This is a genomic window from Streptomyces sp. NBC_00457 (assembly GCF_036014015.1).
Taxonomy (GTDB): Bacteria; Actinomycetota; Actinomycetes; order Streptomycetales; family Streptomycetaceae; genus Streptomyces.
This window is the reverse complement of the sequence record NZ_CP107905.1, coordinates 2,117,269-2,232,611: the sequence shown is the minus strand read 5'-3', so window position 1 is coordinate 2,232,611 and position 115,343 is coordinate 2,117,269. Positions and strand designations below refer to the sequence as shown.

The 115,343-nt window shown below is 69.7% G+C and carries 78 protein-coding genes, 1 tRNA gene and 2 pseudogenes (1 of these 81 running past the window's edge); 41 read left to right on the top strand and 40 right to left on the bottom strand.

Features of this window, described 5'->3' with window-relative positions; translation table 11 throughout:
* Nucleotides 1-530: the 3' portion of a class I SAM-dependent methyltransferase gene (locus OG828_RS10210; RefSeq protein ID WP_328352840.1), read on the top strand. The gene continues 376 nt to the left of window position 1, outside the view; the window shows 530 of its 906 coding nt (coding positions 377-906); its start codon lies off the left edge, out of view; its stop codon occupies nt 528-530.
* Nucleotides 531-756: 226 nt separating this feature from the next.
* On the top strand, nt 757-1,458 hold the full coding sequence (locus OG828_RS10205; RefSeq protein ID WP_328500906.1) for an SDR family oxidoreductase: 702 nt from the start codon (nt 757-759) through the stop codon (nt 1,456-1,458).
* Between the two features lie 28 nt (nt 1,459-1,486).
* On the opposite strand, the gene OG828_RS10200 is transcribed toward OG828_RS10205, so the two are convergent.
* The 3 genes from OG828_RS10200 to OG828_RS10190 all read right to left on the bottom strand — a co-directional run bounded on the left by OG828_RS10200 (nt 1,487) and on the right by OG828_RS10190 (nt 5,449).
* Nucleotides 1,487-2,323 carry an aldo/keto reductase gene (locus tag OG828_RS10200; RefSeq protein WP_328352838.1) on the bottom strand — a complete coding sequence of 279 codons (837 nt, stop codon included), beginning with the start codon at nt 2,321-2,323 and terminating at the stop codon, nt 1,487-1,489.
* Nucleotides 2,324-2,431: 108 nt separating this feature from the next.
* Nucleotides 2,432-4,258: an AMP-dependent synthetase/ligase gene (locus OG828_RS10195; RefSeq protein ID WP_328500905.1), complete on the bottom strand. Its 1,827-nt coding sequence runs from the start codon at nt 4,256-4,258 to the stop codon at nt 2,432-2,434.
* A gap of 312 nt (nt 4,259-4,570) precedes the next feature.
* Nucleotides 4,571-5,449: a LysR substrate-binding domain-containing protein gene (locus tag OG828_RS10190; protein WP_328500904.1), complete on the bottom strand. Its 879-nt coding sequence runs from the start codon at nt 5,447-5,449 to the stop codon at nt 4,571-4,573.
* A 169-nt stretch (nt 5,450-5,618) separates the two neighbouring features.
* On the opposite strand from OG828_RS10190, the gene OG828_RS10185 reads away from it, so the two are divergent.
* The gene (locus tag OG828_RS10185; protein WP_328371702.1) at nt 5,619-6,623 is read left to right on the top strand and encodes a bile acid:sodium symporter family protein; all 1,005 of its coding nucleotides are present in this window, start codon (nt 5,619-5,621) and stop codon (nt 6,621-6,623) included.
* Here the strand turns inward: OG828_RS10185 and OG828_RS10180 are convergent.
* From OG828_RS10180 to OG828_RS10150, 7 genes are all read right to left on the bottom strand, one after another.
* A complete protein-coding gene (locus OG828_RS10180) occupies nt 6,559-7,776 on the bottom strand; it encodes a DUF4185 domain-containing protein (RefSeq protein ID WP_328500903.1) in 1,218 nt (405 codons plus the stop codon). The genes OG828_RS10185 and OG828_RS10180 overlap by 65 nt on opposite strands.
* A gap of 9 nt (nt 7,777-7,785) precedes the next feature.
* Nucleotides 7,786-9,684, bottom strand: a complete 1,899-nt coding sequence (locus OG828_RS10175; RefSeq protein WP_328500902.1) for a sialidase family protein — start codon at nt 9,682-9,684, stop codon at nt 7,786-7,788.
* 688 nt (nt 9,685-10,372) lie between these two features.
* Nucleotides 10,373-11,221 carry a formate dehydrogenase accessory sulfurtransferase FdhD gene (gene fdhD / locus OG828_RS10170; protein WP_328500901.1) on the bottom strand — a complete coding sequence of 283 codons (849 nt, stop codon included), beginning with the start codon at nt 11,219-11,221 and terminating at the stop codon, nt 10,373-10,375.
* 7 nt (nt 11,222-11,228) lie between these two features.
* Nucleotides 11,229-12,089 (bottom strand): 2Fe-2S iron-sulfur cluster-binding protein, encoded by an 861-nt coding sequence (locus OG828_RS10165; RefSeq protein ID WP_328500900.1) that lies wholly within the window; start codon nt 12,087-12,089, stop codon nt 11,229-11,231.
* On the bottom strand, nt 12,086-13,903 hold the full coding sequence (locus OG828_RS10160) for an NADH-ubiquinone oxidoreductase-F iron-sulfur binding region domain-containing protein (RefSeq protein WP_328500899.1): 1,818 nt from the start codon (nt 13,901-13,903) through the stop codon (nt 12,086-12,088). The genes OG828_RS10165 and OG828_RS10160 overlap by 4 nt, the downstream gene beginning before the upstream one ends.
* 5 nt (nt 13,904-13,908) lie before the next feature.
* The gene (locus OG828_RS10155; protein ID WP_328500898.1) at nt 13,909-15,837 is read right to left on the bottom strand and encodes a molybdopterin oxidoreductase family protein; all 1,929 of its coding nucleotides are present in this window, start codon (nt 15,835-15,837) and stop codon (nt 13,909-13,911) included.
* Nucleotides 15,834-16,805, bottom strand: coding sequence for a 2-dehydropantoate 2-reductase (locus tag OG828_RS10150; protein WP_210582452.1), 972 nt, complete (start codon nt 16,803-16,805; stop codon nt 15,834-15,836). Before OG828_RS10150 ends, OG828_RS10155 begins: the two co-directional genes overlap by 4 nt.
* A gap of 201 nt (nt 16,806-17,006) precedes the next feature.
* On the opposite strand from OG828_RS10150, the gene OG828_RS10145 reads away from it, so the two are divergent.
* The 20 genes from OG828_RS10145 (at nt 17,007) to OG828_RS10050 (ending at nt 40,975) form a co-directional block, all read left to right on the top strand.
* Nucleotides 17,007-18,344 carry an OFA family MFS transporter gene (locus OG828_RS10145; protein ID WP_328500897.1) on the top strand — a complete coding sequence of 446 codons (1,338 nt, stop codon included), beginning with the start codon at nt 17,007-17,009 and terminating at the stop codon, nt 18,342-18,344.
* Nucleotides 18,313-18,447 carry an MFS transporter small subunit gene (locus OG828_RS10140; protein WP_328437594.1) on the top strand — a complete coding sequence of 45 codons (135 nt, stop codon included), beginning with the start codon at nt 18,313-18,315 and terminating at the stop codon, nt 18,445-18,447. Before OG828_RS10145 ends, OG828_RS10140 begins: the two co-directional genes overlap by 32 nt.
* A 147-nt stretch (nt 18,448-18,594) precedes the next feature.
* The gene (locus tag OG828_RS10135) at nt 18,595-19,533 is read left to right on the top strand and encodes a beta-ketoacyl-ACP synthase III (RefSeq protein WP_328352811.1); all 939 of its coding nucleotides are present in this window, start codon (nt 18,595-18,597) and stop codon (nt 19,531-19,533) included.
* A gap of 95 nt (nt 19,534-19,628) precedes the next feature.
* Nucleotides 19,629-20,306 (top strand): GntR family transcriptional regulator, encoded by a 678-nt coding sequence (locus OG828_RS10130; RefSeq protein WP_210582455.1) that lies wholly within the window; start codon nt 19,629-19,631, stop codon nt 20,304-20,306.
* Between the two features lie 179 nt (nt 20,307-20,485).
* Entirely contained in the window at nt 20,486-21,667 is a 1,182-nt protein-coding gene (locus OG828_RS10125) for an ROK family protein (RefSeq protein WP_328352804.1), read from the top strand.
* Nucleotides 21,668-21,795: 128 nt separating this feature from the next.
* Nucleotides 21,796-23,313: a sugar ABC transporter ATP-binding protein gene (locus OG828_RS10120; protein WP_328500896.1), complete on the top strand. Its 1,518-nt coding sequence runs from the start codon at nt 21,796-21,798 to the stop codon at nt 23,311-23,313.
* On the top strand, nt 23,310-24,329 hold the full coding sequence (locus OG828_RS10115) for an ABC transporter permease (RefSeq protein WP_328352798.1): 1,020 nt from the start codon (nt 23,310-23,312) through the stop codon (nt 24,327-24,329). Before OG828_RS10120 ends, OG828_RS10115 begins: the two co-directional genes overlap by 4 nt.
* Nucleotides 24,330-24,346: 17 nt before the next feature.
* On the top strand, nt 24,347-25,387 hold the full coding sequence (locus OG828_RS10110; protein WP_328352795.1) for a substrate-binding domain-containing protein: 1,041 nt from the start codon (nt 24,347-24,349) through the stop codon (nt 25,385-25,387).
* Between the two features lie 255 nt (nt 25,388-25,642).
* Nucleotides 25,643-26,869 (top strand): Gfo/Idh/MocA family protein, encoded by a 1,227-nt coding sequence (locus OG828_RS10105; protein ID WP_328500895.1) that lies wholly within the window; start codon nt 25,643-25,645, stop codon nt 26,867-26,869.
* A 14-nt stretch (nt 26,870-26,883) separates the two neighbouring features.
* A complete protein-coding gene (locus OG828_RS10100; protein ID WP_328352789.1) occupies nt 26,884-27,882 on the top strand; it encodes a sugar phosphate isomerase/epimerase family protein in 999 nt (332 codons plus the stop codon).
* Nucleotides 27,883-27,962: 80 nt separating this feature from the next.
* Nucleotides 27,963-30,452: a PQQ-dependent sugar dehydrogenase gene (locus tag OG828_RS10095; RefSeq protein ID WP_328500894.1), complete on the top strand. Its 2,490-nt coding sequence runs from the start codon at nt 27,963-27,965 to the stop codon at nt 30,450-30,452.
* A gap of 11 nt (nt 30,453-30,463) precedes the next feature.
* Nucleotides 30,464-31,831 (top strand): ThuA domain-containing protein, encoded by a 1,368-nt coding sequence (locus OG828_RS10090; RefSeq protein WP_328500893.1) that lies wholly within the window; start codon nt 30,464-30,466, stop codon nt 31,829-31,831.
* A gap of 222 nt (nt 31,832-32,053) precedes the next feature.
* Complete coding sequence (locus OG828_RS10085; RefSeq protein WP_328500892.1) at nt 32,054-33,364, top strand: inositol-3-phosphate synthase; 1,311 nt, start codon at nt 32,054-32,056, stop codon at nt 33,362-33,364.
* A gap of 47 nt (nt 33,365-33,411) precedes the next feature.
* Nucleotides 33,412-34,671 (top strand): SCO3242 family prenyltransferase, encoded by a 1,260-nt coding sequence (locus tag OG828_RS10080; protein ID WP_328500891.1) that lies wholly within the window; start codon nt 33,412-33,414, stop codon nt 34,669-34,671.
* Nucleotides 34,668-35,720, top strand: a complete 1,053-nt coding sequence (locus OG828_RS10075; protein WP_328500890.1) for a sugar phosphate isomerase/epimerase family protein — start codon at nt 34,668-34,670, stop codon at nt 35,718-35,720. Before OG828_RS10080 ends, OG828_RS10075 begins: the two co-directional genes overlap by 4 nt.
* A complete protein-coding gene (locus OG828_RS10070) occupies nt 35,717-36,427 on the top strand; it encodes an EboA domain-containing protein (RefSeq protein ID WP_328500889.1) in 711 nt (236 codons plus the stop codon). Before OG828_RS10075 ends, OG828_RS10070 begins: the two co-directional genes overlap by 4 nt.
* The gene (locus OG828_RS10065) at nt 36,427-37,275 is read left to right on the top strand and encodes a TatD family hydrolase (RefSeq protein WP_328437586.1); all 849 of its coding nucleotides are present in this window, start codon (nt 36,427-36,429) and stop codon (nt 37,273-37,275) included. Before OG828_RS10070 ends, OG828_RS10065 begins: the two co-directional genes overlap by 1 nt.
* 3 nt (nt 37,276-37,278) lie before the next feature.
* The gene (gene eboE, locus OG828_RS10060; RefSeq protein WP_328437585.1) at nt 37,279-38,448 is read left to right on the top strand and encodes a metabolite traffic protein EboE; all 1,170 of its coding nucleotides are present in this window, start codon (nt 37,279-37,281) and stop codon (nt 38,446-38,448) included.
* Entirely contained in the window at nt 38,445-39,833 is a 1,389-nt protein-coding gene (locus OG828_RS10055; protein WP_328500888.1) for a nucleotide pyrophosphatase/phosphodiesterase family protein, read from the top strand. Before eboE ends, OG828_RS10055 begins: the two co-directional genes overlap by 4 nt.
* Nucleotides 39,834-39,913: 80 nt before the next feature.
* The gene (locus OG828_RS10050; protein ID WP_328500887.1) at nt 39,914-40,975 is read left to right on the top strand and encodes a sugar phosphate isomerase/epimerase family protein; all 1,062 of its coding nucleotides are present in this window, start codon (nt 39,914-39,916) and stop codon (nt 40,973-40,975) included.
* 60 nt (nt 40,976-41,035) lie between these two features.
* Here OG828_RS10050 and OG828_RS10045 read toward each other — a convergent pair whose 3' ends face one another.
* The 4 genes from OG828_RS10045 to OG828_RS10030 all read right to left on the bottom strand — a co-directional run bounded on the left by OG828_RS10045 (nt 41,036) and on the right by OG828_RS10030 (nt 47,705).
* On the bottom strand, nt 41,036-42,418 hold the full coding sequence (locus tag OG828_RS10045; protein WP_328352749.1) for an OFA family MFS transporter: 1,383 nt from the start codon (nt 42,416-42,418) through the stop codon (nt 41,036-41,038).
* A 225-nt stretch (nt 42,419-42,643) separates the two neighbouring features.
* Nucleotides 42,644-44,776, bottom strand: coding sequence for an acetate--CoA ligase family protein (locus tag OG828_RS10040; RefSeq protein WP_328500886.1), 2,133 nt, complete (start codon nt 44,774-44,776; stop codon nt 42,644-42,646).
* A gap of 4 nt (nt 44,777-44,780) precedes the next feature.
* Nucleotides 44,781-46,010 carry a formyl-CoA transferase gene (gene frc / locus OG828_RS10035; RefSeq protein ID WP_328500885.1) on the bottom strand — a complete coding sequence of 410 codons (1,230 nt, stop codon included), beginning with the start codon at nt 46,008-46,010 and terminating at the stop codon, nt 44,781-44,783.
* Between the two features lie 12 nt (nt 46,011-46,022).
* Nucleotides 46,023-47,705: a thiamine pyrophosphate-binding protein gene (locus OG828_RS10030; protein ID WP_328352737.1), complete on the bottom strand. Its 1,683-nt coding sequence runs from the start codon at nt 47,703-47,705 to the stop codon at nt 46,023-46,025.
* A 144-nt stretch (nt 47,706-47,849) separates the two neighbouring features.
* Between OG828_RS10030 and sucC the strand changes: the two genes are divergently transcribed.
* The 5 genes from sucC (at nt 47,850) to OG828_RS10005 (ending at nt 51,929) form a co-directional block, all read left to right on the top strand.
* Entirely contained in the window at nt 47,850-48,980 is a 1,131-nt protein-coding gene (sucC, locus tag OG828_RS10025) for an ADP-forming succinate--CoA ligase subunit beta (protein ID WP_328500884.1), read from the top strand.
* Between the two features lie 11 nt (nt 48,981-48,991).
* Nucleotides 48,992-49,876, top strand: coding sequence for a succinate--CoA ligase subunit alpha (gene sucD / locus OG828_RS10020; RefSeq protein ID WP_328500883.1), 885 nt, complete (start codon nt 48,992-48,994; stop codon nt 49,874-49,876).
* Between the two features lie 111 nt (nt 49,877-49,987).
* Nucleotides 49,988-51,529 carry an aldehyde dehydrogenase family protein gene (locus OG828_RS10015; RefSeq protein WP_328437581.1) on the top strand — a complete coding sequence of 514 codons (1,542 nt, stop codon included), beginning with the start codon at nt 49,988-49,990 and terminating at the stop codon, nt 51,527-51,529.
* A 158-nt stretch (nt 51,530-51,687) separates the two neighbouring features.
* Nucleotides 51,688-51,772, top strand: a tRNA-Leu gene (locus OG828_RS10010).
* Between the two features lie 19 nt (nt 51,773-51,791).
* Complete coding sequence (locus tag OG828_RS10005; protein WP_328500882.1) at nt 51,792-51,929, top strand: hypothetical protein; 138 nt, start codon at nt 51,792-51,794, stop codon at nt 51,927-51,929.
* Nucleotides 51,930-52,334: 405 nt separating this feature from the next.
* On the opposite strand, the pseudogene OG828_RS49495 reads toward OG828_RS10005, so the two are convergent.
* Nucleotides 52,335-53,408, bottom strand: a pseudogene (locus OG828_RS49495) (recombinase family protein); the annotation flags it as partial.
* A gap of 512 nt (nt 53,409-53,920) precedes the next feature.
* Between OG828_RS49495 and OG828_RS09995 the strand changes: the two are divergent.
* Together OG828_RS09995 and OG828_RS09990 are read left to right on the top strand one after the other, a co-directional pair.
* On the top strand, nt 53,921-54,199 hold the full coding sequence (locus OG828_RS09995; protein ID WP_328500880.1) for a helix-turn-helix domain-containing protein: 279 nt from the start codon (nt 53,921-53,923) through the stop codon (nt 54,197-54,199).
* A 996-nt stretch (nt 54,200-55,195) separates the two neighbouring features.
* On the top strand, nt 55,196-56,233 hold the full coding sequence (locus OG828_RS09990) for a replication-relaxation family protein (RefSeq protein WP_328500879.1): 1,038 nt from the start codon (nt 55,196-55,198) through the stop codon (nt 56,231-56,233).
* Between the two features lie 575 nt (nt 56,234-56,808).
* Here OG828_RS09990 and OG828_RS49490 read toward each other — a convergent pair.
* From OG828_RS49490 to OG828_RS09950, 8 genes are all read right to left on the bottom strand, one after another.
* Entirely contained in the window at nt 56,809-57,288 is a 480-nt protein-coding gene (locus OG828_RS49490; RefSeq protein ID WP_443062497.1) for an aldo/keto reductase, read from the bottom strand.
* A 356-nt stretch (nt 57,289-57,644) separates the two neighbouring features.
* The gene (locus tag OG828_RS09980) at nt 57,645-58,628 is read right to left on the bottom strand and encodes a hypothetical protein (protein ID WP_328500877.1); all 984 of its coding nucleotides are present in this window, start codon (nt 58,626-58,628) and stop codon (nt 57,645-57,647) included.
* A gap of 279 nt (nt 58,629-58,907) precedes the next feature.
* A complete protein-coding gene (locus OG828_RS09975; RefSeq protein ID WP_328500876.1) occupies nt 58,908-59,198 on the bottom strand; it encodes an aldo/keto reductase in 291 nt (96 codons plus the stop codon).
* Nucleotides 59,195-59,788, bottom strand: a complete 594-nt coding sequence (locus OG828_RS09970) for a hypothetical protein (protein WP_328500875.1) — start codon at nt 59,786-59,788, stop codon at nt 59,195-59,197. The genes OG828_RS09975 and OG828_RS09970 overlap by 4 nt, the downstream gene beginning before the upstream one ends.
* Nucleotides 59,785-60,390 (bottom strand): 3'-5' exonuclease, encoded by a 606-nt coding sequence (locus tag OG828_RS09965; RefSeq protein ID WP_328500874.1) that lies wholly within the window; start codon nt 60,388-60,390, stop codon nt 59,785-59,787. Before OG828_RS09965 ends, OG828_RS09970 begins: the two co-directional genes overlap by 4 nt.
* 18 nt (nt 60,391-60,408) lie before the next feature.
* Nucleotides 60,409-61,587 (bottom strand): radical SAM protein, encoded by a 1,179-nt coding sequence (locus tag OG828_RS09960; protein WP_328500873.1) that lies wholly within the window; start codon nt 61,585-61,587, stop codon nt 60,409-60,411.
* 36 nt (nt 61,588-61,623) lie between these two features.
* The gene (locus OG828_RS09955; RefSeq protein WP_328500872.1) at nt 61,624-62,148 is read right to left on the bottom strand and encodes a nucleoside-diphosphate kinase; all 525 of its coding nucleotides are present in this window, start codon (nt 62,146-62,148) and stop codon (nt 61,624-61,626) included.
* Nucleotides 62,145-63,176, bottom strand: coding sequence for a thymidylate synthase (locus OG828_RS09950; RefSeq protein ID WP_328500871.1), 1,032 nt, complete (start codon nt 63,174-63,176; stop codon nt 62,145-62,147). The genes OG828_RS09955 and OG828_RS09950 overlap by 4 nt, the downstream gene beginning before the upstream one ends.
* A gap of 194 nt (nt 63,177-63,370) precedes the next feature.
* On the opposite strand from OG828_RS09950, the gene OG828_RS09945 reads away from it, so the two are divergent.
* Nucleotides 63,371-63,874: an ATP-binding protein gene (locus OG828_RS09945; RefSeq protein ID WP_328500870.1), complete on the top strand. Its 504-nt coding sequence runs from the start codon at nt 63,371-63,373 to the stop codon at nt 63,872-63,874.
* Here the strand turns inward: OG828_RS09945 and OG828_RS09940 are convergent.
* Nucleotides 63,867-64,571, bottom strand: coding sequence for a 2'-5' RNA ligase family protein (locus OG828_RS09940; RefSeq protein WP_328500869.1), 705 nt, complete (start codon nt 64,569-64,571; stop codon nt 63,867-63,869). The two genes, OG828_RS09945 and OG828_RS09940, sit on opposite strands and share 8 nt — an antisense overlap.
* Nucleotides 64,572-64,630: 59 nt before the next feature.
* Nucleotides 64,631-65,953 carry a hypothetical protein gene (locus tag OG828_RS09935; RefSeq protein WP_328500868.1) on the bottom strand — a complete coding sequence of 441 codons (1,323 nt, stop codon included), beginning with the start codon at nt 65,951-65,953 and terminating at the stop codon, nt 64,631-64,633.
* A gap of 193 nt (nt 65,954-66,146) precedes the next feature.
* Here OG828_RS09935 and OG828_RS09930 point away from each other — a divergent pair, with 193 nt between their 5' ends.
* A complete protein-coding gene (locus OG828_RS09930; protein WP_328500867.1) occupies nt 66,147-67,028 on the top strand; it encodes a helix-turn-helix domain-containing protein in 882 nt (293 codons plus the stop codon).
* Complete coding sequence (locus tag OG828_RS09925) at nt 67,025-67,246, top strand: DUF397 domain-containing protein (protein ID WP_328500866.1); 222 nt, start codon at nt 67,025-67,027, stop codon at nt 67,244-67,246. The genes OG828_RS09930 and OG828_RS09925 overlap by 4 nt, the downstream gene beginning before the upstream one ends.
* Nucleotides 67,247-67,314: 68 nt before the next feature.
* Here OG828_RS09925 and drmC read toward each other — a convergent pair whose 3' ends face one another.
* The 4 genes from drmC to OG828_RS09905 all read right to left on the bottom strand — a co-directional run bounded on the left by drmC (nt 67,315) and on the right by OG828_RS09905 (nt 75,559).
* A complete protein-coding gene (drmC, locus tag OG828_RS09920) occupies nt 67,315-68,076 on the bottom strand; it encodes a DISARM system phospholipase D-like protein DrmC (protein WP_328500865.1) in 762 nt (253 codons plus the stop codon).
* A complete protein-coding gene (locus OG828_RS09915) occupies nt 68,073-69,977 on the bottom strand; it encodes a DUF1998 domain-containing protein (protein ID WP_328500864.1) in 1,905 nt (634 codons plus the stop codon). Before OG828_RS09915 ends, drmC begins: the two co-directional genes overlap by 4 nt.
* Nucleotides 69,974-73,849 carry a DISARM system helicase DrmA gene (gene drmA / locus OG828_RS09910; protein WP_328500863.1) on the bottom strand — a complete coding sequence of 1,292 codons (3,876 nt, stop codon included), beginning with the start codon at nt 73,847-73,849 and terminating at the stop codon, nt 69,974-69,976. Before drmA ends, OG828_RS09915 begins: the two co-directional genes overlap by 4 nt.
* Nucleotides 73,850-73,975: 126 nt before the next feature.
* Entirely contained in the window at nt 73,976-75,559 is a 1,584-nt protein-coding gene (locus OG828_RS09905) for a hypothetical protein (protein ID WP_328500862.1), read from the bottom strand.
* 432 nt (nt 75,560-75,991) lie between these two features.
* On the opposite strand from OG828_RS09905, the gene OG828_RS09900 reads away from it, so the two are divergent.
* Nucleotides 75,992-76,849 (top strand): hypothetical protein, encoded by an 858-nt coding sequence (locus tag OG828_RS09900; RefSeq protein WP_328500861.1) that lies wholly within the window; start codon nt 75,992-75,994, stop codon nt 76,847-76,849.
* A 288-nt stretch (nt 76,850-77,137) separates the two neighbouring features.
* Here OG828_RS09900 and OG828_RS09895 read toward each other — a convergent pair whose 3' ends face one another.
* The 4 genes and pseudogenes from OG828_RS09895 to OG828_RS09880 all read right to left on the bottom strand — a co-directional run bounded on the left by OG828_RS09895 (nt 77,138) and on the right by OG828_RS09880 (nt 84,488).
* Complete coding sequence (locus tag OG828_RS09895) at nt 77,138-81,397, bottom strand: hypothetical protein (protein ID WP_328500860.1); 4,260 nt, start codon at nt 81,395-81,397, stop codon at nt 77,138-77,140.
* A 12-nt stretch (nt 81,398-81,409) separates the two neighbouring features.
* Nucleotides 81,410-82,909, bottom strand: coding sequence for a lipase/acyltransferase domain-containing protein (locus OG828_RS09890; RefSeq protein WP_328500859.1), 1,500 nt, complete (start codon nt 82,907-82,909; stop codon nt 81,410-81,412).
* Between the two features lie 167 nt (nt 82,910-83,076).
* A pseudogene (locus OG828_RS09885) lies at nt 83,077-83,486 on the bottom strand (ATP-binding protein).
* Between the two features lie 156 nt (nt 83,487-83,642).
* On the bottom strand, nt 83,643-84,488 hold the full coding sequence (locus OG828_RS09880) for a tyrosine-type recombinase/integrase (RefSeq protein WP_328500857.1): 846 nt from the start codon (nt 84,486-84,488) through the stop codon (nt 83,643-83,645).
* Nucleotides 84,489-84,573: 85 nt separating this feature from the next.
* Between OG828_RS09880 and OG828_RS09875 the strand changes: the two genes are divergently transcribed.
* Nucleotides 84,574-85,518 (top strand): type IIL restriction-modification enzyme MmeI, encoded by a 945-nt coding sequence (locus OG828_RS09875; protein ID WP_328504835.1) that lies wholly within the window; start codon nt 84,574-84,576, stop codon nt 85,516-85,518.
* A gap of 3 nt (nt 85,519-85,521) precedes the next feature.
* On the opposite strand, the gene OG828_RS09870 is transcribed toward OG828_RS09875, so the two are convergent.
* The 4 genes from OG828_RS09870 to OG828_RS09855 all read right to left on the bottom strand — a co-directional run bounded on the left by OG828_RS09870 (nt 85,522) and on the right by OG828_RS09855 (nt 95,608).
* Nucleotides 85,522-89,703: an Eco57I restriction-modification methylase domain-containing protein gene (locus OG828_RS09870; protein ID WP_328500856.1), complete on the bottom strand. Its 4,182-nt coding sequence runs from the start codon at nt 89,701-89,703 to the stop codon at nt 85,522-85,524.
* Entirely contained in the window at nt 89,700-92,921 is a 3,222-nt protein-coding gene (drmD, locus tag OG828_RS09865; protein WP_443062383.1) for a DISARM system SNF2-like helicase DrmD, read from the bottom strand. The genes OG828_RS09870 and drmD overlap by 4 nt, the downstream gene beginning before the upstream one ends.
* A 126-nt stretch (nt 92,922-93,047) precedes the next feature.
* Nucleotides 93,048-94,631 (bottom strand): serine/threonine-protein kinase, encoded by a 1,584-nt coding sequence (locus OG828_RS09860; RefSeq protein WP_328500855.1) that lies wholly within the window; start codon nt 94,629-94,631, stop codon nt 93,048-93,050.
* Between the two features lie 38 nt (nt 94,632-94,669).
* Nucleotides 94,670-95,608: a serine/threonine-protein kinase gene (locus OG828_RS09855; RefSeq protein WP_328500854.1), complete on the bottom strand. Its 939-nt coding sequence runs from the start codon at nt 95,606-95,608 to the stop codon at nt 94,670-94,672.
* Nucleotides 95,609-95,680: 72 nt separating this feature from the next.
* Between OG828_RS09855 and OG828_RS09850 the strand changes: the two genes are divergently transcribed.
* Nucleotides 95,681-97,831 (top strand): UvrD-helicase domain-containing protein, encoded by a 2,151-nt coding sequence (locus OG828_RS09850; protein ID WP_328500853.1) that lies wholly within the window; start codon nt 95,681-95,683, stop codon nt 97,829-97,831.
* 76 nt (nt 97,832-97,907) lie between these two features.
* On the opposite strand, the gene OG828_RS09845 is transcribed toward OG828_RS09850, so the two are convergent.
* Nucleotides 97,908-100,490: a GmrSD restriction endonuclease domain-containing protein gene (locus tag OG828_RS09845; protein ID WP_328500852.1), complete on the bottom strand. Its 2,583-nt coding sequence runs from the start codon at nt 100,488-100,490 to the stop codon at nt 97,908-97,910.
* A gap of 206 nt (nt 100,491-100,696) precedes the next feature.
* On the opposite strand from OG828_RS09845, the gene OG828_RS09840 reads away from it, so the two are divergent.
* On the top strand, nt 100,697-102,703 hold the full coding sequence (locus OG828_RS09840; RefSeq protein WP_328500851.1) for an N-6 DNA methylase: 2,007 nt from the start codon (nt 100,697-100,699) through the stop codon (nt 102,701-102,703).
* A gap of 39 nt (nt 102,704-102,742) precedes the next feature.
* On the opposite strand, the gene OG828_RS09835 is transcribed toward OG828_RS09840, so the two are convergent.
* Entirely contained in the window at nt 102,743-104,236 is a 1,494-nt protein-coding gene (locus tag OG828_RS09835; protein ID WP_328500850.1) for a serine/threonine-protein kinase, read from the bottom strand.
* Between the two features lie 148 nt (nt 104,237-104,384).
* Here OG828_RS09835 and OG828_RS09830 point away from each other — a divergent pair, with 148 nt between their 5' ends.
* The 4 genes from OG828_RS09830 to OG828_RS09815 are packed head-to-tail and all read left to right on the top strand — an operon-like array spanning nt 104,385 to nt 113,768.
* The gene (locus OG828_RS09830) at nt 104,385-106,019 is read left to right on the top strand and encodes a PD-(D/E)XK nuclease family protein (protein WP_328500849.1); all 1,635 of its coding nucleotides are present in this window, start codon (nt 104,385-104,387) and stop codon (nt 106,017-106,019) included.
* Nucleotides 106,016-107,197, top strand: a complete 1,182-nt coding sequence (locus OG828_RS09825; RefSeq protein ID WP_328500848.1) for a restriction endonuclease-related protein — start codon at nt 106,016-106,018, stop codon at nt 107,195-107,197. Before OG828_RS09830 ends, OG828_RS09825 begins: the two co-directional genes overlap by 4 nt.
* A complete protein-coding gene (locus OG828_RS09820) occupies nt 107,190-110,804 on the top strand; it encodes a hypothetical protein (RefSeq protein WP_328500847.1) in 3,615 nt (1,204 codons plus the stop codon). The genes OG828_RS09825 and OG828_RS09820 overlap by 8 nt, the downstream gene beginning before the upstream one ends.
* Before the next feature lie 18 nt (nt 110,805-110,822).
* Complete coding sequence (locus tag OG828_RS09815) at nt 110,823-113,768, top strand: pPIWI_RE module domain-containing protein (RefSeq protein WP_328500846.1); 2,946 nt, start codon at nt 110,823-110,825, stop codon at nt 113,766-113,768.
* Nucleotides 113,769-114,408: 640 nt separating this feature from the next.
* Here the strand turns inward: OG828_RS09815 and OG828_RS09810 are convergent.
* On the bottom strand, nt 114,409-115,125 hold the full coding sequence (locus OG828_RS09810) for a SpdA protein (RefSeq protein ID WP_328500845.1): 717 nt from the start codon (nt 115,123-115,125) through the stop codon (nt 114,409-114,411).
* Nucleotides 115,126-115,343: the final 218 nt, after the last annotated feature.

Sequence of the window (115,343 nt, the reverse complement as noted above, 5' to 3'; positions counted from 1 at the left end):
ACCCGGCCGATCTGATCTGGGCCAGCCACAGCCTGCACCACCTCGGCGACCAGCGCGCCGCGATCGCGGCCTACGGTGAGCGGCTGACGTTCGGCGGCACGCTCGCGCTGGTGGAGGGCGGCCTGCCCACGCGCTTCCTGCCGCGCGACATCGGGATCGGGCGCCCGGGCCTGCAGGCGCGTCTCGATGCTGTGCAGGAGGAGTGGTTCACGCAGATGCGGGCAGCGCTGCCGGGCAGTGTGGCCGTGGCCGAGGACTGGCCGGCCCTGATGACCGCCGCCGGCCTGAAGCCCACCGGCACCCGCAGCTTCCTGCTCGACCTGCCCGCCCCGGCCCCCGACCGGGCGCGCACCGTCGCCGCCGCCACCCTCTCCCGCTACCGCGAGACCCTCGGCGACAGCCTCGACGCCACCGACCGCGCCACCCTCGACCGCCTCATCGACCCCGACGACAAGGCAAGCGTCCACCACCGCCCGGACCTGTTCATCCTGTCGGCCCGCACGGTCCACACGGCGGTCCGGACCGGCTGAGGTGGGCCCGGCTCAGCAGCCGCCGGGCCGGACGTAGACGGTGATCCGCGCCCCGTGGACGCGCCGGGTGCCGCACTCCACGAAGTGCCCGGCCAGCAGGGTCGCGCCGGCGGAATGGGGACGCCACTTCCCATCGGCGGCCTACCGCGGAACCTGCGGCACTTGACTTCAAGAGCACTCCAAGTGATGGACTCCCCGCTGTTCACCTACGAACAGGGGGAAAACCATGACCGACTCTCCGGTCGCGCTCATCACCGGCGGTGGCAGTGGCATCGGCGCCGCGGTGGCCCGGCAGTTGCTCGGCGCCGGGCAGCGGGTGGCTGTCACCGGTCGCGGTGAGGAGCGTCTGCGGGGCTTCGCCGAGGAACTCGGTGATCCCGAGGGGCTGTTGACGATCAGCGGGAACGCGGGCGAGTACGACCAGGTCCGTGCCGCTGTCGAGGCCACGATCAAGGAGTTCGGGCGGCTCGATACCGTCGTCGCCAACGCCGGTTTCGCCACGCACGATTCGGTCGCCGAGGGTGATCCCGCCGGGTGGACGGAGATGGTGCTGACCAATGTGCTCGGCCCCGCGCTGCTCATCCGGGCGTCCATCGACGCGCTGAAGGAGACACGGGGCCGGATCGTCCTGGTCGGGAGTGTCGCCGGGTTCGTGCCCGGGCCGGGCAATATCTACGGGGCGACGAAGTGGGCGGTGACCGGGCTCGCCGAGAACACCCGGCGGCAGGTCACCGAGTGGGGCGTCGGCGTGACCCTGATCGCGCCCGGCCGCGTGGAGACGCCGTTCTGGGACAGCTACGGCAGTCTGCCGCCCGGCCATCTCCTCACCGCCGACCAGATCGCCGACTCGGTGGTGTGGGCGATCCGGCAGCCGGAGGGAGTCGACATCAACACGGTGGTCGTACGGCCGATCGGGCAGCCCAACTGACGTAGGCGGGCCGCCCGATCGGTGCCGCTCAGAATGACTCGAGCTTGGCCGGGTCCGGGCCGATCCGCCGGTCCTCGTTGAGCGCGCTGATCGCCGCCAGGTCCTCGGTGTCCAGGGTGAAGTCGAAGACCTCGATGTTCTCCTTGATCCGGGACGGCGTCACGGACTTGGGGATCACCACGTTGCCCAGCTGGAGGTGCCAGCGCAGCACGACCTGGGCGGGTGTGCGGCCGTGCTTCTGGGCGATGGCCACGATCGCCGGGACCTCCAGCAGGCCCTTGCCCTGGCCGAGCGGCGACCAGGCCTCGGTGGCGATGCCCTGCTCCGCGTGGTACTCGCGGGCCGCGTGCTGCTGGAGGTGCGGGTGCAGCTCGATCTGGTTGACGGCCGGGATGACCGACGTCTCGCCGATCAGGCGCTCGAGGTGCTCCGGCAGGAAGTTGGAGACACCGATGGCACGCACGCGGCCGTCGGCGAGGAGCTTCTCGAACGCCTTGTACGTGTCGACGAAGTTGCCGGTGGCCGGGCGCGGCCAGTGGATCAGGTACAGATCCAGGTGGTCCAGGCCGAGCTTGGCCAGGGACTCGTCGAAGGCGCGGAGGGTGGAGTCGTACCCGTGGTCGGTGTTCCAGAGCTTGGTGGTGACGAAGAGGTCCTCGCGGGGAACGCCGGAGGCGGCGATCGCCCTGCCGGTGCCCTCTTCATTGCCGTAGGCCGCCGCTGTGTCGATGCTGCGGTACCCGGTCTCCAGCGCGGTCGTGACCGCCTGCTCCGCCTCGTCGTCCGGCACCTGCCAGACGCCGAAGCCCAGCTGGGGCATCTCGACGCCGTTGTTGAGGATGATCGGGGGGACCTTGCTGCTCACGAGCTCTCGATCCTTCGGTTGTCGTCAGGTGGTACTCATATCGTCAACGATCACGAGCCGTGATGCATTCCTGACCGGAGAATCCCTCGAAACTCCTGCGCACCGGCGTCACGCGCGGTACAACGCCTCGACCTCATTGGCGTACGCGTTCTCGATCGCCTTGCGCTTCAGCTTCAGCGACGGGGTCAGCAGCCCGTGCTCCTCGGTGAACGGCTGGGCGAGTATCCGGAATGTGCGGATCGATTCCGCCTGGGAGACAAGCGTGTTGGCGGCGACCACCGCGCGCCGCACCTCCGTCTCCAGGTCCGCGTCGCGCACCAGCTCGGCCGGGGACATCTGGGGCTTGCCGCGCATCGACAGCCAGTGCTCGACGGCCTCCTGGTCGAGGGTGACCAGGGCGGCGATGTACGGGCGGTCGTTGCCGACGACGATGCACTGGGAGACCAGCGGATGGTCCCGTACCCGTTCCTCCAGCTGGCCCGGCGAGACGCTCTTGCCGCCCGAGGTGACCAGGATCTCCTTCTTGCGGCCGGTGATGGTGAGGTAGCCGTCCTCGTCGAGGGAGCCCAGGTCGCCGGTGGCGAGCCAGCCGTCGTGCAGGGTCTCGTCGGTGGCCTTCTTGTTGTTGAGGTAGCCCTGGAAGATGTTGCCGCCGTGCAGCCAGATCTCGCCGTCGTCCGCGATGTGCACGGTCATGCCGGGGATGGGCTGGCCGACGGTGCCGTAGCGGGTGCGCTCGGGCGGGTTGGCGGTCGCGGCGGCCGTCGACTCGGTGAGGCCGTAGCCCTCGTAGATGTGCACGCCCGCGCCCGCGAAGAACAGGCCGAGCCGCCGGTCCATCGCCGAGCCGCCGGTCATCGCCTGCCGGATGCGGCCGCCCATCGCCGCCCGGATCTTGGAGTAGACGAGCTTGTCGAAGAGCTGGTGCTGCACACGCAGACCGGCCGAGGGGCCGGGCCCGATGCCCCAGGCCTTGGCCTCCATGGCGTCCGCGTACTTCACGGCGATCTCGACGGCCTTCTCGAAGGGCCCCGCCTTGCCCTCCCGCTGGGCCTTGCGGCGGGAGGCGTTGAAGACCTTCTCGAAGATGTACGGCACGCCGAGGAAGAACGTCGGCTTGAAGGCGGCCAGGTCGGGAAGGAGGGCGGCCGCGTTCATCTGCGGCTGGTGGCCGAACTTGACCTGGCCGCGGATCGCGGCGACCTGCACCATCCGCCCGAAGACATGCGCGAGCGGCAGGAACAGCAGGGTGGCCGCCTCGTCGCCCTTCTTGGAGTGGAAGACCGACTCCCAGCGCTCGATGACCGTGTCCGCCTCGTACATGAAGTTGCCGTGCGTGATGACACAGCCCTTGGGACGGCCCGTCGTCCCCGAGGTGTAGATGATCGTGGCGACCGAGTCCGGGGTGACCGCCTGCCGGTGCCGGTGCACGATCTCGTCGTCGATGTGGGCGCCCGCGTCGTACAGCTCCTGCACGGCGCCGGAGTCGAGCTGCCACAGCTGGCGCAGCTGCGGCAGCCGGTCGATGACGGTGGCGATCGTCATCGCGTGGTCCTCGTGCTCCACGATCGCGGCCGAGCACTCGGAGTCGTACAGCATCCAGAAGCACTGCTCGGCCGAGGACGTGGGATAGACGGGCACCACCTGGGCGCCGATCGTCCACAGCGCGAAGTCGAACAGCGTCCACTCGTAACGGGTGCGGGACATGATCGCGACCCGGTCGCCGAACCGGATGCCTCGGGCAAGCAAACCCTTGGCGAGAGCCAGCACTTCGTCACGGAACTCCGCGGCGGTGACGTCCCGCCACTGGTCCTGCTCGTCCTTGCGGCCGAGCGCGATGTGCAGCGGGTCTTCCTGGGCGTGCTGGAAGACGACATCGGCCAGACCGCCCACCGGCGGTGCCAACGCCAACGGAGGGTTGGTGAACTCGCGCACTCCCCGCTCCCCGCTCCCTTTTGCCTGGTTCGCTCACTGGTGACGCTCCGCACAGGCCGTGAAAGCTACCCCACGCGCGGGCGCGACGGGAGAGGGGTCGAAACGGAGTGACTCTCAGGTACGCCCTGGTCAGCGTCGGAAAATGCGCTCACATGGGGAAGGGTCGGACAGTTTCCTGACGGTTGAGTAAGTTTCGGTGCCGTAATCTCCACCGAATCTGTACGACGCGATTACGGCGCCGGTGGGGCTCGGTTTCGCGCGCATACCCGAGCTGCCGGAAGGTATTCATCTTTCTGCGCCGCAGCGGACGTATCAGAAGCCCTTCCGTTGGCGGCGGTGCAGTCGGTCGCCGCCGGCCAGGATCGACGCGGCGAGGGCGTCCGCCGCGCCCTGGGCGGAGGTGTGGCGGCGGCCGTGGACCAGGACGAAGTCGACCTGGCCGAGTTCCGGCAGGCCCGCCCGGTCCGGGACGCGGACGAGGCCGGGCGGGATCAGGCCGCGGGAGTGGGCCATCACGCCCAGGCCCGCGCGGGCCGCCGCGACGAGGCCGTTGAGGCTGCCGCTGGTGCAGGCGATGCGCCATGCGCGGCCCTGTCGCTCCAGGGACTCCAGGGCAAGGGCGCGGGTGATGCCGGGCGGTGGGTACACGATCAGCGGGACCGGGCGGTCGGGGTCCAGCCGCAGGCGTTCCGCGCCGATCCACACCAGGTCGTCGTGCCAGACCAGTTCACCGCGCGGGTCCTCGGGGCGCCGTTTCGCCAGGACCAGGTCGAGCTTCCCGGCGGTCAGCTGCTCGTGCAGGGTGCCCGACAGCTCGACCGTCAGCTCCAGGTCGACCTCGGGATGGTCGTGCCGGAAGCCCTCGAGGATCTCCGGAAGCCGGGTCAGCACGAAGTCCTCCGAGGCACCGAAGCGCAGCCGGCCCCGCACCCGGGTACCCGTGAAAAACGCCGTCGCCTGCTCGTGCACCTCCAGGATCCGGCGCGCGAAACCGAGCATCGCCTCGCCGTCCTCGGTCAGCTCCACGGAGTGGGTGTCCCGGGTGAACAGCTGCCGCCCGGCGGCGTCCTCCAGCCGCCGCACATGCTGGCTGACCGTCGACTGGCGCAGCCCGAGACGCCGGGCGGCCTGCGTGAAGCTCAGGGTCTGCGCCACCGCCAGGAAGGTACGCAGGTGGGAGGGCTCGTACACACAGAACACCGTAGCGCTCTATCACGTATCGCGATGACAGTCAGAGCGGTATGACGGATTCCCGATCACGCTGCCGTGGAGCACGATGGGGAGGGGCCTTCTCGGCCCCGCACCGCCCGAGAACCAGAGCTAGTGGAGCACCGTGAAACGCCTGCGATGGCCCCGTTGGATGCCGATCGACCCGTACATCCTGCTGCTGCTCGGGACGGTAGGCGTAGCCGCTCTCCTCCCGGCGCGCGGGACGGGCGCGGACGTCGCCTCCGGTGCCTCCACGGCCGCGATCGCCTTCCTCTTCTTCCTGTACGGGGCCCGGCTGTCGACCCGCGAGGCGCTGGACGGGCTGAAGCACTGGCGGCTCCATGTCACGGTCCTGGCCTGTACGTTCGTGATCTTCCCGCTGCTCGGTCTGGCGTCCCGCGGCCTGGTCCCGGTGCTGTTGTCGGAGCCGCTCTTCCAGGGCCTGCTCTTCCTCACGCTCGTCCCGTCGACCATCCAGTCGTCGATCGCCTTCACCTCGATCGCCCGCGGCAATGTGCCCGCGGCGATCTGCGCCGGCTCCTTCTCCTCCCTCGTGGGCATCGTCGCCACTCCGCTCCTGGCGGCCTCTCTGCTGGGCAGCACCGGCGGCTTCTCGGCCGACTCGCTGATCGAGATCGTGCTCCAGCTGCTGGTGCCGTTCGTCGCCGGGCAGCTGCTGCGGCGCTGGATCGGCGGGTTCGTCGCGCGGCACAAGAAGGCGCTCGGGCTGGTCGACCGCGGGTCGATCCTGCTCGTCGTCTACACCGCGTTCAGCGAGGGCATGGTGCAGGGCATCTGGCACCAGGTCAGCCCCGCCCGGCTGGCCGGTCTGCTCGCCGTGGAAGCGGTCCTGCTCGCCGTGATGCTCGCGCTGACCTGGTACGGCGCCAAGGCGCTGCGCTTCGACCGGGAGGACCGGATCGCGATCCAGTTCGCCGGCTCGAAGAAGTCCCTGGCCGCCGGACTGCCCATGGCGAGCGTCCTGTTCGGTGCGCACGCCGCGCTGGCCGTGCTGCCGCTGATGCTCTTCCATCAGATGCAGCTGATGGTGTGCGCGGTGATCGCCAAGCGCCGGTCGCACGACAAGGTGCTCAGCGAGGCGGCTCCAGGCGAAGAGTCACGAATCGCGGTCGGTACAGGGACACGTTCCGGCTGAGCTGCGCCGCCGCGCCGCCGTTCGTGTCCAGCCAGTTGACGTCGTAGCTGAGCACCAGCCGTCCGTCGTCGCTCAGTTCGGGGTGGGCCTGGGGGTTGTACGCGGCGACCTGGCCGTCGGGCAGCGCGGGGCTGAAGTCCCGCGTCGGCCCGTGCCAGGGCCCGGTGGGGGAGCAGGCCCAGTACGAGGTGATCGTCGTCAGCCCCTCGGCGCCAGCCGCCATGGTGAACAGCACATACGTGTCGTCCTCACGCACCACCGAGAACGCGCTGCCCACCCCGTCGCCCAGCACCGTGCGCGGGGCCCCACCGGCCGTCCACTCGGACCCGTTCCAGTACTGCCAGGCGCCCGGCTCGGCGAGCCTGCCCTCGGGTACCCGCGCCACATACGCCGACGAGGCCGGGCGGGACGCGGCCTGGGCGTCGTCGCCACCGAAGACGTAGGTCCAGCCGTCCCGTTCGACCAGCGTCGTGCCGAACAGGATCCGCCGGGAGGGATCGGGGACGAGTCGCTGGTCCAGCACCGGGACGACCGACTCGACCCGCAGATCGGGCAGGGACAGGGTGGCGACCTCGGTGGCGGTGGGCACGCCGTAGATCCACGGTGACTGGCCCGCCGTCCGCACCCACAGCACCACCCGTACGACCTGCTCCGAGGAACCGGGCGAGCGCGGCTCGACCCGCGCGGCCACGGGCCACCGCCACTGGCTCGGGGCCGGGTCGGGGAACAGGGGCGCGGGCAGGGTGCTCTGGAGCCGGCCGTCCCGCATCACCACCGCCGAGTTGCGGACCAGCGGCGCCGCGGTGTCCCGCCAGGCGTGCGACTCGCCGGCCGGATTGGGCGGCGCGTAAACCTGCCCGAGATAGGTGTCCGAGAACAACCACAGCAACCGCCCGTCCGGCAGCCGCACCGAGTGGGTGCCGTCGCCGCCGGTCCAGTCGTCCGCGCGGGACGCGTCGTCGCCGTAGCGGGCGAACTCGCCGGTCAGCCCGCTGTCTGCCGACCAGGAACCCACCGTACGGGCCGGGCACGCTCCGTCGCCCTCCCGGTCGCCGTCCGGGAGGGCGGTGAGCAGCACGGCCCCGAGGACCAGGGTCAGCAACAGGCCGATCCCGGTCCCCGTCCGCTGTCGTGCTCGTACGTCGTCGGGCACGCCGCGACGTTAGCCGCTGCCGTTCACCTGGTCCATGGGCAGCCACACCACGGTGTCGAGGACCGCCCCCGTGCCGTCCGTACGGACCTCGCCGATCTCCGCATCGGTCAGCGCCCGGTCCCAGACCCGGACGTCGTCGATCGCGCCGGTGAAGAAGGCACGACTGTCCATGCGCTCGCCGATGTGCACACCGAAGGGCGAGTTGCGGCTCACCGAGCCGGGCACATCGGCGGCGCTGATCGCCTTGCCGTCGAGAAACAGGGTCAGCGCCCCGTCGCCACGCCGCAGCGCCAGATGGTGCCAGCGGCCGTCGTTGTACGCCCCCACGGTGCTCACGGACGCCTTGCGCACGGTCGTCGGACCCTCCCGCGCGGTCATCAGGGCCTGCACACGGTTGCCGGCGGGCTCGCCGCGCAGCGTGATGTGCGGCTGGCCGGTCGCGACGCCGCCCATCGACAGCAGCGGCTGCTCGCCGGACGTGGCGGTGTGCCGGAACCAGAGGGAGGCGGTGAAGTCCTTGGTGCCGAGCGGGAGCCGGTCGTGGTACGGCAGGCGCACGGCGTCGTCGGTGCCGTCGAAGGCCAGCGCACCGTCGAACGCGCCGTCCGTCACCGTGGCACCGCCGAGGACGGAGGCCGCCGGGGCGAGCAGGGCCTGGTCGACGGTGGTGGGGTCCGGGCCGCGCCGCGTGCCGAGCCAGTCCTCGTTGAACCGGGCGAAGCGGATCTCGTCGCGGGCGTCGACGGCCCCCGCCTCGTACATCAGGCCCGTGGTGGTGCCGGTGATGTGCACCAGATCGGAGTAGCCGGACCAGTCCCGGGTGACGACCTTGCCGCGGTCGACGCTGTCCCAGGTGGCGCCGCCGTCGTACGAGGAGCGGATCATCATGGTCCGGCGGCGGTCGGGGTCGCCCGGGCAGGCCAGCAGCATGCGGCTGCTCACCCGCAGCATCGAGCACTGCACCTGCGGGGCGTACAGGTCGGGAAGGTTCTGGAACGGCGTCTCGAAGCTTTCGCCGCCGTCCTCGCTGACGGCCTGGGTGCGATGGCCGACGGCGGTGCCGTCCTGCTCGCGGCCGCTGACCAGGATCGTGCCGTCGGTGCGCTCGGCCAGCGTCAGCTCGCCGTTCTTCTGCTCGAACGTGCCGTCCGCGGCGACTTCCGACGTGTCGGTGGCGCCGAGCCGCCAGTGATCGCCGCCGTCGTCGCTGATGATGAGCGCCGCATGGTTCGCGGTGACCCGACTGCCGTTCCACGTCTCGCCATTGACGCTGATGACGATCCGCCCGGCGTTCACCCCCCGGGTGAGCTGGATGCCGTGCACGGGCCCGGTGGCGTACCACGAGTTCCAGTGCTCGGGCAGGATCTCGGCGCTCAGATCGCGCGGCTCGGACCAGGAGCGCCCGTCGTCGTCGCTGTACTGCAGATACGGGCTGCGCTTACAGGGCACATCGCAGTTCCCGCTGTCCGTACGGCCCTTGTTGTACGTCTCCGCCAGCAGGATCCGCCCCGTGGCCTGGTCCACGACCGGCGTCGGATTGCCGTGGGTGTCCCCGGCCCCCTCGTTCACCACCTGGAGCGGACCCCAGGTACGCCCACCATCGGTGGAGCGCTTGACGACGATGTCGATATCGGTGGCATCACCGCAGTTGAGGACCCGGCCCTCAGCGAACGCCAGCAGTGTCCCCTCGTTGGTGCGCACGATCGCCGGGATCCGGTAGCAGGCGTAACCGGGGTCCTGCGAGGCCTTGAACAGGACCTGCTGCTCGAACTCAGGGGCCTTGGTGGCCGGTTGGGCGTGGGCGGGGCTCGGCAGCGCGGCGGCCGCCGTACTGACGGCGGCCGCGGTGAGCGTGTGTCTCAGAGCTCGGAGGGGGGATCTAAGACGTGCACGAAGACTAGGCGGCATGGCATGACCTGCCCTTCAGGCATCTGGACATCTGACCGTCTGGACGTCCCACGTCCAACATGCGTGCATCAGACGGTAGTTGTGGCGTCGGCAGTTCACGAGAAACGAATGGGGGCCCATGGGAGTACTCAGGGGAGTGCTGCCGGTAATGCGCGCCGCGTCAGTGCCGCGGCACCACCTTCCCGAGGGCTATTCGGCCTATCCGAGTCCGCGTCAGGGGGCCACCGGGGGCGTCGTACCGCACGCGACGCATCGACCGCACCTCCAGGGGGCTCGTTGGGAGTCCCAACGATAAGCAGATGATCGTAGGGAAGGTCCGGCACCACGCCGTCCTCCCGGCCGTCCACAGCCTGACGCCGCCGCGTGGTGCCTCCCTGCCCAGCCAGACGTCCGGCAAGGGCCCACCAACGTCCACTGGTCCGACGCGCCGGCCGCGAGGGAGCCGCAGGGGGCGCGCCGGTGTCGAGAGACCGAGCGCGCGGAGGCGCGCAGCGCCGAGCACGGTCGGTCTCTCGACACCGGCATAAAGCGCCCCTGGAGGCGACCGAGCCATCAAACACAGCGCGCGTCGCCAGCCTCTAGACGCCGGCCCCGGTGGGAGGTGACAAAACAAAACAGCGGGACCCCTAATGGCGCAGGGGGCGCTCCCCACCCGTCGGGGCCCCGCCGCCGTGCAGCGGACGGCCCGTCAGCCCTGGGCGGCCGCAGCCCGCAAGGCGATACGGTCCTCGCCCGCGTACACGTTCATGGAACTGCCGCGCAGGAACCCCACCAGCGTCAGCCCCGTCTCGACCGCCAGGTCCACCGCGAGGGACGACGGAGCCGACACGGCCGCGAGCACCGGAATCCCGGCCATCACCGCCTTCTGCGCGAGCTCGAACGACGCCCGCCCCGACACCAGCAGGATCGTCCGGGACAGCGGCAGGCTTCCGTTCTGCAGCGCCCGGCCGACGAGCTTGTCCACCGCGTTGTGCCGGCCGACGTCCTCCCGTATGTCGAGCAGTTCCCCGTCCTCGGTGAACAGGGCCGCCGCGTGCAGCCCCCCGGTCCGGTCGAAGACCTTCTGGGCCGCGCGCAGCCGGTCGGGGAGGTCGGCCAGCAGTTCGGGTTCGACCCGGACCGGGGGAGTGTCGGCGATGGGCCACCGAGCCGTCGTACGGACCGCGTCCAGGCTGGCCTTGCCGCACAGACCGCAGGACGACGTGGTGTAGACGTTCCGCTCCAGCGTGATGTCCGGGATCACCACGCCCGGCGCCGTCTGCACGTCCACCACGTTGTACGTGTTGGAACCGTCCACCGTGGCGCCCGCGCAGTACACGATGTTCCGCAGCTCGGAGGCGGCTCCCAGCACCCCCTCGCTCACCAGAAACCCGGCGGCGAGCGCGAAGTCGTCTCCCGGCGTCCGCATGGTGATCGCGAGCGCCTTGCCGTTCAGCCGGATCTCCAGCGGTTCCTCGGCGACGAGCGTGTCCGGGCGGGAGGAGACCGCCCCGCCCCGGATCCGGATCACCTTGCGTCGTTCCGTGACTCGTCCCATGTCCTGATCAGCCCCGGTTCTGTACGTGCTGGTAGCCGAAACGGCCCTTGATGCAGAGGTTGCCGTGGGTCACCGGATTGTCGTGCGGTGAGGTGACCTTCACGATCTCATTGTCCTGCACGTGCAGAGTCAGGTTGCAGCCCACTCCGCAGTACGCGCACACGGTCGTCGTCTCCGTCTGCGCCGACTCGTCCCACGTACCCGCCGCCCGCATGTCGAACTCCGACTTGAACGACAGCGCGCCGGTCGGACACACCTCGATGCAGTTCCCGCAGTACACGCAGGCCGAATCGGTCAGCGGAGCGTCGTGCTCCACCGCGATCCGCGCATCGAATCCCCGCCCCGCCACCGAGATCGCGAACGTGTTCTGCCACTGCTCACCGCACGCGTCGACGCACTTGTAGCAGAGGATGCACTTGTCGTAGTCGCGCACATACAGATCGTTGTCGACCTTGGGCTCCTCGTTCAGCCGGGCCGCGTCCGGCCCGAAGCGGTCCGGCTTGGCCTCGTACTCCTTGATCCACTCAGCCACCCGGGGCGTGGTCGACAAATCGACCGACGAGGCAAGAAGCTCAAGCACGATCTTCCGACTGTGCCGCGCCCGCTCCGTGTCGGTGCGGACCTCCATGCCCGGCTCGGCCTTGCGCGAGCACGCGGGCACAAGTGTCCGAGCGCCCTCGACCTCGACGACACACACCCGGCAGGCGTTCTTCGGCGTGAGCGTGTCCCCCTCGCACAGGGTCGGGATGTCCTTCCCCGCCGACCGGCAGGCGTCGAGGATGGTCGACCCCTCGGGCGCCCGAACCGGCTCCCCGTCGATCGTGAACTCGAGCAGCCGACGCGGCACTCCCAGCGGCACAACGCTCATTCGTACGCCCCCAAACGGTCGATGGCGGATTCCACGGCGTTCCACGCGGTCTGCCCGAGACCGCAGATCGAGGCGTCCCGCATGGCGCGGCCGACCTCCCGGAGCAGGGCGATGTCGTCGGCGGCGTCCGCACCGGTGCGCTCCGCGATCCGGTGCAGTGCCTCCTCCTGCCGCACGGTCCCGACCCGGCACGGCACGCACTGCCCGCACGACTCGTCGCGGAAGAACTCGGCGATCCGCAGCAGCAGCCGCGGCAGTGGAACCGTGTCGTCGAAGGCCATCACCACGCCCGAGCCGAGCGTCGTCCCCGCCTCCCGGGTGCCTTCGAAGGTGAGCGGGATGTCCATCTCGTCGGCCCGTACGAAGCCGCCCGCGGCCCCGCCGAGCAGCACGGCCCGCAACCCGTCCCGCACCCCGGCCAGCTCCAGCAGCTCGCCCAGCGTCGCGCCGAACGGCAGCTCGTAGATCCCGGGCCGGTCCACCGTCCCCGACACACAGAACAGCTTCGGCCCGGTGGACCTGGCCGTCCCGATCGCCGCGTACGCGGGCGCGCCCATCGTCAGGATCGGCAGTACGTTGACCAGCGTCTCCACGTTGTTCTCGACCGTGGGCTTGCCGAACAGGCCCTTCTCCACCGGGAACGGGGGCTTGGAACGCGGTTCGCCGCGGTAGCCCTCGATGGAGTTGAACAGGGCGGTCTCCTCACCGCAGATGTACGCGCCCGCGCCTCTGCGGATCTCGATGTCGAAGGCGTACCCCTGGCCGAGGACGTCGTCGCCGAGCAGCCCGCGCGCGCGTGCCTGCACCAGCGCGTGCTCCAGACGCCGCAGCGCCCGCGGATACTCGCCGCGCAGATACAGATAGCCCTGGTGCGCGCCCGTCGCGTACGCCGCGATCGTCATCGACTCGATCAGCGCGTACGGGTCGCCCTCCATGATCACGCGGTCCTTGAAGGTGCCCGGCTCGGACTCGTCCGCGTTGCACACCACGTAGTGCGGATGGTCGGGCTGGGATGCCGTGGCCTGCCATTTGCGGCCGGTGGGGAAGGCGGCGCCGCCACGCCCGACCAGGCCCGAGTCGGTGACTTCACGGATGACGCCCGCGGGGCCCAGCTCGAAGGCGCGGCGCAGGGCGGTGTACCCGCCGTGGGCGCGGTAGTCGTCGAGCGACGCCGGGTCGACCACGCCGACGCGGCTGAGGAGGATCAGGTCGCCCGAGTCTGCCTGGGGTACCGCGAGCGCCGCCGGCGGCTCCTCGGGCGCGGAGTCCGGCGCGGTCGCGGCGAGGACGGCCTCGCGGACGGTCGCCGGCGCCGACACCGCCGTACGCACCGGATCCCCGGCCCTGATCGCCAGCGCGGCCGGAGCCCGCTCGCACAGGCCCAGGCAGGGGCTGCGCTCCACCTGGACCCCGGGACCGAGTCCCCCCTCGATCCCGGCGCACAGCTCGGACGCCCCTGCCGCCGTGCACGCCAGGTCGGTGCAGACGTGCAGCACCGTCGCCGGGCGCGGCTTCACGGAGAACATGGCGTAGAAGGTGGCGACCCCGTACGCCTCCGCCGGCGGCACCGTCAGCCGTCGGCACAGGTAGTCCAGGGCGCCGTCACTGATCCATCCCACCCGGTCGTTGATGGCGTGCAGCCCCGGCAACAGCAGATCGCGGCGGTCCCGGGCCTCGCGTCCGCCGCGCGCCCATCGCAGGTCGGCGTCGGAGCGGTCGGCGCCCTCCCAGGAGGACTCGGGCGGGCCCAACAGGGCGTCGACGGCCGCCCGTTCGTCGTCCGTCGGTTTGCTGTCGCCGAAGTGCAGGTCCACTTACGTCACCTCACGATGGTCGCGACGGGGAGCTTCTCGATCCGGATCGCCGACGCCTTGAACTCCGCCGTCCCCGCGATCGGGCAGTTCGCCTCGATCGTCAGCTGGTTGGTGTCCACCTCGTCGGGAAAGTGCATGGTCATGAACGCCAGACCGGGACGGAGCGCCGGATCGACCCACACCGGCGCGACCACCGCCCCGCGCCGCGAGGTCACCTGGACCTCCTCGCCGACCACGACCCCGTACCGCTCGGCGTCCTCCGGGCACAGCTCGATGTACTCCCCGCGCCGCAGCGGGGAGGCGAAACTCCCGCTCTGCACACCGGTGTTGTAGGAGTCGAGCCGCCGCCCGGTCGTGAGCCGGATCGGGAACCGGTCGTCGGTGAGGTCGACCGGCGGATCGTGCTGGACCAGCCCGAAGGGCGCCGGCATGCCCCGCTTCGCCGGGTCGGTCTCCCACAACCGGCCGTGCAGATACGTCGGTTCGAGCTGCTCGGTGCTCGGGCACGGCCACTGGATGCCCTGGTGTTCCGCCAGGCGTTCGTACGTCATCCCGTAGTGGTCCGGCGACACCGACCTGAGCTCGTTCCAGACGGCCTCGGAGTCGGCGTACTTCCAGTCGTGGCCGAGGCGTGACGCCAGCTCGCAGATGATGTCGATGTCCTCGCGGGCTTCACCGGGCGGCGTGACCGCACGCCGGACGCGCTGAACTCGGCGCTCGCTGTTGGTGGTTGTTCCGTCGGTCTCGGCCCACCCGGCGGTCGCAGGCAGCACCACGTCCGCCAGCTCGGCCGTCTTCGTCAGGAAGATGTCCTGCACGACCAGGAAGTCCAGCGCCTGCATACGCCGTACCGCCTGCTCGCTGTCCGCCTCCGACTGCGCCGGGTTCTCGCCGATGCAGTAGACGGCCTTGAGCGTGCCCTCCTCCATCGCCTCGAACATCTCGGTGAGGTTCATCCCGTAGTGCGGCTGGATCACCGTGTCCCAGGCTGACTCGAACTTCAGCCGGGTGTCCGCGTCGAGGATGTCCTGGAACCCGGGGAGGCGGTTGGGGATGGCGCCCATGTCGCCGCCGCCCTGCACGTTGTTCTGGCCGCGCAGGGGCTGCAACCCGCTGCCGTAGCGGCCGACATGGCCCGTCAGCAGCGACAGGTTGATCAGCGCCCGGACGTTGTCCGTGCCGTTGTGGTGCTCGGTGATGCCCAGGGTCCAGCACAGCTGGGCGCGCTCGGCGCGGGCGTAGGCGTGCGCCAACTCCCGTATGGCGGCGGCCGGTACGCCCGTCACCTTCTCGGCGAGCGACAGCGTCCACGGCTCGACCAGCTTCCGGTACTCCTCGAATCCGCTCGTCGCCCGCTCGATGAACGCCTCGTTGGCCAGCCCCGCGTGGATGATCTCGCGGCCGATCGCGTGCGCCATCGGGATGTCGGTGCCGACGTTCAGGCCGAGCCAGCTCTCCGCCCATTCGGCCGTCGACGTCCGGCGTGGGTCGACGGCGTACATCCGGGCGCCGCCCCGGATCCCCTTCAGTACGTGCTGGAAGAAGATCGGGTGCGCGAAGCGGGCGTTGGAGCCCCACATCACGATGACGTCGGTGTGCTCGATCTCCTCGTACGACGACGTCCCGCCGCCGGAGCCGAAGGCGGCCGACAGGCCCGCGACGCTCGGGGCGTGGCAGGTGCGGTTGCAGGAGTCGACGTTGTTGGTACCCATGACGACGCGGGCGAACTTCTGCGCCACGTAGTTCATTTCGTTGGTCGCGCGGGCGCACGAGAACATGCCGAACGCGCCGTGGGCGGCTCGCAGACCGCGCGCGGCACGGTCCAGTGCCTCGTCCCAACTCGCTTGGCGGAAAGGCTCGTTGCGGGAATCCCGTACCAGGGGGTGGGTGAGCCGGGTGTAGGTCTTCGGTTCGCGCTTCCTCGTGCTTTTCATGCGGCGCTCCTCAGCGCGAGCAGGTCCGAGATGGCGTGCACGGTGCGCAGGGTGGGCACCTGGACGCCGGTGATCTCCGCCAGCTCGACGACCGCGGCGAGCAGGACGTCGAGTTCGAGCGGCTTGCCGCGCTCCAGGTCCTGGAGCGTGGAGGTGCGGTGGTCGCCCACGCGCTCGGCGCCGGCGAGGCGGCGCTCGATGGAGACGCCGACCTCGCAGCCGAGGGCCTCGGCGACCGACAGCGTCTCGGTCATCATGATCTCGATGACCTTGCGGGTGCCGCCGTGCAGGCACATCTGCCGCATGGTGGCGCGGGCCAGCGCGCTGATCGGGTTGAAGGAGATGTTGCCGAGCAGCTTCAGCCAGATGTCATTGCGCAGATCCGGCTCCACGGGGCACTTGAGCCCGCCGGCGTGCATGGCCTCGCTGAGCGCGAGACACCGCCTGGACACGCTGCGGTCGGGCTCGCCGATGGAGAACCGGGTGCCTTCGAGATGTCGTACGACTCCTGGTTCCGCCAGTTCCGTCGCCGCGTACACGACGCAGCCGACGGCCCGTTCGGGCGCGAGCACCGCACTGACCGCGCCGTCCGGGTCCACGCTCTCGACGCGGTGGCCGTCGTGGGGGCCGCCGTGCCGGTGGAAGTACCACCAGGGGATGCCGTTCTGGGCGGCTACGACCGCCGTGGTGTCGTGCAGCAGAGGCTCGATCAGCGGCCCGCACGCCGCGTACGAGTTGGCCTTCAGGCCCAGGAAGACGAAGTCGGCCGGGCCGATCTCGGCCGGGTCGTCGGTGGCGTGGGCGCGGGCGGTGAAGTCGCCGCGCGGACTGAGCACCCGCACCCCGTGCCGCCTCATGGCCGCGAGATGCGGTCCACGGGCGACGAGGTGCACATCGGCGCCCGCGCGGTGGAGCGCGGCACCGACATAGGCGCCGATCGCACCGGCGCCGAGGACTGCGACTTTCATACGGGGGAGCTCCGTTCGGTCGAGGGATACCGCGGAGATGCCACACTGCCGACACTCTGTCGACGGAATATTGTCTACAGTATGGAACTTGGGGCAGCAAGGGTTCGTGCAAGACCGTTCATCGCGCCCTGGATACCGCTCACCGCATACGGTCGACGGGCCGCTTTTCAACTACCCGTCTTCTTCTTACCGTTCGGGATCATGAGTCCACCCGTCGCCCCCGCGGGCTGGAGCCGCTGGCTCGTTCCCCCAGCCGCGCTCTCGGTCCATCTCTCCATCGGCCAGGCCTACGCCTGGAGCGTGTTCAAGCCGCCGCTCGAATCCGCGCTCGGCCTCAGCGGCACCCAGAGCGCGCTGCCCTTCCAGCTCGGCATCGTGATGCTCGGTCTGTCGGCCGCGTTCGGCGGCACGCTCGTGGAGCGCAACGGACCGCGCTGGGCGATGACCGTGGCGCTGGTGTGCTTCTCGTCCGGCTTTCTGCTCTCCGCGCTCGGCGCGGCGACCGAGCAGTACTGGCTGATCGTCTTCGGCTATGGCTTCGTCGGCGGGATCGGTCTCGGTATCGGGTACATCTCGCCCGTCTCGACGCTCATCAAGTGGTTCCCGGACAGGCCTGGCATGGCCACCGGCATCGCCATCATGGGCTTCGGCGGCGGCGCGCTGATCGCCTCGCCGTGGTCGGCGCAGATGCTGGAGTCGTTCGGCAGCGACAGCTCCGGGATCGCCCTGGCGTTCCTGGTGCACGGACTGTCGTATGCCGTGTTCATGCTGCTCGGCGTGCTGCTGGTGCGGGTGCCGCGCACCGAGAAGCCGGTCGAGGGGGCGCCGAGCGCCTTCCAGGGACCGCAGGTCTCCGCCAACAGCGCCATCCGCACCCCGCAGTTCTGGTGTCTGTGGGTGGTGCTCTGCATGAACGTGACCGCGGGCATCGGCATCCTGGAGAAGGCCGCCCCGATGATCACGGACTTCTTCGCGGACACCTCGACGCCGGTCTCGGCGACGGCCGCCGCGGGCTTCGTGGCGCTGCTGTCGGCGGCCAACATGGCGGGCCGCATCGGTTGGTCGTCCACCTCCGACCTGATCGGACGCAGGAACATCTACCGCGTCTATCTGGGCGTCGGCGCGCTGATGTACGCGTCCCTCGCGCTGTTCGGCGACTCCTCCAAGCCGCTGTTCATCCTGAGTGCGCTGGTGATCCTCTCTTTCTACGGCGGCGGCTTCGCGACCATCCCCGCCTATCTGAAGGACCTCTTCGGCGCCTACCAGGTCGGCGCGATCCACGGGCGGCTGCTGACCGCCTGGTCGCTGGCCGGCGTGCTCGGGCCGCTGATCGTGAACTGGATCGCCGACCGGCAGGAGGAGGCCGGCAAGCACGGCTCGTCCCTGTACGGGATGTCCTTCGTCATCATGATCGGGCTGCTCGTCGTCGGCTTCATCGCCAACGAACTCGTCCGGCCCGTCGACCCCCGCCATCACATCCCCGCACCCATCAGTCAGGAGGCCGTCGATGTCGAACGACAGCAGCCAGAGTCCGCCTGACCGGCGCCCGCTGATCGCCTTCGCCTGGGTGTGGGTGGGGGCGCCGCTCGCCTACGGGCTGTACGAACTCGTGCAGAAGGCGACGCAGCTGTTCACCGGGTGACTGTCCGGGAAGTGTTCGGACGTCCGGGAACCTGACGGAAGCCGACAACGGGCGCGACCGTTTCCTGTGGCTTCACCTGCCGCCGTACCGGTGAGTCACTGATCAGACTGGTGGATCCCGTAACCGAAGCACCGAGGGGGACCACCCATGAACGGCTCGCGGATCGCCGCCGTCGGCCATTACCAGCCCGCCAGGGTACTCACCAACGAGGACCTGGCGGGCTTGGTCGACACCAGCGACGAGTGGATCACGAGCCGGGTGGGCATCCGGACGCGCCACATCGCCGGGCCCGACGAGCCGGTGGACGAGCTGGCCGCGCACGCCGCCGCCAAGGCGCTCGCGGCGGCGGGCCTGACGCCCGCCGACATCGACCTGGTGCTGGTCGCCACGTCCACGGCCGTCGACCGCTCCCCGAACATGGCCGCCCGGGTCGCGGCCCGGCTCGGCATCCCGTCGCCCGCCGCCATGGACATCAACGTCGTCTGCGCGGGCTTCACCCACGCGCTGGCCACGGCGGACCACGCCGTACGGGCGGGAGCGGCCGTACGCGCCCTGGTCATCGGCGCCGACAAGATGTCCGACGTCGCCGACTGGACCGACCGGACCACCTGCGTCCTCGTCGGCGACGGGGCGGGGGCCGCCGTCGTCGAGGCCGCGGACGAGCCCGGGATAGGGCCGGTGCTGTGGGGCTCGGTGCCGGAGATGGGGCACGCCGTACGGATCGAGGGCACCCCGTCGCGGTTCGCGCAGGAGGGGCAGAGCGTCTACCGCTGGGCCACCACACAGCTGCCGCCGATCGCCCGCAAGGCCTGCGAGAAGGCCGGGCTCACGCCTGAGAACCTCGCCGCGGTCGTCCTCCACCAGGCCAACCTGCGCATCATCGAGCCGCTCGCCGAGAAGATCGGCGCGGTCAACGCGGTCGTCGCCCGCGATGTCGCCGAATCCGGCAACACCTCCGCCGCCAGCATCCCCCTCGCCCTGTCCAAGCTAGTCGAACAGGGCGCGATCACCACCGGCGACCCGGTCCTGCTGTTCGGCTTCGGCGGCAATCTCTCGTACGCCGGGCAGGTCGTCCGGTGCCCGTGACTCCGCGTGTGACGAGGACGACTCCGCGTTCCCCTGGCCCCGGTGCGCCGTAGACTGTAGACGAAAGACAATTCAGGCCGAGGAGGGGGACCGCGATGTTGTCGACAGGACTGCCGCAGGGGGCCGTACCCAAGCTCGAACGACCCGGACCGCTGCGCGACCGCGTCTATGAGGCACTGCTCGAACTCATCACCACCCGCGCCCTCCAGCCCGGTCAGCATCTGGTCGAGAGCGAACTCGCAGGCCATCTCGGCGTGTCGCGCCAGCCGGTGCGGGAGGCGCTGCAGCGGCTGAACACCGAGGGCTGGGTCGATCTGCGGCCCGCGCAGGGCGCGTTCGTCCACGAGCCGACCGAGGAGGAGGCCGACCAGCTCCTCACCGTCCGGACGCTCCTGGAGGCCGAGGCCGCCCGGCTCGCCGCCGCCAACGCGGGCAGCGCCGGCATCACCACGCTGGAAGAGCTGTGCGCGGAGGGCGAGAAGGCCGTCGCCGCCGACGACGTGGACGGCGCCGTCGCCATGAACGCCCGCTTCCACGCCAAGGTCATGGAGCTGGCCGGCAACGCGGTCCTCGCCGAACTCGCCGCCCAGGTCGACCGCCGCGTCCGCTGGTACTACACGCCGATCGCCCGCCAGCGCGGCCGGCAGTCCTGGATCGAGCACCGCGAGCTGATCGCCGCGATCTCGGAGCGGGACGAGGAGCGCGCCACCCAGCTGATGCGGGACCACACCGAGCACACGCGGCGGTCGTATCACGCGCGGGCGAAGTCCTGATCCTGTAGCTGCCGTTCGCTCCGATGGGGACTTCTCACGCCGACCTTTGTCCTGTGAGTGGAGAAAGTCGGCAGCAATCTCTGCACGGATTCTTCCCAGCGCCGACGTCCGCTGCTACGTTCCACTCGAAAGCCCGGCAACTGGTGGCCGATTGAGGCGGGGAGGGGCTCGTGAGACGCATGACGGCACGACCCGCGAACGCCCATCAGGCCCGTCTGCTCCTGCTGCTCAGGGACGGCGGCCCCAACTCACGGGCCCAGCTGGGTGATCAGGTCGATCTGTCACGGTCGAAGCTGGCCGTGGAGGTGGACCGGCTCCTGGAGACCGGCCTCGTCGTGGCCGACGGACTCGCCGCCTCGCGCGGTGGCCGCCGCTCCCACAACGTCCGCCTGAACCCGGGACTGCGTTTCCTCGGCGTCGACATCGGCGCGACCTCGGTCGACGTCGCCGTCACCAACGCCGAGCTGGAGATCCTCGGCCATCTCAACCAGCCCATGGACGTACGCGAGGGCCCGGTCGCGGTCTTCGAGCAAGTACTCGCCATGGCCGCGAAGTTGAGGGCCACGGGGCTCGCGGAGGGCTTCGACGGCGCCGGCATCGGCGTCCCGGGGCCGGTCCGCTACCCCGAGGGTGTGCCGGTGGCTCCGCCGATCATGCCGGGCTGGGACGGCTTCCCGGTACGGGAGGCGCTCAGCCAGGAACTCGGCTGCCCGGTCATGGTCGACAACGACGTGAACCTGATGGCCATGGGGGAGCAGCACGCCGGCGTCGCCCGGACCGTGGCCGACTTCCTCTGCGTCAAGATCGGTACCGGTATCGGCTGCGGCATCGTCGTCGGCGGCACCGTCTACCGAGGTACGACCGGCAGCGCGGGCGACATCGGGCACATCCAGGCCGTGCCCGACGGCCGACCCTGCGCCTGCGGCAACCGGGGCTGCCTGGAAGCCCACTTCAGTGGAGCCGCGCTGGCCCGGGACGCCGTGGAGGCGGCCCAGCAGGGCCGGTCGGCGGAACTCGCCGCGCGTCTCGAGGCGAACGGCACCCTGACCGCCGTGGACGTCGCCGCCGCAGCCGCCGCCGGTGACGCCACCTCCCTCGACCTGATCCGTGAGGGCGGCAACCGCGTCGGCCAGGTCATCGCCGGACTCGTCTCCTTCTTCAACCCCGGCCTGTTGGTGATCGGCGGTGGAGTGACCGGCCTCGGCCACACCCTGCTCGCCGCGCTCCGCACCCAGGTCTACCGCCAGTCGCTGCCTCTGGCGACCGGCAACCTGCCCATCGTTCTGGGGGAGTTGGGCCCCACCGCCGGAGTCATCGGCGCGGCCCGGCTCATCAGCGACCACCTGTTCTCACCCGCGTAAGCAGCACCTTCGTCAGGCACCTCAAGCACAGCGCCCCTGATTTGCCCTGCCCTGAACTGATCTGCCCTGAATGCGCATGCCCGCACGCGCCCTGCAACCGGCCCGCACGCCCGCCAAGGGGAAGCCACATGGCACCAGAATCTCCGCTGCTCAGCATGTCCGGCATCACCAAGTCGTTCCCCGGAGTCCGGGCCCTGGACGGCGTCGACCTCGACGTCCAGGCCGGTGAAGTGCACTGCCTCCTCGGCCAGAACGGAGCCGGGAAGTCCACGCTGATCAAGGTCCTGGCCGGCGCCCACCAGCCGGACACCGGCACGATCCACTGGCGCGGCGAACCGGTCACGCTCCGCTCGCCCATCGCCGCCATGCGCCTCGGCATCGCCACCATCTACCAGGAACTCGACCTGGTGGAGCACCTGTCGGTGGCCGAGAACGTCCACCTCGGCCATGAACCCACGACCGCCGGTTTCGTCATACGACGCAAGACCGCGCGCGAGTCGACGGCCGCGCTGCTACGGCGGCTCGGGCACCCGGAGATCGATCCGGCCCGGCTGGTCGGGGAGTTGTCGGCGGCCCAGCAACAGATCGTGTCGATGGCGCGGGCGCTCTCCCACGACGTACGGCTCATCGTGATGGACGAGCCGTCCGCGGCGCTCGACCCCGACGAGGTCGACAACCTCTTCCGGATCGTGGGGGACCTGACTGCCGACGGGGTGGCCGTCGTCTACATCTCGCACCGCCTGGAGGAGATCCGCCGCATCGGCGACCGGGTGACCGTGCTGAAGGACGGGCGGGCGGTGGCGGTCGGGCTGCCCGCGAAGTCCACGCCGACACGCGACGTCGTGGCGCTGATGACCGGGCGGAACGTCGAGTACGTCTTCCCGGACCGGCCGACGCGAGATGCGTCGGGAAGTCCCCTGCTGGAGGTGCAAGGGCTGGCCAGGGAAGGCGAGTTCGAGCGCCTCGACCTGACCGTGTACCCCGGAGAGATCGTCGGTCTGGCGGGTCTGGTCGGCTCCGGCCGCTCCGAGATCCTGGAGACGATCTACGGCGCCCGCAAACCCACCTCCGGTCAGGTCCGCGTCGACGGACGGGCGCTCAGGCCCGGCAGTGTGCGGGCCGCCGTCCGTGCCGGGCTCGGCCTCGCGCCCGAGGAGCGCAAGGCGCAGGCGCTGCTGATGCTGGAGTCCGTCACCCGCAATGTGTCGGTCTCCTCCATGTCCCGCTTCTCGCGCGGCGGCTGGATGGACCGGGGCGCCGAACTGAGCGCGGCGCGGGCCGCGACACGCGAGCTGTCGCTGCGCCCCGACAACCCCTCGGTGCCGGTGCGCACCCTGTCCGGCGGCAACCAGCAGAAGGCGGTCCTCGCCCGCTGGCTGCTGCGCGGCTGCCGGGTGCTGCTGCTCGACGAACCGACCCGGGGCGTCGACGTCGGCGCCCGCGCCGAGCTGTACGCGGTGATCCGCCGTCTCGCCGACGAAGGACTCGGCGTGCTGCTGGTCTCCAGCGAGGTGCCCGAGGTGCTGGGCCTCGCCGACCGCGTCCTGGTGTTGCGCGAGGGGCGGGTCGTACACGAGGCGCCCGCCCGTGAACTCGACGAACACCGTGTACTCGACCTCGTCATGGAAGGAAGTCCGGCGTCATGACGCAGCACGTCTCCCCGCCCCGGGGCGGCACCGACAAGACGGTCCCGTTGGGCGAACCCCCCGCCTGGCGAGGGATGTTGGTCCGCCCCGACGTCCGCACGCTCTCCCTGCTCGGCGTGCTCGCCGCGCTGATCCTGATCGGCGGTATCACCAAGCCCGACGAGTTCCTCGACACCCGCAACCTCCAACTCGTCCTCACCCAGGGCTCGGTGATCGGCGTCGTCACGGTCGGGATGACCTTCGTCATCACCTCCGGCGGCATCGATCTCTCCGTCGGCGCGATCGTCGCCCTCGCCTCGGTCTGGGCGACCACCGTCGCCACCCAGGAGTACGGCTTCGCGGGCATCCTCTTCACGGCGGTGATCGTCGGAGTGGGCTGCGGCCTGGTCAACGGCCTGCTCATCGCGTACGGCGGGATGGTCCCGTTCATCGCCACCCTCGCCATGCTCGCCTCGGCGCGCGGGCTCGCCCTCCAGATCACCGACGGCAAGACCCAGATCGTCACGGTGCCCTCCGTCCTGGACCTCGGCGAGCGCGACGCGTACATCCTCGGCATCCCGCCGCTCGTGATGGTCTTCGCCGTCGTCACGATCATCGGCTGGCTGATCCTGAACCGCACCACCTTCGGCCGCCGCACCGTCGCCGTCGGCGGCAACGCGGAGGCCGCCCGGCTCGCCGGCATCGACGTACGCCGCCAGCGGCTGTACCTCTACCTGCTGTCCGGACTGTGCTGCGGCATCGCCGCCTTCCTGCTGATCGTCCTGTCCGGCTCGGGCCAGAACACCAACGGCAACCTGTACGAGCTCGACGCCATCGCGGCCGCGATCATCGGCGGCACGCTGCTGAGCGGGGGCCGCGGCACCATCGTCGGCTCGGTGCTCGGCGTTCTGATCTTCACCACGATCACCAACATCTTCGCCCTGAACAACCTGCAGAGCGACGTCCAGCAGATCGCCAAGGGCGCGATCATCGTCGCCGCCGTGCTGGTCCAGCGCCGTACAGCGAGCACGACTTGAGGAAAGGGTTCAGTGATATGTCACATCTCACCAGTCGCAGAGGGCTGCTCTTCGGGGCCGCCGCCGTATCCACCGGAGCCCTCCTCGCAGGTTGCACGAGTAACGAGTCGAGCAACGACGAGCCGGCCGCGAACGACCAGCCGGCCGCCGACGACAAGCCCGGCAAGCCGGTCACCATCGGCTTCGCCGGACCGCAGGCCGACCACGGCTGGCTCAACGCGATCAACGACAACGCCAAGAACCGGGCGAAGAAGTACTCCGATGTCACCCTGGAGATCACCGAGGGCTCCAATGACACGGCCGCGCAGATCGGCCAGATCGAGACCCTGATCAACAAGAAGGTCGACGTCCTGGTGATCCTGCCCGCCGACGGCAAGGCCCTCACCCAGATCGGGCTCCAGGCCATGCGCGCGGGCATCCCCGTCGTCAACCTCGACCGGATCTTCAACACCCCGCAGGCGTACCGCTGCTGGATCGGCGGCGACAACTACGGCATGGGCCTCAACGCCGGCCACTACATCGGCGAGAAGCTCAAGGGGAAGTCGGGCGCCCGCGTCATCGAGCTGGCCGGCCTGGACAACCTGGAGCTCACCCAGCAGCGCACACAGGGCTTCGACGACGCGCTGAAGAACTACCCCAACGTCAAGAAGGTGGCCCGTCAGGCGGCCGAGTTCACGGTGGAGTCCGGGCAGGCCAAGATGGCCCAGCTCCTGCAGGCCCAGCCGAAGTTCGACGCCGTGTGGAACCACGACGACGACCAGGGCGTGGGCGCCCTGCGCGCCATCGAGCAGGCCGGACGGGACGACTTCCTGATGGTCGGCGGGGCGGGCGCGCTCTCCGCCTTCCAGGCCATCAAGCAGGACGACGGCGTGCTGAAGGCGACCGTCCTCTACCCGCCGACCATGGCGGCGTCCGCGATCGACCTCGCCCGCGCGCTCGGCCAGGGCAAGGGCGTCGGCGGCCTCGCCGAGTTCGAGATCCCGGCCTCGCTGACGCTGTACTCGGCAGTCGTCGACAAGACCAACATCGACCAGTACATGTCCACCGGCTTCAAGTAAGCGCGCCCCGCGCACCCGGGTCCGGCCCGCGCACCGGGCCGGACCCAGGGGGTGTCTGATGGATCAGGCCGGCTTCAAAAGAGGGTGCGTTCTGGCCGAGCTGAGCGGGGTCGCGCGAGCGCATTCGAGCGTGGGGGAGTCGGCGACCGACGACAACGCTGCAGATGTGCGTGCCAGGCCCCGCGACCCCGGCCGGATCCGTAAGACACCCCCTGACACCCCCCACCGCGCCACGACGACGAGGAGGACCACTCCATGGGACAGCCGAACCCGCCCGAGGGAGCAGAGGGAGCCGGGGGAGCCGCGCCCGACAAGCCGCCGCTGCGTGTCGGCATGGTCGGTTACGCCTTCATGGGCGCCGCCCACTCCCAGGGCTGGCGGACCGCGGGCCGGGTCTTCGATCTTCCCCTGCGCCCGGCGCTGACCGCGATCTGCGGACGGGACGCGGCCGCCGTACGCGCGGCGGCCGACCGGCACGGCTGGGCGTCGGCCGAGACGGACTGGCGGGCCCTGATCGCACGGGACGACATCGACCTCGTCGACATCTGCACCCCGGGCAACAGTCACGCCGAGATCGCCCTCGCCGCGCTGGCCGCCGGCAAGCACGTCCTGTGCGAGAAGCCCCTCGCGAACACCGTCGAGGAAGCGGAAGCCATGACGGCGGCCGCTCAGGAGGCAGCGGGCCGCGGCCAGTTGGCGATGGTCGGCTTCAACTACCGCCGGGTACCCGCCACTGCGCTGGCCCGACGGATGGTCGCCGACGGCAAGCTCGGCAGCCTGCGCCACGTCAGGGTGACGTACCTTCAGGACTGGCTCGTCGACCCCGAGTTCCCGCTGACCTGGCGGCTGCGCAAGGAGCTGGCCGGCTCGGGCTCCCTCGGCGACCTGGGCGCCCACATCGTCGACCTCGCGCAGTATCTGACGGGGGAGCAGCTGGCCGGGGTGTCCGCGCTCACGGAGACGTTCGTGCGGGAACGCCCGCTGCCGGGCGGGGCCGTGAAGGGCCTGTCCGCGGTGTCGGCCGAGGGCACCGGCCCGGTCACCGTCGACGACGCCGCCCTGTTCACCGGCCGCTTCCCCTCCGGCGCCCTCGCCTCCTTCGAGGCGACCCGGTACGCCACCGGCCGCAAGAACGCCCTGCGCATCGAACTCAACGGCGAGCGCGGCTCGTTGGCCTTCGACCTGGAGCGCCTCAACGAGCTGGAGTACCACGACGGTACGGAGCCCGGCACGCACGCCGGCTTCCGCCGCATCCTCGTCACCGAACCCGACCACCCCTACCTGGAGGCCTGGTGGCCGCCCGGCCACGGCCTCGGCTACGAGCACACCTTCGTCCACCAGGCCCGCGACCTCGTCCACGCCATCGCCGAGAGCCGCCCGCCGGAACCGTCCTTCGCGGACGGCCTCCAGGTACAGCGCGTCCTGGCGGCGGTCGAGGAGAGCGCCGAGAAGAACTCCGTCTACACCCCCATCGCCGTCTGAGGAGGCATTGCTCCATGCCGCGGAACTTCACGCTCTTCACCGGCCAGTGGGCCGACCTCCCCCTCGAAGAGGTCTGTGTCCTCGCCCGCGACTTCGGCTACGACGGACTCGAACTCGCCTGCTGGGGCGACCACTTCGAGGTCGACAAGGCCCTCGCGGACCCGTCGTACCTCCAGTCCCGGCACGCGCTGCTCGACAAGTACGGCCTCAAGTGCTGGGCGATCTCCAACCACCTCGTCGGCCAGGCCGTCTGCGACGCCATCATCGACGAGCGCCACCAGGCGATCCTGCCGGGCGACATCTGGGCCGACGGAGACCCGGAGGGGGTGCGGCGGCGGGCCGCGGACCGTATGAAGGACACCGCGCGTGCGGCGTCCGCCTTCGGTGTCGACACCGTCATCGGCTTCACCGGCTCCGCGATCTGGCATCTGGTCGCGATGTTCCCGCCCGCCCCCGAGTCGATGATCGACCGCGGCTACCAGGACTTCGCCGACCGCTGGAACCCGATCCTCGACGTCTTCGACGCGGAGGGCGTGCGGTTCGCCCACGAGGTCCACCCGAGTGAGATCGCCTACGACTACTGGACAACCCACCGCGCGCTGGCGGCAGTTGACCACCGGCCCGCGTTCGGTCTGAACTTCGACCCCTCCCACTTCGTGTGGCAGGACCTCGACCCGGTCGGCTTCCTCTGGGACTTCCGCGACCGCATCTACCACGTCGACTGCAAGGAAGCCCGCAAACGGCTCGACGGCCGCAACGGCCGCCTCGGCTCGCATCTGCCCTGGGGCGACCCGCGCCGCGGCTGGGACTTCGTGTCGGCGGGCCACGGCGACGTCCCCTGGGAGGACGTCTTCCGCATGCTGCACTCCATCGACTACCAGGGCCCCATCTCCGTGGAGTGGGAGGACGCCGGCATGGACCGGCTGCAGGGCGCACCCGAGGCCCTGACCCGCCTCAAGGCCTACGACTTCGAGCCGCCGTCGGCCTCCTTCGACGCGGCCTTCGGCAACTGAGCAGTTCACTTCTCCGGAGTGACGGCGCACCCCGGCGCAAGGCACCCGCATGGACAACCAGCCCCATTCTGGAGGCACCCGTGCACGCGAACGACCGCACCACCAGCACCGCCAGAAACGAGACCCACAGACGACGCCGCCTGTCCTTCCGCAAGGTGGTCGCCCTGCTCAGCGGGACACTGCTGGCAGGCGCGTCCCTCACCCTCGTAGCACCCCCCGCCAGCGCCGGACCCTCGGTCGCCGCCGAGGACTTCCAGCAGGTCACGCTCGCCAAGGGCGAGCCGGAGGTCGGCGAGCCCATGTCGCTCGCCGTCCTCCCGGACCGCTCGGTCCTGCACACCTCCCGCGACGGCGAACTCCGGCTCACCGACGCGGCGGGCACCACCAAGCTCGCCGGCAAGCTCGACGTGTACTCGCACGACGAGGAAGGCCTCCAAGGCGTAGGCGTGGACCCGGCATTCGCCGAGAACCGGTTCATCTACCTCTACTACGCGCCCCCGATGAACACCCCGGCGGGCGACGCCCCCGAGACCGGCACCGCCGCCGACTTCGCCCCCTTCGACGGCGTCAACCGCCTCTCCCGCTTCGTACTGAAGACGGACGGCACCCTCGACGCGGCCAGCGAGCAGAAGATCCTCGACGTCCCGGCCACGCGCGGCATCTGCTGCCACGTCGGCGGCGACATCGACTTCGACGCGGCGGGGAACCTGTACCTGTCGACCGGTGACGACTCCAACCCGTTCCAGTCGGACGGCTTCACCCCCATCGACGAGCGCGCCAACCGCAACCCGGCCTTCGACGCCCAGCGCACGGCCGGCAACACCAACGACCTGCGCGGCAAGATCCTGCGCATCAAGGTCAACGCCGACGGCTCGTACGCCATCCCCGACGGCAACCTCTTCGCCCCCGGCACGGACAAGACGCGCCCCGAGATCTACGCGATGGGCCTGCGCAACCCGTTCCGCTTCAGCGTCGACAAGGAGACGGGAATTCTGTACGTGGGCGAGTACGGCCCCGACGCAGGAGCCGCCGACCCCGGCCGTGGTCCCGCAGGTCAGGTCGAGTTCGCCCGCATCACCGAGCCCGGCAACTTCGGCTGGCCGTACTGCACCGGTGACAACGACGCCTACGTGGACTACGACTTCGCGACCGGTGCTTCCGGTGCGGCATTCGACTGCGCCGCCCCCAAGAACACCTCGCCGAACAACACCGGCCTGACCGACCTTCCCCCGGCCCAGGCCGCCTGGATCCCCTACGACGGTCCGTCCGTCCCCGAGTTCGGCGACGGCTCCGAGTCCCCGATGGGCGGCCCGGTCTACCACTACGACCCCGAGCTCGACTCTCCGGTCAAGTTCCCGGAGGCGTACGACGGTGACTTCTTCGCGGGCGAGTTCGGCCGGCGCTGGATCAAGCGCATCACCTCGGACGCCGACGGCACGGTGCAGGCGATCAACGACATCCCTTGGACCGGCACCCAGGTCATGGACATGGAGTTCGGCCCGGACGGCGCGCTGTACGTCCTCGACTACGGCATCTCCTGGTTCGGCGGTGACGAGCACTCCGCCCTGTACCGCATCGAGAACGCGACCGACGGGCACTCCCCGGTGGCGCAGGCGTCCGCTTCCGTGACCTCCGGTCAGGCGCCGCTGAAGGTGAAGTTCTCCTCCGCCGGCACGAGTGACGCCGACGGTGACGCCCTCACGTACAGCTGGGACTTCGGCGACGGCGCCAAGTCGACGTCGGCGAACCCCACGCACAAGTACACGAAGAACGGGACCTACACGGCGACGCTGACCGCCAAGGACGCGAGCGGCCGGAGCGGCAGCGCGAGCGTACAGATCGTGGTGGGCAACACGGCGCCGAAGGTGACCCTGGAACTGCCGCGTGACGGGCAGCTGTTCAGCTTCGGGGACGCCGTGCCGTTCAAGGTGAAGGTCACCGATCCGGAGGACGGGACCATCGACTGCGCCAAGGTCAAGGTCACCTTCGTCCTCGGCCACGACAGCCACGGTCACCCGGTGACCTCGGCGAACGGCTGCACCGGCACCATCCAGACCAGCGCCGACGGCGGCCATGACGAGGACGCCAACATCTTCGGCGTCTTCGACGCGGAGTACACCGACGGCGGTGGCGGCGGCCAGGAGGCGCTCACCAGCCACGACCAGTCCGTCGTCCAGCCCACGCACCGCCAGGCCGAGCACTTCGGGAAGGCCTCGGGAGCCAAGGTGCAGACACGTGCCACCGCGCACGGCGGTGAGACCGTCGGCGACATCAACAACGGCGACTGGATCTCCTTCGAGCCCTACGTCCTGAGCAACGCCAAGAAGCTCACGGCACGGGTCGCCTCCGAGGGTGCGGGCGGCAAGCTCGAGATCCGCGCGGGCTCGCCCAAGGGACGCGTACTCGGCACCGCGACCGTTCCGGCGACGGGCGGCTGGGAGACCTACCAGGACGTCAGTACGTCCCTGAAGGGCGCACCACGCGGGACGACCACTCTCTACATGGTCTTCAAGGGCAGTGGCACCGGCGCCTTGTACGAGGTGGACGACTTCACCTTCACCACGGGCTGAGAGGAGGCGTGATGCGATCAACCAGCCGAATGGCAATCGGGGTTGTGGGCGCGGCGCTGGTCCTCGGCTGCGTCTCGGGGCCGGCCGCGTCGGACCCAGACGCAGACGCCGACGCCGGGCGGGTGCTGGTCTTCTCCAAGACCGCCGGCTTCCGCCATGACTCCATCCCCGAGGGCGTGGCAGCCCTCAAGGAACTCGGCGCGTCGAGCGGCTACACCGTCGACGCGACCGAGAACGCGAGCGCCTTCACCCCGTCGAACCTGCGGCGCTACGACGCCGTGGTCTTCCTCTCGACGACCGGGGACGTCCTCAACGGCAAGCAACAGCGCGCCTTCGAGGGCTACATCCGGCACGGCGGCGGCTATATGGGCGTCCACGCCGCCGCCGACACCGAGTACGACTGGGCGTTCTACGGTGGTCTCGCCGGCGCGTATTTCGAGTCGCACCCGGCGATCCAGCGCGCGACGGTGCACGTCGAGGACCACGCGCACCCCGCGACCGCGGGTCTGAACGCCGCCTGGGACCGGACGGACGAGTGGTACAACTACCGCTCCAACCCCCGGGATCGGGCCCATGTCCTCGCTTCGCTGGACGAGTCCTCGTACACGGGCGGCACGATGGAGGGCGACCACCCGATCGCCTGGTGCCAGCAGTACCAGGGCGGACGCTCCTTCTACACGGGCGGCGGCCACACCAAGGAGTCCTACGCCGAACCGGCCTTCCGACAGCACCTGTTGGGCGGGCTGCGCTGGACCGCCGGCGACGCCCAGGCAGACTGCCGCCCGGAGAACGGCTACCGCCCGATCTTCGACGGCACGTCCGCCTCACTGGCCGACTGGAAGCAGGCGGGCCCGGGTTCGTTCGACCTGAACGACGACGGCACGCTCACGACGACCGGCGGCCTCGGCATGCTCTGGTACGCCTCCAAGGGCCTCGGAGCGTACTCACTGAAGCTCGACTGGAAGGTGGACGGAGACGACAACTCCGGTGTATTCGTGGGCTTTCCGCCCTCGGACGACCCGTGGTCGGCTGTCGACAACGGCTATGAGATCCAGATCGACGCCACGGACGTACCGGAGAAGACGACCGGGTCCGTCTACGGATTCCAGTCCGCCGACCTGGCCGCGCGCGACCGTGCGCTGAACCCGCCGGGGGAGTGGAACACGTACGAGATCCGCGTGGTGGGCGAGCGCCTGCGCGTGTGGCTCAACGGCGTCCAGATCAACGACTTCACCAACACCGATCCGGCCCGGAGCCTGCGCGACGGACATGTCGGCATCCAGAACCACGGAGCCGACGACCAGGTGTCCTTCCGCGACATCCGGATCAAGGAACTGCCCGCGAAGGGGTCGAAGACCTCGGCCGCTCCGGGCAACTGAACGACGGCGGGCGGGGGACGCCGGACTCCCGCCCGCCGTCTCCCACTTGTGCGTTCTCGGATGACGGCTTGTGCCCGGAGTTCGCGCCCGGCGTTCGGGACGGTGTTCGTGCCCAGGGCTCGGGCCCGGTGTTTGCGTCCGGTGTTCGGGCACGGTGTTGCGCGCCCGGCGTTCGGGCACGGTGTTCGCGTCCGGTGTTCGCGTACGACAAGGAGGCTGCCCATGTCTGCGTCCCTTCCTCGACCGCCTCGTGTGGGGGTATGGCTGATCGGAGCCCGCGGCTCCGTGGCCACGACCGTCGTCGCGGGGTGCGCCGCCGTCACGGCGGGCCTGCATCCGCCCACCGGAATGGTCACCGAGACCCCCGACTTCACGGACTGCGGTCTGCCACCCCTGTCCTCCCTCGTCTTCGGCGGCCACGACACGGTCGACTGCCCCCTGCCGAAACGCGCCGAGGCCCTCGCGGCGGGCGGCGTCCTCCCACCCGGCCTCCCCGCGGCGATCGCCTCCGAACTGACCGCGGCGGACCGGGAGATCAGGCCCGGCGGCCCGGCCCCCGGCGACGCCCGGGACGAGGATGACCTGATCGCCGCCTTCGCCGCGGACATCCAGGATTTCGTACGACGGTGTGGGCTGGAGCGCGCGGTGGTGGTGAACGTGGCCTCCACGGAACCCCCACCCACCGGCGCCTCCCTGCCGCCGAGTTCCCTGTACGCGGCGGCCGCCCTCCGCGCGGGCTGCCCGTACGTCAACTTCACCCCGTCGACCGGCCTGCACCACCCCTCACTCGCGACCGTGGCCGAGGCGAGCGGTCTGCCGTACGCCGGCCGTGACGGCAAGACCGGCCAGACGCTGCTGCGTTCCGCGCTGGGCCCGATGTTCGCGCAGCGCGCCCTCGCCGTCCGGGCCTGGTCCGGCACGAACCTGCTGGGCGGCGGTGACGGTGCCGCCCTCGCGGACCCCGGCGCCGCGGCGGCGAAGAACGCGGGCAAGGAACGGGTGCTGGCGGACACCCTCGGCACCGTCCCCGAGGGCGAGGTCCACATCGACGACGTCCCCGCCCTCGGCGACTGGAAGACCGCCTGGGACCACATCGCCTTCGACGGCTTCCTCGGCACACGGATGATCCTCCAGACCATCTGGCAGGGCTGCGACTCCGCCCTCGCGGCACCCCTCGTGCTCGACCTCGCCCGACTGGTCACCCGCGCCCACGAGACGGGCCTGTCCGGCCCGCTGTCAGAACTCGGCTTCTTCTTCAAGGACCCGGTGGGGGAGGGGCCTTCGGCCCTGGGCGAGCAGTACGCGGTGCTGCGGGAGTTCGGGGGGCGGCTGAAGGGGGCGGGGGAGTTGGGCGACGGGGCTAGGGCGGGGGCTCTGGGGGAATCAGGGGGCGGTTCGGGGGCTGCGGCTGTGGGGGAGTTGCAGGGCGGCTCGCGGGCTGCGGCCACGGGAGAGCCGCAGGACGGTTCCGTGGTCGCGACAGCCGGGGAGCCGAAGGACGGTTCGGTGGCCGGGGCCGGGGAGGAGCGGTGAGTGGGGGCCGTGAGGGGGCTTGGCTGCGTGTCGTGGGTGACGGGGGGATGGGGGATCGAGCTGCTCGGGCGGGTGGTTCGGGCCGTGTCGATGCCGGTGGTGTCGAGGCGGTGGGCCGGGGCGATGCCGGTACCGGTGAGGCCGCGCGCCGGGTCGGTGCCGAAATCGACCTGACCGCGGGCCAGGTCCATGCCCATACCGCCGCCCCGAGCCGGGCGCGCGCCTGGGCCGAACTCCTGCGTCTCCCGGCCCTGTTCACGGTGCCCGGCGATGCCCTGGCAGGCGCCGCCGCGACCGGGGTGCACCCCAACCGTCGCACTCTGCTCGCCATAGGATCCTCCCTCCTTCTCTACGAGGCCGGCATGGCCCTCAACGACTGGGCGGACAAGGACGAGGACGCCGTGGAACGCCCGCACCGCCCCCTCCCCTCCGGCCGCATCCACCCCACCGCGGCCCTCACGGCAGCCTGCGCCTTCACCGCCGGGGGCCTCGCCCTGGCCGCCCGCGCAGGCCGCCCCGCCCTCGCGGTCGCGGTGCCTCTCGCGGCGACCGTCTGGGCCTACGACCTCGCCGCGAAGCACACCCCCGCGGGCCCGCCCGCCATGGGCCTGGCCCGCGGCCTGGACGTCCTCCTCGGCGCCGCGGCGACCGCCGGCCGCACCCGCGAGGCCCTCCCGTCCGCCGCCGTCCTCGGCGCACACACCCTCGCGGTCACGACCGTCTCCCGCCAGGAGACGCGGGGCGGTTCACCCCTGGCCCCCTTGGCGGCGCTGGCCACGACCGCGGTGCTGTCACGGCTGCTGACCCGCCCGAGCACGAGGCACGCCTCCACGGAGCCGTCGGCGGAGTCCCCAGCCCGCACCAGCCGCACCCCGTTCCGGCGGCCCCCGTCAGACCAAGTGACCACAGCTGACCTCGGCATGCCGACCACCACCACCCTCGCCGCCAAGTCGAACGCTGGCATGCGGCCCCAGGCCACCCCGAACTCCGCCGCCAAGCCGAGCCCCGCGGCCAAGCCGACCCTCGCCGCCAAGCCGAGCCCCGCCATGCCGCCCCCGGCCACCCCGAACCCCCTTCCCACAGCCCTCGCCACGGCCTACGCGGCAACCGCGGCCCGCCCCTACTTCCACGCCACGCTCAACCCGTCACCCCCACTCACCCAACGCGCTGTCGCCGGCGGCATCCGCGCGATGATCCCCCTCCAAGCCTCCCTCGCCGCCCGCTCCGGCGCCCCCGTCACCGCCCTGCTGACCGCCGCCCTGGCCCCACTCGCCCGCAGGTTCGCAAGGAAGGTGACCATCACATGACCCCGGAACCTCACCTTCCCCAGAACACCCGAGCATCGGCCAGCCCCACCTGGGGTGACGACAAGACAGGCCTCGCACCAGCCGCCCCAGCAACCACCCCGGACCGCGGCCCCAACCCCCTCCGCTTCGGCTACGGAACCAACGGCCTCGCCGACCTCCGTCTCGACGACGCCCTCTCCCTGCTCGCCGACCTCGGCTACGAGGGAGTCGGGCTGACCCTCGACCACATGCACCTCGACCCGATGGCGCCCGACCTCGCCGCCCGCACTCGCCGGGTCGCGCGACGGCTGGACGCGCTCGGGCTGGACGTCACCGTGGAGACCGGTGCCCGCTATGTGCTCGACCCTCGCCGCAAGCACGGCCCTTCTCTGCTGGACGCCGATCCGGCGGATCGGGCGCGTCGGGTCGACCTGCTGATCCGGGCCGTCCGGGTCGCCGCGGACCTGGGCGCGCACGCGGTCCATTGCTTCAGCGGAATCACCCCGGCCGGGACGGACACGGACACGGCGTGGAAGCGGCTGGCCGAGTCGCTCGAACCGGTCCTGGATGCCGCCACCGACAACGACGTCCCGCTCGCCGTCGAACCCGAACCGGGTCACCTCCTCGCCACCCTCGCCGACTTCCACCGCCTCCGGGAGACCTCCGGTGACGCCGAGTACCTGGGCCTGACCCTCGACATCGGCCACTGTCAGTGCCTGGAACCCCTGGCGCCCGCCGACTGCGTACGCGCCGCCGCCCCCTGGCTGCGGCACGTCCAGATCGAGGACATGCGCCGCGGTATCCATGAACACCTCCCTTTCGGAGACGGCGACATCGACTTCCCGCCGGTACTCGCCGCCCTCGCCGCCACCGGCTACCAGGGCCTGACCGTCGTCGAACTGCCCCGCCATTCCCACGCGGGCCCACACCAGGCCGAACTCTCCCTTCCCTTCCTCCAGCACGCCGCCGGACAGTACGCCTCCGGACAGCACGCCCCCACCTCGCACGCCCCGCCCGTCGCACCACCCCACGGCGAGCCCTCCGCCACCCCTGAAGGGAGCACCCCATGACGCAACCGCACGCCGCGCCGGAGCCCCCCGCGGCCGGCACCCAAGGCGGCACCGCACTCGCCCTCACCCCGCTGGACGAGCTGCACCGCCACCTCTCGACCCGACTCGCCGGTGCCGCCCGGGCCTGGCTGGACCAGGCTCTCGACGAGGCCGCCGCCCATCCCGGCACACACGGCCCCATCTCCGTGTGGGAGCTGCGCCTCGCCGAGGCCGGCCGCCGCTGCGGAGCCGACCACGCCGACGCCGCCCGCGTCCTGATCCTGCACGCGGCCCACGCCGACGCCGACGCCCTCACCCGGGTCTACTCCCAGGGCACCGCCGCCGAACGCCGAGCCGTCCTGCACGCCCTGCCCCACCTCGTGCCGGGCCCGGACGCCCTCCCGCTCGTCGAGGACGCCCTGCGCACCAACGACACCAGCCTCCTCGCCGCGGCCGTCGGCCCGTACGCCGCCCGGCACCTCACCCCCCACCACTGGCGGCACGCGGTCCTGAAGTGCCTGTTCACGGGGGTGCCGCTCGACGAGGTGGCCGGCCTGGAACGCCGCGCCCACGGCGACGCCGAACTCGCCCGCATGCTCGGCGACTACGCGGCCGAACGCAGCGCCGCGGGCCGTCCCGTACCTGAGGACCTGCACCGAGTCCTGGCCCTGACCGAGCCCGGACCCACCCGGCACTCAGCTGCCGACCCCCACGGCAAGGAGTCCTGATGCGCATCTTCGACCCCCACATCCACATGACGTCACGGACCACCGACGACTACCAGGCCATGCACGCGGCCGGTGTCCGCGCCGTCGTCGAGCCCTCCTTCTGGCTCGGCCAGCCCCGCACCTCTCCCGCCACGTTCCTCGACTACTTCGACTCCCTCCTCGGCTGGGAACCCTTCCGCGCGGCCCAGTACGGCATCGCCCACCACTGCACGCTCGCCCTCAACCCCAAGGAGGCGAACGACCCGCGCTGCCTCCCCGTCCTCGACGAACTGCCCCGCTATCTCGTCAAGGACCAGGTCGTGGCCGTCGGTGAGATCGGCTACGACTCCATGACCCCCGCCGAGGACACCGCGCTCGCCGCCCAGCTCCAGCTCGCCGCCGACCACGGACTGCCCGCGCTGGTGCACACCCCCCACCGAGACAAGCTCGCCGGCCTGCGCCGCACCCTCGACGTCGTCCGGGAGTCCGCGCTGCCCGTGGAACGCGTCCTGGTCGACCACCTCAACGAGACCACCGTCAAGGAGGCCAAGGGCAGCGGCTGCTGGCTGGGCTTCTCCGTCTATCCCGAGACCAAGATGGACGAGCAGCGGATGGTGGCGATCCTCCAGCAGTACGGCCCCGAGCAGGTGCTGGTGAACTCCGCCGCCGACTGGGGCCGCAGCGACCCCCTGAAGACCCGCAAGGTCGCCGACCTGATGCTGGCCGAGGGCTTCACGGAGGACGACGTCGACCGGGTGCTGTGGCGCAACCCCGTCGCCTTCTACGGCCTCAGCGGACGACTCGTCCTCGACGTCGCCGCCACCGACGCCACCCACGAGGGCAACTCCATCCTGCGCGGCGGGGAGTGAGCGATGCGCTTCCGCCACCCCGACGGCTCCACCGTCCACCTCGCCTACTGCACCAACGTCCACCCCGCCGAAACCCTCGACGGAGTCCTCGCGCAACTCCGCGACCACTGCGAACCCGTGCGCCGGCGCCTCGGCCGCGACCGCCTCGGCATCGGCCTCTGGCTCGCCAAGGACGCCGCCCACGCCCTCGTCACCGACCCGTCCGCCCTGCGCGGACTGCGCACCGAACTCGACCGCCGCGGCCTCGAAGTCGTCACCCTCAACGGCTTCCCCTATGAAGGATTCGGTGCCGAAGAGGTCAAATACCGCGTCTACAAGCCGGACTGGGCCGACCCGGAGCGTCTCGACCACACCTTCGCCCTGGCCCGCGTCCTCGCCGCGCTGCTCCCCGACGACGTCACCGAGGGCACCATCTCCACGCTGCCCCTGGCCTGGCGCACCGCCGCCACCGAGGAGCGCGCCGCGACATCCCACACCGCCCTGCTCGCGCTCGCCGAACGCCTCGACGCCCTCCACGAGTTGACCGGCCGGTCCATCCGCATCGGCCTGGAACCGGAACCCGGCTGCGTCGTCGAGACCACCGCCGACGCCCTCGCCCCGCTGACCGCGATCGCGCACGACCGCATCGGCATCTGCGTCGACACCTGCCACCTCGCCACCTCCTTCGAAGACCCGCACACCGCCCTGGACGCGCTCACCGAGGCCCGCGTCCCCGTCGTCAAGTCCCAGCTCTCCGCCGCCCTGCACGCCGAACACCCCCATCTCCCCGAAGTCCGTACGGCCCTCGCCGCCTTCGACGAACCCCGCTTCCTGCACCAGACCCGCACGGCCACCGCCGCCGGCCTGCGCGGCACCGACGACCTCGGCGAAGCCCTCAACGGCGACTCCCTCCCCGACGCCGCTCCCTGGCGCGCCCACTTCCACGTCCCGCTGCACGCGGCCCCCGCCGCGCCCCTCACCTCCACGCTCCCCGTGCTCAAGTCCGTGCTGACCCGCCTGGTGGGCGGCCCGCACCCGCTCACCAGCCACCTCGAGGTCGAGACGTACACCTGGCAGGCCCTCCCGCCCGAGCTGCGGCCCCGCGGCCGGGCCCAGCTCGCCGACGGCATCGCCGCCGAACTCGCCCTCGCCCGCGATCTGTTGACGGACCTCGGCCTGAAGGAACTGCCATGACCCGATCCGAAGGGCCCACTCCTCTCCTCGTCCTCGACGTCGTCGGTCTCACCCCCCGCCTGCTGGACCACATGCCCCACCTCAAGACGCTCGCCCAGTCCGGCTCCCGAGCACCGCTCGGCACCGTCCTGCCGGCCGTCACCTGTGCCGCCCAGTCCACGTTCCTCACCGGCACCCATCCGTCCGAGCACGGCATCGTCGGCAACGGCTGGTACTTCCGCGAACTCGGCGACGTCCTGCTGTGGCGGCAGCACAACGGCCTGGTCGCCGGGGACAAGCTCTGGGACGCCGCCCGCCGCGCGCATCCCGGCTACACGGTCGCCAATATCTGCTGGTGGTACGCCATGGGCGCCGACACCGACATCACCGTCACCCCCCGTCCGGTCTACTACGCCGACGGCCGCAAGGAACCCGACTGCTACACGCGGCCCCCGGCCCTGCACGACGAACTCACCGAGAAACTCGGCATTTTCCCCCTCTTCCACTTCTGGGGACCCGGCGCGGACCTGGTCTCCAGCCGCTGGATCATCGACGCGACCCGCCACATCATGCGCACCAGGCACCCCGACCTGACGCTCTGCTACCTCCCTCACCTCGACTACGACCTGCAGCGCTTCGGCCCCGACGACCCACGCTCCCTCAAGGCGGCCGGCGACCTGGACGCGGCCCTGGCCCCGCTCCTGGCCGACGCCCGCGCCGAAGGCCGTACGGTCGTCGCCCTGTCCGAGTACGGCATCACCCGCGTGAGCCGCCCGGTCGACATCAACCGCGCACTGCGCCGCGCCGGCCTGCTCGAAGTCCACACGCAGGACGGCATGGAGTACCTCGACCCGATGGCCTCACGGGCCTTCGCGGTCGCGGACCACCAGATCGCCCATGTCTACGTACGCCGACCCGAAGACCTGGAGGCCGTCCGGCAGGCGCTGCACGATCTGCCCGGCATCGAGCAACTCCTCGACGACGAGGGCAAGAAGGCCCACCATCTCGACCATCCGCGCTCCGGCGAGCTGGTCGCCGTGGCGGAGCCGGACGCCTGGTTCACGTACTACTACTGGCTCGACGACGACCGCGCGCCCGACTTCGCGCAGCTGGTCGAGATCCACCGCAAACCCGGCTACGACCCGGTCGAGCTGTTCATGGACCCGCTCGACCCCTATGTGAAGGTCAAGGCGGCCACCGCCCTGGCCCGCAAGAAGCTCGGCATGCGTTACCGCATGGCGGTCGTGCCCCTGGATCCCTCACCTATTCGCGGCAGCCACGGCCGCCTCCCGGCGAGCGACGACGACGGTCCGCTCTTCATCTGCTCCACCCCCCGCGCTGTCGGTGACCGCGTCGCGGCCACCGATGTGAAGTCCCTGCTGCTCCAACTAGCCGGTCTCACCTGAGGGGTGAACCCCTCAGGTCCGACTGGTCACAAGTGAAGCACTCACCACTGACAACGCCCTCCCACCACGAGGAGTTCCAGATGAGCCGCACACCCCGCACCGCCAGATCCAGCAAGGCGCAGGACCCCGAACTGGCCCACCGCCTCAGCAGGCGAGGCATGCTCGGCGTGGCCGCCGGCGCCACCGCCGCCGCCCTGCTCGGCGCCGCCTCCACTCCGGCCGTCGCCGCGACCGACGCGACAGCCGGCGCCCAGGGCCGCGGCCGTCCCGTCCTGCCCCCCGGCCGCCTGGGCATCCAGCTCTACAGCCTCCGCGACAAGGTCTCCACGCTCGGTTTCGCCGCAGTCTTCGCCGAACTGGAGAAGTACGGCTACGACGAGGTCGAGTTCGCCGGTTACACCCAGGGTTCGGCGGGCCCGATCACGCTCGCCCAGCTCAAGCGGCTGGCGAGGAACCACGGTCTGAACCCGATCGGCAGCCACGTCGGCTACTACTCCAGCGACCCGAACGCCTACACCTTCGCGCAGAACCTCACCAAGGTCCTCGACGACGCCCAGGCCCTCGGTCTCAAGCACATCGGCACCGCGTCGAACCCGTTCCGCTACGGCTCGACCGTGGACGCCTGGAAGCGCGCCGCCGAGGAGTTCAACACCTACGGCGCGGCGGCGAGGGCGCGCGGCATGAAGTTCTACCAGCACAACCACTCCGAGGAGTTCTCCTTCGCCACCGACAAGCCGAACGTCCGCCTCTACGACGTGCTGCTCGCCGAGACCGACCCGAAACTCGTGTACCTGGAGATGGACATCTTCTGGGCGTACTCGGGCCAGTTCCGCTTCTCCAAGCGGGTCGACGGCACGCCCGCCCCCTTCGAGCCCCTCGACTACGTACTCAAGCAGCCGGACCGCTACCCGCTGTTCCATGTGAAGGACGGCGAGAGCGACCCGTCGAACCAGTACGGCTACCGCATGACCGACGTCGGTGACGGCGACATCGACTACCAGCGGTTCATCTCCGGCGTCACGCGCCTGAAGGGCCACCGCCTGGCCCACCACTGGCAGGCCGAACACGACAACCCGACCGAGTCCTTCACGTTCGCCCGCCGGTCCAGTGCGCACCTGCACTCACTGCGTGAGAAGTGCTGACCGGCACACTCACTCACGAGGAGGCCCCTCCCGAGCTCCGCGGGAGGGGCCTCCTCGTGCTCACGCCATCTCCTCGCCGAGCGGGTGCGGGTTCGGAGTGATGCGACTCTTGTCGCGCCCTGGTGGGCTCAGGAACAGTGCCACGCAGCCGGCGAAGAGCGAGATGGAGCCGGCCAGGATGAAGGCACCGGAGTGTCCCCAGGCACTGACGACCACGGCACCCATACCGGCGCCCAGACCGGAGACGAGCTTGGCGCTGTAGACCATGCCGTAGTTGGACGCGTTGTTGTTCTCACCGAAGTAGTCCGCGGTGAGCGCGGCGAACATGGGGAAGATGGCGCCGCCGCCGAAGCCGGAGATCGAGGAGAAGACCAGGAACAGCGGAAGGTTCTTCATGTCGGCCGACCAGAGGATGCCGTACTGGGACAGGCCGAGGATGACGCAGACGGCGAGCAGGCACCGCTTGCGGCCGTAGAGGTCGGAGAGCCAGCCGATGACGCCGCGGCCGGTACCGTTGACGATCGCCTTGAGGGACATGGCGGTGGCTACGATGCCGCCCGCGAATCCGGCTTCCTCGCCGATGTCCACCTGGAAGGCGATACCGAAGATGTTCACGCCGGACGTGCACGCCAGACAGAACCACATCAGGGCCACCCGGCCGGTCTTCCATGCCTCCTTGGGGGTGTACTGCTTGACGGCCGGTGGGTTCATGCGCAGCGAGCGGGCCGCGCGCGGGTCCTTCGGCGGGTTGAGCGGGTCGATCGTCGCGGGCCACCAGTTCTTCGGCGGGTCCTTGAAGAAGTAGCCGGAGCACGCGACCATCCCGGCCAGGAACACACCCACCGAGACCAGCACCCAGCGGAAGTTGGTCAGGTCCATATAGCCGTTGAAGAGGAAGACGAAGGGCACCGAGCCATAGGCGAAACCGCCGTTGACGAACCCGGTCTTGCCGCCCTTCCGCTCCGGATACCACTTGCCCACCATGTTGACGCAGGTGGCGTACACCATGCCGGCGCCCATACCGCTGAACATGCTGAAGCCGATATAGGCGACGATCACGTGTGGCGCGAAGGCCAGTGACAGATAACCCATCAACGTGCCCGTCGCGCCGAGCATCATCGCCCAGCGGGCCGGCAGTTTGCCGCTCTCACGCAGTTTTCCCGCGGGGAAGGCCACCGCGGCCTGGAAGAAGACCCAGACGGTCATCATCCAGAAGATGTGCATGCTGTTCCAATGGTGCGCGGTGTGCAGGGTGTCCTCGGCGGACGCGAACGCGTACTCGGCGGAGGAGATGCCCATCATGCCGATCCAGGGCAGGATCACCATCCACTTGCGTTTGCGACCCATGATGTCGATGTCGGACTCGCCGATGCGGTAGACGCGTCCGTTCTTGTCGGTCACCTCCCGATAGGCGGTGACCCGTGAAACGTCGGTGGTAGTCACAGTTGGTTGCACCCCTAGCGTCGAAAGTTCTGGCCAGCGCCCCCTGTCCAATGCCTTTCGTGCGCGCGCGGGTCCCGGGGCCGGCCGACGCGCACCGTCGGCCGGCCCCTGCTCCCTCACCTCATGAACCGCCCCCCAACAGGCCGGCCGTACGCGCCCACCGGGCGGTGTTTCGCCCGGGGGACAACCCCCGGACCCCCGGCCGATGCCGTACTCGACCGCCCATCACAAGACCCCTGCCGCACGCGCCCACCGGTACTTCGCGCCGAGCACGGCCACCGGCTTCTCGGTCGTGTACGGGTACGCCACGACCCCGCGCTCGTACAGGTACTGGCAGGCCTCCTCGACCTCGACGTCACCCGCGAGCGACGCGACGACGGGCTTGTGAATGCCGCGCTCCCGGAACTCGGCCACCACGCGCGCGGTGAGCTCGGCGAAGACCATCGGGGGAGTGACGATGGTGTGCCAGTAGCCCAGGACCAGCGCGTGGATGCGCGGGTCCTCCAGCCCGAGACGGATCGTCGCCTCGTACGTCGACGGCGGCTCGCCGCCGGTGATGTCCACCGGGTTGCCCGCGGCCCCGAAGGGCGGGATGAACTTCCGGAAGGCCTCGTCCAGGTCCGGCGGGATCTCCATCAGGGACAGCCCGTTGTCGGTCACCGCGTCCGACAGCAGCACACCGCTGCCGCCGGCCCCGGTGATGATCACGATGTTGTCGCCCTGGGGAGCGGGGAGCACCGGCAACCCGCGCGCGTACTCCAGCATTTCGTTGAGCCCGGGCGCCCGGATGACACCGGCCTGCTTCAGGATGTCGTCGTACACGGCGTCGTCGCCCGCGAGCGCCCCGGTGTGCGAACCGGCCGCCTTCGCGCCCGCCGCCGTACGCCCCGCCTTGAGGACCACGACCGGCTTCTTCGGTACGGTCGCCTGCGCGGCCCGCACGAAGGCGCGTCCGTCCTTGAGGTCCTCCAGGTGCATCGCGATGCACTCGGTGTGCGGGTCCTCGCCGAACCACGTCAGCAGGTCGTCCTCGTCCAGGTCGGACTTGTTGCCGAGGCCGACGATCGCCGACACACCTGTCTTCGTGGTGCGCGCGAAGCCCAGGATGGCCATCCCGATGCCGCCGGACTGCGAGGTCAGCGCCACCCCGCCCTTGACGTCGTACGGCGTGCAGAACGTGGCGCACAGGTCCTGCCAGGTCGAGTAGTAGCCGTAGATGTTCGGCCCGAGCAGCCGGACGCCGTGCCGCTCGGCGATCGCCACGATCTCGGCCTGGAGTGCGTGCTCGCCGGTCTCCGCGAAGCCGGAGGGGATGAGGACGGCGTTGGGGATCTTCTTGCGTCCCACCTCCTCCAGCGCCGAGGCCACGAACTTGGCGGGAATCGCGAAGACCGCCACATCCACCTCACCGGGAACGTCCGTGACACTCTTGTACGCCTTGCGGCCCAGAATGTCATCGGCCTTGGGATTCACCGGATGGATCTCCCCGGCGAAGCCGCCGTCGATGAGGTTGCGCATCACCGAGTTGCCGATCTTGCCCTGCTCGTTGGAGGCGCCGATCACGGCGACCGACGAGGGCTGCATCAGGCGGCGCATGGACGTGAGGATCTCGTCGCGCGTGTACGTCCGCCGGGGCGTCGGCTGCGACTCGGCGAGGATGACCCGGATGTCCGCGGCGACCGCGCCCTCGGGGGTGGCGATCACCGGGTTGAGGTCCACCTCGGCGATCTCCGGGAAGTCCGCGACCAGTTGGGACACCCGGCGGATCTGCTCGGCGACCGCCCACCGGTCCACGGCCGGCGCCCCGCGCACACCGCGCAGGATCTCGGCCGCGCGGATCGAGTCCAGCATGGACAGCGCCTCGTCCGCGTCGACCGGCGCGAGGCGGAAGGTGACGTCCTTGAGGACCTCGACGAGAACACCGCCGAGCCCGAAGGCGACGACCTTGCCGAAGGTCGGGTCGGTCACCGCGCCGACGATGACCTCCTGACCCTGGGGGAGGAGTTCCTGGACCTGTACACCCTCGATGCGCGCGTCGGCGGCGTAGGCGCGCGCATTCTCGATGATCTTGTGGAAGGCGGTCCGTACGTCGCCGGCGCCCTCGACGCCGACGATCACACCGCCGGCGTCGGTCTTGTGCAGGATGTCCGGGGAGACGATCTTCATCACGACGGGCCCGCCGAAGCGCGCCGCGTACGACACCGCCTCCTCGACGTCCGCCGCCAACTCCTCGCCGGGTACGGCGATCCCGTACGCGTCGGCGATCACCTTGCCCTCGGGTGCGGTCAGCGCCGTGCGTCCCTCGGCCCGCACGGCGTCGAGGAGCGTGCGCACCCTCAGGAGGCGGTCTTCGGCCATCACGTCAGATCACTCCGTTCGACTTGAGCAGGCGCAGTTCCTCGTCGCCGAGGCCGAGCTCGCCGATGTAGACCTGTTCGTTGTGCTCGCCGAGCAGCGGTGAACTGCTCACCTCGACGGGCGAGTCGGAGAGCTTGAGCGGGCTGCCGACGGTGACGAACTCGCCCCGCTCGGGGTGCGGCACCGTCACGACCATCTCGTTGGCGACCAGCGACCGGTCCTCGATGATCTCCCTGGTGGACAGGATCGGACCGCACGGGATGTTGTGCGCGTTGAGTTTCTCCAGCACCTCCCACTTGGGAAGCGTCGAGGACCACTCCTCGATCAGCTGGAACATCTTGTTGAGCTTGGGCAGCCGGGCCTCGGGGCTCGACCACTCGGGGTCGTCGGCCAGTTCGGGCAGGCCGATGAGCTCGGTGATCGGCTTCCAGCCGACGGGCTGCACGATCACGTACACGTAGTCGTTCGGGCCGCCCGGCGCGCACTTGACCGCCCAGCCGGGCTGACCGCCGCCGGACGCGTTTCCGGACCTGGGAACCTCGTCGCCGAAGTCGTCGTTGGGATATTCAGCGAGGGGCCCTTGTGTCAGGCGTTGCTGATCCCTCAGCTTCACCCGGCACAGATTGAGTACAGCGTGCTGCATGGCCACGTTGACCCGCTGACCACGCCCGGTGTTCTCCCGCTGGAAAAGCGCCGCGAGAATCCCCGCCACGGCGTGCACGCCCGTTCCCGAGTCACCGATCTGGGCCCCCGTCGCCAGCGGCGGCCCGTCCTCGAAACCGGTGGTCGACATCGACCCGCCCATCGCCTGCGCGACGACCTCGTAGGCCTTGAAGTTGGTGTACGGCCCGTCCCCGAACCCCTTGATGGAGGCATAGACGATCCGCGGATTGATCTCCTGGATGCGGTCCCAGGTGAAGCCCATACGGTCGACCGCGCCCGGCCCGAAGTTCTCGACCATGACGTCCGAGCGCCGGATCAGCTCGGTGAGGATCTCCTTGCCGCGCTCGGTCTTGGTGTTGAGGGTGATGCTCCGCTTGTTGCAGTTGAGCATCGTGAAGTAGAGGGAGTCGACGTCCGGGAGGTCGCGCAGCTGCTTGCGCGTGATGTCACCGGTCGGCGCCTCCAGCTTGACCACGTCCGCACCGAGCCAGGCGAGCAGCTGGGTGGCGGAGGGCCCGGACTGGACGTGCGTCATGTCGAGGACGCGGATGCCTTCGAGAGCCTTGGTCATGCCGAGGTCACCTCACTTGTACATCGTCTGGTTCATGGTTCCGGGGGCGTACGCGTCCGGGTCGACCCAGACGTTGATCAGCGACGGCTTGCCCGACTCGCGGGCGCGCCGCAGTGCCGGGCCGATGTCGGCGGGGTCGCGGACCTCCTCGCCGTAACCGCCCAGCATCTGGGCGAACTTGTCGTAGTGGACGTCGCCGAGGGTGTTGCCGATCCGCTCGCGGTCCTTGCCGTACTTGGCGGCCTGGCCGTAACGGATCTGGTTCATGGAGGAGTTGTTGCCGACGATGCCGACGAACGGGAGGTCGTAACGGACGAGGGTCTCGAAGTCCCAGCCGGTGAGGGAGAAGGCGCCGTCACCGAAGAGGGCCACCACTTCCTTGTCGGGCCGCGCCTGCTTGGCGGCGAGCACGAAGGGGACACCGACGCCGAGCGTGCCCAGGGGCCCCGGGTCCATCCAGTGCCCGGGTGACTTGGGCTGCACGACCTGCCCGGAGAAGGTGACGATGTCGCCGCCGTCGCCGATGTAGATGGAGTCCTCGGTGAGGAAGTCGTTGATCTCGCTGACCAGCCGGTACGGGTGGATCGGCGAGGCGTCCGACTTCAGGTTCGGCAGCCGCTTCTCGAGGGCCGTCTGCTCGGCGGCGCGCAGCTCGTCGAGCCACTCCTTGCGCTTCGACGCGCCCCCGTTCAGGCGTCCCGAGGCGGCCTCGGTCACCGACTTCAGGACGAGGCCCGCGTCGCCGACGATCCCGAGGTCGATGTCGCGGTTCTTGCCGACGGTCCGGTAGTCGAGGTCGATCTGCACGACGGTCGCGTCCGGTGACAGCCGCTTGCCGTAGCCCATGCGGAAGTCGAAGGGCGTGCCGACGATGACGATGACGTCGGCGCCGGAGAAGGCGTACCGGCGGGAGAGCTGGAAGTGGTGCGGGTCGCCGGGCGGCAGGGTGCCGCGGCCGGCGCCGTTCATGTACGCCGGGATGTTCAGCGTGCGGACCAGCTCGATGGCCGCTTCGGTGCCGCGGGTCGTCCACACCTGGCTGCCGAGCAGGATGGCCGGTTTCTCGGCGTGCACGAGCAGGTCGGCGAGCTTCTCGATCGCCTCGGGATCGCCGGCCGAGCGGGTGGAGGCGCGGTAGGCCCCGGGCTTCGGGACGCGGGCCTTCTCGACGGGCACCTTGGCGTCGAGCACGTCGCGCGGGATCTCCAGGAAGGAGGGGCCGGGCGCGCCGTGGTAGCACTCGCGGAAGGCCATGGAGACCATGTCCGCCGCCCGTGCGGTGTCCGGCACGGCCGCAGCGAACTTGGTGATCGGCGTCATCATGTCGACGTGCGGGAGGTCCTGGAGGGACCCCATCTTGTGCTGGGTGAGGGCCCCCTGGCCGCCGATCAGCAGCATCGGGGACTCCGCGCGGAAGGCGTTGGCGACACCGGTCACGGCGTCGGTCGTTCCGGGACCGGCGGTGACCACCGCGCAGCCGGGCTTGCCGGTGATGCGTGCGTAGCCGTCGGCGGCGTGGGCGGCGACCTGCTCGTGACGGACGTCGACGACCTCGATGCCCTCGTCGACGCAGCCGTCGTAGATGTCGATGATGTGGCCGCCGCACAAGGTGTAGATGCGGTCGACCCCCTCGGCCTTCAGGGCTTTGGCGACGAGGTGACCGCCGGAGATGACGTCCTGAGTGTCGTCGGGCATGGCGAAGTCCTGTCCCTTCATAGGGGGTTGGAGCGCTCTCGTCGTACATTGCATACAGTCGACGAATACTGTATGAAGCTTGTTATCCCGCATCCGGTGGGTGGTGTCCAGGGGGCGTGCGGCACTTTTGAGTCAGGAGCCGGAATGGACCTGTACGAGCACCAGGCAAGGGAACTCTTCGAGGAACACGGCATCTTGGTGCCCCGGGCCGAGGTCACCGCCTCGTCCAAGGAGGCGCGCGAGATCGCCCGCAGGCTCGGCGGCCGGGTCGTCGTCAAGGCGCAGGTGAAGACGGGCGGACGCGGCAAGGCCGGAGGCGTCAAGCTCGCCGCGGACCCGGCCGCCGCCGAGATCACGGCACGCCAGATCCTCGGCATGGACATCAAAGGCCACACGGTCGGCACGGTGATGCTGGCCCAGCCCGTGGACATCGAGACCGAGTTCTACGTCTCCTACGTCCTCGACCGTGCGGCGGGCCGCTTCCTCGCGATCGCTTCCGCCGAGGGCGGCATGGAGATCGAGGAGGTCGCCGCCACCCGGCCCGAGGCCGTGGCGCGTGTCCCGGTCGACCCGGCCGAGGGCGTCACCTCGGCGAAGGCCGCGCAGATCGCCGAGGCGGCCGGACTGCCGCCGCAGACCGTCGATGTTCTCGTACGGCTGTGGCAGGTGCTGGTCCGGGAGGACGCGGTCCTCGTCGAGGTCAACCCCCTCGTGCGCACCGAACAGGGCCAGATCCTGGCGCTCGACGGCAAGGTCACCCTCGACGACAACGCCCGCTTCCGACAGGCACGTTGGGGCGACCAGCACGCCGCGCATGACGATCCCCTGGAAGCCGCGGCCGCCGCCAAGGGCCTCAACTACGTCAAGCTGGACGGTGAGGTCGGCATCATCGGCAACGGCGCGGGCCTGGTGATGTCGACGCTCGACGTGGTCGCCGGCTGCGGAGCCCGCCCCGCCAACTTCCTCGACATCGGCGGCGGAGCATCCGCCCAGATCATGGCCGACGGGCTGTCCGTGATCCTCTCCGACCCGGCCGTGAAGTCGGTCTTCGTCAACGTCTTCGGCGGGATCACCGCCTGCGACGCGGTCGCCGACGGCATCGTGCAGGCCCTGGACGCCGTGCAGTTGACCAAGCCGCTGGTCGTCCGGCTCGACGGCAACAACGCCGTACGCGGGCGCGCGATCCTCGACGAGCGCGCGCACCCCCTGGTCCAGCAGGCCACCACCATGGACGGCGCCGCGGCAAAGGCCGCCCAACTCGCCCACGCAGCCTGAGGAGACGGAACATGGCGATCTACCTCACCAAGGAGAGCAAGGTCCTCGTCCAGGGCATGACGGGCGCCGAGGGCATGAAGCACACCCGGCGCATGCTCGCGGCCGGCACCGACGTCGTCGCCGGCGTCAACCCGCGCAAGGCGGGCCGCACCGTCGACTTCGACGACCGGGCCGTCCCCGTCTTCGGCTCGGTGCGCGAGGGCATGGACGCGACCGGCGCCGACGTCACCGTCGTCTTCGTGCCGCCTGCGTTCGCCAAGGCGGCCGTCATCGAGGCCGCCGACGCCGGGATCGGCCTCGCGGTCGTCATCACCGAGGGCATCCCCGTCCACGACTCGGTCGCCTTCACCGCGTACGCGAAGGCACGCGGCACGCGCGTCGTCGGCCCCAACTGCCCCGGTCTGATCACCCCCGGCCAGTCCAACGCGGGCATCATCCCGGCCGACATCACCAAACCGGGCCGCATCGGCCTGGTCTCCAAGTCCGGCACGCTCACCTACCAACTCATGTACGAACTCCGCGACATCGGCTTCTCGACCTGCGTGGGCATCGGCGGCGACCCGGTGATCGGGACGACCCACATCGACTGCCTCGCCGCCTTCGAGGACGACCCCGACACCGAAGTGATCGTCCTCATCGGGGAGATCGGCGGCGACGCGGAGGAACGCGCGGCCGCGTACATCCGCGAGCACGTCACCAAGCCGGTCGTCGGCTACATCGCCGGCTTCACGGCACCCGAGGGCAAGACCATGGGGCACGCGGGCGCGATCGTGTCCGGGTCTTCGGGTACGGCGGCGGCGAAGAGGGAGGCCCTGGAGGCGGCGGGCGTCGGGGTGGGAAGCACGCCGACCGAGACGGCGCAACAGGTACTCGCCGTACTGGGCGAGCCGAGGTGATGTCACTCATAGTTGACAGCGGGTGACTTTCAGGAGTTATCGCGCCTCGCCGGCGTCCACCGCAGCCATTCACCTACCGCCCCCGACTGTGCACCGAGAGCGGAGCAACCCATGGCAACCACCCTCACCCTCAAATCAGGCACCTCCTGGACCGACGCCTGGCAGCGCTGCCTGAGCGTCGCCCCCGAGGCCTTCCGGGACGACCGTGTCCTCAACCTCTGGAACTCCTCCTGGCAGGCGGACGGCCGGACCCTGCCCGCCACCAGCCCCATCGACGGCAGCCCGATCGCCGGCCCGCCACGCCTGGACCGCACCACCGCCCACCAGGCCGTACGCGCCTCACTCGACCAGCACCGCGCCTGGCGCCACCTCCCCCTGGACGAGCGGCGCGCCCGCGTCGCCGCCACCCTCGACGCCCTCACCGCCCACCGCGAACTGCTCGCCCTCCTCCTCGTCTGGGAGATCGGCAAGCCCTGGCGGCTCGCGCAGGCGGACGTCGACCGGGCGATCGACGGGGTGCGCTGGTACGTAGACGGCATCGAGCCGATGATCGAGAGCCGGGCCCCGCTGGACGGCCCGGTGTCCAACATCGCGAGCTGGAACTACCCGATGAGCGTGCTCGTTCACGCAGTACTGGTACAGGCCCTGGCAGGCAACGCGGTCATCGCCAAGACCCCGACCGACGGCGGTGTCGCCTGTCTGACCCTGGCCTGTGCGCTGGCCGCCCGCGAAGGGATTCCCGTCACCCTCGTCAGCGGCAGCGGAGGCGAGCTGTCCGAGGCGCTGGTGCGGGCGCCCGAGGTCGGCTGCGTCTCCTTCGTCGGCGGCCGGGACACCGGCGCCGCGGTGGCCACCGCCGTCGCCGACCTCGGCAAGCGACACGTACTCGAACAGGAAGGACTCAACACCTGGGGCATCTGGAACTACACGGACTGGGACGCACTCACGGCCCTCGTCCCCAAGCTCTTCGACTACGGCAAGCAGCGCTGCACGGCATACCCGCGCTTCGTCGTCCAGCGCGAGCTGTTCGACGAGTTCCTGGCGGCGTACCTCCCGGCGGTCCGTACGCTGCGGATCGGCCACCCGCTCGCGGTCGAGCAGCGGGACGACCTGTACCCGCAGCTGGACTTCGGGCCGCTGATCAACGCGGCGAAGGCCAAGGAACTCCAGGACCAGGTCGCCGAGGCCATCGACCGCGGCGCCGTACCACTGCACCGAGGCAAGCTGTCCGACGCACGCTTCCTGCCCGGCCAGGACACGTCCGCGTACGTCCACCCGGTCACGCTCCTCAACCCGCCCCCGTCCTCCCCGCTGCACCACGCGGAACCGTTCGGCCCGGTCGACACCATCGTCCTGGTCGACACGGAGGCGGAGCTGCTGGCCGCGATGAACGCCTCGAACGGCGCGCTGGTGGCCACGCTGTCCACGGACGACCGGGCGACCTTCGACCGGCTCGCCCCCCAGATCCGCGCGTTCAAGGTCGGCCACGGCACACCCCGCTCCCGCGGCGACCGTGACGAGCTCTTCGGCGGCTTCGGCGCGTCCTGGCGGGGCGCGTTCGTCGGCGGCGAGCTGCTGGTGCGCGCGGTGACGCAGGGGCCGACGGGGGAGCGGCTGCCCGGGAACTTCCCGGAGTACCAGCTCATGCCGTGACCGATCGACCACCCGCGGTGAGAGGCCCGGCAGGGGTGCGCGCCCGCCCTCCGGCCGGGTCTCCCGCCGCTGATATGCAGGTGAAGGGCACTACGAAACCTTGGTATTGTTGTCCATGTCGCCGCGGGGAACACCCCCGTCAAGGCGGCAGACACCTAGTCCGGGTGGCGGAATGGCAGACGCGCTAGCTTGAGGTGCTAGTGCCCTTTATCGGGCGTGGGGGTTCAAGTCCCCCCTCGGACACAGACCGTATCCCCAACTTGTGCGGGTCGAGCTGAGCCTCGGCCCGGACGAGCTGTTTTCCGGGCTCGTAGGTGAGCTTGATCCCAAGGTTCTGGTAGACGTCTGCCTTGTCCTGTGGTTCGGCGTCGGCGAGCACGTCGCGGATACTGCCGAGTGATGTGATCATCGCGTGGATGTCCTCCTTGCTGAGTCGGTGCTCGCCGGTGGGCCTGCGAGTCCGGGCGAGGGCTTGGGCGCGGCGGGCTTGGGCCTCGGCGGTCCACTGGGCGATGAGTTTCGGGTCGGTGCCTGCTTCGAGGGCTTCTCGGTAGCGGGCGATCTTCGCGTCGCATTCGGCGATCACGTGTAGGGCGTCCTCGGCCTCCGGCGCGGGGTCTGGCTGGGCCGCGTGCATGCGGGTGATGGTGTCGTGGAGGCGGTGCGGGGCGAAGGCTCGTGCGAGCCAGGTGTCGAGCGGGGGGATCAGGTCTCGTTCGGCGAGGTAGACGTTGCGCGGGTGGGAGACCTTGTTGGCGAGTGCGTATTCGTTGGGGAAGCGGCAGCGGTAGTACAGGACGTCGCGGCTGCGCTGGCCCTGCATGCGTCGCCCGCAGATCCCGCAGTGCAGCAGCCCGCGCAGGACGTACGGGTGGCTGGTGTGCTGCCGCTCGCGGGTCGTACGGCCGGCGCCCTTGCCGGCCAACAGGCCCTGGGCGTGCGCGAAGGTCTCGGTGTCGATCAGCGGCGGGTGCGCTTGGTCGGTGGACCAGATCCAGGCGTCGGGCTGGTTCCAGCGCAGGCGGGTCTCGTGTCCGAGGGCCACGTTGTCGACGTCCAGGAGGATTTCTTCCTTGTGCTGCTTGTTCCAGACCTGCCGTCCGGTGTAGCGGGGGTTGGACAGGATCGCGCGGACGGCTCCCTTGGACCAGGCGACGCCGCAGCGGTGCCGGTTGCGCGCGGGGTCGTGCGCGGACGGGCTCGGGATGCCGTCGCGGGTGAGGGACTCGGCGATGGCGAACAGTCCGCGACCGGAGCAGTAGTCGCGGAAGATGCGCTGGACGATGTGCGCGGTGGCGGGGTCCGGTTCCAGTCGGTGGAGTCGCTTGCCGTCGGCAGCTTTGGCCGGGTTGGGATGGGGTCCGACGTCGGCGAGGCGGTAGCCGTAGGGCGGTCTTCCGCCCAGGTAGCGTCCTTCGATCTTGGCCCGGGCGGCCATGGCGGCGCGGACCCGGATCTTGATCCGGTTGCGTTCCCCCTTGCTCATGCCGCCGAAGACCGACATCACCAGGTCGTGGGCTTCGGATTCCGGATCGATCGGGCCGCCGACTTCGGGCACCCACAGCTGCACTCCGTAGTGCACGAAGAGCGGGAAGGTCAGTCCGTACTGGTTGCCGTAGAAGGCCCGTTGCGGTTCGCCGATGACCACCGCGTCGAAGCCGCGGTCCGGTTGCTTCAGTGCTTCGAGCAACGCTGCTGCTCGGGGCCGACGTTGCCAGGGGATGGCGCGGGACTGGCCAACGTCGAAGTACTCGGCAACGATGACGCCGTGCGGCTCGATCAGTGCTTGGGCGCGGGTGAGCTGCCAGTTGCGTGAGGCTTCCGGGTCTTGCTGGTCTTCTGTCGAGACCCGGCCGGCGAAGGCGAACGCTGTGGGCACGCCGCTGTCCTCTCGGTGGGCGACGGATGGTTGTCCCTTGCTGGTTCGGGGCGGCTGGCGTCCGTTGTGCGGCGGTGAGCCTTGCGCAGGAGACGCAGCAGGGCCGTAGCGGCAAGCGGAGTGAGCACCGGTGCCTCGTCGGGCACCATGAGTGTCAGCCCGGAGTAGGCCTTGCCGTCCTCCGGGGCGAGCTCCTCCTCTGCAGAGGAGGGCGTGCTCCCATCCCGAGGACGCAGGGACGACGTCGTATTTGGTTGCTGAGCGGGCCCAGCCATCAGCTGTCCCCAGAAGCTGGTAGCGCTTCCCGGCCGATCCCGCTACTCCACACGAGGGTACCACCGAGGAAATTGAGGCATCGCCTTAATTTATTAGGTAGTACCTGGAGTCTTGGTGTGGCAGCGGTCTTACGGGCTGGGCGGCCCCGGGTAGTGGCCGGGATGGGAGAGACTTGGCCCGGCGGGCGCACAGGTCGCGTCGCAATGGGAGTGCTGCGGAGCGGGAGGCGTGGGCTGGTGGACATCCGGTGGAGGCTGCGGAGGGCGGCGGCTGACCGCGAGGTGTGGACTGGCGCGCAGCTGCGCCGCCTTCTGGCCGAGAAGGCGGGGCTGGAGCTGTCGTCGGCGTCCGTCTCGGCGCTGATGACCAAGCAGCCGACCCAGGTGAAACTGGAGACGCTCCTGGCTTTGTGCACGGCGCTGCAGTGCACACCGAACGACCTGTTCGAGGTCGACACGACACCGGTGACGGGCCCCGACAATCGCACGGCGAGCGGGCCGACGGCTGACCAGTGAGCGGCGGCATCCGCAGGAAGGCTAAGCGGATCGGATACGCCGAACCAATGCGGGTGGCCGGGGACAGTCGTCCCTTCGGTGGGTCGGAGTCCGGACTCCGACCCACCGAGCAGTCCGACCACACCATGCTGAGAGTCGGTCCTCCGCCCCCGGGCGTCGGAGCCGGGTCGGATCAAAGCGCCGAGGTACGCCGTCGGACTGGCCGCAGGACCGGACCGGGGCCGACCGCGAGTCGGCTCGGCAGCAGCACGCACTGGCGTGAACGTCGAAACCTGCTTGCGTGGGCAGTTGTGTGTCGACCCCGGTGATCCTCGCAACGTCATGTCCGCTCCCTCGCGAGCGCGCAGAAGTTCCTGGCACTGCAAAAGGCCGGAAAATGAGGCCGTTTTGGTCACGCGCTTTCGTAAAGCTTCGTTCCTGTGCCGAACTGTGTCCGATTCACGCTGGTGAGGGCGGTGCGCATCCCGCTTAGTGTCTCGTGGCGCAGCCCTGGCTCGGCGACACTGCGGGGAAGGCCGGCTACTAAAGAGTTACTAGATCACGACTAAAAGGCCAGGCCACAGGCCCTACGCTCGTTGCTGACGCACCGCTGGCTCGCTTGGCGCCCGCGCGGCGACGTAGTGCTCTCGGTCCTGTCTCTGACGGTCTCTCTGATCGAGCCGACCTCGGACTTCGGCCGACCCACGGCAGCCGGGCGTGCCAGTTCTCCTTCGAACCACCGACCGGACTCACACCTCGGCGAGTCCGTGGACCGGTCGGCTCCCGGACTCAGACCCGTCCCATCGTTGGTCTGGCCGCAGGGCACGGACCGGTATCCGACTGGCATTCAGACGACCGACCACCGGGGTCGTTCGGCGGACATCGAAAGCAAATTGTTGTGATCGCTCGTGGCCGAAAACGGCGCGTTTCCCGGCCTTCTGAAGGTGAGGGCGGAGCCTGGCCTCCACCGGAACAGGCCGCCTCAGCCCGGAGCGCCAACTACCGCCGAGGAGGAACATGGTCCCCGAACGCCCACCGCAGCGAGCCCTGCGCGGCCACAGGCCGCACCGCCCCACGCCCCGGACCGCCGCCACCGGAGACCACCTGGCTCGGCTCGCCTCCCACCTCACCCCGCGCGACCGCTGGCTGGCCCGGATGCTCCACGAACACCACGTCCTGACTACGCACCAGATCGCCGCGCTGGCCTGGTCCTCGCGGCGCGCGGCCAACCTGCGCCTGCTTCAGCTGTACAAGTGGCGCGTCGTCGACCGGTTCCAGCCCTTCGTCACCTCCGGCAGCGCCCCCATGCACTACGTCCTCGACATCGCCGGCGCCGCCGCCCTCGCCCATGAGCACGGCCTCGACGTCCGCGACCTGAACTACCGCCACGACCGCGCCCTCGGCATCGCCCATTCACTGCGCCTGGCCCACACTATTGGCGTCAACTCCTTCTTCACCGCGCTGGTGGCCCGCGGCCGCCGCCCGCACGCGCCCGGCCATCTGACCGCCTGGTGGTCCGAAACTCGCTGCGCGCAGCTCTTCGGCGACCTCGTCCGCCCGGACGCCTACGGGCGCTGGCTTGAGGACCACAGTGAATTGGAGTGGTTCCTGGAGTTCGACCGCGGAACCGAACGCCCCGCAAGCCGATTGGCAACCAGAATCACCGGCTACGCCCAACTCGCCACGACCACCGGAATCATCACTCCCGTTCTGGTGTGGCTTCCAACAACCCAACGGGAAGCCAGCGTCCGCCGCGCGCTGGCCGAGACCGTGGGCTCACTGGCCGATCCCTCGCTGGTGCCGTTGGGCACCACCAGCACGGACCTCATCGCCGACGCAGAACGGACCGACCCGGCGATGTCCCGCTGGATGCCTCTCCACAGGCACAAGGTTCCCGGGCGACTGCGGCTCGCAGAACTCCACCGCGTCTGGGAGCACGTGTTGCCGCTACCCGAATCGCCAGCCGTCGGGACGAGGCGTCGGGCTCCCTCCGGCGGACGTCTGCCACCGCCAGACCCGATGCCTCCACCACTACCTCATGCAATAACGGAATGAACAGGAACGATAGGCGAACACAGTCAAAGAGCGAACGACCGAGTTCTTCGTCGTCACTCTGACCACGCGCGCATGCGTCAGTGCCCGGCCTCGCTATTTGTCTGTTTCAGTCGCCTACCGGCTACTGAGTCGCAGGCATCGCTGGAAGTCCACAAGTCCCTCTGGCCTGCACTGATGGCAGCACCGCCCCTACCCATCTAGCAGGGGACCCGGATGGCAGGCAGACGAGCTAGGAGACAGGAAGGCGGATTGGTCAGCGTTGCTCCGGTTGTAGCCAAGTCCTGGGTAGTGGAGCGCGCTTGTTCCGTTGCGCGCTCTGCCGCAGCTACCAACTCTCGGGCCTGCTCGTTGAAGTCGGCGACGAGCCGGTGTGCGACGTAGTGCTGTTGGACAGGGATGTCTGACGCCCAGTTGCACGCCGAGATCACCGCGCTCCTCGAAGCCGACACCGCATCGGCCCGCCGCTGGGCCTGCGACCACCCGGCTGTGACGGCCTCACCCACGGATCACGTGGCCATCACTGTGATCGCCTCCCGCCCCTCAGGACGTGGTTGCAGCGACCCAGTCGGCGGTCTTCACAAGGGCCGGACCAACGCCCGCAGGTGCTCCGGGGAGCTCGTGCCCGGGATCGGGGCGATGTGGGGCGCCAGGTTCAGGAGCCAGTTGAGGGCCGCCGGGGCTGGGAGGGCGCTGGCGTTGAGTGGGCGGTAGGGGACGTACGGGATCTCCATGCGGACGCAGTAGCCGAGGGCCGGATCATTGGGCTCGGCTCTGTTGAGGGGGCTCTGGACGGCCGCGACCACGATCGCCTTCTCGGCTGCTCTGATCTGGTCGTCGCCGACCTTCGAGAGACCGATGTGGCCGATCTTTCCCGCGAGTTGGAGGGCGCGGAGTTCGCCGACCTGGTCTTCGAGGGGGACGGTCGGGTCGACGCGGTGCAGGTAGCAGAGGTCGAGTCGTTCGACGCCGAGGCGGCGGAGGCTCGCTTCGACGGCTGTGCGCAGGTACTCGAGGTGGCCGAGCGGGCGCCAGACATCCGGGGCCGGGCGGGTCAGGCCGACCTTGGTGGCCAGCAGAAGCTCGGGCGGATATGGGTGCAGGGTGTCCCGTCTTCATGGAGCTGCTCCGATGTCACCGAAGCTGATCCGAACCGAGCGGCATGGAGCAGATTCGATGGCACTGTCGTCTGCCATGACGACGTCATGGGTTCTGCCACTGGATGTCAGTGGCCTTGCCGTGAGGCGTGTCAGTAGGGGCCAACGTCGTCGGAGTCCGTGAGGCGGAGGCTGTACCGGACGTCGTCGGCCAGGACGGCGGTGCCGTCCTGGCACGGGCCAGGAGTCCGACGTCGATCAGCCCGGCGAACGGTTGCCTCAAGTCGCCGTGCCTGACATCTCCATGTCGTCCGACATCAATTGGTGCTGAGATTCTTCAAATGCTCGCCGACATAGCCGATCACCAGCAGACCGCTTTTTTCGGTGTCGTCCAGGTAGTGAAGTCGGGCGGCCTTACCCCTGCCCGAGCCGATCCGGATGTGTTCGTTCATCACGGCGCGGCCTCCACCGAGTTCCTCTGGAAGATGGAACGTACGCACCTGCTTCATCTGACGGTTGGTAGAAGCCCCCTGTCCCTCGGCTGGCGCAACATGATGCGCGCCGAGCCAACCGTTGCCGCTCTCGACGTAGCTACGCAGGCTGGCCAGGGTCACCCCCGCAGGTCGACCTTCGGCGCGGGCCTGCGCCTTGGCCTCTCCGTATGCCTGCATAGTCGCGAGAGCCGCAGCCAGACGTCGGCGCACGGCCGGCGCCTCGGCATCATGGTCAAGAGCTGCGGCCTCATCGCGGTCCGCAGTGATCCGCACGAGCGTGCACACTTCACTGGCCTGCTCCAGGACAGTCGTAACTCGGTGAGCCTGGAGCAGTGGGAGGGGGTTCTCGGCCTCGTCACTGGGGGGAGAGCTGCGATGTGCCTGCAACTGCGCGCGAAGAGCATCACGGACCTGAAGCGCCGCTCGACGCTCGCGCTGCGCGTCCTCCAACTGCGCCATCAGCCGCTCCCGTTCCGCAACAACCTCGGCGTACCTTGTCTGCAGATCGGCCTGGGGATGGTTGTAGAGCTCTTGGATCACAGCCTCAATCCGGGTCATGGTCTCGTCCTTGCCGATCACCAGACCGTCGATCTGTCGGTCCCGTTCCTGGCCCCGGGCCCTTACCTGCGCTTTGAGCTCCAGAAACGCGGCTTCCCGCATCTCGTCGCGCTCCTGAAGCTCTTGGATCAAGCGCTGACCTTTCGCGATTACCTCGGTCTGCGTCTGAATGAGTTCGTGCTGCGCACGGCACCTCTCCGCAAGCTGGTCATCCGTGACCTTCTTGCTGAACGTGCTGGGTATCGCCATGCCACCCCCTCTAGGATCGAGGGGCCACATTCTGCCCCGCGAGGTCTCGTGTGCGGGCGGACTTCCTCATACGCCACCATCGATGCCACCGACTTCCCGTGGCAGAACCAATGACGTTCCCGTGACAGACGACATGGCACCGGACCTGCCAACGCTCTCGGCACAGGACTCACGCCATGGCAGGACGGCCGGCACGGAGCAGGATGCGGTGAGACCGAGCACGAGGACGGCCCCAAGGGAGCAGGATCGATGACACTGCCCGCAGCCGTACCGTCCCATCTAATCTGCTCCGCCCAGGTCGCCGGGGCGGGCCCGGCACAGATTCAATGAGACGAGACACAGGGCCTCGTGGATCAGGGTCTCGGCGGTGTGCGGGCCGTAGGCGTCCGCGGCGTCGATGTGCGTGATGCCGTGTGCGTGGACGGCCTCGCGCAGGACGCAGGTTGCTGTGGCCACGTCCTCCGGCCAGCCCCAGATGCCGGGGCCGGTGAGACGCATCGTGCCTAGGCCGAGGCGAGAGACCGGTTTGCCCGCGATCGGGATCAGGCCGCCGGGTGGCGCGGCACTCATGCTGCGCCCGCCATAGTCAGGGCGAGGCGGATCGCGTCGGACCGTGAGGTGTCGTCGTTCGTGACGAGTACGTGGCCGAGCTCCAGGGTGCCGAGGAGCTTGTGGGTGTGGTCGTCGACGAGTTGGCGGAAGTCCGGATCGTGGTCGTGGCCCTGTGCGCCGGTGAGGGGCTCGTCCGTGTCGAGGACCGTGGCAAGCAGGAGGTCGTACGGGGTGGAGAGCGCCGTGACCAGGGTCTGCAGGCGGTTCACGGTCTCGGGTTGGGCCTTCTCGCCCCGGTGTTCCAGGGCCGCCGTGTAGTACGCGAGCGCCGCCGGGGCCGCGCAGTCGGCGAGAACCACCTCGGCGCGTACGGTCGCCGCGAGTTCCTCGGCGACGCCCGCCGTGGTGATCCACTCGGAGGAGAGGGCCGTGTGCTGTGCCATCTTGGGCAGGCCGAGGAACGCGGCGCGCTTGCCGAGGCCGCCGACGCGGAGGGCGGACGTGCTCAGCGCGCGCAGTTCCATCTCGATGCGGCGCATCAGGGTGCTCTTGCCGGTGGCGTACGTGCCGACGATGCCGATGCGGACGGCGGGTGGGGCTGGGGTCACCACAGTGTGGGCTCCTGTTCTGGTTCTGGAGTGCCGGGGAGGCCCGGCGGGACGGCTGCGGCGGTGAGTTCGGGCCAGGTCTCGTACCGGGTGGCCATGGTGAGGAGGAGTGCGGCGGCCGCGTATGCGTCGTACGTTGCGCGGTGGCGCTGGGCAGGTGCCTCGGTCAGGTCGAGGCGTGCGTAGTCGATCAGCGCGTCGAGGGTGTGCGCGGGTGCGTCCGGGTACGTGGCGCGGGCCAGGCGCAGGGTGTCCAGGACTCCGATTGGCTGCCAGTCGGGGAGGTGGCGGGCGAGGACGCGGTAGTCGACGTGGGCGTTGTGGGCGCAGATCCAGGCGTCGGCGAGGAACCCCTGTACCTCGTCGGCGACTTCGGTCCAGGGTGGGCAGGTGGCCAGGCGGTCGTTCGTCAAGCCGTGGACCTTCGTGGCGAACGGGGTGACGGGGACCGGCGGGCGGATCAGCCAGGCGCCGGCCGTGGTCGTGTCCGGGTGGCCGTCGCGGATGGGGAGGGCGGCGAGCTCGACGAGGTCGGGCGGGTTCGCGCCGTTGCCCTCGACGTCGACGACGAGCAGGCGGTCGGGCCAGGCGGTGGGGATCACGGGAGGCTCCGTAGGTTGTCAGGCGGGCGCCGACCAGCCGATGTCGGCGCGGCCGTGTCGGCGGTGGTGGTGCGGCTTCGCGCGGTCGTGGCACTGGTAGCCGAAGCCGTGCTGGAGGTAGTAGCGCGGCTGTTCGTCCAGGCCCTCGACGATGATGGCGCGGTCCGTCACTTCGATGTCCCCGGTCGCGCCGAGTGCGCGCGCCTCGCGGGTGGCCTCGACGGCGTACGGCTTGCGGAACGCGGTGGCGCAGCGGCTGAGTTGGGCCGTCGGGCAGATGTCGCAGAGTTCGCGGATGCCGTAGTGGCCGTTGTAGTCGGCCTCGCCGTGGGCGTACGCGATTCCGCAGCTCGTCTTGCGGAAGAGCGGGCCGTACGGGGCTTCGGCGTCGGTGGGGTTGTGGAAGTGGTCGAGGATTCGCCGCTCCGAGTCCTCCGGCATGATCTTGCGGCGGGCTGTGTCCTCGTACGGGAGGGGGAGGCCGTTGGCCTCGTAGTACGCGGCGATCTCGTCTCGGAAGAACAGGCCGGTGAAGACGGTCGCGTGCGCGTGTTCAGAGAGTTCGCGGGCCTGCTGCAGGTGAGCGTCGGTGTCGTTGAGGCCGGGGACGATCGGTCGCCAGTAGAGGACCGTGCGGTAGCGCTCAGCGTTGGCGTACAGCGTGCGGAGGCTGGCGGCGGCGATCGACGAGTCGACCGGCTCGATGCGTGGGTCGTCGATACCGGAATGAGTGACCAGGACCGTCAACTTGATGTTCCGGAAGCTGTTGAGGACCGCGCAGTCCTCGGCGGCCACGCGCCAGCGGGTGATGACGAGGACGTGGTTGGTCAGGCCCTGGTCGTCGAGGAGGCGGAGCACGTTGAAGGTGTGCGGCTTGACGACCGGGAGCATGGGGTCGGTGGCGCGGTTGAAGAGCTGCAGCGGGGTGCGGTGGGGGCGGAAGTAGCGGTGTCCGGTGAGTGCGGCGACAGCCTCCTTGTCGGTCATCAGGGCGCGGGGCGTCTTCATCTCGAAGTTGTCGAAGAGGTGGCGTACGCAGTAGCCGCAGTCGAGGGGGCAGCCGACGACGTGGTTCAGGGAGAGGCCGGACTTGCGGTACTCGATCACCTCGGTCAGTTCGGGTTTCAGTCCGGCTGCCTGCTCGACGGTGAGCAGGGGCAGCGGGCGGCGGGTGGGTGCGGATGTGGGGATCGACATGACGGCCTCCGTGAAGGCTCAGAGGATTCGGGAAGTTCAGGGGGCGAGCAGGTGGTGGCGCCGGGCGCCGTACCAGGTGCCGAAGTCGCGGCGGGTGGCGGCCGCGTCGTCGGAGGAGTGGATGAGGTTCTCGATGAGTCGGCCCTCGGCACGGGCGGTGACGAGGCTGTCGGTGCCGAGGTCGCCGCGGAGGGTGCCCTTCGCGGCCTGGGCCGGGTCGAAGTGGCCGAGCAGTGCGCGTACGAGGTGCGGCGTTCCGACTGGCCCATGAGCCAGGGCGACGGTGACCTGACGGCCGACGTACATCTCGTGGAGGACGGCCGGAACGTCCACGTCGAACCAGTCCGCGCCGACGAGCAGGTCCCAGTAGTGGACGTGGATCTGCCAGGCGGACACGGTCAGGTCGTGACGGCTGAGTACGGGCACCACCGCCGCGATGCGCTCAAGGACCGTGTCAACGAGGCCGCGCCGCACGCAGTCGGGCTTGAGGACGATCACGCTCCATCGGTCCCAGTCGACACCGGTGAGAACGTCGCCGACCGCTGCGGGACGGCGGCTCACCGGGCCGGTTCGAAGCCGCGCGGCATGCGCGACGGCCAGCGGTGGGCGAGCTGCCAGCGCGGGCCCGCGTCGAGCGAGGCTAGGACGTCCGGTTCTACGGGGTCGGCCGGGCAATGGACGAGCTGCCGCTTCGCCTCGAAGAGCAGCAGGACCTGCTGCCAGTACGGGGGCAGGCTGAGCCCGGCGATGTCCGCGGGCCGGTACTGGACCTGGTTGGTGCGCAGCGCCTCCTCGTGCTTGAGCACGATGGCGATGGTCGCCGCGGTCGTGTCGTCGGGCATCGGCGGGAACGGGAAGCGCGGTGAGGAGGGACGACGGGTGTCCTCCGCCTCTGCCAGGACGCGCTGTACGCGGTCGAAGTCCCGGTCTCCGATGTGCGCCGAGCCGATGTGGTGCGTGTACGTGCCGAGTTTCAGGCCGAGTTGGACGGCCGCGAACTCCTGAATCATGGTGAACGAGAACACGTCGGCAAGCAGTCCGCGGTCGCAGTCGTTGGCCCGCATGTACGTGATCATGTGCAGGCGGCGTTCGCGCACGAGGAGATGAAGCGCGACCGCGCACGACACGTCGGGGTTGTCGGTGACGGCCAACTCGCGCACCTCGAAGATCGGCAGCAGGCCGCGTTTGCTGTCCGCCTCGGTGCGCAGGAGATCCAGGACGTGGTCGAATGGTGAGACGGTGTCGTCGCCGGTGGGGTTGAAGATCCGGGATCCGTACGCGGAGCCGTTGATGGTCGTCCCGTCGCGGGAGTCGGATCCCATGTGCGGCGCGTAGTACGCGATCATGTCGAGGTCGTCGCGGCCTGCCAGGTACCAGAGGGCCTCGGCGAAGTGGAAGATCGGGTTGACCCTGCGTGCGGCCAGGTAGGGCAGCCGCTCGCGCGGGTCGGTGAGTTGGAAGCTGAGGCCGAGGCACTCGCGGGCGGCGTTGCCTCGGGGCGCGTTGCGGTACTGGTGGTTGCGTACGACGTGGCCGAGGACGTCGACGTACGCCTGCTCGAAGCCGGGGTAGACGGGCGGTGCGAGCACGAGGGACCTCCAGTGGTCGACGGGTAGCTCCGGTGCCCGGGCGGAGGGAGCTTCACTTCGCCCGGGCACCGGGTGGGCAGGAAGCCCGAGGAAGAGCCTCGTGACGGCGGGGTGGCGGCGGTACGCCGCGCCTCCGCCGTTTGTCCGCCGTTTCGTGGTGACGAAGGGGCGGAGGGGCGGCGTACCGCCGCCTCATGCGCCCCAAGAGACTGGTCGATCCCAGAGTCATCGACCGGGAGCGTGACGAGACGGTGTATGGATCAGGCACAGATCACGATCACGCCGTAGCGCGCGAACCGGTACGGCGCTGTTGGGTGAACCTCGCCGAGGAGGCCGAACCGCTGCCCCACGCACGCGATCAGGTCCGCCGGACCCTGGATGGCCAGGCGTCGGCCTCGGTTGTCGACGACGCGGTGCTCATCGCCTCCGAGTTGGTGGGCAACGCGGTGCGGCACACCGTCACCGGCCCGGACTGCATCAGCGTCGAGGTCTACCGGGACGTCGCGGTCGTGTCGGTGCACGACGCGGATGCGGACGCCGACAGCGTGCGTCCGCGGAAGGGCGTGTCGTACGAGGAACTGGGCGGCCGGGGGCTCCGGATCGTTGATGAACTGGCGGCCGAGTGGTTCGCCCGGACGACGGCCATTGGGAAAGTGGTCGTCGCGGTCGTCCAGCTGGATGGCCGCGAGGCTAGGTGAGGGGCTGGCTGTGCAGTACGTCCCACTTGTACTGTCGGCCATCGCGGCGGAGTTCGACCAGTTCGACGGTGGCGACGGGGAGCTCGGCGGGCGGCAGGGTCCGAAGCAGGGCGACGGGTTCGACCACCGGGGCGGCGGCCCGCCGGCGGTTGTTGTACGCCAGGCTCAGGTGCGGCCGGAAGACCGCCGTCGGCTTCTTCGGCGTCAGCCCTGCGGTGCGGGCGGCCTCGGTCAGAGCGGCGTGCAGTTGGAGCAGCGGCTGCCAGGGGCCGACGGAGAGACGTACCGCCCCGCGGGACCCGGCCAGCGGGATGGCCCGTATGGAGAAGGGGGCGGGCAGTGTCGGCTCCACCGACCGGACGAGGTTCTCCAGCTGCCCCGCGGTGACCGCGTCGGGAGCCCCGACCCGGGCGAGCGTGATGTGCAGCCCGTCGGTCGGCACCGGGTCGAGGCCGAGCGGCGCGAGGGCCTGCTGGCAGCGCAGGGCGAGCGCGGACAGCTCCTGGTGGCCGGGGAAGGTGAGCATCCAGTAGTACGCCCGGCTGCCGTCGCTCCAGCCGGGACGGGCCCAGTGGTCCACCATCGCGTCCAGCGCGCTGAAGGCCGTCCAGTCGTGCGCCGCGATGACATCCGGGTCGCGCGGGTCGGCCGGGGGCTCGGCGGGGAACGCGGCGGGATCGGCGGTAAGCAAGGGCACCCGCGTACTCCTTTGGAATCACACCGCCCCGGAGTCCCTCGAATCGTTGGAGTCCGAGGTCACGACGACAAGGACAGGACGGCTGGCTGTGAGCTCCAGGCGCGGAACTCGTCGTCATACTCGCCCACCGCCGGGTGCTTCCGCCATGACCTGGCCTGCTCGTACAGCTCTTGGGAGCGCTGCCAGACCGATCTGATCGGCGAATCCCCGCACAGCCGCAGCGCCTCCCGGCCGAGCTCCAACGCGTGGTCGAGGTCGGGGGCGCGCTCGCTGAGCAGAGCAGCAGAGACATCGAGGCGTACGAGCGCGCGGCTCCACGCGGAGTCGGAGTGCTCGACGAGGTCGTCGATCCGGTCGGCGTCGCGCAGCGCGCGGGCAGTGTCGTGGAGCGAGACGTGCGCGGTCACGGCGTTGGCCAGAGTCCGGGCCTGTCCGTACGGCTCGAAGGAGATGCACGAGGTGAGTCCGGGCGGGACGTCGTGCCGGTCGGAGAGAGCGAGGGCCTGGCCGACGGCCTGCTCGGCGGCGCGGCGGTCTCCGGCCTTGGCGAGGGCGCGGGCCCGGCCGTTGACGAGGAGGCGGATGGACTGGGGGCTGCGCGGGGCTCGCTCCACCGCCGCCGCAGCGCACGCGTCGGCGTCCGCGTACCGGCCGGCGTAGTAGAGCCCGAAGGACAGGGTGCCACTGGCCCACAGCTCGGCATCCAGGTCGTTGATCGCGCGGCTGAGGGCCAGGGCCTCCGTGCAGTACGCCTCCGCCAGCGTGAAGTCACCGGTGTTGACAGCCATGTAGCCGAGCAGGCCAGAGGCGCGGGCGGCGAGGCGGAAGAGTTCGTGGCGGGCGCGCGGGGGCTGGCGGCCGTCGAGGAGAGTGTGCGCGAGATGCCGCAGACCTCGCGCCTCGGCGCGCAGTGCGTACGGGCCGGCCTGCTCGTAGCGGTTGGTGATGCTCGCCAGGGAGGAGCCGAGGAAGGCGAGTGTGGCGTCGTCTGCGTTGCTGGCGGTGAGCTGGCGGGCGCGGGCGACGATCTCGAGAGGGTTGTCCCCGGAGTCTTGAGCGAGGTGGGGACCAGGCATCGTAGGGGTGGCGGACAGGTTCGTAGGGCCTTCCCGTAGGCCACCCGGCACGGCGAACAGCTCGGCGACCGGTCTGCCCAACATGTGCTCCAGCACCCGGCAGGCGTCCGGTCGCGGCAGCGTCTGCAGTTCTCCGCCGAGCCAGCGGTCGAACTGCCGGGAGGACACCCGCAGCGAGGCGAGCCGCCGGTCGCCGTCGCGCTCCGCGAGACTGACGGCCGACCGCTCGAACTGCGCCGCGAACGCCTCGTACGTCGTCAGGTGTCGTTGCTGAACTAACTGCCGGAACAACGTCGTCCGGGGCATGGCACACCCTCCTGGTGCGGCGGTCCGGGGCGGGGCGCACCGTCCTGCGGTCGATGGAGGCGCATGTCTGGTTCGGCGGACACGCGTCGTGACCCTAGGCAGAATGCCGCTGGCACAGTGAACTAGGCAATATGTCTGGTGAAGTTGACTCGTATGGGTTGTCGCGCTCGTGCTCGCCGGAGAGACTTCCGCCATGGCCTTGAAGAGGAGCCTGGTCCCGCAGTCCGTGTACCGCCGCCAACTCGCCGCGCGCTTGCGCGAGTTGCGCGACACTGCCGGGCTGACGCTTACGGAAGTCGCCGAGCAGATCGAGATCAACCAGGGATCGTTAAGCCGCATCGAGACCGGCGAGCGCGGCACGACACCGGTCCTCGTCCGGGCGCTGCTCGACTGCTACGGCGTCGACGACCCGGCCCAACGTGCCGACGTACTCGACCTCGTACGGGCGGACAAGGAGCAGCAGAAGCCGTGGTGGCGGAAGTACTCCACGGTGCTGACCGCGACCCGGTATGACGGCTATCTGGCGCTGGAGGCCGGCGCGGTCTCGATGGCCAACTATCAGCCGATGCTCGTCCCCGGCCTGCTCCAGACCGAGGACTACGCGCGTGCCGTCATCTCCCAGATGCGCATGGAGCTCACCGCGCCCGAGTTGGAGTCCTTGGTCAAGGTCCGTATGGAGCGGCAGAGCAGCCGTCTCGGCGTCGAACAACCGGCCAAGCTGTGGGCCATCCTCGACGAGGCGGTATTGCGCCGCACGATCGGCTCGGCGGAGGTCATGCGTGACCAGTTGCGCAAGCTGGTGGAGGCGAGCGAGCAGCCGCACATCACGGTGCAGCTCCTGACGTTCGAGCTCGGCGCGCACCCCGGCCTGTACGGCCCGTTCGTCATCCTGACTTTCTCCGACCCCACGCCGAACCTGGTGTGGCTGGAGAACCCCAAGAACTCCGTGTACCTCGAAGCCACGGACGATGTCGACAACTACACAGAGATCTTCGACCAGTTGAGAGCCTGCGCCCTCGGTCCGTCGGAGACCCGCACCCGAATCACGCGAATCAGCAAGGAGCTCGATCAGTGAGCACGCCCCGCACGACCGTTCCGCTGTACGTCGACTTCGCGCTCGCGCGGTGGCGGAAGAGCTCATACAGCGGGGGTGCGAACGACTGTGTGGAGATCGCAGACCTTGGGTCCCACATGGCTGTGCGCGACTCCAAGGATGTCGGCCTTCGGCCGCTGGTGTTCTCGCGGTCGGCGGTGCGGGCGCTGGTCGGGGGGATCGCGGACGGGGTGATCTGAGGGCAATAGGCTGGTGAAAGGGCAAAGCGCAGGCGGCTGGGCCCTGCGGTCGTCCTCCAGAAGGTTGCTCAGGGCAGCGGAGTCAGAATCCCCCGGCGCTGCAGTTCCCGGATGTGTTCGGCGGCCCTCTGCGGAGCAGTGCCGCCGGTGACGAGCACCCCGGCTTCCAGATTCCTGCGGACTCCGGATTCCGTGAGGTTCGCGCTGCCCACCAGCAGAATGCGGCGATCAGCGACGGCCAGTTTGGCGTGCTGCCGGGCATGCTCGTGCTCGCGTACCGCGGGGGCCCAGTGCCAGAGTCTCAGGCCGGGCACCGAGGCGAATGCCGCGGCCGGCTCGGGTCCGCCGAGCAGTCCGGCCGCGCCTTCCCGGGTCTCGACGACGACATGCACGTCGACGCCGCGTGCGACGGCTTCGCGCAGGGCGGATATGAGCGGAGAGTAGCGGCGGGCCGCGTAGGTCATGGCCAGGAGTTCGGATCGGGCCCCGCCGACGACGTCAGTAAGGACGCGTGCGGTCGCGCGTACCGGCACGCCCGGTGTGGCCGGTCCGCTCCACACCGTGCGCACTTCGGCTTCGTCCCTGCGCCGGGACCACCCTGCCACGAACCCACGAAGGTAGGCGGCGGCCTCGGCCGACGGGACGTGATTGCTCTGGACTGCCTCGTACAGCGCCCGGATCGCATCGCCGACGGCCGGGGCCTGGACCAGGAGCAGTGCATGCTCCAGGCCCCGGCCGCGAGTGAACACCCCCGCCAGGTCCTTGGCCCGGGATGGCCCGAGCAGGACGACGGCCTGCTCTGCCGCCGCCTCGAAGTCCCGGCGGCTCACGGCCGCAGGTTCACCGGTGTCAGCACCTGGTCGGTGTCGTCGCCGAGTGGGACGAGGAAACGGCGGTCCAGGAAGCGGTTGCCGCGTTCGCAGGTCGTCTCGGAGACGAAGAGGCAGACGTGGCAGGCCGCGCCGTGCAGGTAGTCCGCGGGGTCCTTCGGCAGCCGTTCGGCGCACAGCGGGTCGGAGGAGCAGCGGGCCGCGTCCTCCAGGGCCCTGCGCACGATCCGTTCGAAGTGGGTGTCCTCGGTGAGCGAGACGAGGCCGCCCAGGGTGCCCTCGGAGTCGGGGACGGCGGTGTAGATGAGGATGCCGGTACGGGTGTTCTCCTCGTCTCCGGCGTAGATACGTTCGCCGAGGCTCGCCGAGCTGTAGCCGCATTCGAGGGCGATGGTGCGGATCAGCAGGTGGGACAGGGTGTGCAGAGCTATGTAGCGTTCGCCGGGCCAGCCGCGCATGGGGTCGAAGGGGCCCGTGATGCGGTCCGACTTCCGGTTGCTGCGGAACCGGCCGAAGGCTTCCCGGTGCGCCGCCATCTGCGGTGACTTCTGCATCCGGTCCTGCCACTCGGCCATCAGGTCCTCGCGCACCCGCAGGAAGATGCCCTCACCGCGGACCTCGCTGGCCGGCACCCAATTCTGCGAGGTGCGGGAGAGCCGTACGAGGGTGGCGATCTCGTCGGATTCGGGGTCGGGGGCGTCGAGGCGGGTGAATCCGACCAGCGCGCGGGCCTCCCGAAGCCGCTGCACCTGGCGGACGTCCGAGAACAGTCCGTCAAGGGTCGTGGGAACGGTGACGCTCTCCATCGCGAAGTCGTCGGTGGGGTCGGGAACGTGCGGCGCGGCGAGGACGTCCCATTCGGGGCTGAGCAGGTCCGCCGCCACCTCGGTGGCCTGGTTCTGCTGTCCGGTCGCGCCCTGTCTGCGGGCCTCGACGGCGGCGATCAGCGCGTCCGGGTCGTACTCCTCGAGGTAGGTGAACTGCGGCATGGCGGACAGGGCGTCGTAGACGGGACGGGAGGTGACGTTCTGCAGTTCCACCCAGCGTTCCTCGACGAGTTCAGTCAGGTCCTGGTTCCTGCTCGGCGGCAGGGCGAGGGTGCTGAGCGTCATCGGGAACCACTGGTTGGAGGCGCCCGCCACCATCAGGGTGGCCTCGCGGTCGCAGCCGTCACTCTCGAAGGCGGACAGGTGCGGGTGGCGGCCGCGGCAGGCGGGCAGCTCGGCGCGGCCCCGCTCGCCCATCGCATCGCGGATGTTGCGCTTCTCCCCGCAGGCGACGCATTCGAGGGTGACGTTGGCCGCCTGGTTGCCTCCGTGGTCCTTCATCCGCATCAGCGGTCGGGGGCTCTTCGCGCACACGTTGCCACGGTGCACGAACATCGCGTACGGGAACTCGTCGAGGTGTCCGTTCGTGCAGACCAGGGTGAAGCGTGCGGTTACGGCGAGCGGCCTGCCGAACTTGCAGTCGCTGTGGGCGAACTTCGCCTCGTGCGGGGTGCGCGGGTTGTTGTTGAGGAAGGTGAAGGCGTCCGCGTCGATGGGCGCGAGCAGGTTGCACGCGGTGCATCGCAGCCACTGAGGAAAGGGCGTGACGGGGACTCCGATGCCCTGCGCTGCCCAGTCCTTGGGGGCGCCGTCCGCGCCCTCCATCCAGGGGGCGGAGCGCAGCTCGCTGATCTGGGAGCGTCCGTAGAGCTGGAGGGCCCGGTTGACGGCGGTGCGCAGTCGGGGTTCCTCGATGAGGTAGTCGTCCGGGAGGAGCCCTGTGTGGCTCCAGGATTCGAGTCCCTTGACGAGGACGGAGAAGTTGGGCAGGTCGACTAGCGCACCCACGCCAGCCGTGTACATGAGGTGGCTGGGGCGTGCCGCGCCCACCCGCCGGTAGTAGTTGCCGCTCATCGACGTCCCTTTCCTGCCGCCTCGGCGGCGTCCCCGTACTCGTCGGCGTCGACCTGCGCGCCACCGTCGCCACCGTCTCCGCCTTCCCCGCCCGTGCCCTCGGCGTCCTTGCCGGCGGCGGCCCCGAAGTGCCAGGCGGGACCACCGTTGGTGGGCTGGTCCACGAAGTTGCCGCCGCCCGGCAGTAGCAGGTTGAGTTCGTTCTCGGTCTCCCGCATGGACATGGGCACGGTGAGTTCGTCCCAGCGTGAGCCGTCGGCTCGGTGAAGAAGCCCGGTGACCAGGGTGTCCTTCTTCTTCTCCTTGCGGTAGCCCAGGACGCCGCCGCTTTCGCGCCGTTCCTCCCAGCGGTCCTTCAGGGCCTCAATACGTTCGGTCAGATAGTCCTGAGCACGCTGCCCGCCGACACGGTCCGCCCGTTCCAGCAGCCGCTGTTCGACCTGCTGGGCGACTTCACCGTAGAGATCTACGTGCTGGGCATCGGTGTTGCGGGAGTGCTCGTACGCGGCCTGGCGCAACGCCGCGATGTACGTGGGTGCCGTACCCCGGTCGAGTGCTCGACGGGTGAACGGGGTGACCGACAGTGCTTCGACCTGACGGTAGAAGGTCGCGTGGTAGTGCGCGAAGTCCTCGAAGTGCGCCAGGTCTCGCGGGCGGGACCAGTTGTAGAGGGTGACGACCAGTCCGGGGCGGCGCGCGTCTCGGCCGACGCGGGAGGACGCCTGGATGTACTCGGCGGTGTTCTTGGGCTGGCCGACTACGAGCATCAGGCCGAACCGGGAGACGTCGACGCCGACTTGGAGCATGGAAGTGGCCAGTACGACGTCCACCGCCCGCTCCTGCACGGGCGTCATACGGGCCCGCGGCTCGCGCTTGTCCCGCCGGGCCGCCACGTACTCGGCGGCAAAGGCCTTGCGACGCTTCGAAGTGTCCCGTTCCGGTTCGAAGGGGGACTCCAGCCGCTTGAGGGTGGCGCTGATGTCCGCCGAGGAGATGCGGGAGGTCAGTTCCTGGATAGTGAGCATCCCGGACTTGGTGGGAATGCGGTCCGCGATCGTGTCGTGCCCCTTACGGCCGCCGTTGGCGCGGACGCGGGTGGCGATGTCATCGTCGAGGTAGCGGCGCATGCCGGCGAGTTCGCGGGTGGCGTTGAAGTAGCCGACGAGCGTCATGTACGGGTCAGCGGCGGCCCCGTACGTGTCGAACTGCTCCTGTCCGGCGAGCAGCAGGATCTCGGCGACCCGGATCTCGGCGGCTTTCAACCGGGTGCCGTGCGCGCACACGCCGAGGTAACGGCGGCCGGGGTTGTCCCGGGCGAGCTCCACCTGCCGGGAGAAGAAGGTGTCGCCGACATCGAGGACCTGCGGCGGGAAGACGGCGACCTTACGGGCGAAGACGCCACGCACCTGCTCGGCGGCGCGCTTGGTGGTCGCCGTGGACGCGACGATCTTCGGGCCGACCTCGTGTCGTACGCCGCCGCCGTCGGTGTACGACCAGCTGCACAGCTGGTCGATGGCGGCTTCGAAGAGTCCGACGGTGGTGCCGAGCGCGCCGGAGATCAGGTGCAGCTCGTCCTGGATGATCAGGTCCGGGGGCCGCAGCCGGGTGACGGGCTGGGCGGTCACCGCGTCCAGCGTCCCCTTGCGGGTGTGGCGGCTGCGGCAGCCGGTGCGCTCGTCGAGGTCGTCGTGGCGGTAGCCGTGGCGCGGGCACCACTCGGTGACCCGGCCGAACAGCAGCCCGGCGTAGCCGTTCCACGGCAGCTGGGCGAACTTGTCGACGGTGGCGATGACCATGGCGGGTGCGAGGCGGTAGATCTCCTCGTCGACGGTGAGCACGGGGATGCCCTCGTCGGGTGAGCCGAGCCGGGAGAAGGGGCAGCGGTCCTCGCCCTCACCGCGCGGGCAGTACAGCAGCACGCGGCGCCGGTCGGGGTCGTAGTCCATGTTGGAGTGGGCGGTCAGGCCCTGCCCGCACCAGGGGCAGCTGAGGACCTGGATGACCCGCGCGTGCTTGTCGCTGGCGCTCTCTCGGGCCCCCGCGATCTGCTCCTGGGCCTCACCGAACCAGTTGGGCGATACCGAGGTTCCCACCCACAGTCCGATACGGAACGGGGTGGCGCCCCAGCGCCGGTCGCGCGCGTACTCCTCGCGGCGCAGCACTTCGCAGGCGCTGACCAGGGCGGCGGCCCGCTGGAACTGCTGGGCCGTCAGCAGTCGCAGGGTGTAGCGCATGAGGACGGCGACTCCCGCGCTGCCGTCGCGGGCCTCGGCTGCGCTGCCCACGATGCCCTGGAGCCTGCGCAGGGCGAAGGTGTACGCGGCGAGGCCCAGGTAGGCCTCGGTCTTGCCGCCACCGGTGGGGAAGAACAGCAGGTCGACGAGGGCTTCGCGCCCGGTGCCGCGGTGCGGGTGGCCGGGCGCGCTCAGCGAGGCGAGGTTAAGAAGGACGAAGGCGAGCTGGAAGGGCCGCCAGGCGGCCGCTTCCTTGCCCTTCTCGTCCACTTCCTGGTGGGCCCGCCGGTAGGAGGCGGGATCGTCCTCGTGCCCGGCGCGCCGAGCGGCGATGGCGGTGTTGCGCCGCTGGAGGGCCATGGCGCGGTTGGCGAACCGGAACGCTTCGAGCGCGTCGTCGTCGGTGGACAGGACGTCGATGCCGAAGGCGATGCGGTGACACACCTCCTCGGCCTGGTCGATGGCTGCCTCGGCGGCTTTGCGCAGGTCCTCGGGGAGGGTTACCGCCTTCTCGCGCTGTGTTTGGAGCCAGGTGTTGTAGCCGTCTGCGAGCGGAGCCAGGGCGGTACTCAGTTCCGCGCGGCGGCCGGGCACGGCGAGGGCGGCCAGTTCGTCCATACCGAGTTCCAGTCCGGCCAACAGCGGCTGCTCGGCGACCTTGGGAGCGGTGGTGGCCCGCACGTCGTACTCGGGAAGCCAGGTGGTGACCAGCCGGTGGGCCCGCCGCTCATCGTGGCGTACGGCGGCGGTGACGGCGACGTTGCGGCCGACGGCGTAGCGGAGGCTGTCACGGTAGAGCAGCCGCAGCCGCCGCTCCTCCGCCTCCTCTGAGGCGCCAGCGGACCTGGGGTCCAGCGGGTCGTCAATGGGCAGGAAGACGGCCGCCCGGTCGTCAGGAAACGCGGTGACCTCAAGGCCGGTCTGGAACAGCCACTGGGTGTCCCTGCGGTCGGTGGTGCTTTCTGGGAGCCTGTTGACGAGGGCGACCTCCACGACACGCAGGTCCTCGCCCGCCGCCCTGGCCGGGCGTTCACGGACCTGCACGTCGAGGTGGATGCCGTGGCTGTCGTCCCCCTCCAGGACGCGGCGCTGGTCGCCGGCCCGGGTGACCTCGATGTCGATGGGAGTGTGCTTCACGGGCTCGCGGCCCCACACGCGCACCGGATTCGGGCTGGTGTCGATGAGCCTGTCGGTCAGCGAGTACCGCCCCCAGCCGGCGGTGACGCTGAGCGTGCCGATCGACGCCGGAACCACGAAGGACAGCCCCATGGAGGAGGCCCAGATACGGCCGGCGGCCTGCGGCGTGAGTCGCTCGGGCAGTTCGCCGCCCTCGGCGCCCTGCCCGTCGTCGCTGCCGGGTTCGTCGTCGCCGGTCTGCGCGGCGCTGCGGGCCATCTGCCGGGCGTTGTCACCGCCGTCCGGGCGGGGGCCGAGCATGCCCACAAGGTAGCGGTCGCGCGGCCCCGCCGACCGGTGCGGCAGTTCCTCGGTCTCCCCGTCCCAGGGGCCGAGGAGGTCCCGCCGGATGTACTTCACCAGCCCGTCGCGTACGTCGTACGAGTCGCCGGGGCGGAAAGTCTGCGGCACCTCGTTCAGCGGATGCGGCACGCCGGGTACGGCGGGGGGCTGGGACGGCATGGTGATCGGGCCCTTTCTGGCATGACTGAGCCAACTGGGTGAGGCTACCGCGCGCAGTGCGGAGCGACACCGAGTTGAAGCATGACGTTTATTGACTCAGTTCACAACTGATTCAGGGAGGGGCCCTCAGAACAGGGTGTCTCCCCTGGGGAACAGCCCACCGTCGACGGCGTCTCCCCATGCGTCGCCCACGTCCTCGGCCGGCGACTTCCCCCGCTCCCCGACTACCGGCCCGCCCGCCTCCGGCGCGATGAGGACCGCGAGTTCACGCGGGTCGGCCCCGGTCATCGCGTCCAGCGCCCGCAGCGCCTTGCCGCGCATGGCCTCGCGCAGAGCCGGGGGCATGGGCACGCTAACGACCCGCAACACCCGGAACCCGCCGCCCGCGTCCCGCACCAGGAACCCGAGCCGGACCCTCCCGGCCCGCGCCAGCACCAACAACTCGCACATCTCGTGCGGGTCCTCGACGTCGTACCGGAACCGCATGATCAGGTTCTGGGCGTGGGGGTCGCCCGGCGGAAGGCCGACGAGCATGTCGTGCGGATCGTCGAGCGTCCGGTGCCCGATCCGGACCTGCCCGTCATGCTTGAACCTCATGGCGGTGGCCGACTCGATGCCACTTTCGGCGGCATAGAGCCACCAGGGCTGGGACCCGACCGTGCCGGTCCAGCCGAACTGGGCGTTCTCCGAGTACACCTTGGCCACCATCGCCATCCAATCCGGGGCGACAGCCCGAGGGCGCTCGGCCGGCTTCAGCGGGGCGTAGTCCTCCTCGGTGAAGACGGGGGTCGGCAGCGTCCCGGACTCCGGGGCGCACCAGATGTCCGCGTACTGCCGCATATATGCCTCGCAGCGCGCCGCATCCGCCGCACCGAGGGCGAGGTGCGCCCGCTCCAGTGGAGTCAGCCGTTCGGTGTACTCCCCGTCGAGCCATGCCAGGTACGACTTTCCGGTGTCCCGGATGGACCGCAGGACGGCACGCAGGTCGGCCGGGAGTTCACCGCCGCCTTGCTCCAGGTTCCCTGCGGCGACCGCGGTCAGCGCGTCCGCGAGCGCCCGCTCCCGGTGGACCAGGTCGAGATGGGGTACGGCGGCGAGCTCGTCGGCCTTCTCGGAGGCGAACGCCTCGATCTCCTCTGCCAGCGAAGGCCACCGGGTGACGAGCATCCGCGCGTACGCTGCTTCCTGACCCGAGGTGACGGCCTCCAGATGATCGAAGAAGCCGCGCCAGTCGCCGTCCGGCCCCCCGGCGGGCATCAGACCGCGCCGCCAGATGCCGTCGCTGTCCAGCGACCAGCGCTCCCGCAGCTCCTGATGGACGCGCGTCCAGCCCACCTCCTCGGCCCGGATCTCCGCCCAGTGGGTGAGAAGCCCTTCACCGAGCGGCTCCCGCCACCACGAGCGCAGGAGCGGCACGGTCGGCTCACGCAGGGCGGTCCACAGTTCCTCGACCTCTTCCACCCGCTCGGGCGCGCGCACCCCGTGCACTCCCGCCAGGCGCACCAGGTCACCGGCGACGAAGGCGATCTCCTGGCACTCCATGTCCGCCTGCGCCACGCGGGCGAGCACGGTCGCGGAGACGAGATCTCGCGGCCCCAGGTCTTTCGGGACAGCGTCCGCCACGGCGGGCGACAGATCCTCCAGGAGCCATGCGAGCTCTTCCGCGATCTCGTCGAACCAGGCTCTGCGTAAGTTGCGGAACCGGGACATGTCTTCTCCCCCGCTGGTGCCATCGGTCATGGGTTGCGCGCGGATCGCCGCAGCATCGGCTCGGTTGGTGTGCTTTCCAGCAACCCGGCGCGCGAATCCCTACAACTCCCGTGCGTACGCGCAGCGTTGATCGGGACGACTCGAACAGTACAAGGGCCGGAGGAAGCCATGCCGGTCACCATCGAGGATCAGGCGGGAAAGTTCATGACGAGTCCGGGAGAGGACATCGCGGGCTTCCTGGAACGGCAGGTTGGACACGGCCGACTAGCCCCTCCTTTCGCCTGCCGAACACCTTGCATCAGTTGACTCAGTTCACACAATGGTCCAGCCTGGTGCGTAACGCGTCGACCCTGGGGGCCCAACTCCCGTGTGCCGAGGCGGCATTGAGAGTGCACCTCGACACACGATCGAGCGGAGGAAGTTGTGCCGGGCATGGGTGAGGACAAGGATCAGGCGAAGCAGTTTATGGCGGTCCCAGGGCGGGACGTCATCGCGTGGCTGGAACGGCAGGGGTGGACACGGCCGACCGACGAGAACAGCGGCTCGGTGTGGACCGTCCGGGGCGGCAACAAGGACAACCTCTGCTACGTGTGCGACGACTTCGACGGCTACGGCCGCGAAACGTACTGTGCCGAACACGAGGACCCGGTGGCCGCTCTGGTGTACCCCGTGCGGGATCGCCGGGGCGCGGAAGCCACCCTGCACACCATCTGCGCCCAGGAGCGGATGACGGCCGATGAGCTCTTGCACGCCCTCACCCTGCGGGGCTGCCACGAGGCCCACCTGTACTTCACGGGCTCGCTGTTCCGGTACCCGGCCGACATCGAGAGTCTCTGGAGGGCGCTGGCCGACCTCACGGAGATCATGCGGGTCAGCTATGACGCCGCGGGCGCAGACGACGCGAATGGTTCGGCGTACAGCCATGCCTCGCTGGTCGCGCCCGATCACGTGGTGTTCGGCTACGGGTACGGGGACGAAGATGAGGAAGATTCGAAGGATGGTGACGGGGCGTCGGTGCCTGGAAGGCGTTTCCGGGCTCCGGCCCGTAGGGCGGCGGAGAGGCTCCAGAGCACCCTGAGCCTGCTCCATCCGTCGCCACGGGCGACCTCGGTCGTCAGGCGGTACGCCACGGGCGAACTGACGATGGTCGAGGTCGTGGGCCCAGAGGACCTCATGCCTGCGGCGGGCCCGGAACGCGAACTCTGGGACATGCTCGACAACTTCCGGCATGAGCATTCGCCGTTCGAGCACTGGCGTTTCGACTGGGGGCTCGACGGTCATCAGAGCTGACAGGCAAGGCTCCGATCGACCTCCGCCCAGACCGTCTTGACGTACGAATCCTGAGGGCCGCAGCCCCACCGGTCCGCAAAGGCCGCGACGAAGAGCAGACCACGGCCGGTCGTCGCGTCCTGCGATGAGGGCGCGCAGAGTTCGGCGGGGCTTGGTGGGAGCCTGTCCGTCCGGGTGTCGGTGACCTTGATACGGACGGGGGAGGGGTCAGCGTCAGGCACAGCACGAAGTCCCGCCCCGGCGTAACGGTCGTGCGTGAAAGTGTCCAGGGTGGGCGGCAAGTGCACCTCAGAACTTGCCGGCTGGGTTGGACGCCGCTTCGAGGCTCACCTGCACGAGGCCTTCCGCTGTGGCCAGGGCCAGGTCTCCGTCAACGCAGGCGACGTCGTTCACGCAAAGGCCCAGGGGGATCCTCAGCGTCTCGGTTCCCGTCTCGCAGTTCCAGAAGCGGACGGTTCCGTCGTCGTCACCCGTGACCAGCATGGTTTCGCGGCCCGGGATCGGGTACGACTCCACGGCGGTCACGCCTGGATGGGCGAACGGCTCCCCTACGGCCTGGCCGGTCATGAGGTTCCACAACCGCACGACCCCGTCCTCACCACCCGTGGCCAGGAGGGACTGGCCGCCAAAGTCGACGAACGCGGACAGGGCCCGCACTCCACCGGCGTGATCCGTCACCACCTCACCGGCCTTCTCACCGGTGCCCGGATCCCACAACCGCACCACGCCGTCCTCACCACCCGTGGCCAGGAATGACCGCCCACCGAACCCGGCGAACGCTGACAGAGCCCGCACCCCATGGGCGTGATCCGTCACCACCTCACCGGTCATCTCGCCGGTGCCCGGATCCCACAACCGCACGACCCCGTCCTCACCACCCGTGGCGAAGACGAGCCTTTCGTCATCGTCCTGGACGACTCGGACCGTGGTCACCGTGAGGACGTCGCCGTCATGTTCGGTCTCCAGCCCGTCGACCTGCTCGCCCTCGGCCGGGTCGAACACGCGCAGCTTCGCTTCGCCGTCCACGGCGGCGATCAGGGTCTGTTCGTCCTCGCCGCTGAAGGATGTCAGCGTCCGCGTGGTCGTCACGGCGTCGTCGAAGGGCACGCCTGCCGTTCGGCCGTCGTGCGGTGCCCAGATCCGTAGCGTGTGGTCATCACCGCCGGTGGCCAGCAGTGGGTGTGTGCCAGACAGAGGCGGCACCGGCGACACAGTCCTCACCCAGTTCTCGTGGCCTGTCAGAGGCGCTGTCACCGGCTCGCCGCCGACCGGATCCCACAGTCGTACGCTGTTGTCTTCGCCGGCGCTGACGAGCAAGGTCCGTTCACCGGCCTCGGTCTTCTCGACCAGCGTTCCCACCGCGCGGACCGGCTTGCCGTGGCCGGTGAGAGGTGCCCTGGTCTGTCTGCCGGTGTCCGGGTTCCAGATCCGTATCGTCCCGTCCTCACCGCCCGATGACAGCAGCACCTGCCCTTCCCGCCCCTTGAACACCGCGACGGAGAAGACGGCTCCCTCGTGACCGGTGAGGGGATCGGTGGTCTCCTTCCCGGTGGCCGGGTCCCAGATCCGTATCGTGCCGTCGTTGCCCGCGGTGGCCAGGCGCACATGCCTATCTTGGCCGTCCAGGCCAGCGAACGCCGCCACCGAGTAGACGTCGCCGTCGTGGCCGGTCTCCACGAGCCGTTCGGTCTCCTGGTCGGTGTGCAGGTCCAGGTCCATCGCATACTCGTCCAGGCCTCCCACCGCCAGTTCCTTGCCGGTCAGCGGCTCCCAGACGCGTAGCGTCCCGTCTCCGCCTCCCGTGGCCAGCAGCGTTTGCCCCTCGGCGTCTTCGAACGCCGCCACGCAGTGAACCCAGTCGTCGTGGCCGGTCAGTGGCTCCCCCACTGTCTCTCCCCTGACAGGGTCCCAGATGCGTACCGTGCCGTCCGCGCCCCCGGTGGCCAGCAGAGTCCGCCCCCTCGGGCCCGCGAACTCCGCGATCGACTGGACGGCGCCGTCGTGCGGCGTCACCGCGTCCCCCACGGTCTCCCCCCTCACCGGATCCCAAATCAGCACCGCCCCGTCGTCACTGCCCGAAGCCAGGAGCACCCGCTGTGAGGCGTCCGTGAACGCCACAAGGGTCTGTACCGAGCCGGTGTGACCGGTGAGACGCAAGTGGGGTGCATGGCGCTTCAGTTGGCCCCAGGCCACGGACCAGGCCGCATCAGGGTCGGAAGATCTCCTGCCGAAGCGCTGTACGACGGTCTCCGGCGTGCAGCGAAGGCTCGCCAGCTCGCGCAGTCCTCGCCGATCCCGGAGGTCCGCTTTGGTGAGCTGCTCTCGGGCGAACAGGACTCCCGCCACCGCCGGAGGCAGCTGGAATCGACCAAGGGCTCTGAGCATGACGCTGGCGACGACCGCCGAGGGGTTCAGCCGGTCGAGCAGTTGGGGACGGTCCGCCAGGGCTTGCCATCCGTCGGGCCCGGCGAGACCGGCATGGGTGGGCAGGTGTTGCACGACATAGGGGTTGGGGCGCTGCTCCGGCCGCGTACCGGTCGGGGGTGCCGCCAGGTGCTCGGTGATACGGCGGTGCCGGTCGTCGTGCGCGGAGGGCGGAACCGTCCGGGTGAAGTGCTCGGAGAAGGTCCGGTGGGCCAGTCGGTACACGCTCTGCCCGGATTCCGTGTCAAGCAGCAGGTAGGGGGCCGCCGTCCATGTCAATTCTTCGATATCAGCGTCGGTGACCTTCATGTCGGGGCTGTCGGCGAGTGCTGTGGCGACGTCGGCCCACACACCCCCGGTCAGGGGCAGGCCGTGTCCCTGTGCCAGGGCCAGCGCCTCCAGCAGGGCCTGGTTGACAGGAGCCTTCTCGGCCAGCCGGTCGACGGCGCGGGCGAAGAGCCGACGGTGGTCGTCCTCAAGCAGCGGCCCCGGGTCGTCGGCGAGTCCCGGAGTCGCGATGATCTCGTGCACCGCCAGGCGTGCGTAAAGGAACTCCCGCTCAAGGCACCCGAGTGCTTTCGCCAGGTGGTCGATCTGTGCGGGCTCCACCTGGAGTTCACCCCTGCTGCGCGCTACCTCCAGGCGTCGCTGGATGTAGCTGGTCATGGCCTCCTCGTCACGGTCAACGTGAACGACCTTCCGGTTCCGCTCCCGGCCGACGCCCAGAGCGTCAGTGAGGTCCCGGTCCGCCGGCTTCGGCAGGTCGGGGCCTTCGAGTGTGGAGCCGCGCGTGCCGACGACGACCCGAACACCGGGGAGATCCGCCAGAGGGCTCAGTATCCGCTCGGCGATCGTCAGAGGCAGGCGGGCCTCGTCGAGTGCGTCCGCCAGGACGGTGAAAGCGGGATCGTCGGCCTCAGGAACCTGTTCCGCAACGGGGTCGTCCGTCCTGCGGAACTGCTGGATCAGCCACGTGCACTGTTCGGCGATCGGCCCCTCGGGAGGGGTGGGGAACCCGGCCGCCGCGGCGACCCGCAGCACAACCTCCCTGGGTGTCGCCCCAGTCAGGTGGAGGACCAGATCGAAGGCTTCATAGGGGCGGGGGCTGCCAAGGGGAAGGGGGTCGAGCTGCCGGTGGCGGATGAGGATGTCGGAGAGCTCACGCCGGGAGTGCACCAGGACATGCCCGAGCAAGGCGGACTTTCCCGATCCTGCCGCTCCGGTGACAACGAGCATGCCCGGTGCGGCACGGTCGAGCCAGCAGAGGATCTCATGACGTTCCTCGACGCGCCCCTGGAAGTACCAGGTCTGCTCGCCGAGTTCGGCACCACTGGCCTTGGGGACGAAGTGACGCCGTTCGTCGTCGGTCAGGGACGCGATGACGGCATCGATCTCGGCGACCACATCCAGCGGTGCCTGAGTATGCGCCGCGATGGTCGACCGCGTGCGCCGCAGCACGGCACGCCCTGTATCCGTCTTCGGCGTGACAGGGCAACCTTGGAGGTTGCGGTTCAGTTCCGTGGCGAGGTCGTGCAGGTCGATGGTCTGCTGTGCACGGAAGGTCACCGTGAGGACGGTGGTCAGCGCTCTGCGGAACGCACCGAGCGTGGTACTCCCGTCCTTGGACGTCGCCACCAGCAGAAAGTTGTGGACGTCCCCATCCCGGTAGGCGTCCCCGGTCAGCAGTTCGACGAAGCGCCCGGAGGTGCAGGCGTCGATGATGACGATGGCCCAGCCGGCGCCGTTCCTGCCCTGCCTGGCCTTGAGGTGCCGCAGCAGAGTGGGTGGGTCGATGCCGTCTGGGGCGACAAGCTTGGGACTGTGGGCGTGTGCCAGCAACGAGGTGGGCCCTCCGTCACTGAAGCCGTGACCGACCCAGTAGAGGACGGTGTCGCCGATGTCTCGGGGAGCGGACCACGTCGTCAGGCGCGTGGTGACGGCTTCGACCCCGCGGTCCTCGGGGGAAACCGGCCAGGGTTCGGTCTGGGAACCGAACGGCTTCAGCAACGCCTCGATGCCTTCGATCTCGGGATCCGTCTCCAGCCCGGGGAGGTGGAGATAGACACCGATGCCGATGGGGAAGAACTGCAGAGGTCTTCCGTCAGTGCTGTCGGAGATGGTCATGACGCACTGCGCTCAGTCGTCGTCGGAGTCGAGCGCCAGGACAAGTTGGGTGACGGGGGCGTTGCCGCCGGTATCGGCCCTGACCCGGTAGAGGCCCGGCCCGGGAAGGGTGATCGAGGCACCGATCTCACCGTCGTGCCAGCCGAGCCGACCGGTGGCAACACGCAGGCCGGTCTCAGCGTCCTGCACAGTGCAGGTGATCCCGGCATACGTGTCCAGGACGGAACCCGGTCCGGGCCTCAGGCGCAGCAGCCAGGGCCGACCCGCCTCAACGCAGTCCGGGACGTCCAGACCGATGTCCCCTTCACCCAACGCGGGGCCGAGGTCCTGATCGTGCTCGGTGAGCACCGCACGGACATAGGCGATGGCGACGCTGTCCTTTGCCAGTGCACCGTGCTGCAGCGGGAGTGGGGTCACGCCCATGGTCGGGCCGAAGGAAGCGGCGTCCCGGTAGACCGTGCCGTCCCCGGCCCGGTCCCTGCGAAGCGGGATGCCGTTGCGGTCACGGGCCAGGTCCCCGTCACCGTTGCGCTCGAACGAGAGGTACTGCTCGTGCACCACACCACTGTCGAGACGCAGACTCTGCACGGTCGGCTGCGCGACGCCGACGACAGCGCGGTGCCCCGGCAGCGCAGGTCCCTTCTCCCGCAGGTGCTGCTGGAACTCCTGCGCCTCGCGGGCGAGTTCGGCATCTCCTCCCAGGGCTGCCACGTCGGCCGGGGTGAGCCGGTGGACATCGAGACCCGCGTCGACGCAGCGGTAGTCCGGCAGCAGGTCGTGTACACCGGGCAGTGTCGCGCACAGGGCCTGCATTCGGCGCCGCAGCCGGGCGGGCAGCCGGCCGGAGTGGTCACCATTGAGGATGACGGCCGCCATGACCGAACCCAGGAACGGGGTGCCGAGGGTGACCACGGCCCTGGTCTCGGGGGTCAGGTCGCTGCCCTGGGAGGCGGCGTGGGCGAAGGCGGCCTGGGTGACCAGTCCGCCCATGGAATGGGCGACGAACACCAGACGGGCCTCACGCTCATCCGGATGCGAGAGACGTGCCCGAGCATGCTCCTCGCTGGAGCGCCACTGCGCCAGGTGTTCGTGAGCGGCTTCTGCCAGCCGCGCTCCGTTGACAGAGACGGGGAGTCTCCAGTCGTACGGGAACTCGAGTACAGCCCTGGGACGGGTGACCGAACGGACGGCGTCAAGAAGATCGTCGTAGTATTCGAGGCCCTTCAGGAACGGCGCCCAAACCGGAGCGCGTAGCAATTCAGTGGCTTCGATCCGGCCGTACCGGCCGGATCGTTCGTCGTCGTCCAGGTGCAGCGGGTGCATCCCGTCCTCGTGGCGCCAGGCCGCGCCCACCCACCGAAGATCACGCAGCCCCCACACCAACCGCCCGGTCGTGGTGTCGCGCAGAGCGCTGCCCATGATCCCCGGCACCACGATCACCGCATCATGCGTGGCATCCCGGATCACGGGCGGTGCCGGCGTCCAGGGCGCCACGCCTGCGCCAAACGACACGTCGGTTTGCTCGGTCCCCCCATACGTCATGCGGGAACGATATCCGGCATGTCTCGCACTGAGGGCGAGAAAGCCGGGGACTGTGGTCGTGGCGACACCAAGGCGTGTTACCCAATGTCGAGCTCATGGACGGTAGTTACCCTTGCGGGAAGGCCGCATCGAAACTGTCAGCGGCGACTGGGTGCCCGATCGACCTCGGCCCACAGCGTGTTGGTGCAGGGGTTCCGCGATCCCATGACCCACCGGTCGGCGAGGGCTTCGACGAGGAGCAGGCCGCGCCCCGCCTCCGGCACTGGCAGTTCGGGCAGTTTCCCGGGTGCCAGCGGGAGCCTGTCCGGCCGGGTGTCGGTAACCTCGACGCGCACCGACTCCGGCGCCAGTGTCAGGCGCAGCGCGAAGTCCTGTCCGGGCGACCGTCCGTGCGTGACGGCGTTGGCGGCGACGGCCGCCACGGCGGACGCCGTACGGCCGCCTCGGGGAATCCCCAGTCGCCGAGCTGCTGCACGACGAGCAGCCGGGCGAGCCGGGCCCCTCGCCGGGTCGAAGTGAGCTGCTCGCGGAACGACAGGGCCGGCAGCCTGGGCTGGGGCTGGGGTGTGCACGCTGAGGCACGAGACTTGAAATCTTCCGGCTCACGCCCCCCGTCCCGCCACCATCCGCCCTGGGCATGAGGCTGGGTGTCAGCATCGACAGAGGATTAACCGTGCACCCTGCAAGATGCAGTTGTGCGGGATCAGGCGATGCGGGCGCGACACTGTTGACAGCCTGTCACCCCTCGCTTACCATCGCGGCTCTTGCGGTTGGGGTCTGCGCCCGGCAACAACCCAACCACCTTGTGGATTTGATCGTCGGCCACTGCCGCATACCCTGCGGTCGTCGCCGGTGAAGCATGCCTCATCAGGCGCTGGGTGAGCAGGAGGTCGCGGCCGGAGGCGCGATAGACGGCCGTCCCGAAGCGGTGCCTCAGCTGGTGGTAGCGCATACGGATGCCCTCCTTGGCCGCGATGGCAGCGACCGTGCGCGATACGCGCTCAGGGGTGACTCCGCCCCACAGACGGCCCTCGGCCGTGAGGTCCAGCTTTTGAGTAACAACAGGAGGGACCGGGACGACATCGATACGTCCGCCTTTACCTTGCACCCTCAGGACTACCTCGCCATCCTGGAGGACCGATATGTCCTCACGTCTGAGCTTGGCTGTCTCATGCGCTCGCAGACCACAGAAGGCCCCCAGAAGCACCCACGCGCGATGATGGCCGCGCGCGACTGAAGTAATGCGGGACAGGTCCCCCTCCGGCAGAGGGTTCGGCGTTGAACGCGGTGCCGGCGGCTTTCGAATACCGGTGACAAGGTCTACGCCTCTCCATCTACCAAAAGCCTGCAGGTGATTGAGATAAGTCCGCCGGGACCACGGCTTGAGCGAGCGCGCCGCGAAGTAGGCCATCACATGACCGACGGTCAAGTCCTCAACTCGAACGAGGGCCGCCTTGGCGATGGCGCGAATACAGCGGGCTCTGGCACGGATGGTGTTGATCGAGTATCCGTCCACATGCTGTGCAGCAATGAAGGCATCGAGGACCATGAGGGGAACGTGTGCACTATCAGAGCAGCCAAACCGGGATCACCCTCACATGGCCATAAAACATTCAACAATGTCTTAAAATGAGATATTTCAGCACCGACTGGTATCCAATGCCGGACAGTCCTTCCAAGGATCGATCATCCTGGGCAAGGGATTCATCCTGTCGCCCCAGCAAGCCGAGGAACTCATCCACCGGGATCCACGCAACCGCGACGTCCTCTTCCGCTACCTCAACGGCGAAGACCTCAACTCCCGTCCGGACTGCTCGGCCAGCCGTTGGGTGATCAACTTCCACGACTGGCCCGAGGAACAGGCACGCGAGTATCCCGACGTCTTCGCCATCGTGGAACGCAACGTGAAACCCGAGCGGATGAAGAACAACCGCAAGGTACGCCGAGAACGGTGGTGGCAGTTCGCAGAGCGCGCCCCAAGGCTCTACGCATCCATCGCCGGGCTGGAACGCATTTTGGTGGTAGCACGCGTGAGCAAGACGGGGCTACCAGTCTTCGTGCCCACTGGTCAGGTCACGAGCGAACAGACTGTAGTGTTCGCCTCCGACCGCCTTGAGGACCTTACTTGGCTCAACAGCGGCATCCACTACACGTGGGCAATCGCACGGGGGTCTAGCCTCAAGGGAGACCTCCGCTACACTCCGTCGGATATCTACGAGACATTGCCCCAGCCATCGCGCACCACCGCCATGGTCACCACGGGCGCCGAACTCGATCGGATCAGGCGCTCAATCATGAGTCAGCGTAAGGTTGGCCTGACTAGGCTGTACAACCTCGTCCACGACCCAAGCGTGATCGACGGAGACATTCAGGCTCTGCGCGCCGCACATGTAGAGGTCGACCACGCCGTGGTGGATGCCTACAGCTGGCAAGACCTGAACCTGTACCACGGCTTCACAACGACTCGACAAGGAATGCGGTTCAGCCTGTCGCAGGTGATCCAGACCGAAGTCATCGATCGCCTACTCGAACTGAACTACGCCCAGCACACAGGGAAAGCTGACTCCGTTCTCTTTTGAAGGTCAGAAAAGTAGTCCCTCGCCATCTTCTGTGGGTGACTGAAAATGCCTCTCATGGTTGAGCTCCAGAAGTCGGTCCAAGATCTCGGTACGAGTACGCATCGGAAACGTGTAGCGCACGCCTTGGCGAGTCTCATGGAAGCCATGCTCCAAGCTCAGGTCGGTCCACCCGTAGGCCTCTGAGATCACGTTATCCACGGCTCGGTGACATTGTCGCAGAGCTTCGATTTCCTCATCCTTTGAAGCGGGATCATGGAGAAGGTTGTAGAGCTTGGTCAGCCCCACACTTCGTTGAGCCATGATGGAGCGCCGGGTCCGATCAAGTTCAGCACCTGCAGCGATCATGGAGGTACTGCTAGCTGGCTGCGGCATTGTCTCGTAGATGTCTGACGGCGTGTATCGGAGGTCTCCCTTGAGGCTGGATCCGCGTGTGATCGCCCACGAGTAGTGAATGCCGCTGTTAAGCAACGCCAAGTGGGAAGAGTCCGCGGTTGTGAACACCCCGAGCATGTGCGAGAAGACCTGTCCTGTCGGTACCGGAACCGGCATCACGGTTCGCGACACGAGCGCTACCACCAAGACACGGTCTAGCTTTCGGATCTTTGAGTACAGGTCTGGCCTGCTGCGCTCGTAGAGCCACCACTTCTCGCGCGCGTTCTTGCTGTGCGTGATCTTCAGTCGTTCGGGTTTCACGTCGCGTTCCACGATGGCGAAGACGTCGGGATACTCGCGTGCCTGTTCCTCGGGCCAGTCGTGGAAGTTGATCACCCAACGGCTGGCCGAGCAGTCCGGACGGGAGTTGAGGTCTTCGCCGTTGAGGTAGCGGAAGAGGACGTCGCGGTTGCGTGGATCCCGGTGGATGAGTTCCTCGGCTTGCTGGGGCGACAGGATGAATCCCTTGCCCAGGACGTAGGAGCCGATATAGGCGCCTGGTCGCCCCGGAGTGTCCCCAGATACCAGTCGATACGGCCGCCCCTTCACCCGTGACTGCGGATCCAGCGACGTCGTGATGCCCCGAACCTTCTCACCGTCCAGCACTCTGTCCGCCTCGTTCGCGAGCGGCGGCACCGAAGTCCAGACGGCGCAGTACTCCAAGGCCGCCGACTTTGAAGGCCAGGGTGCGCTCTTCACCGCCCGCCGGATGCTGACCTTCCTCTTCTCCTCCAACTGGTCCAGGCCGACCTCACGGGTGTCGCCTTGAGCCAGAGTGTTGGTGGCGATGAGTCCCGTCTGGCCATGTTTGTTGAGGAGCTGGTGAGCGCGGAGTTCGAAGTAGGCCACCAAGTCGGCGCTACCACGCTTCTTGTCAGCGAGGTAGTCGACCATGTACTCGCGGTACGCCTCGCCCAGAGCGCCCGTCAGTTTCTGGCCGCCGAGGAACGGCGGGTTGCCGATGATCGCGTCGAAGCCTCCATGTTCCGTGAAGACCTCAGGGAAGGTCAGGGGCCAGTGCAGAGGTCGTCGGGCCAGCCCTCCGCTCGGGGCTTCGGAGGAAAGCCACTCTTCAGCGGTGTCATGGGCTTCCCGCACTTCATCCGCGTCTTCCGAAACCTCCTCATCGATGATCCGTTCCACGATGAGCTCAGCCTGCGGGAAGAGATCCTTGATGCGCTTGCCGCCGTCCTCCGCGTACCACTCGATGCGTCCCGAGGCACAGGTAGCCAGTGCCGCACCGGCAAGAAGGTCGCCGACAAGCCGTAGCCGTGCGGAGTGACGGTTCACCTCGGAGAGCTTCTCCCGTTTACGCTGCAGCGCGACCAGGTCCACACCCTTGACCGAAGTGATCGCCAAGCGAAGGTCCTTGAGTTCCTTGGCCTTCTTCCTCAGTGCTTCCGCGCGCTCGTCGGCGTGCTTGGTAAGGAGGCTGCGCTTCTCGCTCGGTTCCAGGTGTTCCGCTCTGATCTGCTCCATGTTGTGCACACCCAGCAGCGAGTCCCCCGCCACCAACCGGTCGTCCAGGAAGGTGAACGGGCGGGTCGGGTCCATGGAGACCAGCCACAGCGACAGTTTGGCCATCTCCACGGCCATCGGGTTGATGTCCACCCCGTACAGGCAGTGCTCGATCACCTGGCGCCGGGCCTCGATCACTACCGGGTCGGACTCCGCGTCCGCTGCCGTGACCGCGTCAACAGCGCGCCCCGCCCGGTACTTGACCGCCTCCTCGCGGCCCTCCCGCTCCCACGCCTCGATCAGCCGATCCCCCAAGTACCGGCAAGCGGCCACCAGGAACGCCGCCGAGCCCATCGCGATGTCCGCGACCTTCAGCTCACGGATCCGCTCAGCTGTCTTCGGCACCCAGGCATCCCTGTCCGCCGTCTGGAGCGGCCCCGGCTCGTACACCAGCGGCTCCAGCGCGTGCAGCACGACCTCCTCCGCCAACCGGCGCGGGGTGTAATGCGTACCCGTGTTCTTCCGCAGCGAGGACTCCGTCACGAACAGCGCGCCCGCCGGGATGACCACCGGCAGGTCCCGCAGGTCCCTCCGAATCACACCGAAGAAAGGCAGCAGACGTTCCGTCAGGGCCGCGTCGCGGCAGGCTGCGAGCAGCAGACGCTTCGCCTCCGTCGCGGCCTCCGCCTTCGCCGGGGCCAGCAGCTTCTCCAGCCGCACCGCGCTCGCCGGCGGCTTGGGGTCCTTCCACGTCTCGTAGATCTTCTTCGCGAGGGTCTTCACGTCCCTCGACGTCGCCGCCAGGGACTCCAACTCCCTCAGCGGTACCTCGTGTTCCACGCCGTCGGGGCCGATGAGGCCGACCATCGTCTCGACGGCGCGCCGAGCGTCGTACGAGAGCAGGCCCTCGTACACGTAGCCGATCTCCTCCACGCCCAGCGCGCGGAAGCTGAGCGTGCGGGTCTCCCTCTGCCTGCCCGTGCCGACACGGACCTCCTGCACGGACTGGAGCATGTGCAGCACCGTGCGGTCGTCGATGGGGAGAAGGGGGAAGCTGTTCTCCAGCCAGGGGTACTTGTCCGGATCGAAGATGGAGCCGTCGTACGCCGGGAGTTCGAGCTCAGGGTGCAGCACTCCGCCGTGCACTGCGTGGAACAGCGCGATCAGGCGGTGCCAGGCGGCGGTCGTGTACTCCAGGGAGGCCTCGCCCTCGGCGTCGGCGCGGGACTTCAGCTCGGCGCGCAGGAAGCGGGCGGAGTAAGAGCGGGCGTAGACCTCGTTGTCGGCGGGCAGCAGTCCGCGTTCCTCGGCGAAGAGGAGGAAGACGACGCGCATCATGACCGCGACCGCGCCCCGGTAGACCTCGCTCGCCTCGACGCCGCTCGCGCGCAGGCCGGGGGCACCGCGTTCCATGGCGCTGGCGTCGGCGCGGCTGATGGCGTCCACCAGTTGCTCGACGGCCTGGCGGACCTGGATGCCGAGGGCCTCGGTGACCTCGTCGCCCGCGTCGAGGCTCTTCCTCAGCAGGCCGACCAGAGTCTCGGACTCGTCGTACTCGAAGAAGCGACGGCGGCGCAGCAGGGAGACGAAGGCGCGGACGACCGTGCGTTCGGCGGCCTCGTTCCAGCCGATGGCGTCGAAGACGGCCGTGGTCGTGACGCCGCCGACCGGGGCCCAGACCAGGCACCACCAGCGGCCGTCGGTGACCAGGCCGAGGGGTACGTCGTGGTGGCGCAGGAGTCGGGCGAGGCGGTCGGCGGGACCAGCCGCCCAGTCGTCGCCCCAGCTCGGGCGGGCCGTTGGGGCGGTGCCGCTGGGGATGGTCATGCCCAGCATGCGTACGCGCTTGGCAGCAGACCCCGTGTCCGGTTCGGCGGCGAGTTCCGCACCGGGCTCGGTGAGCGCGAAGTCGGCGCGGACACGGGCGTTGTGCTCGGGGACGTCGAGAGTGAGGCGGTCCAGGGCGAGGTCGTCGTCCTGGCCCTCGCGCAGAACAAGCGCATCGCCCCACTCCAGCAGGGAGCGCAGGATGTAGGCGGTCCACTCGTCGCGGCCGGCGGTGGTGTCGGCCTGCCAGTCGGCGTGGCGGGCGCGCAGTCGGGTGCGCTGGTCCTTGTCGAGGGCGTCGAGCTGGGGCCAGGCCTGAAGCAGCACGGGCATCGTCAGGAAGGGGCCGGAGACCTCGGTGAGGTCGAGCCATTCCTGGTGCTGGCCCCGGCCGTCCATGGCCTTGGCCCTGGCGGCGGCGACTCCACGGGAGGAGCCACGGAAGGTAGAGGCGGCAGGGCGGCTCATCGGCTGGCTTCCTTTGCAGGGATCACGAGGACGACGGCGACAGGGAAGAGGTGGGAGCGCGGCTCGTGGTAACGGGCCGCGATGGCAGCGAGTTCGCGCTCGCGTTCGGTGGCGAGGCCTTCGATGCGGGCCTGCCAGCGGTCGCGGTCCTCGCGGTACTGGCGCTGTTCGGCAGTGGTCACCTCGCGGGTGCCGAAGAGGGCGATCTGCTCGTTGGCTTCGTCGCCCTCCTCCTTGAGCTTGGCGCGCAGGGTGGCCTCGAAGCGGTCCAGGGTGGCCTGGATGCGGTTCTCCTCCTCGGTTCGGCGGGCGGCCAGCGCCGATTCGAGGGAGGCGCCGCGTTCGCGGGCGCGGGCGGCAAGGGAGTCGTAGAGGGGCTTCTCCAGCCGGGGCCAGGCCTCGGTGAAGGCGTGTCGCAGGTCGGGAGCGGCCCCGGCGCCGTCGGTGAGGGCGCGGGCGAGGACGGCGCCCTGAGTGCGTACGGACTCCCAGCGGCGGAAGCGGCCCGTGTCGCCGAACCAGCCGCCCGCGTACAGGATCTCCTCGTGCAAGCGGGTGCCGTCGGCGCCGACGAGGACGTACCGGGCGTAGGCGGAGACGAGAGCGGTCTCCACGGCGGGGTCGTCGGTGACGACGGCGGTGACGCGGTGCAGGCCGACGGTGTCGGCGTTCCACACGGCGGCGGTGAGCAGGCGAGTGGAGAGGGCGACGAGCGGGTGCTTGAGGTGGGTGAGGACCACGTCGTCGCGACCGAGCGCGGCAACCCCCGGGTCGAAGGTGACGGGGCGCTGCTCGGCGGGGCGGAGCTTGTGGGCGAGGCCGCGGGTGGCGCGTTCCCAGGTGCCGGAGAGCGGCGGGACCGTCCACAGCCCTTCCAAGTCCTCGCTGTAGTACGGGGTGAGGGGCTGCTGGTGGTCCAGGGCGAGCGCGGTGTCGACGACCCGTTTGATGTTGGCGGGGGTGAGGCCGAGGGTGTCGACGGTCTCCTGGTACTGCTCTGCGAGGCGCTTGGCCTGGGCCGTGACGTTCTGCTCGGAGGCCACGGTGCCGCCGGTGCGGCGGCCGGCGATCTGCTTCGGCTTGGCGTTGTCGATGTCAACGGGGGTGGTGTCGCCGGTCATGCGGCGCTGAACAGCGTCGGCGATGACGGCGTTGACGGAGCCCAGGTCGGCTTCGGTGCGGGCGATTTTGCGGGCGATGCGGGAGAGGAACTCCAGGTCGGCCTCGTAGGAGCCAGCCGCGGCCTTCTCCCAGCCGGCGCCAATAAAGTGGGTGATCTCCGGGTCCTTCTTCTGGCCCCAGCGGTCGATGCGGCCGATGCGCTGTTCCAGCTTGTTGGGGTTGAAGGGGATGTCGTAGTTGAACAGGCGGTGGCAGTGGTTCTGGAGGTCGATGCCCTCGCTGGCGGCGTCGGTGGCCAGCAGGATGCGGACCTTGCCCTCGTCGCTGGCGGGGTGAGCCTGGAAGCCGAGGCGGATCTGCTCGCGGTCGTCGGTGTTGAGGCCACCGTGCAGGATGGCGACGCGGCCGCCGTCGGTGAGTTCCTCCTGCTGGAGCAGGTTGAACAGCCACTTCTGGGTGTCGCGGTACTCGGTGAAGATGATGACGCGTTCGTTGGTCCAGAACTGGCCGTCGGGGCGGCAGATTGCCTTCAGTTCCCTGATGAGCACGTCGGCCTTGGAGTCGGCGGCGGCCTCGTGGGTCAGCGCCCAGCGCTCCATCTGCTGGAGCAGGGTTAGCTCCTCGCCGTCCTCCTGCGGGGTGAGGCTGGTGGAACGGGTGAGGGCGTCGTCCTCGGCCTCCACCAGTCCCAGGTCGTCGAGTTCGGCGACGAGGTCGGGGAAGTCCTCCAGCCACTCTGGGACTTCGGCGGCGGCCGAGCGGGAACGGGTCCGGGTGTCGTCCAGGTGGGAGAGGTAGACCTGGACGGTGTGCAGGAAGGCGGCCGGGGAGGAGAACAGTCGCTTCTTCAGCAGGAGGGTGACGAGGTCAGCGGCGCGGCGGCCACCGCGGGCCTTCGGGGTCATCCGCTTGCGGCGCAGGTCGGAGAAGCTGCTCAGCACACCGTGGATCTCGCGCTCGGGATCGGTGTACTCCACGGGAAGTTCGCGGGGGTCTCGGCGGGTGCGGAAGCGGGGGGAGCCGTCGAGGTTGGTAATGGTGGACTTCAGGCGGCGGACGACGGTCTCCTTGCGGGCCTGCTCATCGGGGTCCACGCCGCGGGCGAACTTCTGGTTGTCGATGAGCTCCAGCAGCGCGGTGTATGACTCGGGGTAGCCGTTGTGCGGGGTGGCGGAGAGGAAGAGCCGGTGCTCGAAGTGCGGGACGAGGCGCCGGATCAGCTTGGTCTGCTGGGAATCGACGGCGTACACCTGCTTGGGCGCGGCCGGGGCCACATGGTGGGCCTCGTCGAGGACGAGCAGGTCGAAGAAGCGGCGCTCGGTGCCGTCGTCCTTGGTCTCCTGGCGGGGCGGGACGACCTCGTCGAGGAGGCGCTGCGCCTTGGTGCCACGCAGCCACGGCAGGGAGACGATGGTGAGCGGGTGTACGCGGAACGGGTTGGCCGCGGTGCCGTGGGTGCGGCGCAGCCGGGCGCAGTGCTCGGCATCGACGATGGTGAAGTCCAGGCCGAACTTCTCAGCGAGCTCGTCACGCCACTTCAAAGTGAGGCCCGCCGGGCAGATCACCATGACGCGGCGGGCCCGGCCGCGCAGCAGTAGCTCCTGGACCACGAGACCGGCCTCAATGGTCTTGCCGAGGCCCACGTCGTCGGCGAGCAGGAGGTTGACGCGGGGGGCGCCGACGGCTCGCGAGACGGGTTCGAGCTGGTAGGGCTCGACGGCGACACCGGAGCGGAACGGCGCTTGGAGGGTCTTGACGTCGGCGGAGGCGACGGCCGACCAGCGGACGGCGTCGAGGAACGCGGCGAGGCGGGACGGCGGGTCGTACTGGCCGGTCGACGCGTCGGGCAGGGAGCCGCGGTCGAGGATGCGCCTGCCGGGCTCGACCTCCCATATGACAGAGAGGGTGTCGCCGAACCGGCCGTCGGCGACGGATTGGAGGTGGACGAGCGTGGCGGCGCGACCGCTGGTGGGCGGGGCGGGCTCCACGCGGGCGACGACCCAGCTCTGGCCTCGCACTTCGACGAGCTCACCGTCTCCGGGCAGTCGCTCCTCCGGAGTTGTCGCGCTCCGCTCCCGGTGAGCTGTCTGCATCATCGGTGATCCGCCTCCCCTGTGGCCTGGCATACGGCCTGAACCCTACGCAATATGGGGTGTCAACCCCGTCCCCGGCAGTAAGCTAACACCAGCAGAGACACTGTGAACAGAGTTCACGCACACCCTTCAAGATTTTGCCAGCATTCGGTCAAGGCGGGCAATCAGGCTATCCGTCCGCGCGTGCCGTTCGTCGTTGACCGGGAGAATTCGCTGCTGCTCCTGCCCCAGGGCGGTGAGCTGGTCACGTGCCTCGCGCAGCTTCCCCGTCCGAGCCACGAGCGAGCCGATCCGGAACCTGGTGTCGAACACGCTTCTGTCAGCGACGCCGAAAACATGCTGTTGCACGGGCAGGAGGCCCTCGAACTCGTGCAGCGCCTCGTTGGTGCGCCCCAGCTCGGCCAGACACGTGGCCGCGCCGGCCCGGCAGGCCAGCACATCCCGGTCGGTCGCCGGTCGGCGGCGGCGGAGCGCGCCGCCGAGTGCGAAGTAGCCGTCGTAGGCACGGTTGAACTCCTCGGCCTTCAGCAGGAGATCGCACAGGGTGAGCCGCGTCGGCACGGACTCGGTGTCGTCGAGCGGACGGCCTGCCTCGCGCAGTCGCCGCTCCAGCGCGGCGGCGGCCCCCACGTAGTCGCCACGGGCGGCCTGGTCCAGGACATCCTGGGGCACGGCGGCGGGCGCGGCCGAGGGTCCGGAGGGTGCCGGGCGGGGGACGGGAACCGGCCGCCGGGACGGGGCAGGGCCGGTGGAGGCGGAAGAGGACACGTAAGCGGAAGCGGACCTCACGGCGCCGGATCCAGCGGACGGTTGCCGGGGGGCGGCCCGGTCGGGCGGCTGGGTGAGCCAGGTACGCGTCGTGCCGTGGACCTCCTCCGCCGTGGGTCTGTCGTCGGGGGACTTGGCCAGCAGACGCATGACGAGGGAGGTGAAGTCCGCGGGTACGTCGTTCCTGAGATCCCCTAGTGGGGGCGGCTCCTCGTACGCGTGCCGGTAGAGGAGCGCCACGGCCGTCCCCGCAGTGAAGGGCGGCCGGCCCGCCAGGATCTCGTACAGCACACAGCCCAGGGAGTACAGGTCGCTCCGCTCCGTCGCGGGCCCACCGTCCGCCTGCTCCGGCGAGATGAACCCCGGCGTGCCGAGCACTTCCTGGGTACGGGTGAGCCGGGGCTCGTCGGGATCGGGCTCCATGACCGCCGCGATGCCGAAGTCGAGCACCTTCACCGTGCCGTCCGGCGTGAGCATCAAATTGGACGGCTTCAGGTCCCGGTGCACGACGCCGATGCGGTGGGCGTGGGCCAGGGCGTCGGCCGTCTGTACGGCGACCCCGGCGGCGAGGTGAACGGAAAAGGGGCCGTTCTGTTTGAGGAGCCGGGAGAGAGTGTCGCCGTGCACGAGTTCCATGACGAGGTAGAGCCCGTCACCGTCGTCCACGTCGAGCCGGCCCCACTCGTGGACAACCGGCACATTCCGGTGCCCGATCCGGGCGGTGAGCCGGGCCTCACGCATAAACCGCTGCTCCATGCGGTCGAGATCGGAGCCGCGACCGCCCGCCGACAAGAACTTGACCGCCACGGGTCGGTCCAGCCGTAGGTCCCGGGCCACCCACACCTCGCCCATGCCGCCGCGGCCGAGGCGGTCCGTCACCTCGTAATGGTCCTTGATCCGTCGTGTCACGCCGTACTCGGCCCCCTGCTCGGCTTGCGCGGTCACCCGTGCGGCATATTCTCACCCCGCCGGTGACCGGGCCGTCACACCGGGTACGGGCCCTGCGGGAGCACGAACGGACGGCGCGGGTCCTCGGGGCCGAAACCGCGCAGGGTGCCGGGTCCCGGCCGGGCGGCGGGCAGCCACGGCCCGAGCGCGCCGTACACCTCGGCGGCCGAGGCGGGCCGGTCCTCACGGTCCTTGGCCAGCAGAGCGAGGACCAAGTCCTGGAGAGCGTCCGGTACCGGCACGCCTGCTTCGGCGAGGCCCGGCGGTACGTCGTGCAGGTGCCCGCGCAGGACGGCCATCGGGCGGTCGCGGGGGAAGGGCGGGGCTCCGGCGAGCATGTGGTGCAGCAGGCAGCCGACGCTGTACAGGTCACTGCGTCCGTCGAGGTCCGGGACCCCGGACAGCAGCTCGGGCGATGCGTAGAGGAGGTTGCCGGGCTGCTCACCGGTGGCGGTCAGCCTCGGACCGTCGTCCGCCATCAGCTTTACCAGACCGAAGTCAAGGATCTTCACCACGCCGTCGCGGCGGACCATTACGTTCTCGGGCTTCAGGTCGCGGTGGACGAGACCGGCGGCGTGCGCGGCGGCGAGGCCGGAGCAGATCTGGGCGGCGACGGCCGCGGCGGAGGCCACGTCGAGTCGTTCCCGCTCGTCGAGGACCGTGCCGAGCGTCGCCCCGTCGACGAGCTGCATCACGAGCCAATGCGTGTCGCCGGTGACGGATGCGTCGTAGACGGTGGCGATGTTGGCGCTGTCGAGCGTCGCCGCGGCCTTCGCCTCCCGTACGAAGCGCCGCCGCGCGCGTTCGCGGTCCTCGGCCTCCGAGAGGAGTTCCGCGGCGACCGTCTTGACAGCGACCGGACGCCCCAGATGCAGGTCGCGTCCGCGCCAGACCTGCCCCATACTGCCCCGGCCGAGCGGCTGTTGCAGTTCGTAGCGGTCGCCGAGCACGGCTCCCCGACGGATGTCGTGCACGCTCTCTCCCCGGCCGGTGACGGTCAGTAGAGTGATCGTAGTCCTGGGAGGGTCAGCCGGAGGGGGACGGGGATGGCGACGCTGGGTATGCACCGGGACTTCCTGATGGAGTTCGCGGCACTGGAGAAGCCCGTCCAGAAACGCGTCTTCGAGGTGTTCGAGAAGTTCGCGACGGCCACACATACCGGGCTGCACCTGGAGAAGCTCACGCACCAGAAGGATCCGCGGCTGCGGACCATCCGGATCAACGACTTCTGGCGAGGTGTCGTCCTCAAGGCGGAGTCGGGGGACAGCTACCTGCTGCTCAAGGTGCTCCCCCACGACAAGGCCAACGACTGGGCCGCCAAGCACCGGGCCTCGGTGAACGGAGCGACGCAGGGCATCGAGATCCGCAACGACGTCGGCCTGGAGCGGGCCACGGCCGGGCTCCGGGCGCGGGCGGCCGAGGAGCCCTCCCGGCTCTTCCCCGCCTCGGAGTACCCGGACAAGGTGCTGCGCAGCCTGGGAGTGGACGAGGAGATCCTGCCGATCATCCGTCTCGTCCCGGACGAGACTCATCTGGAGGCCTTGCACAAGGTGCTGCCCGAGCAGCAGTACGACGTGCTCCTGGGGCTCGCCACCGGGATGGAACCGGCCGAGATCGACCGGGAGATCGTCCAGGCGTACACCCGGGCCGCACCGCGGTCGGCCGACTCCTCCGAGGAGGACGAGCTTGCCACCGCCATGGCCCGTTCGCGCGGCCGAGTCGCCCTGGTTTCCGGGACCGAGGAGCTGCAGGAGATCCTGGAGCGGCCCTTCGACGCCTGGCGGGTCTTCCTGCACCCGAGCCAGTACCGGGTCGCGTATCAGGAGAGCTATGCCGGGCCCGCTCGTGTCACAGGCGGGCCGGGCACCGGCAAGACGGTGGTCGCCCTGCACCGGGCGTACCACCTGGCGCGGCGGCTGCCCGCCAACGCACGCGAAGGGTGCGTGCTGCTCACCACGTACACCAAGGACCTCGCCGCGGAGCTGGAGCGCTGCCTGGCACTGCTGGTCACGGACCCGGCGGTGCGCGCGAAGATCCGGGTGGTGAACGTCGACGCGCTGGCCAACGAGACAGTGCGGGCTGAGCGTGGCGGCGCCCCGCTGAAGCTGGTCTTCGACCAGAAGGAGATCACGGCCCGATGGGCGCGGATCGCCCGCAGGGTGGAGGCCGACTTCACGGATGTGTTCCTGGACCAGGAGTGGCGGCACGTCGTCCTCGCCCAGGCCCTCACCACACCGGAGGAATACCTGAAGGCGCCGCGGACCGGCCGGGGCAGCGCGCTGGGGCCGCTGAAGCGGCTCCAGGTGTGGCGGGCGGTCGCCGCGTTCGAGGAGCAGCTGCGGCAGGCAGGTGAGTGGACGTTCCTCCAGGTGTGTGCGGAGGCGGCGCGGGTCATGGACGGGCGCGAGGAGCGGCCGTTCCGGCATGTGGTGGTCGACGAGGCGCAGGACCTGCACCCGGCGCAGTGGCGCTTTCTCCGGTCCCTGGTGTCACCCGGCTCCGACGACCTGTTCCTCGCTGGGGACACCTATCAGCGCATCTACGGCAACCGGGTCTCGCTGCGCTCGCTCGGCATCCAGGTGGTGGGGCGTTCGCACCGGCTGCGGGTCAACTACCGCACCACGCAGGAGATCCTCGCCTGGTCCGCCTCGCTGCTGACGGGTGAGGAGCCGGACGACATGGACGGGGCGAAGGAATCACTGGCCGGTTACCGCTCCACGATGCACGGCGAACGGCCCGAGACGTCCGCGCACGCGGCCAAGACCGAGGAGACCGCGGCACTGGTGTCCCGGGTGGAGAAGTGGATCGCCTCGGGGGTGGAGGCGGAACACATCGGTATAGCGGTGCGGTTCGTCCAGTTCGGCCGGGACATCGCGGGGGCCCTGGAACGGGCCGGGATCGCGGCGCGCGTGCTGGGCGCCGGGCGCGGCGGCCCAGGGGTGCGGATCGGGACCATGCACCGGATGAAGGGGCTGGAGTTCCGGTGCGTGGCGGTGGCCGGGGTGAACGACGGCACGGTGCCGATGAAGGCCGCGGTCACTGCGGTGGAGGTCGACGCGCAGCAGCACCAGGAGGACCTGAACAGCGAGTTGAGCCTGCTGTTCGTGGCATGCACGCGGGCGCGGGAGGCGCTGCGGGTGTCCTGGCACGGCGAGCCGAGTCCGTTCCTGGCACCGGTCACCGGCCCGCGCCCGTAGCGCCGCGAGCGAGTCTGACCTGCGTGGGGCCCCGCGGGCGTCCCCTGAGCCCCACGCACGCGACGAATGCGGAGTGTCAGAAAGTGCCGGGGTCCTCGTCCAGCATGCGGCGGGCCTCCGCGAGGGCGACCGTGTGCGCGAACCACTCCAGCACCGCGCAGATCTCCTCACTGTGCCCGGCGAAGACCTCCACCGGAAAGGAGGGGCGCAGGTCCAGTTTGGCCTCGGCCAGGTCGATGCCCGCGATCCCGTTCAGCCGGGTCATCAACTCGCGCCGCAGCGGCTCATCGTCGAACGGGGGGCGCCGCTTCAGGTACTGGAAGACGACTTCAACCGTGCCGGAGACCGGGTAGATCGCCAGCGGCCACAGTGCACGGGTGTCGAGCGTGCCGCCGAACCGCGCCATGGGAAAGCAGCTGGTCTCGCTCGCCCGGCCGTAGGCAAAGTGGCCGCCCTGCTGTTCCCAGAAGCGGAGCGCGTCCAGAACACCTTCGGCGGTCTCCTCGGTCTGGTTGTCACGCAGTTGCGCTTCGAACCGGTCGGCCGCCGCCTGCTGCTCATCCTCGGTCTGCGGGGACGGCACGGCCTCCTCGGAGATGTCCTTGCCCAGCAGAGCCGCCAGGTCAGCCGTCGTCAGCCGATGGGAGCGGCGGGCCCGGCCGGCATCGTCGAAGGGAACGCCCTCCGCCTCCAGGCGAGTTTGCGCATCCCCGGACTCCTGGCCGCCGGGCCACCGGAAGCCCGCCGAGACACGGCCGTCCGCCGTCAGCACCCGGTAGGCGCCGTGCAGGCCGGCCTTGGACGCCAGGTGCTGACCGACCGGGACGGCATGGGTGCCGATGAGCGCCGCGACATCGCCGTACGTCGTCCACGTCCCGGCCGGCATGGCAAGGAGCGCGTCCCGCAGCTCCTTCCAGCCGGACCACTCGTCGTCCTCGGGGACCGTACCGGCGACGGGGCCGGGCCACAGCCGCACTGCCCGGTCGGCCAGGTCGGCGGCGCGGTCGAGGATCTCCGCCCTACCCCACCGCTCTCGTCCGGCGATCTCCTGGTTCATGCGCAAGGCGCTGGAGTCCAGGATCTCCTGCTTGCGGCGGAACGGATGGTTCGAGAGCTTCGCGTTGTCGGCGGAGAGGGTCAGATTGCCCAGTGTGTGGACGAGCAGGGCATGGAGCTCGTCCGGGCCCTGTCCGTCCTCGGTCTCCTCGGCGAGCAGGTCCAGCCACTGGTGTGCGGGGCTCTGCGGCAGTACGTGCTCGACGGTGAGACGAGCCTTGGCGTAGTCGACCGGCTCGCTCGCCCCGTAGCTCTCCTCAAGCCTGCGCAGCACCTGATACCGCTGATTGCTGCGGCCCGCCTTGTAAAAGGGCCGGGTGCGGATCGCTTCGCGGACGGCGTCGTCATCGGGCCAGACGCGTGCGCCCGCCTTGTTCTTCGACAGGAGGCGGCTTACGGCCTCCGCCGGGTCCTCGTCCTTCTCCAGCTCCTTGGGCATCTCCATGAAGACCCGGTTGCTGCCCGTGGTGGAGTAGCCCGCGAGGAGACGGCGAACCATGTAGCTCTCGGCGTACGCCAGTGCCCGGGCGGCCTGATGGGGCGTGGCCTGTCCGCCGTCCACCCGGTCGAGCAGCTGGAGCGCCAGCGGGTAGTGGGTCTGACCGCCCCAACGGGACAGTCTTTCCAAGACCTCGCGCAGTTCAGGATCGGACTCCCGCGCGGGTTCCAGAATCCGCATCAGGCGTTCGGCCCGCCGGGCGAGGGACTCGATCTCGGCTTCGAGTGCCGCTTCATCCGTGCTCAGGGGTTCCAGACGCTTCTTCTGGTCGCGGTAGATCTCGCTCTGCTTGGCCCGGCTGTTGCCTGCCACGACCAGGTCGAGCCAGACCAGGAGTTCGAGGCTGGCCGGGCCGAGCAGTTCCTGCATGGGCAGCCAGCGGTTGCGGTAGACCGACTCGCCGCGGGTCGGCAGGCACATGAAGAGGTAGTTGCGCAGCAGGTCGCTCTGGCTGAGTCCGACACCGGTGTTGTTGATGGACTCGAAGATCCGGTAGACGTTGTCGCCCTCGGTCGCGGTGATCTCGACGATCGACAGCAGACCGCTCAGTACGGTCTCCACCGCGTCCGTCCACGCCTCGCCGTCGCTCTCCTCGCCCTCGGTCAGCGCGGCGAGGAAGAACCGGTAGGCGGCGCCCACATTGCCGGGGCCGCCGGCCTTGGGTGAGCTCTCGACACAGGCGGTGAAGGCGTCCCGGTCCGCCTGCGTCGGCAGGAGCCGGTAGTGGTCGTCTCCGCTCCGGTACTTGTTGACGAGCACGAGGTCATGGATTCGGTCGGCTTTCTGTTCGGCGCCGCGTTCGCGATGGCGGTCGCGCAGCGCGGTGAAGGCGAGCATGAGAGTGGTGAGCCGCTGCTGGCCGTCGACGACGAGCCAGCGCTGCATGCCGCCCGCGGTGATCCGGCCCGGCGCCAGCACCACGGAGCCGAGGAAGTGCGCTGCGGGGGCCCGCCCTTCCAACTGCTCCTCGACCAGCTCCTGCACGTCGTCCCAGAGTTGCTGCAGCTGCTCCCGCTGCCAGCTGTAGGTGCGCTGGTAGAGCGGCACCTGGTACTGCTTCTCACCCTGGACGAGCTCTTTGAACGTGGTCTCCTGAGCGTGCACGCGCGCCTCTCCCCAAGCTGTCTCGATCGCCTCCCCATCTTTCACCATCGGGGCTGCAGGAAGGGAGCGACCGAAAGAACTCGACGCCGGACGATGCGTTTATAAACTAAGTCAAGCAACACACGTCCGTGTGCGCGGTATGCCGGTAGCGTAGGCCGCCGCACCGTCATGCACAGCCCAGGTCTGTGCCACATCCGGAGAGTCCGATGCCCGATTCCGCAGAGTCACCCACAGTGTCCGTGCCTCTCGCAGAGGTCGCGCGGATCGCGGGCGTGGGACGTGCCGCCGTCAGCAATTGGCGGCGACGCCACGAGACCTTCCCAGCACCGATCGGTGGCACCGACGCGAGCCCGCTGTTCTCACTCGCCGAGATCGAGGCCTGGCTGCACAGGGAGGGCAAGATCAAGACCGCCGTTGAGCCCTTGGAGCGGCTCTGGCCGGAATACGAGGCTCTGGGGGACCGAGACGCGATGGGCCTTCTCGTCGCGCAGGTGGGCCTGCGGCTCTGCGGAGAACCCGAGGACTCCGAGGAACCGGCGGAGGGCGCATCGGGAATGCTCGACGAGCGGCAGTCCGATCTTTTGAAGCGGACCCTGCAACTGGCCGTGGCCAAGGGCCCGGCGGAGACCTTCGGGTTCCTGCTGGAGCGGTGGCTGCGCACCCACGTGCGGCAGATCGCCGTCACTCCGGATCCCCTCGCCGAGCTCATGGCGGAGATCGCGTCGGTCGTCCATGATGGCGCGGTCCGTACGGTTCTCGATCCTGCCTGCGGCGCCGGGACGCTGCTGCTGTCGGCGGGACGGCGATGGGGCGGCTCAGCACTGGCCGAACTGCGGGGGCAGGACAGGGACCCGGTACTCGCGTCTTTGACGCGAGCCCAGTTGGCCGTCGCCGGCTACACGGGGGCAGCCCCACCGAAGGTCATGGTCACGGCCGCCGACACCCTGCGCGCCGATGCCCACGCGGATGTACGGGCCGATGTGGTCCTGTGCAACCCGCCCTCGAACGAACGTGACTGGGGGCATGCGGAGCTCGCGACGGACGCACGCTGGGCATTTGGTCAGCCGCCCCGCACGGAGTCGGAGCTGGCCTGGGTCCAACACATCGCCGCAGCTCTGGCTCGGGGCGGAGTCGGGGTGATGGTCCTGCCGCCCGCGGTCGCGGCCCGGCGGGCCGGCCGGCGTATCCGAGCGGGTCTGCTGCGCGCGGGTGTGCTGCGGACCGTGATCGCCCTGCCGCCCGGCGCCGCGCCTCCGCACGGGGTCGGCCTTCACCTGTGGGTGCTGCGGGCAGGTGGAGTCGGTAAGGAGCCGGAGACCTCCCCAGCCGAGATCACCCTGGTGGACACCGTGGGCGGCGGCGTCGACTGGGCCCGGATCACGGAGCAGGTCGTGAAGGCCCTCCAGGGGGTAGGCGGGCCGGGAAACGTAACGGTTCCGGTCATCGACCTGCTGGACGAGGAGGTGGACCTCACACCGGCCCGGCACATTCCGCGCGGTCCTACCGCCGACCTGGTCGGACTGCGGCGGTCGTGGGCCCGGTTCGATGCCCACACGAGCGAGCTCCGCGATGCGGCGAGCATTCTGGCGGCCATGGAGCCCGTCGAGGAGGGTGGCGCCGCCCCGCTCATCACCGTTGCCGATCTTGAACGCGCCGGAGCGCTGGAGATTCAGGGTGGGCAAGCGCTGCCCGAAGCCGAAGTGGAGCGGGGCGCGCGCCCGGCGGACGGCGTGCGGGTGCTGACCGGTCTCCGCCTGCCTGGGGGCCCAGAGCTCTGGCTCCCAGCGGGAGCGGCGGCCCAGGGGGAGAAAGCCGGCACCCTGACCGTCACGGCATCACAAGATGTCGTCGTGTCCATGCTGGCCCGCGATTTCGACGTCCATGTGGACACCGAAGCGCCGTCGGTTCTCGGGCCGCAGCTCTGTGCGCTGCGTGTGGATCCCCCGGTCCTCGATCCCTGGTTCCTGGCAGGCTGTCTGCGGGCACCCGACAACGCCCGCCGGGCGGGCACGCATGCATCCACGACATCCCGTGTCGATGTACGGCGGCTGCGAGTGCCCCGGTTCTCCCTCGAGGAGCAACGGCGGTACGGCGAGATCTACCGCAGGATCACGACGTTCGAAAGGGAGCTCCAGGGGCTCCGTCGGGTGGGCGGCGAACTCGTCCGGTCGCTCGGTGATCTGCTGGCCCAGGGCCAGTTGCCGCGCGCTTAGTCTTCGTGACCAGTCGCGCACCAGTCGCTGCCGGAACGCCTACAGGGCAGCCAGACGGTCGACGGGGGAGGAGACCTCGGCCCCGAAGCCCCGCTCGCCCAGTTCCAGCGCGACCTCACGGCACCGGGCGACCAGGCGGGCGGGCGGGGAGGCGAGCCGCAGCGTCTCCGAGACTGCCTCTTGCCAGTCACCGAGTGCGCCCCGCAGATCGCCTTCGGGCACCTTGCATTCGGCAAGGCCGACCCGGGCCTCCAGCATCAGTGCTCGGAGGCGAGGATCCGCGCAGTCGCCGAGCGCCGCCGCCACCTCCTCGTACAGGCCCCTCGCTCGCCCGGTGTCGCCGTCGAGGCGCGCCGCGTCCGCGCACACCAGCCGCGCGTCCACGACAGCGGGTTCCCCGGGCCCCCACGCGGACACGGCGCGAGCGAGTACCGAGGCGAGCTGCTCACACTCGGCACCGGGTCCGATCGAGTTGAGTTCGGCCCTGGCCAGGGCGATCCGGTCAGCGAATTCCCCCCGCCCCGGCCAGGAATCGCGGCGACGGCGGCCGCGCCGGGGGCTTCTCGGGCGAACGCTGCCGGCTTCCTGAACGGGCGGTCCCCCGCGCAGCCGGTATCGGGCTGTGGGGTCCGGATGCAACTCGGGGTTGGGGCCGGGATCGCCAGGGGCGGGCAGGTGCCCGACGAGCACAGCAAGAACTTCGCCGACCGCCGCCGGGCGGTCGGCGGGCGTCTTGCCGAGCAGATCCCACACGAGGTCGTCGAGATCCTCCGGAATTCCGATGTTGATATCGCGGAGCCGGGGAGGAAGATCTTCGAGGTGCTGCGTGTCCTTGTTCCGGTCCGGCTTGTCCTCGAACGGCTTCTCGCCCGTGAGCAGCTCGAACAGCACGCAGCCGAACGCGTAGAGGTCCACCGCGGCGGAGATGTCCTGCTGGCCACGGAGTTGCTCCGGCGCCATGTAACCGGCGCTGCCCGGAGTGGCGCCCAGCGCGGTGTAGCGCGTGGCGTCGGGGTCGGTCAGGTAGGCGATGCCGAAGTCGAGCAGCTTCACCAACCCGTCCGCAGCGGCGATCACCACGTTGCCGGGCTTCAGGTCCCGGTGCACCACGCCGTTCGCATGGGCGTGGCCGAGTGCCTCGGCGGTCTGGACGGCGATCGCGACGGCCGCGCCGAAGGGGAATGGACGGCGCAGGTCGAGGAGTTCACGCAGGCTGACCCCGTCGACGTACTCCATGACGAGGTACGGCTCCTCGTGGTGGTATCCGCGGTGCAGCAGACGCGGGATGGCGGGATGGTCCAGCTCTTCGAGGATCGCCCCCTCACGCTCGAACCTCTTCATCAGTTCCACTCGGCGCCGGGTCCGTTCAGCTGCGCTGAACCGGCCCTGGGTGTAGGCGTCGAGGCGCAACGCCTTGACTGCGACCAGCCGTCCGGTGGCGGTCTCCGTCGCCGTCCAGATGCTGCCCATGCCGCCCTGATCGAGCGCTTCCTCGATCCGGAAGCGTCCGTCGAGGACTTCCCCGGTTTCCACTCGTACCCCCGGTTCACCGCAGCACCATGCCACGCACACGATAGCGGTTCACAAGCCAACCTCGAAACATCGCTTGACTTAGTTCACAAGCATGCGCTTCCCTGAAGTTATGGATTCCCTTCTCCAGCTCCGCCGCGAGGGAGGCAGCGTGACGTTTCATCAGCCTCCGCCCGGCACCGACGGCGACACCCGGCTCATCCGGACTTCGCTGCCGCTGCTGCGCGAGGATCCGCAGGACTGCCCCCGTGGCAACGCCCTGCGGGCCAGGCCGCTCGTGGCGCAGACACCGGAACGACCGCGCGGCAAGCCCCTCGAGGACTTCGCGCTCGGGCCGGTCATGCGCACCCTGGACCTCATCGAGTACGAAGGAATGGATCCGCAAGTCGCGTCGCGGCGGCTCCATGGCAGCACGAAATGCCATCCGGGTCACGCCAGTTGGGCCGAAATGGCGGTGCGCAACTACCTGGCCGCTCGCGAGGCGGCCGAAAGTGACCGCCGAGCCCTCGGGCGCCCCACGACGACCCCCGTGCGCGTGCAGTGGACCGCGATCGCCCAGTCGCCGGACGGTGCGCCGGACGAGCGAGGGGCAGTGCGGTACGAACGCACCGCCTGGGGGCGGCGGTACGCGTCCGCCGACGGCTCGGAGCGCGAGCTGTGGCTCCTGTCCGTGAACGCGGTCAAGGAGGACCGCCCGCTCGCGGAGGTCGCCGAAGCTGCCGCCGTCACCGCCACCGGGGTCCCCACGAGGGCCGCCTTCGGGGACATCCACCGCCCCGTGGGGGGCAACACCGTCCCTCCACGGCAGATCAGGGTGATCGGCGTCAGCTGCGGAGACGGCCGGCACACCGTACTCGCGGACTGGGACAGCGACCGGACGGCCCATGATTTCGCCCTGCACGCCAAGCCCGTACTGGCCCGCGTGGCCGAGGGGGACCGGCTCAACCCCGGTTCCGGGTGCGAGCGGTGCGAAGGACTGACGAGCTGTGAACAACCGTCCCGGGTGTACGGCCTGCTTGGCGTACCCGGTCCGCGCCGGCCCCGCAAGCGCCGGTCGGTGTCGGCCACCGATCTGCGAGTGCACTCCCGCTGTCCCGCGCAGTTCCACCTCACCCGAGTACTTCACCTCCGGTCGGGCGAGCCCGAGAGCGAACCCGTCCGAAGGGGACGGGCAGTCGACGACTGGCTCAACGAGCAGCACCGGCAGGGGAGCTGCCGTGGCGCCGTTGTTCCCGCCGCCCTCCCGGGGCTTTCCGAGGCCGAACAGCCCCCCGCCCTCGCCATGCTCGCCCACCACCTGCTCGACTGCCCCCTCGACGGACTCCGGCCCGAAGAGCAGGTACGGGTACAGCCGCGCCTGACCGCGTACGACCCCGAGCTCGATGTGCTCCTCATCGCCGACCCTGACCTCCTCTACACCCGTTCCGGCGGCTGGATCTGGCACGAGACGAAGACGGCCGCCCGGCGTCCCTGGGAGGGGCGGGAGCTGATGGAGACCTACCCGCAGCTGCCCTTCGCGGTCCTGCTGATGGCAGCGGGCGTGCCCGGCGGCGATCCGCGGCGATCGCTGATCGAACTGGAGATCCTGTACGAAGGGAGCTCGGGCTGCGAGGAGATCGACCCGGGCGACCCGGAGACCCAGGCCGAGGCCCGCCGCATCATCGCGGAGCTGGCGGGGCCCTGGGCCATCGACGAGACGTACGCCCCGAAGCCAGGGGGTCACTGCGCGGGCTGCGAGGTACTCAGTCACTGTGCCGTCGGCCGGTCCCACTTGGAGGCCCGGTGAGCACGGCGCCCGCCGACGAGGACGGCCTGCCCGCCCACGCCGCCGACTGGTCCGCCCACAATGGCATCCCGCTGATGCGGACGCTGGCCTCGGCACTCACCATGCTGGACGCCGAGACCGGACTGGACTCCTTCACATTGCCCTACCCGGCCGAGGTTCAGCGTGCCCTGGACCGGACGGTCCTCGCCTGCCTGGAACGGCGAGCCGAGCCCCCGGCAAGCCTCCCCGACCTGCTGTCGTGGTGCCGGGAACGCCCGGTGGCCGACTGGCCGGTCGATCTCCCGCCCGACGCAGTGGGCCCCGGTGACCTGCTGCTGGACCCGGACTCCTCGCGGCCCACCGAGCTGTGCCACGAATGGGCGGAACAGACCAGGGACAGTGCCCTCGTCCTGCGCGACCGGGAGATCATCCGGGCCGCGCTGCGACTGTGCCGCGAGTACGGGGAGGAGGACGCGTACACCGAGTTTCGGCGGCTGCTCGTCACGCGGCCGGTGCTCACCGCCGCCGAAGAGTTCGCGGTGTCGGTGGATCACGTCCTCGACCCGGTCAAGGAACTGCTGCGCCGCATCTACCAACCCGTACCCGACAGCTACCTGCGGGGCGACGCCTACACGGTCTGCGGCCGCTGCCTGATCCTGCTGACCCCACTGCTGCACGGCGGCGGCTGGTGGTGCGAGCGCGACCGCTGCCGCCGTCTCGGGCCGCCCCCGGTGGGACGCCGTATCCAGCAGGAGGAGGCCGGCGGACTGCTCCAGCTGGAGCGGCCGCTGCGCCAGTTCGTGACCGGCCCGGGGCGGGCCGAAGCTGAACTGGAGGCGCGGCTCCGGGCTCTCGGGCTGCGCGTGCGGATGTGGCCGGCGTACGACGCGTACGACGTGCACATCACCTTCCCCGACGGCTGGGTGTGGGCGGTCGATGTGAAGGACTGGGCCCATCCGGCCTTCCTCGGCCGGGCCGCGCGACCCGTGCCGCTTGAGCCCCGGTACGACGAGGCGTTCTGGGTGGTTCCCCAGGCACGGGCCGACGACCGGCCCGGCTATGTCGCCTCGTACGAACGCAACCGGCCGACAGCAGCCAGGGATCTGCCGCTGATCACCGACACCGAACTGATCGCCCGAGCCCGGACCCGTATGAAGCGGACCGGGACCGGCCGCGCGCAGGAGGACCACGATGCGTGACCGCGACGGCTGGCACAAGCCTGTCAGCCAAGAGCTCTCCCGACTGTGGAGCGAGGTGCCCGCCGAACTGTCCGGAGCGAAACCCGGTCTGCTGTGCCAAGTAGAACTGGCCCTACGACTGCTGGAACGCCTCTCCCCTCTGGAGCCCGCCCGGGGCGCGTACGTCCTGTTCGGCGGCTATCCCTTCGCACGGGCACGCGGCATTGCGGTGACCCCGGAGCACGAGGTGATGCTCACCGCCGGCCGCCATCTGCTGTGGACGCTGCGCCGGGGCCGCACCTGGCAGCAGGCCCTGGAGACGTACGCCGCCCTGCCCGAGCGGCTGCGCGCCTATGACGTCCCGGCCGACGACGGCCCCGCGCGGCGCAGCGAACCCACAATCGCCTCCGACCGGATCGCGGTCTATGACGCCGCGCTCGCCGCGCTTCCCCCACTGGCCCGCAAGGCCTTGCCGATCGCACCCGTCGGCCGGGCCACCTTCGTCGACCGGCGACGGCCCACCTCGGTCATGCTGCCGGAGCATCTGCAGCCCAATCCGGTGCCGGGACACGCTCCGGAGGCCGGGTGTCCGGGACGCGGCGAGCCGATCATCCTAACGCGGGCGGACCTCGTCGAAACCGCACGCTGGATGGATCGGATGGAGCGGCAGGAAAACGTCGAGAGCCCAGGGCACTGGGAGGACCGGCTGTCCGAACTCCACATCGCGCCGCGCGACGCCGACCGGCTCGGTTTCTCCGAGGACGGCGACCTGCGACTGGATGGCCTGCTGCACCTCGCGGGCATGGTCGGCGCGGGCAAGTCCACGTTGATGACACTGATCGCCGTCTGGGGCGCACGTCAGGAGCCGAAGTTGCGGACGACGATCGTCGTCGGGGATGTGGCAGAGCAGCTGCGGCTCAGCGCGCTGCTGCGCGACCTCGGTCTCACCGCGACCCCCGTACTGGGGCTGACCACGCGTGAGACGCATGTGCAGCGGCTCCATCGCAGGCTGGCCTCCCGGGGCCTGGACAACCTCCTCGACCATGACGTGCCCGGCTTCGACGACCTGAGCACGGTGTGCGTGGTGAACGCGCTGCGCGGCACCGAGGCCGCCGAGCCACTGCGGTTCGCGGACGCGCCCTGCACGTCGCTGTATCCAGAGAAGCGCCGAGCCGAGCAGGAGGAGCCAGAAACCGTTCCGCTGCTACCCGAGCCGTACCGGCCGGGTCGTCCGGCCCGGCGGGAGCGAGCCGCGCAGCCGCGCCCGCCGCAGGTCAAGGGCACTCCCCACGGATGCCCCCTGTGGTACGCCTGCCCGCGTCACCGCTCGGCGCGCGAACTCGTCGACGCGCAGATCTGGGTGGCCAACCCGGCAAGCCTGGTGCAGACCTCCGTGCCGCGGCACCTGGGCGACGAACGGCTGCGTCACCTTGAACTGGCGTGTCTGCGCAGCGACATCATCATCGTCGACGAGGCCGACTCGGTGCAGATGAAGCTGGACGAGATCTTCGCCCCGTCGGCGACGCTGGTCTCGCCCGGCCCCGAGTCCTGGCTGGACCAGCTGCAGACGCACCGGATCGAGGAACTGTCCAGGCAGGGTCGACTGCCCCTCACGGACCAGGAGATCGAGCGCTGGTCCGCCTCGCTCACGGTGGTGCACGCCGCCACCGACCGGCTCTACAAGCTGCTGATCTCCGACGAGGAGCTGCGCGAGTGGGCCGACATGGAGTACTTCAGCCCCTGGACCCTGCAGGAGAAGCTGCTGAGCGACTGGTTCGCGCCGGAGCGTACCCCAGGTGCGCCCGACGGAGTGGCGGACGAGGGGGAGCTATACGAGGCGTACGAGGACGACGCTCCGGAGCCGGAGCCATCGGGCCCCAGTTCCGACGCCCGGCGTACGGAACTGACGGGCCTCTTCGACAGGTTCCGCGACGACCCGCTGGGCGGCCTGGGGCCCTACAGGAACACGACGGACGATCTGGTGCGGCTGGCCCAGGATCTGCTGGCCACGCTGTCCTCGTCGGACACCCGCGTCCGCGTCCTCACCGTACTGCGCCCGCTGCTCGCCGACAGCCCGGCGGCCGCGAGGGCGAAGGACGAGATGTGGCTCGATCTCACAGCCCGGCGCCTGGAGTTCATGCTGCTGCTCAGCGCCCTGAACCACCGTCTGGACCGACTGGTCTTCCTGTGGCCGCAGGTGGAGGCCGCCCTGCACCTGGACTCGACGGGCAACGAGCTCTCCCGCCGCCCTCCCCTTGACTATGCTCCGCTGGTCCCGGAGGCCCCGATGGGCAACGTCCTCGGCTTCCAGTACCTGCCCGACGACCGGGAACGGGACATCGACGGACGGCACAGCGGCACCCTGCGTTTCTTCCGCTGCGCGGGCGTCGGCCGTGAACTGCTGCTCTCGCTGCACGAGGTGGGAGCTGACCCGGGTGCCTCGCGCCGAGGCCCACATGTGGTGCTCATGTCCGGAACGAGCTGGGCCGGGGCCTCCACCCGTGCCCATGTGCTCGCGCCGGTCGGCGCCGTGCTCAAGCCGTCTCCGCGCGCGCTGGAGGCCGTGAGCGAGTCGGTCTTCACCACACATTTCCTGTATGACGACGAGGGCCGCCCGATGAGTCTGTCGGGCACCGAGCCGAAGGTCCGGCCGGCCGCGGCGCGGGCGCTGGCGAGCAGGCTCGGTTCCCCGGGCCGCGGCGGTGCCCCGAGCCCCCTGGAGCAGGAGCTGGCGAAGATCGCCGACGACCGTCGTAGGCGGGCGATTCTGCTGGTCGGCAGTTATAAGGAGGCCAACAACGTCGCAGAGGTCCTGCACGGCATCGAACGCTGGCACAGTCGCGTCCGGGTGCTGGCCGCCGACGACGCTGATCTGGATCAGGCGGTACGCGGGTCGGGGCCGACGCCCTCCGGCTCCGACCGCCCCACCGCGCTGCGCCGTGGTGACCTGGCCTCCTTCGCCGAGGACCGCAGCGCGGAACTCCTCGTCGCCCCGCTCATGGCGGTCGAGCGCGGCCACAACATCCTCAACGCCCAGCGCAACGCGGCCTTCGGCGCGGCCCTCTTCCTGGCCCGGCCGCATCCACGTCCGGACGATCTGGCCCTCGCCGTGTTCGCGATCAACGACTGGGCCACCCGTTTCGCCCGCGATGAACCCGGCCTGCCACAGGGCACTTTCGGCAAGCTGGCGGTCGGCGCCAGCAGCCTCGACGAGGCGGGACTCGCGTTCCGTCATGTGGCGCGCGGCGAGTGGCGCAGGCTGCTGTCCCGCCGCTACATCTACTCGCGGCTGTCCGACCACGAGAAGCGGTCGTTCACCTGGGACCAGTTGGTGACGATCTGGCAGGTCATCGGCCGACTGGTACGCGGTGGTGTGCCGGCCCGAGTGGTCTTCGTCGACGCCCGTTTCGCTCCGCACACCGCCAGGCTGCTCTCCCCTGGAGCGGCGGCGTCCCCGCTCCCGCAGGAGGACGGGCTGCTGACCGGCCTGCGGGACGTCCTCGCCCCGTACTTCGAGGAAGGCACCGTGCCGCCCGACCGCACCGATCCCGGCGATCCCGAAGTCGCCCGTCTCCTGTACGCGCCCCTCTACAAGGCGCTGCGTGACATCACCCACCACACCTCCTGAACGAAAAGGGACACCCTCATGGCTCAGCGCTACGACTCCATCCGGACCGCATCCTCGCTGCCCGTCTCCCGCGATGCCTCGGTGATGGGGCGGTACCGGGCCCTGCCCTTTCCCGAGCAATGGCGCGCCCCGCTGCTCGCGCTGTGCAGCGCGGGCTGCGACAAACCGCTGGAGACGGTTCCCACCTTCCGCATGGATCAGGTGATCCAGGCACTCGCGCCCGACGTACTGGTGCGCCCGCGCCCGCGCCCGTCCCGGTACCGGGACGAGGGCCCGGACTTCTGGCTGTACGCCCCAGAGGACATCCCCGATCCGCTGCCCGCCGCGGCTTTCCGGGCTCTCGTGGGAGCCTGGCTGAAGGATCTGCGTCCGGAGCGCGAGTACCGGTCGCTGCTGAACGAGACCAGGGATGCCCTCTTCGAAGACCCTCCTGAGTGGCAGGGGGGCGTGGAGGTGGAGCTGCTGCGCTGCCCGACCACCCCCGGCGGCACGGCGGCCCCCGATCCCCGCCAGTTCCAGCTGACGACGGACTGGCTGGCCCGGCGACTCCTCGACGAACTGGAGCCCTACGACTTCGGCGCGGGGCGGCTGCGCTTCCGCGCCATGCCGCGCGGGCCCCGCGACCAGGGCGCCGAGCTGGTGTCGCAGGCGCTGAAGCACGAAGGGAGCCGGGGCACGGAGTGGTTCTCCGTCGTCCTGAACATCACCCTTCAGACGGTGCCGTTCGACCCGCTGCCCCGCTTTCACCTGCACACCCACATCCGGCGGTACGCCACCCGCGTCGGCGTCAAGTCCGGTCGGCTGTATCTGCCGTACGGCCGCAGGACCACGGTGCTGCTGCGCCCCCGGGTGCCCTGGCTGCCCGGAGCCCCGGCGAGCGACCGGTTCGCGCTCGCCCGCCTCGGGTGGAACAAGGGCGGCCACGACTGGGTGGGCGGCGGCCCCGCCGGGATGCTGCGGAGCATGTCGCTGACCGAATCGTTCCCCGACGCCGAGTCCGTTCTCACCGCCCCGACCGAGTGGCTGGAGGACGGGATGCGGGCCGCCGTCGTGCACAGCACCGCGATGGGGTCGCACGAGGTGGGTACCGGCCTGATGCCCGACCAGCGTTCGAGGATCGTCAAGTGGGCCGAGGAGGCACTGCCGGAGCAGCTGCGTCCGGCGCCCGCGCTGGTGCGCACTCGTCTGTCGGGGAGCACTCCCGCCAACCCGCGCCGTGAGCCGTCCGAGGCGGCGAAGAAGGCCGTGGAGGAACGGCAGCGGACGGAGGCCCGCCGACAGGGTGCCGCCTTCGCGCTGCGCTGCCTGGCCCCAGACGCGGACCCTGGTGAACTGCCGCTCCTGGAAACTAGGTTGTTCTGGCAGACGCCGGAGATGCGCGACACCGCGGTGGCGGCCCTGATGGCCCATCTGGACCTAAAGGGGGACGGAGGTGCGCCGGAGGACGCTGACGCCTTCGACGGCACGGTCGTGCTGGAGTGGCAGACTCCGGAGCTGACGGTACGGCTGCGCTGCCGCAAGCTCACCCGCTCGCTGGGCCACGACCTGACGCTGCCCGGGGGACCCCGGCACTCGCGCGAGGCGGTTACCACCGCGCTCGGTGTCCGGCGCCGGGAAATGACGGCTTTCGTCGCAGAGGACATGCCCTCCCTCGTTCCGTCCCTCGCCCTGGTGGAGATCGACCGGGCCAAGGACTTCACCTCCTCAGACCACGACGCCAAGTTCGCTCTTCGGCTCGGTTGCGCGGACGCCGGTGTCCTCACCCAGTTCATGGCCGTACCGAAAAGGGCCAAGGGCTACAACAGCGAGAAGAACAAGGACTTCCGCGCGGCCAAGGCCTGGGACGACGGTCTGCGCCAGCTCGGCGTACGGATCCACCCCGAGCACAGTCTCGGTGAGCGGCTTCCCTCGGGCATGCGGTACGCGGCCGTGTGGATGGTCCGCAAGAACCGTCGCAGCCGTACGCGCTGGGCCGGGCACGTGCCAGTCGCGGTGCTCGTAACGCCGGAGGTGTCCGGACAGGGCCTGGCGCGGGTGGAGGGCTGGGATGACGAGGTGCGGGCCTGGGTGCCATATCCGGTGATGCTGCTGCGGCTGACCAAGCGCGCGGAAGTACCGGCCACGGGCACGTTGCCCGCTCCGCGCGGCGGCGACGATCCCGTCTCGCGCCCGTCGTGGTGGGCGGACATGGCCGAGCAGCGCCGGGCCGCCGAGGAGTGGATCCAGCGAGTGCGCCGCTCGCTGCGCGGTACGCCGACGATGCTGCTGGCCCACGGGCAGAACATGCGCTCGCACTGGACGTGGCTGCAGGACGGCAAGGTGGTGGCCGACAAGTTCCGTGACGGTCACGCGCCCGCACGCCGTCTCGATCCGGACCTGCGCCTGGTGCGGGTACGCACGTCACGCGGGCGGGAAACGGCACAGTGGTGGGGAGTGAACCCGGATGGGGCGAACGGCCTCGCGGCCCATCTGTGGACGAACCCGAATACCGGCCCGGAGACGGCCCGTGTCTTCTGGTCCACCACACCGAAAGCGCGGACTTTCAAACTGTCGGTGGCCGCCGACAAGCTCGCCCCCCGGGTGAACACCAAGGGGAAGCTGACCGTCGACACCGACAAGGCCGCATGGAACCCAGGACTCGTCGAGTTCACGGTCCTCGGCTGCCACCCGGAGGACGGTGACTCCCCCGAGGCGGTGGCGCTCGCAGCGCATCAGCTCCGCCAGGCCCCCGATCTGCCGGACGCACTGAGCTTGCCGCTGCCGCTGCATCTCGCCGGCCTCGCGCAGGAGTACGTCCTACCGACGCGTGCGGAAGGGGACGAGCCCCCCTCGGCGGACTCTGCGGCCGATACCGACCCAGACGCAGGCGCGGCCCCGGGGCTGGCAAGGGAACCGGAACCGCAGGACGAACAGGAGCAGTTGTCGCTGTTCGACCAGGCGACGACTCGAGCCGCGCGACTGTAGGAGCAGTCGTCGGCGAACCGCGGCTGCTGCCCTCCGCCTCCATGTTCCTTGGATGGATGGGCCTACGTCCGGCGCCATGGAATGCGCGAGAGGGCGACGCGGATCAGCTGGGCCCAGAACGCCCGGGCTGATTCCGCGGCACCGTGGGCAGCCGTGCCGGTGCGGATGCCAAAGATCTCAGCCTAGGGCCGATGCCGGGCTTGAAGGGCGATGATGTGGCGCCTGTCCAGGAGCCGAACTCGGCCACCTACGGCTTCAAGTGGACGGTCGCCTCAATTGCCAATTGGTCGCGTCCCGCGAGGTGGTGTAAGCGATCATGCGCTTCGCCTTCCGGTACCTGGCTCGCGATGATCTCTCCGTTGGCGCGGCACGCGAAGTGGCCCGGTCAAGTGCCGGGAGTGCCTCAGCCGGTCGAAGTACCCGGCGTGACCTGCGAGTTCCGATCCGTTGATCGGCTACACCACCTCGCGGGACGCGACCTGCCAATTCCGCCCGTTCGCCTGGCGCCCTTTCTTGTTCCCATGTCCTGGGTCCCCCGCCCGGGGTTCAAACCTGCCCTGAGCCGAGGGCTACGTGGTCCCGACGGGGCCCGTGTTCAGCGTGAGGCGGTCACCGCGATCATGAGTAAGGCCAATCCGGTCTACGGGTTTGAACCTCGGATGCGCTGCTCCTTCCTGGAGTGCATCACATTCTCGGCTCGGCCTGACCGCTGGATTCGGCCCGCCTCGATGGCGAGTGCTTGGCTACTGTTCCCGCGGATCGCGGCCACCAGCATCCTGGATCTGGCGGCACCGATACGGAGCCGCTTGCGCAGCGTCTCGGCGGAGATCGGCCGCTGGTGCAGCTCCCAGTGATCGGCGTCCTCCTGTCTGGCACGCTCCAGGAGGTCGTCGTACGCAGACCCCATCCCCGCATCTGCATCCGGCGTCGGACCGGCGGCGTGCGGTCCAGCCGCGGCCCCTGTCGGATGTTCGTCGTTCCGGCCCTGGATGCCGCTGATGGCCTGCAGAAGACCGGGACCGACCTCCGCCCAGCCGATAAGAAGCAGAGGTCCCACCGCGTCAAATGCGGCCTTGCCGAACTGACCCGCAAGCAACGGGTCGGTGATGTTCAGGGCCAGAGTCATCACACTGGAGAAGACCAGCAGTCGCCGGCCGGGGCGCAACTGCTCCGAGGTCGCCCCGTGCAGCGCGAGATAGCGGACGCCCAGGAGCAGACCGAGTACCGACAGGTCCACCGCCGGGGCCACCAGGGGTGCCACCCAGGCCGGCACGCCGAGGCGCAGAGCCAGGGTCCACACGTTGCCGAAGCCGAAGAGGAAGGTCAGGCCGACGACGGTGGCCATGATCACCGTCACTGCGTGCAAGGTGCGGCCCTGCTCCAACAGCCCGTTCGGATGAGCTTCGAGGCGCGCTCTCGTCGGGGCCGCCGTCACGGCGCACCATCCGACGCAGCAGGCTCGCACCGCCGTCGGCCAGCGCGCGGGGCCGCCTGAATCTCCAGGTCGGCGCGCAGCACGACCGGTTGGGGTTTCGGTTCAAGTCCCCCCTCGGACACCAAAGTAGGGTCATTTGA

What these genes read in the sequence shown, in the direction of transcription:
- OG828_RS10205 (WP_328500906.1), top strand. Translation starts at nt 757, where the DNA reads ATGACCGACTCTCCGGTCGCGCTCATCACCGGCGGTGGCAGTGGCATC.
- OG828_RS10185 (WP_328371702.1), top strand. Translation starts at nt 5,619, where the DNA reads ATGCCGATCGACCCGTACATCCTGCTGCTGCTCGGGACGGTAGGCGTA.
- OG828_RS10175 (WP_328500902.1), bottom strand. Translation starts at nt 9,684, where the DNA reads ATGCCGCCTAGTCTTCGTGCACGTCTTAGATCCCCCCTCCGAGCTCTG.
- fdhD (WP_328500901.1), bottom strand. Translation starts at nt 11,221, where the DNA reads ATGGGACGAGTCACGGAACGACGCAAGGTGATCCGGATCCGGGGCGGG.
- OG828_RS10165 (WP_328500900.1), bottom strand. Translation starts at nt 12,089, where the DNA reads ATGAGCGTTGTGCCGCTGGGAGTGCCGCGTCGGCTGCTCGAGTTCACG.
- OG828_RS10155 (WP_328500898.1), bottom strand. Translation starts at nt 15,837, where the DNA reads ATGAAAAGCACGAGGAAGCGCGAACCGAAGACCTACACCCGGCTCACC.
- OG828_RS10150 (WP_210582452.1), bottom strand. Translation starts at nt 16,805, where the DNA reads ATGAAAGTCGCAGTCCTCGGCGCCGGTGCGATCGGCGCCTATGTCGGT.
- OG828_RS10145 (WP_328500897.1), top strand. Translation starts at nt 17,007, where the DNA reads ATGAGTCCACCCGTCGCCCCCGCGGGCTGGAGCCGCTGGCTCGTTCCC.
- OG828_RS10140 (WP_328437594.1), top strand. Translation starts at nt 18,313, where the DNA reads ATGTCGAACGACAGCAGCCAGAGTCCGCCTGACCGGCGCCCGCTGATC.
- OG828_RS10135 (WP_328352811.1), top strand. Translation starts at nt 18,595, where the DNA reads ATGAACGGCTCGCGGATCGCCGCCGTCGGCCATTACCAGCCCGCCAGG.
- OG828_RS10130 (WP_210582455.1), top strand. Translation starts at nt 19,629, where the DNA reads ATGTTGTCGACAGGACTGCCGCAGGGGGCCGTACCCAAGCTCGAACGA.
- OG828_RS10125 (WP_328352804.1), top strand. Translation starts at nt 20,486, where the DNA reads ATGACGGCACGACCCGCGAACGCCCATCAGGCCCGTCTGCTCCTGCTG.
- OG828_RS10120 (WP_328500896.1), top strand. Translation starts at nt 21,796, where the DNA reads ATGGCACCAGAATCTCCGCTGCTCAGCATGTCCGGCATCACCAAGTCG.
- OG828_RS10115 (WP_328352798.1), top strand. Translation starts at nt 23,310, where the DNA reads ATGACGCAGCACGTCTCCCCGCCCCGGGGCGGCACCGACAAGACGGTC.
- OG828_RS10110 (WP_328352795.1), top strand. Translation starts at nt 24,347, where the DNA reads ATGTCACATCTCACCAGTCGCAGAGGGCTGCTCTTCGGGGCCGCCGCC.
- OG828_RS10105 (WP_328500895.1), top strand. Translation starts at nt 25,643, where the DNA reads ATGGGACAGCCGAACCCGCCCGAGGGAGCAGAGGGAGCCGGGGGAGCC.
- OG828_RS10100 (WP_328352789.1), top strand. Translation starts at nt 26,884, where the DNA reads ATGCCGCGGAACTTCACGCTCTTCACCGGCCAGTGGGCCGACCTCCCC.
- OG828_RS10090 (WP_328500893.1), top strand. Translation starts at nt 30,464, where the DNA reads ATGCGATCAACCAGCCGAATGGCAATCGGGGTTGTGGGCGCGGCGCTG.
- OG828_RS10085 (WP_328500892.1), top strand. Translation starts at nt 32,054, where the DNA reads ATGTCTGCGTCCCTTCCTCGACCGCCTCGTGTGGGGGTATGGCTGATC.
- OG828_RS10080 (WP_328500891.1), top strand. Translation starts at nt 33,412, where the DNA reads ATGGGGGATCGAGCTGCTCGGGCGGGTGGTTCGGGCCGTGTCGATGCC.
- OG828_RS10075 (WP_328500890.1), top strand. Translation starts at nt 34,668, where the DNA reads ATGACCCCGGAACCTCACCTTCCCCAGAACACCCGAGCATCGGCCAGC.
- OG828_RS10070 (WP_328500889.1), top strand. Translation starts at nt 35,717, where the DNA reads ATGACGCAACCGCACGCCGCGCCGGAGCCCCCCGCGGCCGGCACCCAA.
- OG828_RS10065 (WP_328437586.1), top strand. Translation starts at nt 36,427, where the DNA reads ATGCGCATCTTCGACCCCCACATCCACATGACGTCACGGACCACCGAC.
- eboE (WP_328437585.1), top strand. Translation starts at nt 37,279, where the DNA reads ATGCGCTTCCGCCACCCCGACGGCTCCACCGTCCACCTCGCCTACTGC.
- OG828_RS10055 (WP_328500888.1), top strand. Translation starts at nt 38,445, where the DNA reads ATGACCCGATCCGAAGGGCCCACTCCTCTCCTCGTCCTCGACGTCGTC.
- OG828_RS10050 (WP_328500887.1), top strand. Translation starts at nt 39,914, where the DNA reads ATGAGCCGCACACCCCGCACCGCCAGATCCAGCAAGGCGCAGGACCCC.
- OG828_RS10040 (WP_328500886.1), bottom strand. Translation starts at nt 44,776, where the DNA reads ATGGCCGAAGACCGCCTCCTGAGGGTGCGCACGCTCCTCGACGCCGTG.
- frc (WP_328500885.1), bottom strand. Translation starts at nt 46,010, where the DNA reads ATGACCAAGGCTCTCGAAGGCATCCGCGTCCTCGACATGACGCACGTC.
- OG828_RS10030 (WP_328352737.1), bottom strand. Translation starts at nt 47,705, where the DNA reads ATGCCCGACGACACTCAGGACGTCATCTCCGGCGGTCACCTCGTCGCC.
- sucC (WP_328500884.1), top strand. Translation starts at nt 47,850, where the DNA reads ATGGACCTGTACGAGCACCAGGCAAGGGAACTCTTCGAGGAACACGGC.
- sucD (WP_328500883.1), top strand. Translation starts at nt 48,992, where the DNA reads ATGGCGATCTACCTCACCAAGGAGAGCAAGGTCCTCGTCCAGGGCATG.
- OG828_RS10015 (WP_328437581.1), top strand. Translation starts at nt 49,988, where the DNA reads ATGGCAACCACCCTCACCCTCAAATCAGGCACCTCCTGGACCGACGCC.
- OG828_RS09990 (WP_328500879.1), top strand. Translation starts at nt 55,196, where the DNA reads ATGGTCCCCGAACGCCCACCGCAGCGAGCCCTGCGCGGCCACAGGCCG.
- OG828_RS09980 (WP_328500877.1), bottom strand. Translation starts at nt 58,628, where the DNA reads ATGGCGATACCCAGCACGTTCAGCAAGAAGGTCACGGATGACCAGCTT.
- OG828_RS09975 (WP_328500876.1), bottom strand. Translation starts at nt 59,198, where the DNA reads ATGAGTGCCGCGCCACCCGGCGGCCTGATCCCGATCGCGGGCAAACCG.
- OG828_RS09960 (WP_328500873.1), bottom strand. Translation starts at nt 61,587, where the DNA reads ATGTCGATCCCCACATCCGCACCCACCCGCCGCCCGCTGCCCCTGCTC.
- OG828_RS09945 (WP_328500870.1), top strand. Translation starts at nt 63,371, where the DNA reads ATGCGCCCCAAGAGACTGGTCGATCCCAGAGTCATCGACCGGGAGCGT.
- OG828_RS09935 (WP_328500868.1), bottom strand. Translation starts at nt 65,953, where the DNA reads ATGCCCCGGACGACGTTGTTCCGGCAGTTAGTTCAGCAACGACACCTG.
- OG828_RS09930 (WP_328500867.1), top strand. Translation starts at nt 66,147, where the DNA reads ATGGCCTTGAAGAGGAGCCTGGTCCCGCAGTCCGTGTACCGCCGCCAA.
- OG828_RS09915 (WP_328500864.1), bottom strand. Translation starts at nt 69,977, where the DNA reads ATGAGCGGCAACTACTACCGGCGGGTGGGCGCGGCACGCCCCAGCCAC.
- drmA (WP_328500863.1), bottom strand. Translation starts at nt 73,849, where the DNA reads ATGCCGTCCCAGCCCCCCGCCGTACCCGGCGTGCCGCATCCGCTGAAC.
- OG828_RS09905 (WP_328500862.1), bottom strand. Translation starts at nt 75,559, where the DNA reads ATGTCCCGGTTCCGCAACTTACGCAGAGCCTGGTTCGACGAGATCGCG.
- OG828_RS09900 (WP_328500861.1), top strand. Translation starts at nt 75,992, where the DNA reads ATGGGTGAGGACAAGGATCAGGCGAAGCAGTTTATGGCGGTCCCAGGG.
- OG828_RS09895 (WP_328500860.1), bottom strand. Translation starts at nt 81,397, where the DNA reads ATGACCATCTCCGACAGCACTGACGGAAGACCTCTGCAGTTCTTCCCC.
- OG828_RS09880 (WP_328500857.1), bottom strand. Translation starts at nt 84,488, where the DNA reads ATGGTCCTCGATGCCTTCATTGCTGCACAGCATGTGGACGGATACTCG.
- OG828_RS09870 (WP_328500856.1), bottom strand. Translation starts at nt 89,703, where the DNA reads ATGAGCCGCCCTGCCGCCTCTACCTTCCGTGGCTCCTCCCGTGGAGTC.
- drmD (WP_443062383.1), bottom strand. Translation starts at nt 92,921, where the DNA reads ATGATGCAGACAGCTCACCGGGAGCGGAGCGCGACAACTCCGGAGGAG.
- OG828_RS09850 (WP_328500853.1), top strand. Translation starts at nt 95,681, where the DNA reads ATGGCGACGCTGGGTATGCACCGGGACTTCCTGATGGAGTTCGCGGCA.
- OG828_RS09840 (WP_328500851.1), top strand. Translation starts at nt 100,697, where the DNA reads ATGCCCGATTCCGCAGAGTCACCCACAGTGTCCGTGCCTCTCGCAGAG.
- OG828_RS09820 (WP_328500847.1), top strand. Translation starts at nt 107,190, where the DNA reads ATGCGTGACCGCGACGGCTGGCACAAGCCTGTCAGCCAAGAGCTCTCC.
- OG828_RS09815 (WP_328500846.1), top strand. Translation starts at nt 110,823, where the DNA reads ATGGCTCAGCGCTACGACTCCATCCGGACCGCATCCTCGCTGCCCGTC.